Origin of the sequence: Ureibacillus sp. GCM10028918 (genome assembly GCF_042666115.1) — a bacterium.
Classification (GTDB): Bacteria; Bacillota; Bacilli; order Bacillales_A; family Planococcaceae; genus Ureibacillus.
In genome coordinates this window covers 115,343-230,685 of record NZ_JBHTFK010000017.1, presented here as the reverse complement: position 1 = coordinate 230,685, position 115,343 = coordinate 115,343, and the positions used below count along the sequence as shown (strand labels likewise).

98 protein-coding genes, 2 pseudogenes and 1 riboswitch (2 of these 101 running past the window's edge) are annotated in these 115,343 nt (G+C 35.4%); of the genes and pseudogenes, 21 read left to right on the top strand and 79 right to left on the bottom strand.

Going from position 1 to position 115,343, the window contains the following annotated elements; translation table 11 throughout:
• Nucleotides 1-1,030: the 5' portion of a DNA topoisomerase IV subunit A gene (gene parC / locus ACFQU5_RS14010; RefSeq protein WP_390288778.1), read on the bottom strand. Its footprint begins 1,409 nt before the window's first position; only the first 1,030 of its 2,439 coding nucleotides appear in the window; the start codon lies at nt 1,028-1,030; the stop codon falls past the left edge of the window.
• On the bottom strand, nt 1,027-3,003 hold the full coding sequence (gene parE / locus ACFQU5_RS14005) for a DNA topoisomerase IV subunit B (protein WP_390288776.1): 1,977 nt from the start codon (nt 3,001-3,003) through the stop codon (nt 1,027-1,029). The genes parC and parE overlap by 4 nt, the downstream gene beginning before the upstream one ends.
• A gap of 485 nt (nt 3,004-3,488) precedes the next feature.
• Here parE and plsY point away from each other — a divergent pair, with 485 nt between their 5' ends.
• The 3 genes from plsY (at nt 3,489) to ACFQU5_RS13990 (ending at nt 4,865) form a co-directional block, all read left to right on the top strand.
• A complete protein-coding gene (plsY, locus tag ACFQU5_RS14000) occupies nt 3,489-4,091 on the top strand; it encodes a glycerol-3-phosphate 1-O-acyltransferase PlsY (RefSeq protein ID WP_390288773.1) in 603 nt (200 codons plus the stop codon).
• A 27-nt stretch (nt 4,092-4,118) separates the two neighbouring features.
• On the top strand, nt 4,119-4,412 hold the full coding sequence (locus ACFQU5_RS13995; RefSeq protein WP_390288770.1) for a HesB/YadR/YfhF family protein: 294 nt from the start codon (nt 4,119-4,121) through the stop codon (nt 4,410-4,412).
• A gap of 120 nt (nt 4,413-4,532) precedes the next feature.
• Nucleotides 4,533-4,865 (top strand): NUDIX hydrolase, encoded by a 333-nt coding sequence (locus ACFQU5_RS13990; RefSeq protein WP_390288768.1) that lies wholly within the window; start codon nt 4,533-4,535, stop codon nt 4,863-4,865.
• Nucleotides 4,866-5,089: 224 nt separating this feature from the next.
• Here the strand turns inward: ACFQU5_RS13990 and ACFQU5_RS13985 are convergent, their stop codons facing one another.
• The gene (locus ACFQU5_RS13985; RefSeq protein ID WP_390288765.1) at nt 5,090-5,647 is read right to left on the bottom strand and encodes a flavodoxin family protein; all 558 of its coding nucleotides are present in this window, start codon (nt 5,645-5,647) and stop codon (nt 5,090-5,092) included.
• Between the two features lie 879 nt (nt 5,648-6,526).
• Between ACFQU5_RS13985 and ACFQU5_RS13980 the strand changes: the two genes are divergently transcribed.
• Complete coding sequence (locus ACFQU5_RS13980; RefSeq protein WP_390288763.1) at nt 6,527-7,447, top strand: oxidoreductase; 921 nt, start codon at nt 6,527-6,529, stop codon at nt 7,445-7,447.
• Between the two features lie 42 nt (nt 7,448-7,489).
• Here the strand turns inward: ACFQU5_RS13980 and ACFQU5_RS13975 are convergent, their stop codons facing one another.
• The 21 genes and pseudogenes from ACFQU5_RS13975 to ACFQU5_RS13875 form a co-directional block, all read right to left on the bottom strand.
• Nucleotides 7,490-9,070, bottom strand: a complete 1,581-nt coding sequence (locus ACFQU5_RS13975) for an amidohydrolase (RefSeq protein ID WP_390288760.1) — start codon at nt 9,068-9,070, stop codon at nt 7,490-7,492.
• Between the two features lie 148 nt (nt 9,071-9,218).
• Entirely contained in the window at nt 9,219-10,151 is a 933-nt protein-coding gene (locus tag ACFQU5_RS13970; RefSeq protein ID WP_390288757.1) for a VanW family protein, read from the bottom strand.
• Nucleotides 10,152-10,226: 75 nt separating this feature from the next.
• A complete protein-coding gene (locus tag ACFQU5_RS13965) occupies nt 10,227-11,345 on the bottom strand; it encodes a Ger(x)C family spore germination protein (RefSeq protein ID WP_390288754.1) in 1,119 nt (372 codons plus the stop codon).
• On the bottom strand, nt 11,342-12,451 hold the full coding sequence (locus ACFQU5_RS13960) for a GerAB/ArcD/ProY family transporter (protein ID WP_390288751.1): 1,110 nt from the start codon (nt 12,449-12,451) through the stop codon (nt 11,342-11,344). Before ACFQU5_RS13960 ends, ACFQU5_RS13965 begins: the two co-directional genes overlap by 4 nt.
• On the bottom strand, nt 12,448-13,977 hold the full coding sequence (locus ACFQU5_RS13955; protein ID WP_390288748.1) for a spore germination protein: 1,530 nt from the start codon (nt 13,975-13,977) through the stop codon (nt 12,448-12,450). Before ACFQU5_RS13955 ends, ACFQU5_RS13960 begins: the two co-directional genes overlap by 4 nt.
• 123 nt (nt 13,978-14,100) lie before the next feature.
• A complete protein-coding gene (locus ACFQU5_RS13950) occupies nt 14,101-16,218 on the bottom strand; it encodes a methyl-accepting chemotaxis protein (protein WP_390288746.1) in 2,118 nt (705 codons plus the stop codon).
• Between the two features lie 273 nt (nt 16,219-16,491).
• A complete protein-coding gene (locus ACFQU5_RS13945; protein WP_390288744.1) occupies nt 16,492-17,478 on the bottom strand; it encodes a VanW family protein in 987 nt (328 codons plus the stop codon).
• Between the two features lie 139 nt (nt 17,479-17,617).
• Nucleotides 17,618-18,469 (bottom strand): CheR family methyltransferase, encoded by an 852-nt coding sequence (locus tag ACFQU5_RS13940; protein ID WP_390288741.1) that lies wholly within the window; start codon nt 18,467-18,469, stop codon nt 17,618-17,620.
• Nucleotides 18,470-18,490: 21 nt separating this feature from the next.
• Nucleotides 18,491-21,724: a response regulator gene (locus tag ACFQU5_RS13935; RefSeq protein WP_390288739.1), complete on the bottom strand. Its 3,234-nt coding sequence runs from the start codon at nt 21,722-21,724 to the stop codon at nt 18,491-18,493.
• 39 nt (nt 21,725-21,763) lie between these two features.
• Nucleotides 21,764-23,833: an EAL domain-containing protein gene (locus ACFQU5_RS13930; RefSeq protein WP_390288737.1), complete on the bottom strand. Its 2,070-nt coding sequence runs from the start codon at nt 23,831-23,833 to the stop codon at nt 21,764-21,766.
• A 231-nt stretch (nt 23,834-24,064) separates the two neighbouring features.
• Nucleotides 24,065-27,022: an EAL domain-containing protein gene (locus tag ACFQU5_RS13925; protein ID WP_390288735.1), complete on the bottom strand. Its 2,958-nt coding sequence runs from the start codon at nt 27,020-27,022 to the stop codon at nt 24,065-24,067.
• 294 nt (nt 27,023-27,316) lie between these two features.
• Nucleotides 27,317-27,772 carry a DUF2269 family protein gene (locus ACFQU5_RS13920; RefSeq protein WP_390288733.1) on the bottom strand — a complete coding sequence of 152 codons (456 nt, stop codon included), beginning with the start codon at nt 27,770-27,772 and terminating at the stop codon, nt 27,317-27,319.
• Between the two features lie 146 nt (nt 27,773-27,918).
• Nucleotides 27,919-28,818, bottom strand: a complete 900-nt coding sequence (locus ACFQU5_RS13915) for an alpha/beta hydrolase (protein WP_390288731.1) — start codon at nt 28,816-28,818, stop codon at nt 27,919-27,921.
• A 53-nt stretch (nt 28,819-28,871) separates the two neighbouring features.
• Nucleotides 28,872-29,081 carry a hypothetical protein gene (locus ACFQU5_RS13910; protein ID WP_390288729.1) on the bottom strand — a complete coding sequence of 70 codons (210 nt, stop codon included), beginning with the start codon at nt 29,079-29,081 and terminating at the stop codon, nt 28,872-28,874.
• A 118-nt stretch (nt 29,082-29,199) separates the two neighbouring features.
• On the bottom strand, nt 29,200-30,405 hold the full coding sequence (locus tag ACFQU5_RS13905; RefSeq protein WP_390288727.1) for a CapA family protein: 1,206 nt from the start codon (nt 30,403-30,405) through the stop codon (nt 29,200-29,202).
• 820 nt (nt 30,406-31,225) lie between these two features.
• Nucleotides 31,226-31,354: an NAD-dependent epimerase/dehydratase family protein gene (locus ACFQU5_RS13900; protein ID WP_390288725.1), complete on the bottom strand. Its 129-nt coding sequence runs from the start codon at nt 31,352-31,354 to the stop codon at nt 31,226-31,228.
• An 80-nt stretch (nt 31,355-31,434) separates the two neighbouring features.
• Nucleotides 31,435-31,643, bottom strand: a pseudogene (locus ACFQU5_RS13895) (phosphotransferase); the annotation flags it as partial.
• 6 nt (nt 31,644-31,649) lie between these two features.
• Nucleotides 31,650-31,972: pseudogene (locus ACFQU5_RS13890) on the bottom strand (GNAT family N-acetyltransferase); the annotation flags it as partial.
• Nucleotides 31,973-32,235: 263 nt separating this feature from the next.
• On the bottom strand, nt 32,236-32,619 hold the full coding sequence (locus ACFQU5_RS13885; protein WP_390288723.1) for a VOC family protein: 384 nt from the start codon (nt 32,617-32,619) through the stop codon (nt 32,236-32,238).
• Nucleotides 32,620-32,678: 59 nt separating this feature from the next.
• Complete coding sequence (locus tag ACFQU5_RS13880; RefSeq protein WP_390289356.1) at nt 32,679-32,954, bottom strand: ArsR/SmtB family transcription factor; 276 nt, start codon at nt 32,952-32,954, stop codon at nt 32,679-32,681.
• A gap of 349 nt (nt 32,955-33,303) precedes the next feature.
• Complete coding sequence (locus ACFQU5_RS13875) at nt 33,304-33,702, bottom strand: effector binding domain-containing protein (RefSeq protein ID WP_390288721.1); 399 nt, start codon at nt 33,700-33,702, stop codon at nt 33,304-33,306.
• A 420-nt stretch (nt 33,703-34,122) separates the two neighbouring features.
• Between ACFQU5_RS13875 and ACFQU5_RS13870 the strand changes: the two genes are divergently transcribed.
• Genes ACFQU5_RS13870 through ACFQU5_RS13855 form a run of 4 tightly spaced genes read left to right on the top strand, consistent with a single transcriptional unit; the run spans nt 34,123 to nt 37,266 of the window.
• Nucleotides 34,123-34,632 (top strand): hypothetical protein, encoded by a 510-nt coding sequence (locus ACFQU5_RS13870; protein WP_390288719.1) that lies wholly within the window; start codon nt 34,123-34,125, stop codon nt 34,630-34,632.
• On the top strand, nt 34,614-35,024 hold the full coding sequence (locus tag ACFQU5_RS13865) for a DoxX-like family protein (RefSeq protein ID WP_390289353.1): 411 nt from the start codon (nt 34,614-34,616) through the stop codon (nt 35,022-35,024). Before ACFQU5_RS13870 ends, ACFQU5_RS13865 begins: the two co-directional genes overlap by 19 nt.
• 6 nt (nt 35,025-35,030) lie before the next feature.
• Entirely contained in the window at nt 35,031-35,642 is a 612-nt protein-coding gene (locus ACFQU5_RS13860) for a DUF4166 domain-containing protein (RefSeq protein WP_390288717.1), read from the top strand.
• On the top strand, nt 35,632-37,266 hold the full coding sequence (locus ACFQU5_RS13855; protein WP_390288715.1) for a YndJ family protein: 1,635 nt from the start codon (nt 35,632-35,634) through the stop codon (nt 37,264-37,266). Before ACFQU5_RS13860 ends, ACFQU5_RS13855 begins: the two co-directional genes overlap by 11 nt.
• Before the next feature lie 82 nt (nt 37,267-37,348).
• Here the strand turns inward: ACFQU5_RS13855 and ACFQU5_RS13850 are convergent, their stop codons facing one another.
• From ACFQU5_RS13850 to ACFQU5_RS13820, 7 genes are all read right to left on the bottom strand, one after another.
• Nucleotides 37,349-37,813: a hypothetical protein gene (locus ACFQU5_RS13850; protein ID WP_390288713.1), complete on the bottom strand. Its 465-nt coding sequence runs from the start codon at nt 37,811-37,813 to the stop codon at nt 37,349-37,351.
• A 36-nt stretch (nt 37,814-37,849) separates the two neighbouring features.
• Complete coding sequence (locus ACFQU5_RS13845; RefSeq protein ID WP_390288711.1) at nt 37,850-38,596, bottom strand: DUF3231 family protein; 747 nt, start codon at nt 38,594-38,596, stop codon at nt 37,850-37,852.
• On the bottom strand, nt 38,589-38,870 hold the full coding sequence (locus ACFQU5_RS13840; protein ID WP_390288709.1) for a DUF3231 family protein: 282 nt from the start codon (nt 38,868-38,870) through the stop codon (nt 38,589-38,591). The genes ACFQU5_RS13845 and ACFQU5_RS13840 overlap by 8 nt, the downstream gene beginning before the upstream one ends.
• 385 nt (nt 38,871-39,255) lie before the next feature.
• The gene (locus ACFQU5_RS13835; protein ID WP_390288707.1) at nt 39,256-39,669 is read right to left on the bottom strand and encodes a DUF350 domain-containing protein; all 414 of its coding nucleotides are present in this window, start codon (nt 39,667-39,669) and stop codon (nt 39,256-39,258) included.
• Between the two features lie 24 nt (nt 39,670-39,693).
• On the bottom strand, nt 39,694-40,947 hold the full coding sequence (locus ACFQU5_RS13830) for a glutathionylspermidine synthase family protein (RefSeq protein ID WP_390288705.1): 1,254 nt from the start codon (nt 40,945-40,947) through the stop codon (nt 39,694-39,696).
• A gap of 2 nt (nt 40,948-40,949) precedes the next feature.
• The gene (locus ACFQU5_RS13825; RefSeq protein ID WP_390288703.1) at nt 40,950-41,315 is read right to left on the bottom strand and encodes a hypothetical protein; all 366 of its coding nucleotides are present in this window, start codon (nt 41,313-41,315) and stop codon (nt 40,950-40,952) included.
• Between the two features lie 13 nt (nt 41,316-41,328).
• On the bottom strand, nt 41,329-41,790 hold the full coding sequence (locus ACFQU5_RS13820) for a hypothetical protein (protein WP_390288701.1): 462 nt from the start codon (nt 41,788-41,790) through the stop codon (nt 41,329-41,331).
• 326 nt (nt 41,791-42,116) lie between these two features.
• On the opposite strand from ACFQU5_RS13820, the gene ACFQU5_RS13815 reads away from it, so the two are divergent.
• A complete protein-coding gene (locus ACFQU5_RS13815) occupies nt 42,117-42,464 on the top strand; it encodes a BRCT domain-containing protein (RefSeq protein ID WP_390288699.1) in 348 nt (115 codons plus the stop codon).
• A gap of 29 nt (nt 42,465-42,493) precedes the next feature.
• Here ACFQU5_RS13815 and ACFQU5_RS13810 read toward each other — a convergent pair whose 3' ends face one another.
• The 4 genes from ACFQU5_RS13810 to ACFQU5_RS13795 all read right to left on the bottom strand — a co-directional run bounded on the left by ACFQU5_RS13810 (nt 42,494) and on the right by ACFQU5_RS13795 (nt 47,283).
• The gene (locus ACFQU5_RS13810; RefSeq protein WP_390288697.1) at nt 42,494-43,168 is read right to left on the bottom strand and encodes an HAD family hydrolase; all 675 of its coding nucleotides are present in this window, start codon (nt 43,166-43,168) and stop codon (nt 42,494-42,496) included.
• A gap of 422 nt (nt 43,169-43,590) precedes the next feature.
• Nucleotides 43,591-44,643, bottom strand: coding sequence for a zinc-binding dehydrogenase (locus ACFQU5_RS13805; RefSeq protein WP_390288695.1), 1,053 nt, complete (start codon nt 44,641-44,643; stop codon nt 43,591-43,593).
• 13 nt (nt 44,644-44,656) lie between these two features.
• Nucleotides 44,657-46,153, bottom strand: a complete 1,497-nt coding sequence (locus ACFQU5_RS13800) for an aldehyde dehydrogenase family protein (protein WP_390288693.1) — start codon at nt 46,151-46,153, stop codon at nt 44,657-44,659.
• Nucleotides 46,154-46,341: 188 nt separating this feature from the next.
• Nucleotides 46,342-47,283, bottom strand: a complete 942-nt coding sequence (locus tag ACFQU5_RS13795) for an alpha/beta hydrolase (RefSeq protein ID WP_390288691.1) — start codon at nt 47,281-47,283, stop codon at nt 46,342-46,344.
• A gap of 203 nt (nt 47,284-47,486) precedes the next feature.
• On the opposite strand from ACFQU5_RS13795, the gene ACFQU5_RS13790 reads away from it, so the two are divergent.
• A complete protein-coding gene (locus tag ACFQU5_RS13790; protein ID WP_390288689.1) occupies nt 47,487-48,182 on the top strand; it encodes a response regulator transcription factor in 696 nt (231 codons plus the stop codon).
• A 1,105-nt stretch (nt 48,183-49,287) separates the two neighbouring features.
• On the opposite strand, the gene ACFQU5_RS13785 is transcribed toward ACFQU5_RS13790, so the two are convergent.
• From ACFQU5_RS13785 to ACFQU5_RS13765, 5 genes are all read right to left on the bottom strand, one after another.
• Nucleotides 49,288-52,065: a sensor domain-containing protein gene (locus ACFQU5_RS13785; protein ID WP_390288687.1), complete on the bottom strand. Its 2,778-nt coding sequence runs from the start codon at nt 52,063-52,065 to the stop codon at nt 49,288-49,290.
• Between the two features lie 558 nt (nt 52,066-52,623).
• A complete protein-coding gene (locus ACFQU5_RS13780) occupies nt 52,624-53,640 on the bottom strand; it encodes a WxL protein peptidoglycan domain-containing protein (RefSeq protein ID WP_390288685.1) in 1,017 nt (338 codons plus the stop codon).
• Nucleotides 53,640-54,398 carry a WxL domain-containing protein gene (locus ACFQU5_RS13775; RefSeq protein ID WP_390288683.1) on the bottom strand — a complete coding sequence of 253 codons (759 nt, stop codon included), beginning with the start codon at nt 54,396-54,398 and terminating at the stop codon, nt 53,640-53,642. Before ACFQU5_RS13775 ends, ACFQU5_RS13780 begins: the two co-directional genes overlap by 1 nt.
• A 444-nt stretch (nt 54,399-54,842) precedes the next feature.
• Nucleotides 54,843-55,397 (bottom strand): GrpB family protein, encoded by a 555-nt coding sequence (locus ACFQU5_RS13770; RefSeq protein WP_390288681.1) that lies wholly within the window; start codon nt 55,395-55,397, stop codon nt 54,843-54,845.
• A gap of 486 nt (nt 55,398-55,883) precedes the next feature.
• On the bottom strand, nt 55,884-56,447 hold the full coding sequence (locus ACFQU5_RS13765; RefSeq protein WP_390288679.1) for a diguanylate cyclase domain-containing protein: 564 nt from the start codon (nt 56,445-56,447) through the stop codon (nt 55,884-55,886).
• A gap of 247 nt (nt 56,448-56,694) precedes the next feature.
• On the opposite strand from ACFQU5_RS13765, the gene ACFQU5_RS13760 reads away from it, so the two are divergent.
• Complete coding sequence (locus tag ACFQU5_RS13760) at nt 56,695-57,123, top strand: HEAT repeat domain-containing protein (RefSeq protein WP_390288677.1); 429 nt, start codon at nt 56,695-56,697, stop codon at nt 57,121-57,123.
• Nucleotides 57,124-57,306: 183 nt separating this feature from the next.
• Here the strand turns inward: ACFQU5_RS13760 and ACFQU5_RS13755 are convergent, their stop codons facing one another.
• From ACFQU5_RS13755 to ACFQU5_RS13685, 15 genes are all read right to left on the bottom strand, one after another.
• Complete coding sequence (locus ACFQU5_RS13755; RefSeq protein WP_390288675.1) at nt 57,307-57,627, bottom strand: STAS domain-containing protein; 321 nt, start codon at nt 57,625-57,627, stop codon at nt 57,307-57,309.
• A gap of 1 nt (nt 57,628) precedes the next feature.
• A complete protein-coding gene (locus ACFQU5_RS13750; protein WP_390288673.1) occupies nt 57,629-59,683 on the bottom strand; it encodes a flagellar assembly protein A in 2,055 nt (684 codons plus the stop codon).
• A gap of 21 nt (nt 59,684-59,704) precedes the next feature.
• Entirely contained in the window at nt 59,705-60,538 is an 834-nt protein-coding gene (locus ACFQU5_RS13745; protein WP_390288671.1) for a PP2C family protein-serine/threonine phosphatase, read from the bottom strand.
• Entirely contained in the window at nt 60,538-60,852 is a 315-nt protein-coding gene (locus ACFQU5_RS13740) for an STAS domain-containing protein (RefSeq protein ID WP_390288669.1), read from the bottom strand. The genes ACFQU5_RS13745 and ACFQU5_RS13740 overlap by 1 nt, the downstream gene beginning before the upstream one ends.
• A gap of 11 nt (nt 60,853-60,863) precedes the next feature.
• The gene (locus tag ACFQU5_RS13735; RefSeq protein ID WP_390288667.1) at nt 60,864-62,465 is read right to left on the bottom strand and encodes a methyl-accepting chemotaxis protein; all 1,602 of its coding nucleotides are present in this window, start codon (nt 62,463-62,465) and stop codon (nt 60,864-60,866) included.
• A complete protein-coding gene (locus tag ACFQU5_RS13730; RefSeq protein WP_390288665.1) occupies nt 62,437-63,912 on the bottom strand; it encodes a class I adenylate-forming enzyme family protein in 1,476 nt (491 codons plus the stop codon). The genes ACFQU5_RS13735 and ACFQU5_RS13730 overlap by 29 nt, the downstream gene beginning before the upstream one ends.
• Nucleotides 63,909-64,148, bottom strand: coding sequence for an acyl carrier protein (locus tag ACFQU5_RS13725; protein WP_390288663.1), 240 nt, complete (start codon nt 64,146-64,148; stop codon nt 63,909-63,911). The genes ACFQU5_RS13730 and ACFQU5_RS13725 overlap by 4 nt, the downstream gene beginning before the upstream one ends.
• Nucleotides 64,138-65,226 (bottom strand): serine aminopeptidase domain-containing protein, encoded by a 1,089-nt coding sequence (locus ACFQU5_RS13720; RefSeq protein WP_390288661.1) that lies wholly within the window; start codon nt 65,224-65,226, stop codon nt 64,138-64,140. Before ACFQU5_RS13720 ends, ACFQU5_RS13725 begins: the two co-directional genes overlap by 11 nt.
• Entirely contained in the window at nt 65,210-66,157 is a 948-nt protein-coding gene (locus ACFQU5_RS13715; protein ID WP_390288659.1) for an ATP-binding protein, read from the bottom strand. Before ACFQU5_RS13715 ends, ACFQU5_RS13720 begins: the two co-directional genes overlap by 17 nt.
• 18 nt (nt 66,158-66,175) lie before the next feature.
• A complete protein-coding gene (locus tag ACFQU5_RS13710; protein WP_390288657.1) occupies nt 66,176-66,907 on the bottom strand; it encodes an SDR family oxidoreductase in 732 nt (243 codons plus the stop codon).
• Nucleotides 66,897-67,721 (bottom strand): 6-carboxytetrahydropterin synthase, encoded by an 825-nt coding sequence (locus tag ACFQU5_RS13705; RefSeq protein ID WP_390288655.1) that lies wholly within the window; start codon nt 67,719-67,721, stop codon nt 66,897-66,899. Before ACFQU5_RS13705 ends, ACFQU5_RS13710 begins: the two co-directional genes overlap by 11 nt.
• An 18-nt stretch (nt 67,722-67,739) precedes the next feature.
• Entirely contained in the window at nt 67,740-68,342 is a 603-nt protein-coding gene (gene folE, locus ACFQU5_RS13700) for a GTP cyclohydrolase I FolE (protein WP_390288653.1), read from the bottom strand.
• A gap of 529 nt (nt 68,343-68,871) precedes the next feature.
• A complete protein-coding gene (locus ACFQU5_RS13695) occupies nt 68,872-70,539 on the bottom strand; it encodes a PAS domain S-box protein (RefSeq protein WP_390288651.1) in 1,668 nt (555 codons plus the stop codon).
• A 37-nt stretch (nt 70,540-70,576) separates the two neighbouring features.
• Complete coding sequence (locus ACFQU5_RS13690) at nt 70,577-70,801, bottom strand: hypothetical protein (protein ID WP_390288649.1); 225 nt, start codon at nt 70,799-70,801, stop codon at nt 70,577-70,579.
• Nucleotides 70,802-71,427: 626 nt separating this feature from the next.
• A complete protein-coding gene (locus tag ACFQU5_RS13685; RefSeq protein ID WP_390288647.1) occupies nt 71,428-73,629 on the bottom strand; it encodes a bifunctional diguanylate cyclase/phosphodiesterase in 2,202 nt (733 codons plus the stop codon).
• 744 nt (nt 73,630-74,373) lie between these two features.
• Between ACFQU5_RS13685 and ACFQU5_RS13680 the strand changes: the two genes are divergently transcribed.
• Nucleotides 74,374-75,768, top strand: a complete 1,395-nt coding sequence (locus ACFQU5_RS13680) for a hypothetical protein (RefSeq protein WP_390288645.1) — start codon at nt 74,374-74,376, stop codon at nt 75,766-75,768.
• Between the two features lie 315 nt (nt 75,769-76,083).
• Here the strand turns inward: ACFQU5_RS13680 and ACFQU5_RS13675 are convergent, their stop codons facing one another.
• From ACFQU5_RS13675 to ACFQU5_RS13650, 6 genes are all read right to left on the bottom strand, one after another.
• Nucleotides 76,084-76,944, bottom strand: a complete 861-nt coding sequence (locus tag ACFQU5_RS13675) for an MBL fold metallo-hydrolase (RefSeq protein WP_390288643.1) — start codon at nt 76,942-76,944, stop codon at nt 76,084-76,086.
• A 307-nt stretch (nt 76,945-77,251) separates the two neighbouring features.
• Nucleotides 77,252-78,190 (bottom strand): homoserine O-acetyltransferase MetA, encoded by a 939-nt coding sequence (gene metA / locus ACFQU5_RS13670; RefSeq protein ID WP_390288641.1) that lies wholly within the window; start codon nt 78,188-78,190, stop codon nt 77,252-77,254.
• Nucleotides 78,191-78,291: 101 nt separating this feature from the next.
• Nucleotides 78,292-78,401: riboswitch (SAM riboswitch) on the bottom strand.
• 107 nt (nt 78,402-78,508) lie between these two features.
• Nucleotides 78,509-79,285 carry a hypothetical protein gene (locus tag ACFQU5_RS13665; protein WP_390288639.1) on the bottom strand — a complete coding sequence of 259 codons (777 nt, stop codon included), beginning with the start codon at nt 79,283-79,285 and terminating at the stop codon, nt 78,509-78,511.
• A gap of 12 nt (nt 79,286-79,297) precedes the next feature.
• Complete coding sequence (locus tag ACFQU5_RS13660; protein WP_390288637.1) at nt 79,298-83,083, bottom strand: AAA domain-containing protein; 3,786 nt, start codon at nt 83,081-83,083, stop codon at nt 79,298-79,300.
• 372 nt (nt 83,084-83,455) lie between these two features.
• Nucleotides 83,456-83,881, bottom strand: coding sequence for an acyl-CoA thioesterase (locus ACFQU5_RS13655; RefSeq protein ID WP_390288635.1), 426 nt, complete (start codon nt 83,879-83,881; stop codon nt 83,456-83,458).
• A 172-nt stretch (nt 83,882-84,053) separates the two neighbouring features.
• Nucleotides 84,054-84,161: a YjcZ family sporulation protein gene (locus tag ACFQU5_RS13650; protein WP_390288633.1), complete on the bottom strand. Its 108-nt coding sequence runs from the start codon at nt 84,159-84,161 to the stop codon at nt 84,054-84,056.
• A gap of 371 nt (nt 84,162-84,532) precedes the next feature.
• On the opposite strand from ACFQU5_RS13650, the gene ACFQU5_RS13645 reads away from it, so the two are divergent.
• Nucleotides 84,533-84,907, top strand: a complete 375-nt coding sequence (locus ACFQU5_RS13645; protein WP_390288631.1) for a nucleotide excision repair endonuclease — start codon at nt 84,533-84,535, stop codon at nt 84,905-84,907.
• Between the two features lie 42 nt (nt 84,908-84,949).
• Here the strand turns inward: ACFQU5_RS13645 and ACFQU5_RS13640 are convergent, their stop codons facing one another.
• The 3 genes from ACFQU5_RS13640 to ACFQU5_RS13630 form a co-directional block, all read right to left on the bottom strand.
• On the bottom strand, nt 84,950-85,531 hold the full coding sequence (locus ACFQU5_RS13640; RefSeq protein WP_390288629.1) for a hypothetical protein: 582 nt from the start codon (nt 85,529-85,531) through the stop codon (nt 84,950-84,952).
• Between the two features lie 115 nt (nt 85,532-85,646).
• Nucleotides 85,647-87,092, bottom strand: a complete 1,446-nt coding sequence (gene panF / locus ACFQU5_RS13635; RefSeq protein WP_390289350.1) for a sodium/pantothenate symporter — start codon at nt 87,090-87,092, stop codon at nt 85,647-85,649.
• Nucleotides 87,092-87,355, bottom strand: a complete 264-nt coding sequence (locus ACFQU5_RS13630; RefSeq protein WP_390289347.1) for a YhdT family protein — start codon at nt 87,353-87,355, stop codon at nt 87,092-87,094. Before ACFQU5_RS13630 ends, panF begins: the two co-directional genes overlap by 1 nt.
• 270 nt (nt 87,356-87,625) lie before the next feature.
• On the opposite strand from ACFQU5_RS13630, the gene ACFQU5_RS13625 reads away from it, so the two are divergent.
• Together ACFQU5_RS13625 and ACFQU5_RS13620 are read left to right on the top strand one after the other, a co-directional pair.
• Entirely contained in the window at nt 87,626-88,087 is a 462-nt protein-coding gene (locus ACFQU5_RS13625) for a hypothetical protein (protein ID WP_390289344.1), read from the top strand.
• Nucleotides 88,084-88,266: a DUF2653 family protein gene (locus tag ACFQU5_RS13620; protein ID WP_390289341.1), complete on the top strand. Its 183-nt coding sequence runs from the start codon at nt 88,084-88,086 to the stop codon at nt 88,264-88,266. The genes ACFQU5_RS13625 and ACFQU5_RS13620 overlap by 4 nt, the downstream gene beginning before the upstream one ends.
• 274 nt (nt 88,267-88,540) lie before the next feature.
• Here the strand turns inward: ACFQU5_RS13620 and ACFQU5_RS13615 are convergent, their stop codons facing one another.
• The 5 genes from ACFQU5_RS13615 to ACFQU5_RS13595 form a co-directional block, all read right to left on the bottom strand.
• The gene (locus ACFQU5_RS13615) at nt 88,541-88,813 is read right to left on the bottom strand and encodes a hypothetical protein (RefSeq protein ID WP_390288627.1); all 273 of its coding nucleotides are present in this window, start codon (nt 88,811-88,813) and stop codon (nt 88,541-88,543) included.
• A gap of 197 nt (nt 88,814-89,010) precedes the next feature.
• Nucleotides 89,011-91,212 carry a 5'-nucleotidase C-terminal domain-containing protein gene (locus ACFQU5_RS13610; protein WP_390288625.1) on the bottom strand — a complete coding sequence of 734 codons (2,202 nt, stop codon included), beginning with the start codon at nt 91,210-91,212 and terminating at the stop codon, nt 89,011-89,013.
• A gap of 232 nt (nt 91,213-91,444) precedes the next feature.
• Nucleotides 91,445-94,150, bottom strand: a complete 2,706-nt coding sequence (gene acnA / locus ACFQU5_RS13605; protein WP_390289338.1) for an aconitate hydratase AcnA — start codon at nt 94,148-94,150, stop codon at nt 91,445-91,447.
• 231 nt (nt 94,151-94,381) lie between these two features.
• Complete coding sequence (locus ACFQU5_RS13600; RefSeq protein WP_390288623.1) at nt 94,382-94,921, bottom strand: hypothetical protein; 540 nt, start codon at nt 94,919-94,921, stop codon at nt 94,382-94,384.
• Nucleotides 94,922-94,969: 48 nt separating this feature from the next.
• Complete coding sequence (locus tag ACFQU5_RS13595; RefSeq protein WP_390288621.1) at nt 94,970-95,800, bottom strand: DUF2785 domain-containing protein; 831 nt, start codon at nt 95,798-95,800, stop codon at nt 94,970-94,972.
• Nucleotides 95,801-95,971: 171 nt separating this feature from the next.
• On the opposite strand from ACFQU5_RS13595, the gene ACFQU5_RS13590 reads away from it, so the two are divergent.
• Nucleotides 95,972-97,894: a right-handed parallel beta-helix repeat-containing protein gene (locus tag ACFQU5_RS13590; protein ID WP_390288619.1), complete on the top strand. Its 1,923-nt coding sequence runs from the start codon at nt 95,972-95,974 to the stop codon at nt 97,892-97,894.
• 125 nt (nt 97,895-98,019) lie between these two features.
• Complete coding sequence (gene yfkAB, locus ACFQU5_RS13585) at nt 98,020-99,129, top strand: radical SAM/CxCxxxxC motif protein YfkAB (RefSeq protein ID WP_390288617.1); 1,110 nt, start codon at nt 98,020-98,022, stop codon at nt 99,127-99,129.
• Between the two features lie 26 nt (nt 99,130-99,155).
• Here the strand turns inward: yfkAB and ACFQU5_RS20305 are convergent, their stop codons facing one another.
• On the bottom strand, nt 99,156-100,418 hold the full coding sequence (locus tag ACFQU5_RS20305) for a helix-turn-helix domain-containing protein (protein WP_486395212.1): 1,263 nt from the start codon (nt 100,416-100,418) through the stop codon (nt 99,156-99,158).
• Between the two features lie 197 nt (nt 100,419-100,615).
• Here ACFQU5_RS20305 and ACFQU5_RS13570 point away from each other — a divergent pair, with 197 nt between their 5' ends.
• Nucleotides 100,616-102,001, top strand: a complete 1,386-nt coding sequence (locus tag ACFQU5_RS13570) for an MFS transporter (protein ID WP_390288615.1) — start codon at nt 100,616-100,618, stop codon at nt 101,999-102,001.
• 107 nt (nt 102,002-102,108) lie between these two features.
• Here the strand turns inward: ACFQU5_RS13570 and leuD are convergent, their stop codons facing one another.
• From leuD to ilvD, 8 genes are all read right to left on the bottom strand, one after another.
• Complete coding sequence (leuD, locus tag ACFQU5_RS13565) at nt 102,109-102,699, bottom strand: 3-isopropylmalate dehydratase small subunit (protein WP_390288613.1); 591 nt, start codon at nt 102,697-102,699, stop codon at nt 102,109-102,111.
• Nucleotides 102,700-102,717: 18 nt separating this feature from the next.
• On the bottom strand, nt 102,718-104,127 hold the full coding sequence (leuC, locus tag ACFQU5_RS13560; RefSeq protein WP_390288611.1) for a 3-isopropylmalate dehydratase large subunit: 1,410 nt from the start codon (nt 104,125-104,127) through the stop codon (nt 102,718-102,720).
• Between the two features lie 15 nt (nt 104,128-104,142).
• Complete coding sequence (gene leuB / locus ACFQU5_RS13555; protein WP_390288609.1) at nt 104,143-105,240, bottom strand: 3-isopropylmalate dehydrogenase; 1,098 nt, start codon at nt 105,238-105,240, stop codon at nt 104,143-104,145.
• 173 nt (nt 105,241-105,413) lie between these two features.
• Nucleotides 105,414-106,958, bottom strand: a complete 1,545-nt coding sequence (locus ACFQU5_RS13550) for a 2-isopropylmalate synthase (RefSeq protein WP_390288607.1) — start codon at nt 106,956-106,958, stop codon at nt 105,414-105,416.
• Nucleotides 106,958-107,971: a ketol-acid reductoisomerase gene (gene ilvC / locus ACFQU5_RS13545; RefSeq protein WP_390288605.1), complete on the bottom strand. Its 1,014-nt coding sequence runs from the start codon at nt 107,969-107,971 to the stop codon at nt 106,958-106,960. The genes ACFQU5_RS13550 and ilvC overlap by 1 nt, the downstream gene beginning before the upstream one ends.
• A gap of 100 nt (nt 107,972-108,071) precedes the next feature.
• A complete protein-coding gene (gene ilvN / locus ACFQU5_RS13540) occupies nt 108,072-108,587 on the bottom strand; it encodes an acetolactate synthase small subunit (RefSeq protein ID WP_390288603.1) in 516 nt (171 codons plus the stop codon).
• Entirely contained in the window at nt 108,584-110,356 is a 1,773-nt protein-coding gene (gene ilvB / locus ACFQU5_RS13535; RefSeq protein ID WP_390288601.1) for a biosynthetic-type acetolactate synthase large subunit, read from the bottom strand. Before ilvB ends, ilvN begins: the two co-directional genes overlap by 4 nt.
• Before the next feature lie 447 nt (nt 110,357-110,803).
• A complete protein-coding gene (gene ilvD, locus ACFQU5_RS13530) occupies nt 110,804-112,474 on the bottom strand; it encodes a dihydroxy-acid dehydratase (RefSeq protein WP_390288599.1) in 1,671 nt (556 codons plus the stop codon).
• 849 nt (nt 112,475-113,323) lie between these two features.
• Here ilvD and ACFQU5_RS13525 point away from each other — a divergent pair.
• On the top strand, nt 113,324-113,581 hold the full coding sequence (locus ACFQU5_RS13525; RefSeq protein WP_408063438.1) for a GlsB/YeaQ/YmgE family stress response membrane protein: 258 nt from the start codon (nt 113,324-113,326) through the stop codon (nt 113,579-113,581).
• A gap of 53 nt (nt 113,582-113,634) precedes the next feature.
• Here ACFQU5_RS13525 and ACFQU5_RS13520 read toward each other — a convergent pair whose 3' ends face one another.
• A complete protein-coding gene (locus ACFQU5_RS13520) occupies nt 113,635-114,321 on the bottom strand; it encodes a lytic transglycosylase domain-containing protein (RefSeq protein WP_390288597.1) in 687 nt (228 codons plus the stop codon).
• Between the two features lie 141 nt (nt 114,322-114,462).
• On the opposite strand from ACFQU5_RS13520, the gene mscL reads away from it, so the two are divergent.
• Entirely contained in the window at nt 114,463-114,855 is a 393-nt protein-coding gene (gene mscL / locus ACFQU5_RS13515; RefSeq protein ID WP_390288595.1) for a large conductance mechanosensitive channel protein MscL, read from the top strand.
• A gap of 195 nt (nt 114,856-115,050) precedes the next feature.
• Nucleotides 115,051-115,343 carry the start of a methionine biosynthesis PLP-dependent protein gene (locus ACFQU5_RS13510; RefSeq protein ID WP_390288593.1) on the top strand. 814 nt of this gene lie beyond the right edge of the window, so only the first 293 of its 1,107 coding nucleotides appear in the window; it begins with the start codon at nt 115,051-115,053; its stop codon lies beyond the right edge, outside the window.

Here is a 115,343-nt window from a genome sequence, read left to right as displayed (position 1 = left end):
TCATCATGGTAGGACGACGATTATGTATGGCAATCATATTAAAATTATAGTTGACTTGTAGTTCTGTCGATTTATAAAGATAGTTTAATATACCAACAGCTTGTACATCCTTCTTTAACTCAATGACAATTCGAAGACCTGTACGATCCGATTCATCTCGAATCTCGGCTATTCCTTCCAGACGTTTATCTACCCTTTGTTCATCAATTTTCTTTACTAAGTTCGCTTTATTAACTTCGTAGGGTAGTTCAGTTATAATAATCTGTTCTTTCCCACCTTTTAATGACTCGATTGTCGCTTTTGAACGAACGATTATTTTCCCTCTACCAGTTTCATAGGCCTTTTTGATACCATCCACACCTTGAATAATGCCTCCAGTAGGAAAATCAGGTCCTTTTAAAACCGTCATTAATTCATCTACAGTACAATTCGGATTATCTAAACGCATTAGAACCGCATCTAGCGATTCAGTTAAGTTATGTGGTGGGATATCAGTTGCATATCCTGCAGAAATTCCTGTAGAACCGTTTACCAACAAGTTTGGAAATCTTGCTGGTAACACAGTTGGTTCTAAATCCTGATCATCAAAGTTTGGAACAAAATCGACAGTTCCTTTATTGATATCACGAAGCATCTCTGCAGCAATGGAAGATATACGCGCTTCTGTATAACGCATCGCTGCAGGTGGGTCACCATCGACCGAACCATTGTTCCCATGCATTTCAATCAGCATATGACGCATTTTCCAATCTTGACTTAAACGAACCATTGCATCATATACAGAAGTATCACCATGTGGATGATAATTACCGATTACGTTACCGACAGTTTTTGCGGATTTTCGGAAAGGCTTATCATTCGTGTTTCCTTCATTGAACATGGCATAAAGGATTCTTCGTTGTACAGGTTTTAGACCATCCCTAGCATCGGGTAGAGCACGGTCTTGTATAATGTACTTACTATAACGGCCGAACCGATCGCCCATCACTTCTTCTAATGGTAATTCTTGAAAACGTTCGGGTGTCGTCATACTTCTAAATCCTCCTCATGTTGGATGAAATCACTATCTAAGATATTTAAGTCATCCTCCATACCAAAATCTACATTTGATTCAATCCACTTACGTCTTGGTTCAACTTTATCACCCATAAGTGTTGTAACACGACGTTCAGCACGTGCACCATCTTCAATGGTTACACGGATTAACGTTCTTGTTTCCGGGTTCATGGTTGTATCCCATAATTGATCGGCGTTCATCTCGCCTAATCCTTTATAGCGTTGGAGCATATAGCCTTTACCAACTTTATTGATAGCAGATTGTAATTCTTTTTCAGTCCAAGCATACTCGATTACTTCTTTTTTGCCTGTTCCCCTAGAAACTTTATAAAGTGGAGGTAACGCAATATATACATTACCTGCGTCAATTAAAGGTCTCATATATTTATAGAAGAAAGTTAACAGTAATACTTGGATATGAGCACCATCTGTATCCGCATCTGTCATAATGATGACTTTGTTGTAAGCTGAATCTTCTATATTAAAATCTGCTCCGACACCCGCACCAATCGTATGAATTATCGTTGAGATTTCTTCATTTTTCATGATGTCGGATAATTTAGCTTTCTCGGTATTAATTACTTTCCCGCGCAAAGGTAATATTGCTTGGAAGGTACGGTCACGGCCTTGTTTGGCAGATCCCCCGGCAGAATCACCCTCTACTAGGTATAGTTCATTCCGCGCAGCATTTTTTGACTGAGCTGGCGTTAACTTACCTGACAGAAGGGTACTAGATTTCTTCTTTTTCCCACTTCGGGCATCTTCTCTTGCTTTACGGGCTGCCTCACGTGCTTGTTGAGCACGAATTGCCTTACGAACAAGAGATGCCGATAATTCTGCATTTTCTTCCAATACATAAAGCATTTGCTCCTGTACAACGCTTTCAACAGCAGAACGAGCTTCAGTAGTTCCGAGTTTACTTTTTGTTTGACCTTCGAACTGCAGGAGGTGCTCTGGGATACGTACAGAAACAATTGCAGAGAGTCCTTCACGTATATCCGTTCCTTCTAGGTTTTTATCTTTTTCTTTTAGAAGACCTACTTTACGTGCGTACTCGTTAAACACCTTAGTCATGGCTGATTTTGCACCAGTTTCATGAGTTCCACCATCTCGTGTACGAACATTGTTTACAAATGACAGAATTGTTTCTGAATAGCCATCATTAAATTGAAAGGCAAATTCTACTTCAATCCCTTCCTGAGATCCTTCCACATATTTGACAGGGTGAAGGACATCTTTTTCCTCATTCAAGTAAGTAACAAATGCTTCAATTCCGCTCTCATAGTGAAAAACATCAACCTGTCCTTCGCCGCGTTCATCAATTAGTTCAATTTTTAACCCTTTTAATAGAAAAGCTGATTCACGGAGACGTTCAGCTAAGATATCATAATTAAATTTTGTAACAGAGAAAATGTCTTTGTCTGGCAAGAAATGAACATTTGTTCCTGTTTCTTTTGTTTTTCCAATCACTTCAAGTGTCGTAACCGGTTTCCCGCCTTGCTCAAAGCGTTGACGGAAAATTTGTCCATCCCGATAAATCGTTACTTCCAAAAATTTAGAGAGTGCATTTACAACAGATGAACCTACACCATGTAGACCACCACTTGTTTTATAGCCGCCCTGTCCAAATTTACCTCCAGCATGAAGGATTGTAAAAATGACCTCAGGTGTTGGTTTCCCCATCTTATGCATCCCTGTCGGCATTCCTCGACCATAATCTCGAACACTTATTGATCCATCCTCATGAATCTTCACGATGATATGTGATCCAAATCCACCAAGAGCTTCATCCACTGCATTATCTACTATTTCATAAACCAAGTGATGAAGACCTCGACTGTCTGTGGAGCCAATATACATTCCTGGTCGCTTTCGAACCGCTTCTAATCCTTCTAATACTTGAATGGCATCGTCATCATATGCGATCCCTGGCTGATTTATTGCCAAATCAAATCCCCCTCCAAAAATACAAACATCCGTTCTATCTCTATATTCATCGTACTGACTATAGTAATTTCTGTCAATATTCCTTTTACCTTTTACCAGAAATAAGCTTTTTTATTGTATCAAACTCAAGTCACTAAGCACAAATAGAAGTTTATACAATCAATAGCGCCATATCGCCAATTGTACCTATTATTTATTATAACTGTAAATTAAAAAACATATTGTACATTTATTCACGATAATTTTTACTTTTTCCTTCATCTTCATTCATTTTCTTTTAAAAAACTTTGATAAGATAGATTATGTAGGACGTTGGATTTGAATTATGTTATACAACCTATATTTCAGTTAAACACCTGGTAAACTGCTGCAATTTGTTGGTTAGAATATGAAAAACTATTTACTTCTTCCTCAAATGGATAAAAAGGTGGTATATTGTTATTACAATTATTAGTACCAACTATTAATACTGAAAGGAACATTATATGGTTAATGCAATTTTACTTATTTGTGCTTATTTAATCGGCTCGATACCTTCTGGCCTTTGGATTGGCAAGATTTTTTATAAAACGGACATCAGAGAACATGGCAGTGGAAATTTAGGGGCGACAAACTCGTTTCGAGTATTAGGGAAGAAACCAGGACTTGTCGTAACAATCATGGATATATTAAAAGGTACAGCAGCAACATTACTTCCACTGATTCCTTATTTTGCTGATACAACGATTCATCCTCTAATCTTGGGCGGTATAGCGGTTGTTGGACATATGTTCCCAATCTTTGCAGGATTCCGTGGAGGAAAGGCGGTAGCAACCTCTGGTGGTGTCTTACTAGGCTATGCATGGCCATTATTCATCTTATTAGTTGTAAGCTTCCTTATTGCCTTAAAAATTACGAAAATGGTTAGCTTATCTTCAATGATTGTATCAATTGTTGCTGTAATTTATAGTATTATCTATGTAGCTGTGACAGGAGACTTCTCCTTATTGATTTTAATCATACTGTTAACAGCATTTATTTTCTACCGACACCGTGCAAATATTAAACGGATTAAAGAAGGAACAGAACCGAAAGTAAAGTGGATTTAAAAGATAGGCCTAAGGGGAGTTTATGGAATGAACATAAAAGTTACCGAAGAAGCGTTACGATGGTTTAAAGAAGAAATGGAAATCTCAGCTGGCGATACAATTCGTTTCTATGCACGTTATGGAGGATCATCCCCCTTTCATGAAGGTTTTTCCCTTGGAATGAATCGTGAAGAGCCACATGATGTGGGAATCGTGCAAATAATTGATGAGGTTCATTTCTATATAGAAAAAGATGACCTTTGGTTTTTTAATGACCATGATTTACTTGTAGATGTAAATATAGAAACAGAAGAGATTAAATATGACTATATAAAACAATAGTCGAAGTGAGAAGTGATGTTAGTATTACTTCTCACTTTTTTGTTGTCAAAATAAAGGTATTTCTAAATGTAAATTGTAATAGTTAGTAATAAAGAAGTGCTATTGTGAGGTAATATTAAAATGGAATATTATAAATTAATCAGAGAATATGTTGGAACGAAACCATTAATCTTACCTGGTTCCGCTGTGATTATTGTAAATGAGAATAAAGAGGTTCTACTTCAGCAACGCCCTAATGGAAGCTGGGGGTTACCAGGTGGTTTGATGGATTTAGGTGAAAGTTTCGAAGAAGTTGCTTGCCGAGAAGTGCTGGAAGAAACAGGGTTAACGATATACGATCTGAAAATGCTGGGTGTTTTTTCTGGAAAAGACTATTACTGCAGAGTTGAAAATGGAGATGAATTTTATTCGGTTACTGCGGTTTTTCAACTAAACCAGCAAGTGGTGTTTTAACAAAGAATGATGAATCAAAAGCATTAGCCTACTATCCCCCCCCTACAAATTCCCAAGAACACAACACCTGAGTATAAAGGATTTATTGAACCATATCTGGATGAAATTTTAAGCTAACAAAAAACGACCAATAAAACGAGTTGACATCCTACATCAACTCGTTTTAATACTGATATATATTATTAGAGTTAGTTCTATAAGTTTCAAGAATCTACCTTATCCCTCTACTCCATTTCTAAATGCTTTAAAAATGCTATTCTAAGCTGGCTTGCAGCGGCAATTGCCTTCGTATCCCTTTGAATTTCTCCGGGCTTGCTTGCTTTCCCTATAACATAACCATCTAGCGTCATTCCGAAAAAGTCGCAAATGTATTGGAACTGTTGAATCATCGGAAGTGCTTTAATAGTCGGTTTATCTCCACCTACTGCAATGACATAAGCACTCTTCTTCGCTAATTCTTCTCTAAAGTTTGGATAATTGCTATCTCTTAACGTTTGAGACCACCGATCTATAAACAGCTTCATTGTCCCACTCATACTATACCAATAAACAGGTGTAGCAAAAATAAGTACGTCATGCTTTATAATCTTTCCTATAAGTTGACTGTAATCATCTGCAACTTCTTGAAATCCTGCTTCTGTATGTCGTTCATCTTTAATTGGTAAAATGTTATACTCTCGAAGATAAAACTTTTCAACTGGTACCCCGCGAATCGATTCCTCAGTTAACCATTCCGTATTCCCTTTTTCTCGAGTACTTCCGTAAATAACTCCTATAGACATGCCTTAATTCGCTCCTTTCCTACTATCCTATTCATTTTATATATGTGGAAGAACTTACAGCAATAAACTAAAACCAAAAAGAAACTTCTTATTCCTCTTTAAAAAAATGGAGCATGTCTATTATGAAAAGTGAAAATAAAACTTCATGTTCAAAACTAGATAAGGGGTTTTAGTATGGATTATAAAAAGATTGTGGTTGCAGGCAGTGGGTTTTAGGAAGTCAAATTGCGTTCCATACCGCCTTTGAAGGATATGACGTTGCTGTACATGATATTAGTGATGAAGCAATCGATCAAGGGAAAAATCGAATGATGAATTTAAAGGGCCTCTATTAACAAAATCTGGAGGCCGCTGATGTTGAAACAATTGATAAAACATGGATGATTGCTACAGGCGCGCCTAAAGGACCATTTGCAATATTAGATAGATTAAACAGGAATTAACAAAGCGTATTATATTGCCAATGCAAGGGGCTAAGCAGGCAATGAAGAATTTGAAAAAATTAGTGTACATATTAAAATCTGAGTATATCGATAAAGGCAAATTAAGTACATGGACAGAAAGGGTTTTACAGTTATCCAAACCCAAGTTATTTGGAACCATGGTTTTTTAGATAGTTAAATTTTTACGGCACACAAAAATGTGTGTGGCTTTTTTAAATCGAGATTGATAGTAGCTAATTCAACGAATATAAAATTATTGTTCCGTGAATTTTCTCTGTTCGATGCATGTCAAACTCCAAGCACATTTCTTAAAACACCATCACCGGGTTTTCTTCTGATTTTAAGTTTAGAACATATAATAGAACATAATTTACTAGACTTTATATAGAAAGTTAACTCCATCAATCGATATCAGTAATTAAGGAGTGTGTGATAGATGACTAGAGGTTGGACGAAACGAGATATTGGGGATTTAACAGGAAAAGTAGCAATAGTTACTGGAGGAAACAGCGGGATCGGCTACGAAACAAGTTTAGCATTGGCAGAAAATTATGCTACCGTTGTTCTGGCTGTACGTAATATGAATAAAGGACATGAAGCTGTAGATAAAATTAGATCAGAATTTCCAAATGCAGATGTACACGTATTAAAACTAGATTTAAATGATTTAGAAAGTGTAAAAGAGTTTTCGGAGGAATTCAGAAAAAAGTTTCGTTCTTTATCTATACTTATTAATAATGCAGGTGTAATGAAGCCTCCCCGAAGAGAAACAAAAGATGGATTTGAGTCACAGTTCGGCATCAACTATCTTGGGCATTTTGCCTTAACGGGATTACTGTTGGATTTAATCACTAAAACACCGGATTCAAGAGTTATTTCTCTTGGAAGTCTAACAGCTCACAATTTGAAACCAGAATTCAGTCAATTTAGTGGGAGTAAAAGTAAAACTAGCCTGCTGAAAAGCTATGCTCAAAGTAAACTAGCTTGTATGTATTTTGCAAAGGAACTCCAATATCGTTTTAGGTCACGTAATATTGATGCTAAAAGTATCGCCTGTCATCCCGGGATTGCTCAGACGTATTTATTTGGAAAGGGTTCTCGCACTCTTAAAACCCGCTTGACGCGTGCTTCATTAAAAATTATTGGTCAAAGTGCCGAAACTGCTGCCTATCCAATTTTGTACGCAGCTACTGAATACTCCATACGTGGTGGAGAATATATCGGACCAGATGGACGAAAAGGAATAAAAGGCTATCCTACTGAACTTGAACTTTTAGACCAACAATTCGTCGAAAATGTTTCTAGTAATCTGTGGATACTATCGGAAAAACTAACGGGCATCACTTATAAATTTTAAAATGAATAATCCCCTCTGTCATTGGCAGAGGGGATTGTATTATTATTTCCGTTCAAAAACGACTCTTCCAGCAACGACAGTCTTAACAGCTTTCGCTTCTAACATATGTTCGGAAGTACCTTCAAATAAATCGCGGTCAAAAATAGAAAAGTCAGCGTCATAGCTTGGTAGAATTAACCCGCGCATATCCTCTTTTCCAATAGCTTGTGCACTCCCATATGTGTAAGCGCGAATAGCCTCGAAACGTGTAAGTTTCTCTTGTGGAAGATAGCCGTCATGCTTGGCAAAAGGTTTTTTACGTTCCACCGCTGCGTAAATCGAGGCAATTGGGTTAATGTCTTCAATGGGTGCATCTGTTCCAGCAGAACACATTATCCCATTATCCAACATTTTCTTCCAGGCATATGCATATTCTAGCCTCTCTTCACCGAGCCGTTCGATCACCCATGGGAAATCAGAAGGGACAAAAGCTGGCTGTATATCTGCTACAGCTGATAATTTCGTCATCCTTTTCAATAAATCCTCATTTAATACACAGCAATGGATTAACCGGTCACGTTTACCGTTTGGTACTGGATATTTTTCGATAGCATTGATTACTTGTTCTGCAGCCGCATCCCCGATTAAATGTACAGCAATTGCTTCATTGTACTTACGGGCTAATTTTACCTGTTCCTCAAATTGTTCATCTGAGTGAATCAACAACCCCTTATTAGAGGGATCATCTGTATAAGGGTCAATTAATGCCGCTGTAGCCCCACCAAGTGAACCGTCTGCGAAAATCTTCATTGCACCAGGTTCAATAAATGGTTCATCAAACGATAGATTCGCTTCCATCATTTCCTCAAAGACAGTATGATGTCTCAAGAGATTAACTCGGAAGTGATGTTTCTCTCCTATTACTCTCTCATATGCAGAAAGTGGATTTGTAAACTTTCCAAAATAGCTCATGTCTTCCGTGTGGCCACCTGTTAGGCCTTTTGATAACATATCATCAATAGAGCGATCTAACGCATCCACTAAATCTTCTATGTACGCTTCTCCTTCACGAGGAATCGCATTGGTTACCAAATTACAAGCTTGTTCATATAAAAGGCCATTTAGCTTCATTTGAGAATCACGCCCAATTTTGCCTCCATCAGGGGATGCACTATCTTCATGAATATTACCTGCTTGTAATGCAGCTGTATTTCCTAATACAACATGATGGCATACACGAGTCAACAGGATTGGCTCTGCTCGAATAGCGTCAAGTTCTTGAATGGATGGAATTCGTTTGTCAGCAAAATTATTTTCATTCCAGCCTTCTCCAAATAACCATTTATCCGAAGGGGTGCTTTGCGCGGCTTCACGCACTAATGCCAGCATTTCGTCTGCAGAAGCAGCTTTTGACAAATCTAGCCGAATTAACTTTTCACCGTGGAAAAGGATATGAAGATGACTATCAACAAATCCTGGGTACATTGCAGCACCTTTCAAATCGATCAACTTATCTGATTTAGATTTTAGATTCTCGATTGTTCCTATTTCTAGAATTTTACCGTTCTCTACTAAAACGGCTTCTACTATTTCGTTTTCTTGGACCATCGTATAAATGGGCCCACCATACCATAATTCTTTCATATTGAACAATCCTTTCGAAATTAATTCAAGATAAACAATGTTAATGGAAATAGTTACATTTTCTGCTAATCTCATTATCCTATTTTACTCACTATTCCTCAAGTAAGGATTTACACTTGCATAAAGAAAAAGACACGAGAAGGTGTCTTTAGTGTAGTTGACTTAATTCGTTTTTTAATATTTGTTCGTATTCTTTAGAAGTTCTAATTTGTATGGTTATAGTGCCTGGCTGATAATATGCTTTTACTAGAAAAGGAATCCCTAATGTGTTTTGAAAGCTAAAATCTAACCCGCCGAAGGAAACCGTAGCATCCCTTCCTTTAGGTACATATCCTACATCCTTTGAATGATTATGTCTCTCAATGATTTTAACATGTAACTTGTCAACGGCATTAAATAAAGTGGAAGAGGTTTGGCAAATTCCACCACCAATTCCCATGACCATCTTTCCTTTAATGATTTCGGGTGCCATTTGATAGCCTGATGCCACATCCCTTGGTCCCACGACTGAGTTAAATGAAAAAGTATCATTATTGCCGACGATTATATTGTTGATGGCGATTGCAGATAGTTCTATGTTTTTGCTTCTTCCAGTTTTATATGCTTTAAAGTGTGTGGAGTAAGATGCTAGTACAACTTCATTTAAATAAGGAATATCCTTTTTGCTATAATCACTTTGGATATAATTTAAAGGTAATTTAAATTCTCCCCCTGTAAAAGAATGCTGAATTATTTGTTCGACAAGCAGCTCTTCATTAACCTTGATGAGGGGTCTACCTTTGATGATTTCCCGGTTCTCATCTATCTTGTCAAGAATCATCGGCTTGATATAACCACTACTATATTGATGAACCCATTTTTCCAACTCTTTTTTATATTGAGTTATGTCTATTGCTAATTCATAGCCAGTAGGAGTAATTTCTTTTATTACCTCATCGGTAAATGGATCAATAATTTTAATACTTGTGTTAGGGGTCGTGTCATCCTGGTCTGACTCATTTGCTTTAATATAGGATATATTTACCGAAAGGAAAAGTACGGAAAATACAAAAAATATTTTAACGCTTTTCATATCAAACATTTTAACCCAACCTAACTATTGACGTAGTTGGGTTTATCATTCCCCAATCAAATTGAATTATGAAATGAAACAAAATTATTCAAAAACACCATTACGAATAATTTCTACCTCAACATTTATGTTTACTTTCATTTCCTTAAACATTTCACTCCATTTTTTGTCAGTAAGCGATGCATCTCGAACTTGCGCTCTGTATTGTTCGCCAAAGCCGTAGATATCCGAATTAACTTCCTGACTATAAGCAAGAATTCTGGTAATTTCATTCTCGATTTTTTGATTCATTGCTTTCTCGATTTTTTCTAACAATTTAGAATCAGTAGTCGATATTAAAGAATTAATTTCTAATAACCGACAATTGATTTTAATATTTAAATCAAATTCGTTTTGTTTAGGATTAACTACCTTAATCTTTCTTTTGGTATAAATTGAATCCACGGCAATTTGTAATTGTTTTTCTTCGAATTTGGATGAATCTATTCTTTCTCCATCTAAAACGAGCTCAAGAGTACTGTTCTCAAAGTTGTCCTGCACCATCATTATATAGAATATATCACCTGCCGGTAGTTCCCCGACCATTTTTCCGTGCCGAAAAAGTGCAATCCCATCAAGTTGGATAAACTCACCCTTTTTACGAAGTACAGGTAAAGCAAAATTTCGCACTTCCGAGTAATTATCTCGAACAATTTCATGTAATGATGAGGATATCGTATATTGTTGATTGACATTATGATCAATTAAGTTAAAGATGTGTTGCCCGATATCAGTAACATCCTTATATGGATACTCTAGGAGTGACTTTGTTGTACCTTTCACAACTGCCAGATAAATACTTGTACTAATTTCATTATTCATCATTGTTGTGTGTATAGCCTCTTCAATGCCTTTTTTTGCTAAATCTTCTCCGAATAAAATTACCCTCATCTGACCAGCTGCCAATGCTTTTGCTGTTTTCATGTCCACTTTGACACGTGTCCCTTTACTTGTACTTTCAGTTTCTGATTGAACTTCCACTTTACTCTCAAGGTCTGGGTTGATTTGTCTTATAACAGAGGTAGCAGTCACTTTACTTTCCTCTTCCGTGTCATAACCAACTAACGTCACTAAACCTACCCTTTCGAGAATTTTTGGTTCGGCACATCCCATTATCAAAATACAACAACATACCACCAAAATAACAAAATTGATTTTTTTCAATGTTTTCTCACCCCTTTTTTCAATATCTTTTTGGTCAGTGCCAAAATATAGAGGAGGAATGGGTAGATAAAAACGATACAAAAAGCTATTTGAGCAAATATGTTGTTAATTTTATCTATTTGAGTACGCGATTGAAGCGGGATACTAGCTAGAAATATTATTAGACAAAAAATCCAAATAAAAGTTGTCCCTTTAATATTTTTGATTCGTTGAATACCTCTATACGCAGACCAAGAAAATAAACAGAGATTAGGCAATATGATAATCATCCAAAAACAAATGATGAAAATTTCAATTCTTTCAACAAACGGGAGTTTTATAACACTAAATAGAGTAAGGGTTGCCCAGACTGTTCTTTCTATTTGGGCTTCACTAAAGTAAACAAGTGAAACGAGTATGACAGACAAATAAACAATTAAAGTACAAAGAAGCCCAAGATGAACATATTTTTTTACTTTGTTCCTTTCCTTTGCAAAAGGATAGAGCGTATTAATTATTTCAAATCCAACTATCGTAAAGGTCATTGAATATGCACCTTTAAAGATGCTTGTTAAATCATTGCTAAATACAGGTAAAAGATGATTATAATGTGCATACTGCAATGGGATAAACACAATAAATAATATCCATATACCAGATATAAAACTGAAGAAACAGACCCCAATGATAATTCGCAAACCACCAGTAAATGCATAAATCACAAGTATCAGCAAAGTAATTGATATAAATGATTGTGCTAAACCGGGGAATACCCACGTGTTGATTACCTCAATGTAATTCCTGATTACCGAATAGAATGCGAAAGTACAATATAAAACATAGATTAGATTAAGAAAATTACCGATGTATTTACCGAATATATCTTGGTGGATTCCATAGATGTCATTTGATGGATATAATTCATATGTTTTTACCATGACAAAGACAATGATATGTGAAAAGAGAGAAGCTAATATGACGGAAATCCACGCGTCATGGCCCGCATCTTTTACTAGGACTCTTTGAAAGCCATGGATTCCTACACCTATTTGAGCTGCTGAAACAACAAAAAAGAAGAGAGAAGCATTTATTTTTTGGTCATTGCTAATTTGAAGAGTAGATTTCATCTGATCACCTTCTCTTCTTTCGCAAGGTTATCGTTTGTACCCTTTCCTGTATCATTCGCTCTTGCGTTCACTGATTGACGCTTTATTAATGGCAATGGAAGTCTTATAAAACTGTCTGACCAATCTCGCCACCTTGGTGGATAAATTGGTGCCATATAGGGTGCCCCTAAACTTGATTGTCTTAATAAATGAAGCATCAAAAAGCAAAACCCTAGCATAACACCGTAAAAGCCCCAAAATCCCGCTAAGATAATGATTGGGAAACGCAAGATTCTGATTACATTCCCCATCAGATAATTGGGTGTTGTAAATGAAGAAAGTGCACATAAAGCAATAATAATGATTAAGATGTTACTTGTTATTCCTGCCTGTACGGCTGCTGTACCTAATACGATACCACCAACAATACCAATTGTTTGACCGACCTTCGTTGGCAATCTTGCCCCTGCCTCTCGGAGTAATTCAATGATTAGTTCTAAAACCAAGGCTTCTATAATGGGTGGAAACGGAACGATTGCCCTTGATTCACTTAATGGGACTAATAAAGGTTGCGGTATAATCTCATAATGAAAGGTTAAGGCGGCAACATAAATTGGTGTAAAAAAAATAGAAATCAATATCGCCATGAAACGCAATAAGCGAATAAATGTTGCTATTGGCCAACGAAGGTTTTGGTCTTCCCTACTTTGAAAAAATTCAATAAAGCTATAGGGACAAAGAATTGCCATAGAACTTCCGTTTACAACAATTCCTACTTTTCCGCTTAATAGACCGTCACAGAATCGATCGGGTCTTTCTGTTAATAACAACTGAGGAAACATAGATAATGAGTTATCATCAATCAATTCCGATAAGACTGCACTATCAAGAAGGTCGGATACGTTAAGATCACTAATCCTTTGACGAACTGTATTCACATGCTCCTCGGAAGCAATACCGTTGATATATAAAACGGATAATGACGTCTTTGTTTCGGCTCCTACAGTAAACTTTTCATTGCATAATTTAGTATTAGTAATATAGCGGCGAATTACTGAAATGTTTGTCGCCAAGTTTTCATTGAAGCCTACCTGTGAACCAATTACTTGAGATTCGTTCTCTGGAGCGGATAAACCTCTCGATTGGTAGGAAGATATTTTAGCAATGACAAGTTCAGAATGGCCTTCTACATGTATCAATACTGCGCCAATCAACATTTCATATACACAGTGATTAAGCTCGGTAGCTAAGTCTACTTCAGCTATCAAGAGGTTTTCTTTTATAACTTTAGGTGACGCATTATTTACTTTCTCTAAAGTAGGTAATATTTGTTCGTTTAACGTTTTCCCATCGATTAAGAATTCTAGAAATGCTATTGTAATTGAGTCACTAATATTTTTGACAACCAAATCTGCAGGTGAATGTATGGTCTCCTTAAGTTGGTCAAGAAACTCTATTTTCGACGTTGGAATTGAGATGTTTTTAGGTTCCGCTTTGTTCGGTTGCTCATTTGATTTGGCTAAATTCTTTTTATATCCTCTAAACATAAAACTTCTCTCCATTTCCTATCTTTACATAGGATGTCGTTAAAGGATTGAACTATACTTTTAAGTTTTGAATGAAAAAAGGCAATTTTTTCGCTTAGTAAACGAAAAAATTGCCTTATGTTTTTACATTTTAAAAGCTTGCGCGGCAGATCTTAGATTTTCAGCCATGGTAGCTAAATTATCAGCCGAAACTGCTATTTCTTCCATTGAACTATTTTGTTGCTCCGAGGCGGAAGCAATTTCCTGCGTATTACGCGATGCTTCGATTGATATTTTTGATATATGTTCAATTTCATCAACCATTTTTTCCGAGGAGTTTTTAATGTATCGGCTCTCATCCAATATCTCTTTCATATGAATCGAAACCGTGTCGACAGCTTGTGCAATATTTTCAAATTCGCTGCCCGCCCTCATGACTAATTCTTTTCCATCGTTGACGGCAGAATTCCCTTCACTCATTGCTTGAATAGATAAGGTAATCTCATTTTGTATATCTTTAATCAGTTCACTTATTTGGCCAGATGCTTTACTTGATTGCTCTGCAAGTTTACGAACCTCGTCTGCAACCACTGCAAACCCTCTGCCGTAATCGCCTGCCCTGGCTGCTTCAATAGCAGCGTTTAGTGCAAGTAAATTTGTTTGGTTTGCAATTTCTGTGATAACCGAAATAATGTCATTAATTTCAGATGACTTCTTCCCAAGCCCATTGATTGTGACCGATGCAGCATTTGTTTTTTCTTCAACAGTTTTCATATAGTTAATTGTGCTTCCGATCACTTCTGACCCTGAACCAGAAGCATCGACTGCTTGGCTTGAAAGTTCATTGGTCCTCTGGATATTAGCTGCTATTGTCGAAATTCCATTCGAAATATTGGCAACAACTGTCTTAGCGTTATCAGTAAAGCTAACTTGGGTTTCAGTGTTGGAAGCAATTGTTTGAATCGACGCAGCAATCTGCTCAGTTGCTTGGACTGTTTCATCAGAGCTAGCCGATAATTCTTCGGAAGAAGAAAGTACATTATCTGACGCTTTCTTGATTTCAGAGACTAGGTGCTTAATATTATCTATCATAAGGTTAAAGTTGTTTGATAGTTGACCAATTTCATCACGTCGTTTTGTCTTGATAATCGTTGTTGTAAGATCCCCTGTTGCAATTCTTTCCATTTTCGATGAAAGAACCAAAATAGGTTTTGTAATGCTTCGCACAATGATGAAGGTTACTAGAATAATGACGACAGCAGCAATTATTATCATCAGTATTGTTGTATCGCGAAGTGCTATAGAATCAGAAAGCACATCATTAGAAGGTGTATAAATGCTTAACCCATAACCTACAGAGTTGATAGGTGTATAGGTAATAATGTATTCCTCATTCTGATAATTAAATGTAGAGATACCTGATTTCTTGATACTTTTTTCAAGAAATGTGCTTAAAGCGCCAATATTGGCTCCTTCAAATTTACTTCCAACTAAATCTTTAGAAGGATGTTCCTGAATAATACCTTGCCCATCAATTAAAGTGATTAAGTTAGAAGACTCTCCATCTTCCGTTAAATATGTACCAATCAATTCTTCAAGATTTGCAGCACCGGCTAGTATACCTACAATCAAACCTTTGTCATTAATAATGGGTGTAGCCGCAATGACAACTCGATTACCTGTTTCATCCGAAGTTAATACTTCTGAGAAGACAGATTTTCCACCAAATACACTAGGAACATAACTTTGCTCACTATAATCGGCTCCAATACCTCCCTTTAGTGTATGGGCTAGTACTGTGCCTTCTTTATCGATCACAAACATCGTTTCAAACTCGTCAGAACGATTTTCCAACATATTAATATAAGGCAAAATTCGTTCTGCATCCATTGTTTTCATCACATCACTGGCAGCGGCAACCTGCATTTCCGATAATTGCGAATTAAACCATTGTTCGATGGATTGGGCCTTGCTTACTGCAAGTTCCTGCATTGCATTTTGTTCTTTTTCTATCAAAATACCACTATTATTATTTTGAATAAAAGACGCCACAGCTATTAACGGAATAATGGAAATTAATAAAATGACACTTATGATTCTAGTTCGGATACTAATTATCCGACCATGCTTGCTTGAGTCTTTCGGAGTCTTTTGCTTTTTTAGCTTCGTTGGACCCTTACCCTTTTGTACCTTCTGCTTTTTCTGCTTAATTTGGTCAACTTCAGCCTTTTGTTTTTTTGGCTTATTATACTTTCGTAACAATAATGTAGCCCCCCCTGTTGCGGTTCCATCATTCAATTATATAAATAATGAAGTTTGAATTGTAAAACCCTCCCTTTTTGAGTACTATTTTCAGAATTAATTATATACTAAAAATAATTCTAATAAAATATAAATTTAGAACATTATTACTAAATGAAAAATTAAAAGTAGTTATAAAGTATACCTTTTATAATAAAATGATAACTTTTTTAGAATTTATTTCCACTTGCATTAAAAAATAGACACGTTTTAAGTGTCTACTTGAGAGTCCTGCTAATCGATTTGTTTGGCATATTCCTGTGAAGTTCGAATCTCGACTGTTATTGAATTTTCAGAAGTTGTGGAAACAATCATAAAAGGGAACCCGCTTGTATTCTGGAATCTAAAATCAAGTGTACCATAGGAGACCGTGGCATCCCTTCCCTTTGGTACATATCCAATATCACGGGAATGATGATGTCTTTCAACATATGAAACACCTATTTGATCTACTGCGTTAAAAAGAGTTGAAGAAGTCTGACAAATTCCCCCACCAATTCCTGGTACAAATTCGCCATTGATGATTTCCAGTGCTTCTTGATAGCCTGTTTCCTTTGTTCTTGGACCAACAGTTGTATTGAATGAAAAATAGTCACCTACCCCAACAACTACATTTGATATGGCATCGGATGATTGGTTGATGTTATGTGTTCGACCAATAACAGAACTATCAAAGTAGGTAGTATAAGATGCTAGAATCACCTCATCAAGAGTGTCAAACTTAGTACGGTCATAGCCAGTTTCAGTTAAATAAAGTGGTAATTCAACATTTCCTCCTTCTGGGGAAACAGCAAGAATCCTTTCAATTAGCTCACTTTCTTTTAGTACACGCATAGGAGTACCTTCCATAAGGTCACCATGTTCATTCACTTGATCTAGGTGCATCCGTTGGTCATAGCCCTCACTTGATTCCGTACCGCGAGCCAAGTCTTTAGCGAGTAGTTCTATTTTCTGTTGATATGAAGAATAATCTGTATAAAACCCTAGATCTACCGGTGATATTGAAGCAATAATTTCTTCAGTATTCGGGTCAATGAGACTAATTAAATATGTCGGCTTTTCTTCCACTGCAATCTGTTCTTCAATTTGAGTATCCACTTCGACTAGTTCCTCAAGACTGTCTATTCCAGGAGTACTTCCCTGGATTTGTTGTTCATTAAGTGTTCTGTCGCTGCACCCAACCATTAAAATGAACATAACGAAAATAGAAACTATCTTCACTTACACGCCTCCTAATTCGACAATCTTCACCACTTATTAGTGTATTCATCAGGAGATGAAAATGACTCAAATTTTGGGGCTGGCTACTTAAAAAAACTCGAAAATGCACTTAAGTGCATTTTCGAGCTAAGTTAAATTATTATTTGGTTTTTTTATAAATCTTTTGTGAGGAGCTAATCTCTTCATATAACTTATAGTAGCTTGTGTAGTTGAGGGATTCTTTGTTGCCTAGGCACAGTACGCCAAATTTCCCTAAACTATTATAGAAAAGATTATGCACCTTATTTTGTAAGTCTTTGTTAAAGTAAATTAATACATTGCGGCAAAGTATTACATGAAATTCATTAAATGAACGATCCGTAACAAGATTATGTTGGGCAAATACAACGTTTTCCGTTAAATACGAATGAAACTTCACACCTGCATCAGTGACTTTATAATAATCTGAAAATGCTTGTTCGCCACCGGCTTGCAAATAATTATTTGTGTACTTTTTCATATGCTCCAATGAGAAACATCCATTTTTTGCTGTTTTTAAGACATTTGTATTAATATCTGTTGCATATATTTTCGTTTTATCATAAAGTCCAACTTCATGAAGAAGGATGGCCATTGAGTATACCTCTTCCCCAGTTGAACAACCGGCGTGCCATATACGAATAGAAGGATATGTTTTTAATAAAGGGACTACATTTTCTTTAAACGCTTTGAAAAATAAAGAATCTCGGAACATTTCCGTAACATTAATGGAAAAGTCAGCTATTAACCTTTCAAAACAGGTCGAATCATGCAGCACCTTATCTAATAAGCTAGAGATTGTTGTCAATTTTTCTCCATGGACTCGATGCCACACTCGCCTACGTATGGAAGGATAAGCATAGTCCCGATAATCATATCCATATTTTAAATAAATGCCTTCCAGGAGAAGGTAGATCTCCAATTTTTCAAGATCATCTCTCTTATCATGGTTTGGTAAAGTCAATTGGTCCATAGATTTTCTTACCCCTTTAGCTTAATATAACCATACTTTTATAAGAGAAATTAATTGGTCGGGCTCTACAGGTTTTGCAATATAATCTGATGCACCTATTTCAAGACATTTTTCGCGGTCTTCCTTCATCGCTTTTGCAGTGAGTGCAATTACAGGCAGTTCTTTGTGAAGCGGCGTTTCGCGAATTTTTGTAATTGCTTCGTATCCATCCATTTCAGGCATCATAATATCCATTAGTACAAGATCCACATCCGGATGTGCGTCTAACATAGACAGGCTTTCTAATCCGTTCTCTGCAAATACAACAGTCATGCCGGCCATTTCAAGCACACTCGACAAGGCAAAGACATTTCGGATATCATCATCGACAAGTAAAATTTTCTTTCCTATCAGAACTTGATTGGACTGAACTTGTTGATTCCCCATATCTGGAATCTCAGGCTGCTCAAATGAACCATTTAAATAATCTTCAAGCTCGGCAACTAATCTTTCAGGAGAATGCTCGTTTTTTATGATAATTGTATGAGCATATTTATTTAACTCCATTTCTTCTTTACTTGTGAGTTCACGTCCTGTGTAAATAAAGACATTAATATGCTGATTTGCTTCATTATTTTTTATTAGCGCTAATAAATCGAAGCCGTTCGTATCTAGTAAGCCCAAATCCAGTATGATACAATCGATTGCTTCCACTTTTAGTGTTTCGATTGCTTCTTTACCTGATGAAACGGCTTTGATTATGAAGTCCATGTTGCCAATTAGCTCCATTAAGCTGTTTCGTTGGTGAAGGTCATCGTCTACGATTAATAACCGTTTGATATGACTTGTAATCATATTTTCGTGGGGTAATGGGCTACTAATCGTTGGCACCTTATATTGTAAAAGTTCAGTGCCATGATCTAGAGCTGTAGCTGCCACTTCTTGAGAACTAGTGACTGACTTTTCTGCTTGTTGTGCCTCGAAATCACCGACATAGAACGTAAATCTACTTCCCTTTCCTTCTTCACTTTCTACATCAATTTCTCCACCTAAAAGGGTCGCAATTTCTCTACTAATTGATAAACCTAATCCTGTACCTCCGTATTTTCGACTAGTTGTTCCGTCTGCTTGCTGGAAAGCTTCAAAAATTAAATCCAGTTTATCCTTTGAAATCCCTATTCCAGTATCAACAACTGAAAACGCAAAAATTGGTTTACTGTATTTACGGCTTTTATATAAATCTACTGAAATATGTAGGCATACATCTCCACTAGGTGTAAATTTGAATGCGTTGGACAAGAGATTTTTCAATACTTGTTGAATACGTATTTGATCGCTGTATATAGTCGGTTGGATATCCTCTTGGACTTTCACCTGAAAGTTGATTTTTTGATTCTCTGCAATGGCTGCAAAATTATTTTCGACGAATTCAACTAAGTCCTGGATTGACATTTCATTCGGTATGATTTCCGTTTTTCCGGACTCAATTTTCGCTAAATCTAAAATATTATTAATCAAAATCAATAGGTCATTTCCAGACGAATAAATCGTTTTTGCATACTCCACTTGTTTTTCAGATAAGGTTTGACTTGGATTATCCGCTAATAATTTTGATAAAATAATCAAACTATTTAAAGGGGTGCGCAATTCATGAGACATATTGGCCAAAAACTCTGATTTGTATTTTGAACTTAAGGTTAGCTGCTCTGCTTTGACTTCCAGCTCTTTTCTAGCTTGCTCAACAATTTGATTGGCTTCTTCATACTTCACATTTTGTTTCTCAAGACTTTTTGCTTTTTCCTGTAATTCTGCATTTGTTTGCTCTAATTCCTCTTGCTGCATTTGTAATTTAATCTCAGATTGGCGTAAACTTTGCGTTTGTTCTTCCAATTCTTCATTGGTTGCTCTTAATTCTTCTTGTTGATTCTGTAATTCTTCGGATTGAGCTTGAACTTCTTCCATAAGTGTTTGAGATTCTTCAAGTAATCTAGCTAACTGTATTCGCCTCATTACACTCTCTAAAACAATCCCTAAATTCGATACCAATTCATCCAAGAAGTCACGATGCCTGTTGCCTATAGACTTTAGAGAAGCTATTTCGAGCACCGCATTTACTTCTCCTTCAAACAGTATTGGTAAGATGACTACTTCCACAGGGGATGTTTCACCAAGAGCCGAGGATATACGAAGATAATCAGATGGCACATCGGTAAGAACTATGGGTCTTTTCTCAACAATCGCTTGTCCAAGTAACCCTTCACCAAATAGAATAGTTTTCTTCACTGATTGTAAGTCTTTTAATGCAAAAGTCGAAACTAAATTAAATTGGCCATTGTTTTGTGTGTCTTTAACATATAATACTGCAAAGTTGGATTCTACTAACGGCACTACTTTAGAAAGCAATTTTTTCCCTAAATCATTTAGGTCACGCGTGCCAGTAATGCTCGAAGAAATTTCTGCTATATTTGACTTCTTCCATGTCAATTCTTTCTCCAACGCAATTTGTTTATCTAAAGTATCTGTCATTTGGTTAAAGGAGTTAGCTACTTGATCAAACTCATCATTTGATATTACCTCAATTTTCGTCGTTAAACTCATTTTCCCAGCCGCTATATTTTTCATGACTTTAGACATAGTGGTAATTCGTTTTGTATATGAAAATACCTGATTTAAAATAATTGCCATAATGATGATGATCCCAGCAGCTAATACGATGGAAATCATAGTTGTTTCTCTCTGAGTATTCTCTACCATTGTCATCAAAGAATTCTCTAATTCCTCATCATATGCTGATGAAATTTCTCTTAAGACAAGAGTAAAGTTTTCATGGAGCTGCTCAGAGCTTTCATCGATTAGTATTTTTGCTTCTTGTTCTTTATTAGCATTAATTAGCGCAATCATTTGATTTTTATAAATCTCAAAATCATTGTTAACATTTATTAATTTGCTGACTATTTGCTTCTGCGTATCATTTGAAGCATATTGTTCCAAGGTTTGTATATTTCGCTGAACATTCTCTGACTCAACTTCTATTTTAGCAATCTCTTCATTAATAGCATTTTCATCTGTATAGATGATTAGATTTCGTAAATACATCCCTTGGTCTTTTATATCTGCTCGAATTGTACTTGCTAGTACTGATGAATCAAAACTCTTTTGGATCCCATCACTCGTTTTATTTAAATGAGATATTTGGAACCATCCACTAACAAGGACAACTAAAAGTAAAATAGGAAGTGTTGATAATGCCAATAACATTTTTGTCTTTATTTTCATGCTTTGCGCTCCATTCAAAACTCTATAAAACAAATTAACCTACCTAACTTTCTTTTCGTTAATACATGTTTCGTAGACTAAAGCGATTGCTTGAACGCGATCAGAAACATTTAACTTTGAAAGGATGTTTGTAATATGATTTTTAACTGTGTGTTCACTAATAAACAATTTCTCTGAGATTTCCTTGTTGCTTAAACCCTCAACAATTAGTGAAAAGACATCCACTTCCCGAGTAGAAAGCAAATTTTTCTTTTTAATTTTTTGAATTGCCAGCTCAATAAGTGTTTTGTTGATGCCCATCTCTTCATTTTTATCTAAGATGATAACGTTATCTATATTTTTATTATTTTGTGGGGCACTGAGTCTGCTTTCAAGGCTCTGTTTTTCAATAAATTCAATAAATTCATCTGGTGATAATGGCTGACTATAAATGTAGCCTTGGATCTCATCACATTGCATAGTTTTTAACAGTCTGAGTTGTTCGTCTGTTTCCACACCTTCAGCTACAACGCGGAAACCTAAATTTTTTACTAAAGAAATAATAGATTCAACGATAATCCGGCTATTTTTTTGAGGATTCGTTATTTCTTGAATATAGGATTTATCGATTTTAATCGTATCGAAAGGAAATGCTCTTAAATAATTAATAGATGAATAGCCAGTCCCATAATCATCCAGTGCAATTTGAATGTTAAGCTCTTTTATTTGCTGTAATGTCTGTTTGACAATATCCTCGTTTTGTAAAAGTGCGGTTTCGGTAATTTCTATTTCTAACTGGGATGCCTCAACGTTGGAATCATCTAGAATTACTTTCATATGCTCCAATAAATTTCGTTGCAAGAAATGCTGCGCACTAAAATTGACTGATATTTTTATAGGAAGAAGTAGACTATCCTTCCAACTATTAATTTGCTTGCAAACCGTTTTTAAAACCCACTGATCCATTTCATAAATAATATTGGATTCCTCGGCAATCGCGATAAAAACATCTGGCCTAACAACTCCCCAAGTCGGATGATGCCATCTAATAAGGGCTTCCGCATTTACAATCTTGCCAGTCTTTAATTCTATTCTAGGCTGATAGACAAGTGAAAATTGATCCAGTTCAATTGCCTTTCTTAACTCGTTTTGCATCAAGAATTTTCGATAAGATTCAATATTCATGCCGGAGTGGTAAACCTTATATTTATTTTTCCCTTGTTCTTTTGCACGATAGAGAGCTGCATCTGCATTTTTCATTAAGGTATTTGAATCCTCTCCATCATAAGGAAAAATAGCAAGACCAATACAAGTTGTCATATAAAACTCGAAACTATCAATATAAAAAGGGTTTTTAAAGCTATTTAATAACGCTTCAGCAACTTCTAGGCATTCTTCACGATTACTATCTGAAAGAAGAATGACAAATTCATCACCGCCAATTCGAGCTACAAAGTCAGTGTCCCTTATCGAACCAAGAAGTCTCTTAGAAACCAATTGCAGGAGCTTATCCCCTATCACATGACCAAGAGAATCGTTAACTGACTTAAAACGGTCTAAATCCAAATACATTAATCCAATGGTTTCGTTATTCTGCTTGGCTTTGATGAGTGTTTGAAGCATGACATCATGGAACATTCTGCGATTCGGTAAATTGGTTAAACCATCATGATAGGCTATATATTCTATCATTTTATTCTTTTCTTCCAAACTTTTGGATTGTAAGGTGATTTTTTTATTTAATAAGTAGAGTTCTATAAATCTTTCAACTTTTGATTTTAGAATAAGGGGATCAAAAGGTTTCAAAATATAATCAATGGCACCCACAGAATAGCCCATAAAGATATGCTCTGAATCTAAATTATTTGCTGTAATGAAAAGGATTGGTATATGCTTTGTTTTTTCCCTTGCTTTAATAATTTTTGCAGTACTAAATCCATCCATCCCGGGCATCTGAACATCAAGAAGGATTACTGCAAAATCATACTTCAATAAATACTTAAGTGCTTCTTCTCCTGAATACGCTTTAACTAAATTATATTCATCTCTCTCAATGATAGCTTCCAAAGCTAATAGATTTTCTGGTCTATCATCTACTAATAAGATATTTATTCTTTCTTCTTGATTCATATATTCTCCCCATTCTTTCATATAGAATCCTAATACTTTCGTAGTATAAGAATACCATAATATTAATAGGCATGGGGAGATTAAAAATCCCGGTTAACAACAAGAATTAGCCTGATGAGCAGGACTAAAGCAACACACTTAGGTGCTGGGATTTTCAGAAGGCAAAATAACTTTAGTACATGAATCTAAACAATTCTATATAATGTAATCAGATATCTTAAATACAAAATTTCAGCTGATACTATTAACTATTTTTTTCAAGTAGTAATATTTATCTCCATGTACGAAATCACACTCTGAAACTACTTGATTATTTTTAAATTCAGCCCGGAATATGTCTAATATTTTTAGTAATTGGTCTCTCTCTTTTTCATTTATTGAGAATTTAACTCCGTATTCAAAGAAACCATCCTTCACTTCATTCTTCCAAACAATGTTTCCATTAACACCAACACCCTGGTTTAACAATGTTGTCTCAAATTGGTACACCACATCTGGTCGAACGGGTAATTTCATATTGGAAGTGATTTTTAGACCGCCTGGACCTATATTATCGATCACCACTTCCGTTTTTCCTAATTTTACACTTCTGCCTTGGAAAGATGTCAAAGTCATTTTGCTTCTTAACGGCAACAACAAATCGATTCTATAAAACAATCTTCGTTCGACTTGTTCCTGATCATTATCATGATTTTTTGGTTTTAAGAACGCCACTTCTAAAAATAGTTGAAATTTATCCTTTGGTACGGCTTCACTAAATAGATAGCCTTGGACTTCATTACATTCTTGCAGCCTTAAAAATTCGAGCTGTTCTACTGTTTCAACTCCTTCGGCTACAATATTCATATTCAATCCTTTAGCCATAAAAATAAGGGATTTAATAATAATTTCTACTTTTTTGTCTTTCTTGATATGTTGAATAAATGTTCGATCTATTTTAATGGTATCGATAGAGAATTCGGTAATATGTGCCATCGAAGAAAAGCCTGTGCAGAAATCGTCCAACGCGATTTTAATGCCAAGTTCTTTCAAAAATTGAATGGCAAACTCTACTTCCTTCTCATGCTGTATCAATGTTGTTTCTGTAATTTCAAACTCAATTAAGGAAGCTTCAATATCATATTCATTTAAAATGGATAGAATTAAAGTTACCCAATCACTTTTTAGTAACCTTTGGGAAGGGATATTAATGGAAATCGGTACTACCTGTAATTTTTCTTTTTTCCAATTGTGGATTGAACGACAAACTTCTTTAAAAACCCAATCACTAATTTCGTTTATGAAGCCACTTTCCTCGGCAATCGGAATAAATTCACCTGGCGATACTAAGCCCCAAACTGGATGCTGCCAGCGAATTAATGCCTCCGCACTTAATAGTTTTCCTGTTTTAACATCTACTCTTGGTTGGAAATGAAGAACTAATTCATTATTCACGATGGATTTTCTTAAATCCCTCTCCAACTCAAATGTTTTGAAGGAAGAAATATTCAAAGTTGGTGAATAGATATGATAGTTATTTTTGCCATTTTGTTTTGCTCGTAACACTGCCGAGCTCGTATTTTTCAATATTTCGATTGTTGACTCTCCGTTTGTTGGACATTCACTGATCCCAATACTCGCCGATAAGTAAAGTTCAAATTCTTTTGCCAAAAAAGGGGTGCTTAAATGGTCGATTATTTTTTTGGCAACTGATTCAGGATATTTGCGCTCATTATAGTCCCACAATATTAATCCAAATTCGTCGCCTCCTAGTCTGGAAAACAAGTAGGAGCCATTTAGTAAATTATTTACTCTTTCACAAAATTGTTTTAATATAATGTCTCCTATTTCATGGCCGAGTGTATTGTTAATATTTCTAAATCGGTCTAAATCTAGAAACATGACGGTAAAACGGGCAGCTTTTTTTATTAGGCGATCTATTTCCTGGTTAAACAAGATACTATTTGGTAAATTAGTTAGGTTGTCATAGAAAGCTAATTGATTGACTTTCTCTTCATAGTTTTTTTGTTCAGTAATATCGGTGATAATTCCATCAATTCGAATTACTTGTCCATTTTCATTTAAAACCGGGAGCGTTTTGTCATGGACCCATATAATTTCACCATTTTTATGAATGACTCGATACTGTATTTCAATGCCTATGCCTTTTAATACCTTGTTATATGATTGAATATAGAAGGTTTGATCTTCTGGATGAATCAATTTTTCAAACTTGCTTTTTTCGTAAAATATTTCTGCTGGATAGCCTAGGATTAATTCAATGCCTGGTGTTACAAGCGTTATTTTATCGTGCACCGTATCATAAGATCGAATACCGAGAGATAAATTATCATAGATATGCTCAAATCTTTGTTCGGTTTCTAAAAGTTCTTTTTCAGCCAATTTTCTATCTGTAATATCTTGTGTATTGCAAATTAAGCGAATCGGTTTATTTGCATAATCTTTTACTACTGAAATTCTTTCATAGACATAACGTATTGTAAGATCCTTACGAAGAACACGATATTCGAGTGTATCTCCTTTGCCACTTTCTATCACTCCATTAAAATAAGTTAAATATTTTGCACGATCACTAGGATGAACATATGTGAGTCCTTCAGCGATTTTAGGCGTGAAATTTTCCTCTATTTCCCTGCCACAAATAATATAAAGCTGATTCGACCAATAAATCTCGTCCTTTTCGATATCATAGTCCCATGATCCAATATTCCCACAGCTTTGAGCTAACTCTAATTTGTTAACAATATTTTGAATTTTTTGTTCATGTTCGACATATTGAGTAATATCTTTTGCCATTCCATAAATTGAGGTTACTTCTTTTTCGTTATTCATGTAAGGTACAAGCGTAAGCCCCACATTCACTTCATATCCATTCTTATGTTGAACAATCTCAAAAAAACTTTGTGCCTCGCCACTTAGAGCCAGTTTAAATTTTTTCTTAATATCTTTGTGAAAGAACAGTTTGCTAAAGTCGGAATTTATAGTATTTTCTGAGTAGCCGAAAATAGAAAGTAATGATTGATTATAAAGGCTGATTTTACCGTCAAGTGTTAATGTAAATACTGCATCTGGATGTTTACTAAAGATAGTATTGAAGTTCAAGTTGTTTGAGAAATTATTGCTTTCATTCGTTGGGGTGGATTGGTTATTTTTATTTCTTTTCATATTTGGTAAGATTGAAAATCCCATAAGTTTCCTCCTAATCTAAAAATTAGCTTGTTAAGAATTTTATAGTCGTCCTATAGTTGTAAAAAATTTCAATTACTAGAATAATTTCATGATAGACCTTGTTAGAAATTTTACATATCACCGGTAATTCTTATTTTTAATAGGAACCTATTCCTATTTTTAAACTAATCCTTCTATTAACAGTTCTATTCATAAAATATCCATAGGAGGGTTAATTTTTTTAGGTGAATTTTTAATCTTATTCCCAAATATTGCAAATAAAAAATGCCCCAAAGTATAGCTTTGGGACACATCTTAAAAAGGTTTAAAGACCATTAAGAATACGAGTAGGACTAATAAGAAATAAGTTGTTAACGTCAATGGTTTCGTTTTATTAGCGATTTGAATATACTCACTCGGCAAATCTTCACCATTTGCTTGTTCTAGTATTTCAAGCATAGCTCTTTCATATCTCGGTAATAAATAAGCTACGATTGGTTGTGTCATAATGTATAAAACGATTGAAGTTATGTACCAGCCAGTTGTAAATAGATACGGATGAATAAACGCCATTACCAGACCTGAAACTAATAATATAATACTCCCGATTTTTGCTAGTTTTTCGATTTTCTCGTTTACCATATGTGCAGTAAATGCACTTTTCACATTACGGGCACTCTTCATGATTATAGGAGAAGCAAATGTTGCTCCTAGTCCACAAATAGCTCCTAGAATATGAAGTAACAGTAATGTTTTGAAGAGGATATCCAATTCTAATCACACACCTTCCTAACAGATACAGTATGTATACGTTTGGGAAGGCTAAAAAATTTCTCGAACACATTGATTTAAACAAAAATTCAATTATTTTTAGAAAAAGCAGCACGAATCCTATTTGGAAATCGTACTGCTTCGAACTAATCACTTATTAAAAATTCACTTGTAATGTCATATCCCCGCATATAATCAGGCGACCCTGGAAAGTTTTGCATAAATCCATGAATACCACCATCAAATCGTACAAGTTTTACATCCACACCCGCTTCTTTTAATTTCTCTGCGTAAAGTTCCCCTTCATCGCAAAGTGGGTCATATTCCGCTGTAAAGATTAATGTTTTCGGCATTTGTGAAAGGGTTTTTCTATCCGTAGACAGAGGTGAAACATAATGCTTATTTGCCTGTTCGTTGTGAAGTAAATCAGCAGAGCTTTTAGTAATATCAACGCCATATTTTGCGTTATACAGTTCTCTCGATTGAAAATCGCTTCCTTTTATCGTTACATCAATATCCATAATCGGATAATGAAGGATTTGTTTAGCCAAATGGAAATCCTTTGTATCAATTGATTTTAATGCGACGACTGTTGCTAAGTTTCCACCCGCACTCGGACCTCCTACAACAACTTGATCTTGACGACCGCCAAGTTCACTGGCATGATCGACCACCCATTTTGTAACAGTGTAGCAATCACTTAATGCTGCTGGAGCTGGATGTTCTGGGCTCAACCGATAATCGACGGAGATCACTTTAAAACCTGAAAGCTGGCAAAGCAATCGACAGGAGACGTCATGGGATTCTAAACTACCTTGTATAAATCCCCCACCGTGAAAAAAGACAAAAAGAGGATAAAAATCCACTTCATCATCAGGCGTGTATATTCTAACAGGAATCTGATGTGACTCTCCCTCAATTGTCCGGTCCTCTACGTTCAATACTTTTGGCCTTTTGTCTATTGGAGGATTTTCGAAAGGAATACCTTTACTTCTAGCTTCTAAATTTTGTTGGAAAAATTGTTCAATATAATGGTGTAATGGCATAGGCTAACTCCCTTCATTTATGATGTATAAATCGTTTAAAATGGTTAAAAATATTATTTCTTACGGTGATAAGCCGAGATTTGAGTCACTCGAACATTCTTTGTGTTTAATTCGTGATAAATTCCTCGACTATCAGTAAATTCAATGTATTGATCTCTTTCCTTTTGTACGATTTCTTCTGCTTTTTCTTGTGATTCGACATGAATAAATCTTCTTACATAGTGTTGCTCGTCAAAAAAATAAGTCACTTTATATTCTTGCATGGATGGATTCGCTCCTAAAGTTTCTTACTAATTAACATAACCAAGTGAAGTGGCTCTATGAATAGAAAAACCAAGCTAAAAAGGATAATTCCTTCTAACTTGGTTCGATAAATTAGCATTATGATTCAATAAATTCTAGGTTTGGAACGTATTGTGACATATGCTGTTTAATTTCATCATAAATTGCTGCAGCATTCGGCAAGCTTTCGTTTGTTAATTGATACATTGGAATAATCTCGAAGTCCTTCCAATTCGCAAATTTCACATAAGTTGGTAATAACTTTGGATTTTTCACCTCAATTAATGTTTGGGCATTGCCATGTTCATCGTAGGAAACTGTTTTTTCTACTTCTAATTCAATTACGGCACCAATTTGTCGATATAATTTATCCTGTGAGGATAGAAAATTCCCTAAGGAGTGAATGACAAATGTTTGATTTCCTTTTACACCTGTATACCATTTAGCAGGCTGTAACACATGTGGATGATGGGCAAAAATAATATGAACACCGTTATCTGCTGCTAATTGGGCAATTTTTTCTTGGTACTCATTTTGTGATCGACTGTACTCATCGCCAATATGTAAATTTAAAACTACAAGATCAGAGATTTCTCTTGCCCTTTGAATATCTTGAATCATACTATCTTCATCTATATAGCGAAGTAGATAGTCTTTTCCTTCCGGCACTTCTAAACCATTCGTCCCATAAGTATAGGCTAAAAAAGAAAAAGTTATATTATTTACTGTTAAAGTTTTGATTTCCTGCGATTCTTCATAGCTCGTAGCGGCACCAATATACTCTATCCCTAACTCCTTCCAGTAGTTCGTTGCATTTATGATTGCTTGTTCTCCACGATCTAACGTATGATTATTTGCCATATTTACTACATCTACCCCAATGTTTTTTAATGCGTCGGCTAATTCAAATGGACTATTGAATTGCGGATAGCTTGAGATTCCTAGCCCCTGCCCGCCGATAATACTTTCACTATTTGCAACAGTAATATCGGCCCTTTCTATGTATGGTCTCACTTGTGTAAACATATCCGAAAAATCATATTGATCATTTCCGATATAGGCTTCCTTATAAACAGGGCTATGGGCTAATATATCCCCAATTGCCGAGATTGTTGCTGAAAAATGTTCTGACACTTTGGGTTTAGGCTTTTCGATTTCTTCAACAGTTATGGAGCTATTCTCCTCTTCAACAGTATTTTCTTCCACAATTTCAGGATTTTGATTTGGGGTTGTTAAGATATGACCAACACAAAAAACCAAAATTAATAAACCAATCAATAGAAAGTACTTCTTAAGTATTGTCATTCACCTCCTTTGCAAAAAATGTCCCTTCTAATTAATATACATATATTATCAGATTTTAAACTTTTTACAATTCTTGCTAGGAAAGATAACAATAATTTAGAAGGCTTTTAGATGATGCCTTTGAACAGTTTGCCGGGGATTTGACGTGAATGTTTGCTGTAGAAATATTTAGATAAAATTAAAAAAGGAGCTACACAATCTGCGGATTAAAGTATATTATGTGATACTATATATGCTCCAAACTAAATTTTTAGAAGTTGGAAAAGAAAAAATAGTTTTTCGAGGTTATTACTAGTGTGAAAGACATTTTTTAATGAAATCTTTGACAAGTTGTCCTTCATCGTATGTATGAAGACATTTTAGGTTGGAATCTTTAGCAAATTGGTCTTCATGGACCTTATGAAAGACATTTTTCAATGAAATCTTTATCTATTGGTCCTTCATCAACTCTATGAAAGACATTTTAGGTTGGAATCTTTAGCGAATTGGTCTTCATGGACCTTATGAAAGACATTTTTCAATGAAATCTTTATCAAGTGGTCCTTCATCAACCTTATGAAAGACATTTTAAATGTAATTCATTACCAAAGTGGCCTTCATCGCGTGCATGAAAGACATTTTAGGTTGGAATCTTTAGCGAATTGGTCTTCATGCACCTTATGAAAGACATTTTTCGATGAAATCTTTATCAAGTGGTCCTTCATCAACCTTATGAAAGACATTTTAAATGTAATTCATTACCAAAGTGACCTTCATCGCGTGCATGAAAGACATTTTAGGTTGGAATCTTTGGCAAATAGTATTTCATCACTTGCAAAAACTACGAAATAGTTTTCAACGCTTGTTTATCCTGCCTGGTTAGAATAACAACCTCATGCCCGTCGCTAATTAGAAGATGAGTTAATTTATTTCCGATAAAGCCTGAACCTCCAGCAATCGCAACTTCCATCTGTTCACCTCAATTACTAGTATAAAGATAAAACACTTATAAATTTACAAAACCCTTTACAAACGGCAGGGCTTAATCATCTAGAAAAATTCATATAGCCCGTTTGTATTCTTCAAAAAAACAGCTAAATATTCTGGCTTATTTATAAATTTTCGGATTGCTAATGCTTCATCATAACGAGGGTCACCAACAGTCATAGCTCCCACATCAATAAAAAGCTGTACGTTACCATTTAAACAAACACATTATCTGTTGTACAATGACCATGAATCATGGTTTGTTGTACAGGTTTTCAGAAGTCCAATGCTTGTAAACTCAGCGTATCTACCTTTATGAAATCGCATTCTTTTACAAAGCAATTTTCTCGATCTCGGTTATTAATTTAGTTCCATACCCTGAGTTCCTTAAATCTTCATCCATAATAAATGTATGAATCTCCAGCCAATTCCAACATACCTCACTCAGGATTCCGCCACGAACATTGCCGTGATCATCTTTTAGAAATAGACATATTTCTTCATATCTACCTCTCAAATCTTGAGGAAAATGCTTTAAATTAAATCCAAAAAGTTCTTCTTCAATATATAGTTTGTTGGATTTATTTAATTCTTTACTGATTAAAGTGTCATTTTTCTTGCCTTCCAATAACTCAATCTAATTAATTACTCTGGTAATAGGAGATGAATTCCTCTTTTTAAAGAGAATTCTGTAGAACAATAAAAAAGCTGATGACCAATAAATGATCGTCAACTTTTGCTTAGTAAACTTCAAACGTTACTAGATGTTAAATTTATATTTAAAGATATAACCCTGTCCTAAAAAAAAGTTAGACTGGAATTACCATAAGTCAATCTAAATTTAAAAGGATTAATCCCCTAGGGTTACTGTTGGATAATCTGAATAAGGTTTCCACATGTATCGTCGAATACAGCTATACTAATATTACCCATTTTAGTAGGCTTCATAGTAAACTTAACGCCTTTTTCAACTAAACGGTTGTACTCGGCGTCAATATCACTCACCCCAAACATTGTTACAGGGATACCCTCAGCAAATAATCTCTCTTGATACTCTTTTGCGGCTGGATGGTTATTCGGTTCTAGTAAAAGCTCGGTACCAGTTGAATTCTCAGGAGAAACTAGGGTTATCCATCTGAACTCTCCAGAGGGAACATCATGCTTTTTTACAAATCCTAGCGTTTCTGAATAAAATTTTAGTGCCTTGTCTTGGTCTCCTACGAATATACTCGTAACAATGATTTCCATTTCTTTTCCTCCTTTGATAGCCACGGTAGTCAGAAGTTCACTACCGAATTTATTCTTAATTATATCCATCCCTTCAACAAATTTTTAAGTGGTTCGTTGTTGAATATAATGACTCGATATTTCCCTTTTCGACTTGAGATCACGAGTCCTGCATCTTCTAATACGGAAAGATGTTTCGCTATCGCTTGTCGAGAAGTAGAGAGATTGTGATTCATGATCAGGCGGACCGTAAGTTCATACAAGGTCATCTCGCTGCATTTGGATAATTCATCTAACATAAGCCTCCGAGTCGAGTCGCCAAGTGCTTTAAATATAACGTCTTTGTCCCAATTCATACATCGAGTATAAGCAACTATGTAGTTGCGTGTCAAACATAATGATATCGATAAGTGCCAAAGTACAGCTTTGATGAAAATATAAGGAATAAACTTATTTTTCGTGATAATTGTCTGTAGATTCTAAATTCAATTAACAGTCACCTAAAGAGTTGCGAGTATATATTACTTTATGTTCCAATAGATATCCTATTATTTTAAAGAATCAAAATAGTGGGGTTTAACTTAATACTAGAAATTATATCTTTTAAATTTCTGCGCCTTTGCCATGATGTTTGCCCTATTTGTTATAAAGCTCCTTTTCTTTCAGAAGTTTTATTGGGGTTCAATACATAGGCAACGTAATTCATTACTTTACTGCTATATATATTTCAATATCTCCATTAGGGTAGTATTTTTCAAAATCATATGAGTATGCCCGTTTTAATGAACCTGTTTCCTCTTGACCCCATATTTTACTCCAAGTATTGAATACACCTTGTTGATCGTCTTTATCAACACTGAATATTTCATATTTCCCGGAATCTGATATCACTATAGCTGGCTCCTCACCGTTATTTTCAATCGCAATACTTAACGAATAATCCCCTTTATAATTACTTTCATAATTATGATAGATACCGTATATATTGTTTTCGTGTTTAACAAGAGTATCTGAAGCATCCTTCCACAAATCTGAAATTTTTTGCAGCATATGCTCATCGTTAAAATTATTCGTTCTACTACTTTTTATGATTGTTAATTTCATCCTTATCCTTCCCTTCTTATATCTGTAGTTAAAGATTCAACATAAATTTCCAATTCCCTTTTATAATGCAATGCCATAGCACCTAAATGAATATGTGATTGAGATAAAATTGGATTTTCACACCCTCCTTTTAGTTTTTTTGTATAATAAAGGAAGAATATTACGATTTTATTAAACTAGCAATGGTAGGTGCAAAGAATTGAAAGATAAAAAGAGATTGCGTAATTATATAGCTTATTACGCTTTTTCAGTATTAGCGTTATTCTTGCTATTCCTTAATAATTTTTGATTGGATTCGTAGTTGTCGACGCGCTATTTACTTTTAAGTATTCTCGGTGGCTATAATGAAATAATACAACTCTATAACTCAAATAAATTTACTCTAAGATTGTAAATGATATTGACTGGAGGATTGATAGAGTGAAACGCAAGCCCGTTTATGTCGAAATTGAAATTTATACCGCAATGGATGAGCTATGGAGAGCAACTCAAACGCCGCATCTCCATGAACAGTGGGATCTACGTTTTTCTTCTATAACGTATTTGCCTAAAGAAGAAAATGAACCTCAACATTTTTCATATAAACGAAATCTTGGATTCGGTCAAACAATAGAGGGCTGGGGGATTTCCTCTGGTGGCCATGAAGGAAAATCTGGTGCCAGAACATCATCATTACATTTTGGGACAGATAATGCTCTATCCCCTATAAAAGAAGGAAAAGGATATTGGAAGTATGTACCAAATGAAAACGGTATTACTTTTTTAACTCAGTATGACTATGACGTACCTTTTGGCAGATTCGGTCAAATGTTGGATCGATTGCTGTTTCGTCCTCTGATTGGTTGGGGAACGGCCCTTAGTTTCGATGTTTTGAAGAGGTGGATGGAAAAAGGTGAAAGCCCAATCTCTCAATATTTGCGTTTTTTGTAAGCTGGTTCTTCACCGTCCTTTTTTGCTTTATATGGATTTATCATGGACTTATCCCGAAACTCATCTATACGCATCCTGAAGAGATTTCTATGGTAAAAAATTTAATTCCATTTTCTTATGATCAGGCTTATTGGATAGTAAAAGTCATTGGAGTAATCGAAGTCATTTTAGGCTTATTCTGGCTGTTACATAAAAAGAAAAGAAATCTATTTGGTTTGCAAATCATCGTATTTCCCGTTCTTGCCATAACGGCCATATTAGCCAATCCAAGTTCATTGTCACACCCCTTTAATCCTTTAACATTTAATATTAGTCTATTGTTTATTTCACTAATAGGCTTTTTCATGAGTAAAGATGTACCTTCAGCAACTACTTGTAAGAGAAAGAGATGAGGATTAATGTCGGTTTATAAAAAGGTATTGGATAAAAAGTTTAATAGGTTGCATCCTATGTTGCAAAAGAGATATGAATTTTCAAATCATGAGCCCTTTCAAGCAGAGGGTGTGATGAAAAGTATTAAAGGGGGGCCAAAACTTCTTTATCCATTATTGTGGCTGGGTATAAAAAGAAAATTACTTTTTCCTGAATACGGAACTAGTATCCCCTTTAAAATTTTGAATACGCCTATGGTTGGAGCAAACGGCGAACAACAAATCCATTGGGAGAGAGTATTTTATTTTGAGAAGAAGAAAAGATATTTTAATGCCCTTATGAGCTTCGATCCTGAACGAAACTTGATTAAAGATTACCTAGGTGAGCCTAGTATACTCTACTCGGATTTAGTCTTTACCGTTTCTTCTGAGGGGAATTTGAAAATTGAATCTAGCAAACAACGACTGGTCATTGGAAAGATTGAATTACCTTTACCCAAAATATTTCAGGGCTTAGCAACCGTTACCGAAAAATATAGTGAAGAAAAGGGAGTTTTTCAGATATCAGTGGATGTCAGGAATCCGTTAATCGGTCATATTTTCTCGTATGAAGGAGAGTTCAACCCCAATGAGAAGTAAACGGATGCACTTTTCAGTTGTATTGTTCTTATTTGCAGTGTTTTTAGGACAAGACTCTACGTACCTATTAATGCTGACAGTTGCACAAGTCGCCTATGTTCCCCTCACTTTGCAATTGATTGTTAAAAAAAACGACTGGTTCGGACGTTTCTATTCTTATTTTTCCATACCAGCTTATATTTCTGTGATTCTTTTATATATCACTAACTATTCAGGTTGGGATTATTTGCTTGCAGGAATTTACTTGTTATTTACTTGTATTGTTGCAGCCTATGGTTTAAGCCGCTTTTTAACACGGGGTTTTGTTCATTTCGAAGAATTTTGCATCGATATTGCTCTTTTCAACTTATCCATTGGCGGGATGTGGTTCTTTGCACATATTGCAAACATCGATACGGGATTTTCACCCATTATTACTTGGCTGACTGCCATTCATTTTCATTACGCAGCTTTTTTATTGCCCATTTTTGTAGGTTTGCTTGGCAGAATCAATAAACCACCTTTCTATCCTCTTGCTGCAGGAATCATATTAATTTCACCTATGATCCTAGCAATTGGGATTAGCTTTTCTGTGTGGATTGAATGGATTTCAGTTGTGTTTTATATTATAGGAATCTATACTTTTATCTTCTTTACTTTGCGGGTACCGTTTTCACATCGATTGCAAAAATGGCTGGTTCATACATCATTCGGATCTTTAGGCGTGACTATTCTTTTTTCTTTTTTGTATGCGCTTGGTCGTTTATCGAACGACTTTTCTATCAGTATTGATTTTATGCTCCGATTTCATGGATTTTTTAATTGCATCTTATTTGCTTTATTAGGCGTAATCGGATGGGCTATCCGTGTTCCTCCGACAAAAACAAAAAATTGGACATTTCCAGTTAGTAAAATTCGTGGGACCATGGTAATTGGTGAAAAGACTTTAAATGTAATCGGAAATCGGCAAGAATCAGGTTCTTATAATGGATTGGTGGACGAACTGGATATATATGAGCCAGCTATCAATCTAAATACGCTCGCACCGACTGTTCGTGATTTTTATGAGAATACACTGGATTATCAACTTTATGCTGAAATCAAAAGGAAAAATTGGTTTAAGCCTTTTGCCGTTATCTATCGTTTGATTAGCGCAGTTATACAACAAATCAATCTGCCTTTATCAAGCAAACGCATTGAAATGACTGGCGACATCCTAAAGATTAACGAGGATTTGGACGGAAGAAGCCTCCCAAGAGCGTGGGTAAGAAAAATTAATGATAAAGTCACCTTTATTGCTTTATATTCATGGCACCGAACGAAAGAACGTACCTATATGAACATAGCTCTACCACTTCCATGGTCATCGATGATTGGAATCTTGGAATTAAACCAAATTGGCAATGAACTCCAATTATCCAGCAAGAAACAGCATGCAAATTTTGATACGGGCATCTATTTGGCCTGGAACAAGTACCTTCTAGCATTACCAATAGAAGAAACGTTTCATGTCAAAGAAACAGATGATGGAAGACTTTATGCGCAACATAATATGTGGTTTTTTTCTATTCCAATTTTAAAAATCACCTATCTCATTACTCGTCGTGACAGGTATTATAACCAAAAAGACGATTCCTTGAGTTGAAGGAATCGTCTTTTTTGTACTTATCAATGGAATAATATTTAGGATAAAGACATTTTCAAGAAAGAAGCCGAAATTCTATCTATTATCTTAATTTCATATGCCTTAAAGTTATTTTAATAAGTACACCGATGCCTATTCCCAGAATCAAAAATAGTATAGGCAAGAAAACAGGTCCGAATTGCACCCCAAATACCATTAGACTGGAGGAATAAATTACTCCGATAGTTCCGAAATAAGCACTAAACACAAATGGAATAAAGGAATAAGGTGACGTCTCTCCTTCAGCTTCCCGATAAGCATCCCAAATAGAAAACATATAGAGACATGGATAAAACATCAGCCATTGATAATTTGTTTGATCAATCGCTAATTGAATTTCACCTTGAAAGCTATATATGATCGAATTGTTAAGATTCGATTGAACGTTGATTAGGATTTCTAAAACTATCAAAAGTAATCCCTTAAGAAACCTGCCATTTAGGAGCTGCCCAAATCCTGGTAACGCAATACTCCAAAGGATTTTTTCTACTCGATTTTCTTTGGACATTTAGTCACTTCCTATTGTTATACCCCACCAATTAGATTATCTATTTTGGTTCTTATCTTTTGCCAATTGCTCCTTATCCATCGTTCCAGGTGGCTGTTCTAGCCACTCATTTTCAATCATAATATCAGCACCATCTTTTGCATATTGGCCAATTTCCAATGATAAACGTTCATAATTCATGACCAAATCACTGCGCTGACTTGCAGCTGCAGCTGTTGCATAGTTCCCTGTACCAATTGCAGTTAACAGAGACATATGGAACATTGCCAACTTATCCGAAAAGGGAGGTGTAGTAGAATTCGTAAATGATACTTCTGAGGAACCAGGTGTTGCTGTATCATTATCTATAAGCAATTGTGTAAAAATTTGAATATGCTTTTTCGAAATCTCACTACCTCTTAACATCCATTTCTGAATCTTTTCTTCCGAAGTTGTTTGAGCAAAGCTTAGAGCTAGTTCACTACCTAATGTGTTAGTTGTTAAATTCATAAATAAATAAGCTATTTCTATGGCGTTTAATGGTCGTTTATTTGTAAATGGATTTAATCCACTTAAGTATTTCTTGCTGCCTACAAAGTCTGTTTTTGTAGGATAGTTAATAAAAGGGGGTCGAACAAAAATCCCTTTTGAAAGAGATATTTCGACACCAGAGTCAAATAAGTTAGATGTTTCGGAAAGTGCCTCCATGAAATAGGCTCTTATATCCGTTCTGGTACTCATGGCGATAAATCCACTATACGCAAGTAAACCTGCGCTTGATGTGTGATCGATATAATTAAGCATGAATCCAATCCATATATAGACGGGGGGCATTCATATCGACATCTTCACTTGTAAACCCTGTTGGTAATGGAATTTGTTCTTCTTGAAAAATGCTTGTTAGTTTCTCAATATGGGTAGAGGCAAGGTCGTAAGCTTGTTTAATAATCGAACGGATTTCTGCGTCCTCTACATCTTTTAAGAAATAGCCTAAAACACATTTGGACATAGTATCATTCATGTAAGCAGTCCAAATGGAAGCAATTTCAGCAGAAGTTAGTTTTTGCTGTTCAGTCATAATTTGATTCCTCCTAAGATTAATCACACGTTTAGTTAGTCTTTACAACAATTAAAATATTATGACTGTATTCAAGGTCAATAACACCCTGCCTTTGCTTTCATTATGCCGAGCTAATAAAGTAAGTCTTTATAGAAATAAGATTCTATATGGGATGATTTCTACAGTTTTTGAAGCATTATTCGAGACAAACGTTTAATCGTATCTGCACTATAATTTAATGTACACAATCTTACTCTTTACAATTCCCCATAAATTATTATTACCAATTTGTCAGATCTAAAAAAAGACAAAAAAAGGACACTCCTTATTGTACAAAACAAATATGGAATGTCCTTTGTTCTTCCTGTTATAAAGCAATATGCACTCAAATTGTCCCTAATGATTAGTAAGTTAAACTTCCTGCTACAATCAATCCAACAGTAATCCCTAATGCAAATAAACTAAATCCTACAGCTGTATTTCCTTCCTCTACTTTTTTCGCTAGATCTGTTTTTGGTGTAAGTACATATTCAATAAATAAATACACTACTACTTGTACGACAATGCCGATTAATCCCCAAATAAAGGCATCCAGTAAATTAACGCTTGAAGACCAAACTGTATATATGGTGATACCTAAACCTATCACTTTGCCCCATAGCTTGAATGCAACAGCCAGATTCCCTTCCTGGATTAACTTCCATTCAGAGAATTTTGTTGTGAAGGCAAAGGCTATTGTTCCGATTAAAATCAGAACTAGGCCAACCCCTATGTATTGAAGAAAATTTAAAAAACTTGCCCATGATATAAATTCCATTTATTATCCTTATCCTCTCTTTCGTTAGATACCTATTGGTAAAAAATATGAAGTGTTATCCGTAATTTGTCCTCCGGCACGCACACCAATTGCACTAGCCTCTCCATTGATATAGAAAGAACCATACATATAATGTGCTCGTTTAGGTCCTTGTACAGTTTGAATATCAATTTGTGGAAGCTCTATAAATTCCTGATAAACCGATAGTTCCTCTTGGTAGGTTTTATGTGTATCTTCCGCTACTTTAGTGCCTGTACTTGAATAAATCTCAACCGTATCCCCTTCACGACCGAAGGCTGGTTTCTTCACATACGTTTGTCCTTTGTGCAAAAATTCATCCGGATCTAAGTAAGTCGCTAAAAAATATCTCTCAATAATCTCATGTTCTTCTTGTGTATAGAAGCTATGCCGTTCTTCATGCAGCCCCCATATTAGTGCCATAATCGCCTTTGATTGAAGTAAAAAAGCAGATGGTGGATTTAAAATAGCTAACTCCTTTTGTTCTACTAGCTTCATTAGCATCTGTCCTACTTTTTCCTTTGTTAAAGGGTCTTCATCATGTATCAAATGTTCTATTGGATACGTTTGTCTATATAACAAGTCAATTTTATTGCCGTTTGCATCGTAGAGTCCAGGAGATAAAATGATTTGCCTACTCTCAATAATCGGTTCATTGACAATTCGAAGCTGATTAAAATCCATATATCGACTATCTATTTCCAATAATTCTTTTAAATACAGTGTTGTATGTTTATCTTCTTCATTATCGGGATGTGATGCGAAAATAATGTTAGAACCTTTTATTGGAGCACAATATGTTACAGCTGTTAATAATGCTTTTCTTAATTGTTCTTCATATCCGGCGTTTGGGTTTTCCATTTGAAAATAGTCACACACTTTCCCGTTTACATAGAATGTTTCTTTTATAAACGTTGGTGTGTCTGCATTGAGCTCAAGCAACTTTATTTTATCGCCCATTACAACCAAATCCAGACGAGCAATGACACTTTCTATTGGAGTTGTCTTCAAGCGAAGAAATGCGTGCGTTTCCCTGGGAAATCCCAAACGTGCAAATGTCTCATTATCTAGTCGGCGCAATAAAGGCGCGGTTTTATAAAAAATATGGCCAATCTGTTCGGTAGCCAACCGTAGACGTTCTATGTTTTTAACAGATTCTTTTTTAATATCTAATAAAGCATACTCTTCCCCAGAGATGTCATGCCAGAAATTGTCTATTTGGCTATAGAACATTTGGCGTTTTTCAATAAATCCATCCATTTTTATCCACCAAAACCGGCCTTAGTTCCACTACCGATTCCTGATTTATAAGTAGAAGAACCCGAAGTCGAATTAGTTGATGTATTCGTTTTAGATGTTGAATTGATTGCTGAGTTACTCTTATAAAGAGAACTACTCGTTAATTTTTTCTTGGAGTCGTAATAATGACCTCCATAAAAATAGTGTCCTGCACGAACAGAATCGTCATCATCGCAATAATAAGACTCTGTCGTACGATCCCACTCCCAATCATCACAATCTGTTCCAGTTGGCGCCCCATAAGCTTCTTCTTCACCACCACACGCTGTTAGGGAAACTAAAGCTGCAGCCCCTATCACACCAACCATCATTTTCTTGGTCTTACTCATCTATATTTCCTCCCTATGTTACTAGCAAATATCCTGTAGGCTTTACATATAAAACATATACTCCCCTGTCCTCATCAATCTCGGCAGAATCACGTTCCCACTCATTTTTTTCGAGGTATGTAAAAACGCTACCGATGATACTCAAAATGTCCAAATGATTTGAGACATACTCCGTTGATAAAAGAGGATAATTTTGACGTCCATTTAACTCTCGAATTTCAAGTTTAATGCCACGTTCTGTATGTTCTACAGGTTCTATGGGCGCTTCCTCAAAAAGCTCTACATAAATAACAAATAAATTACCCTCAATAGAAGAGGAAAGTTGTTTGTATGTCTTTCCTTCCTTAATAAAAAACTCACACTCTCGTCTTGCTAATATTTGAGATAATTCAATTGTCGTGTAATAATAAATGGGTTCATATAAATTGGTTCCCTTGTGCAAACGATACTCTAACATGGCATTTTCAAATTTCATAACGTAAACTACCCTCCTAACACTAGTACACGATACTTTATTAAATCCTTAGGCTTCCTCCTTGTTTTTCATACGGATTTACTTTTTAACAGGTTTCAAAAATTTGTCATATCTAGCTTATCATTACTATCACACGAGTTATGGATTCATTAAAAAAGCTGTAGTTTAAGCAAATAATGTGCAATTAGAAATCCAGACAACTATATTATAAACCAAGGATTAGACAATGATATAATTGTAATGATATAAATCATGAAGACAACACTTATGAAAGTATTACTAATAAAAATGATGATTTTATTTCTATTCAATTTAGGAGAAGCGATATGAACCATAGTAAAGACAACACAGAAGTCATCCTTCTTTCAAACCCATCCAAACACTTTGTACATCCCTTCTATAACAAACGAATCGTTTTTACAGGAGCACTTTCCACTATGACACGTTCAGAAGCTGCCAAAAAAGTGCGCGCTTTTGGAGGGACTCTGCAAGGAGCCGTTACGAAGGAAACTGATTTTGTTATCCTTGGTAGCAATCGTCGTGGGATAAGTTCGAAACAATCAAAGGCGGAGCAGTTAATTAGCCTGGGCGTAGACATACAAATTATGTTTGAGGAGGATTTTATTTGGGTTTTATCTATTCCCAATAATCATCTACCATCACCCCAAATTTGAAGATTATTAAATAAATGAGAGGAGTTAAATTAAGTAAGATAACTTAGTAATCCATCAAAAGAATAAATCTCGGCATATGGTTTTATTTCGGTATCATTCTTATTTATGTTGGGATTGAACCAAATGCCCTTTATATTGGCGTTCTGACACCCCCCCATATCCTTTTCTATGTCATCTCCAACGAATAATGCTTCTTCAGGTTGCACATCAAGCTTATTCAACGCTAATTCAAATATGCGTTTGTCCGGCTTACTATATCCCACTTCTTCAGAAATTAATACTATATCAAAACAACTGTTTAAATTAGTATTAGTGATTTTAGCTTTTTGTCTCTGAGTTGAGCCGTTTGTTATAATCCCAACCTTAGCACGCTTCTTTATAGCCTTTACAGTATTTATAGAATTTTGGTCTATAGAAAAACAGTTAGGGAAATTATTATTCCAAAAATCCTGAATAAAATCACGCCGCAAGCTATATTTTGGTGGAAATTCACCAAAAAAAGATTCAAAAACTTTTGTTTTATCACCATTGCCGTAGTCTCTTTTATCATATTCTCTGAATTTCAGCAACATATCATTTTTTAATGATTCTTTAACACCTTCATAAAACTTACCTAAAATAATTAAAAACATTTTATCTACTGCCTGATTTCTATTAAGCAATGTATCATCTAAATCAAATAGTATTGCTTTATAACCACCCAAAAATAACTTCACTACCTTCCTTACATTTTTGCTAAAACAAACTACCTTTATTTAGTACATTTAAGGTTACGCATTTCAATAATCTTACTCTTGAATGAAAACAAACGCATTTCTTAGTGATACATCTAATCAACACCTTGCAATTAAGTTTGTTGGGGATGTACTATCACTGTCATTGAAACGCTCTTTTGTGTTACCTATAGTTTATAGCACATCTTTAAGAAATAGTAGAAGACAACAGGCAATTCTTTCAATATGAACTTGAAAAGAGTTGGGGGTTGATTTTTATTTTAGACTATTTAATCCAACCACCTAATTTAAGAAAAGAAGTAATACCACTTCTGCTAGACAATGCTAATAAAATTTGTCTTTCAAAAAAACTGTAGACAAACCGGTCTTCCGGTTTATCTACAGTCAATAATTTATACTCCAACAGTACTATTACTGAATTCAGTTACAATATACGTACCTGACGTATTAAAGTTACTCATTTCTTCAAATATTTTCGTTACATCAGATAATGCAATTTGAGCTGTGACCATTTTACCCGGTGTAATTTTCTCCTGTAATACTAAAGGCAGTAATGAATCGAAACGGTGATTTGGCATTCCTAGCGTACCAATAAATTGGATTTCCTGCATAACCATTAGGTCAATTGGTAATGCAACTTTGCCGCCTTCAACTTTTGTTGTTACACCAACTTGCAGATGACGTCCGCGTTTTGCTAAGCTATTGATTCCATTTAAGCAAGTATCCGCAATACCTAGAGCATCTATTGAAACATTTGCTCCTCCTCCAGTAATATCCCTTACTGCTTCAACAGGATCTACTTCTTTACTATTGATGACAACATGGGCACCCATTTGTTTGGCAAGTTCTAGATTTTTAGGATTAATATCTACACCAATGACAGTTGCGCCGATTGAGGATGCAATATTAATCGCGTTAAGACCAACACCTCCACAGCCGTATACGACTACCCACTCACCAGGTGCTACATTCGCTCGATCTACAACACCATGGAAAGCTGTCATTAAACGACATCCCAATGCAGCACCATCTAAAAAGCTAATTTCATCTGGTAAATGAATAATATTTCGGTCACCAAGGGGAACACCCACATATTCAGCGTAGCCTCCATCATATGTCGTACCTGGAATAAAGGATGAGTGACAAAGGTTGGAATGGCCTTGTTGACAATATAGGCAAGTTCCATCACTGCCTGAGAATGGAACAATGACACGATCGCCCTTTTTAAAATTTACAACATTTTTACCTACTTCTTCGACTACGCCAGTAAATTCATGTCCCAATATTTTTTGCGTAATTGGAATATCCCCAGCCCAATAGTGCCAGTCACTTCTGCAAACACCATTTGCTTTTACCTTAACGATGACGCCATTTTCATCGATTGTTGGGTCCGCTACCTCTTGAACAAATGCATTTTTTACGCCTTCAATAACTAATGCTTTCATGTAACACCTCTCCTTATCCTAATTTGATTGCGACACTTTTAACTTTTGTATATGCTTCAATTCCTGATAACCCTAACTCGGAGCCGACCCCACTTTGTTTAAATCCTGTCAAAGGAATATTATCATCATTCAAGTAGTATTCATTGACCCAAACAGACCCTGCATTTAATGATTCAATCATTTTATGAGCTGTATTTAAGTTTGTTGTCCAAACACCCGAAGCAAGTCCATATTCTGTTGCGTTAGCACGTTCAATTACTTCTTCAATAGAATCAAAAGGCAAAATGCAGAGTACAGGGCCAAAAATCTCCTCGTACACAGCCTGGCACGATTCATCGAGTCCTTCTATAATTGTTGGTAGATAGAAGTTCCCTTTTGCGAGTTCAACTTGTTCAGGGCGTTTTCCACCAGTAAGAATATTTGCGCCATCTCTTTTTGCTAATTCAATATATCTTTCAACTGTCTCGACTTGCGCTTCCGAAACAAGTGGTCCCATTTGCGAATCCGGATTTAATGGATCACCTAGAACAAAACTTTCAGCGATTTCTACAAGTCTTTCTTTCACTTCCTCATAAACAGCACGCTCAACATATAAACGAGAGCCTGCCGCACACACCTGTCCAGTATTCATCAGTATCGCTGTAATTGCACCAGTTACTGCCTTATCTAAATCTGCGTCTGCAAAAATAATATTCGGCGACTTGCCACCCAATTCAAGTGTGATTTTTTTCAATGAATTAGAGGCTTTTTCCATGATGCGTTTTCCAACAACCGTCGAACCAGTGAATCCAATTTTATCGATATCTGGGTGTGACGTTATCGCTTCACCAAGTTTCCCGCCTGATCCTGTTACAATATTTACAACCCCAGGTGGGAAACCAGCTTGTTCTACTAACTTACCAATATATAAAGTGGATAAAGATGTTTGTTGAGAAGGTTTTAATACAACTGTATTACCTGCTGCAAGAGGTGCTGCCAATTTCCAGCATGCACCTAATGCCGGGAAATTCCATGAAGTAATTTGACCGCATACACCAATTGGTTCTCGTTTTGTATATGCATGAATATCTCCGCCGCCAGTTAGTTCAACCGTATCTCCGTAAAGCTTTGTTGCCCACCCCGCATAATAACGTACATGATGGACTGCATTTTGTGCGAACCCACCTGCCACAGCGAGTGTGCCACCATAATCAAGTGCATCAAGTTGTGTGATTACTTCTAGATTTTCTTCCATTAAATCCGCTAATTTATTTAACAATCTAGCCCTCTCTCTAGGAGCGGTCTTTTTCCAGCCACCTTCAAAAGCACTTCTTGCTGCCTTTACAGCACAATCAACGTCTTCTTCATCACCTTCGTAAATTTTTGCCAATACTTCATTTGTTGTTGGATTGATAGAATCATATACTTTTCCTTTTGCAGCTGGAACCCAATTCCCATCGATAAACATGTCTTTTAGTCCTACTAAAAACTCTTGGACCTTTTCATTGATTGATGTAGTTTGTATCGTCATTTTCATTCCTCCAAATTACGATTTTAACTTCAAATTTCAATATAAACCTTTTATCCATTTTCATCGCTTCACTTCAGTGCAAATATGACCATAATTGTCTAATCCACCTAAAAAACCACGGGAGTTCCCTGCGTCATAGGGTCCTGTCCTGTATATCATGATTCCATTTTTGTAAATATTGTACTGTTTTACACTTCTTGTTTTACTTTGTTTAAGAAACTCACAATATATTGTACTGATTGTTTTGTTTCATCCCCAAAGAAATCCATGTTACTGTAAAAACCATGAATTACACCTGGTATCGTTTCATATTGAACATTAACGCCGTCTTGTGTTAACTTTTCTGCATACGCGACCCCTTCATCTAATAGCACATCATTTTCAGCAGCAATAATAATCGCTGGGGGTAAACCTTGAATAGTATCGTATTTTAATGGAGAAACATCCGGCTCATCGTAAAGTTTTTCATCGCCAACATAATGGATGCCAAACCATTTCATTAAATCGCGATCCAATCCGAATCCTTCAGCAAATTGATTATACGAATCTGTGTCAAATTCCAGGTTTGTTACTGGATAAATAAGAATTTGTGATTGTATGGTGGGACCATTATTGTCTAATGCTTTTTTCGCAATAACAGTAGATAAGTTTCCACCCGCACTATCCCCTCCAACTGAAATTTCATTTGGAATTACATTGATTTCTGCAGAGTTTGCAGCTACCCATTCCAGTGCTGCGTAACAGTCTTCAATGGGAGTTGGATATGGATACTCCGGTGCCAAACGGTAATCAACGGATATCACAACTACCTTCCCTTCAGTTGCAACTAATCGATTCGCCGCTTCAAACATTTCAACAGAACCAATTACCCATCCACCACCGTGATAATATACTAGAGCAGGGAATGGCCCTTCTCCTTCAGGAGTATAAATGCGCAGACGGATTTCTTCTCCATCTTTTACTTTTATAAAGCGTTCCTCTATTTGATGAATACTTGGTAGATTATCTTGAGGTAAAACCGGGGCTTGAGCTTGGATTGCTTTTAATTCGATTGGATCAAATGATTCAATCTTTGGTCCGTTATAAAAATTCTCCAAATATACCTTTGCTCTATCAGTTAAATTTGCCAATATATCTCCCTCCTTTTAATTAGAAAAATTTGAAAACTCTTACATTTTTATTTTATAATTAAAATTATTTAATAGATATTCCTTCTTTTCGAGAAAAAACATATACTTTAGTGCGGAAAATCGTATTTTTTATATATTTTTCGGTAATGTACTGCATATATAGAACAATTAAGGAGCTTTCATAGATAAGGGGGAAATGTTTGGTGCTTGTGGTAAAAAGTTTGGAACACAATCTAGAAAAAATTAAAACAATCGAAGATCAAGAAAAAAAAATCAAATTATTGATAGAATGCTTTATTACAAATTTTTCTTTAGAAGAAGCAATGCTTTTTCGCTATTCACCCATTGATCATTTGGCAGAAGGAATTTTTTCGGCAACTCTATCTGAATTTAAAAGTATTACATCAATCCGTGATGATGTAACTACAATCCCAGCAATTTTTGAGGCAATCCAAACAAAAAGCCCCCGATACTTTGAGGGCAATGATTTTCATTTAAATATCTCAAGAAAATATATTATTTCTGAAAACCAGAATGCACTATTCGTCGTTCCTATCATTTTTAATCATGTCGTTATTGGATACTTTTTAAGTCCTAAAATTAATGCGTCTTTCAACCATCAACTAGAAATCGAAGCAAATTTATTCGGGAGAAAAGTGGGTGAAATTCTATTCAATTATTCAAATTATGTAGAAACAAATGAAATTAAATTATCCAATCGAGAATATGAAGTAATGAAATGTATTGCATTTGGCTATAGTACGAAACAAATTGCGCAGCTATTAGAAATTAGTGAAACGACGATTAAACAATATATTAAAAGTGTCATGGCCAAAACAAAGACATCAAACCGAACACATGCTGTAGCGTTTTTATTTCAAAATAAAGTTTTAAGTTAAGTTTTGCCGACTAAATTAACAAGGGGACCTTCAACTAATGAAAGTCCCCTTGTTTTATCCCTTGAAGATTATGTTATTATATATGAAGTTTTTCCTCTACTAGTAAAATGCGCATCACAACACTTTCTTCTTTATAAACTTGGTTACGCAACCTGCCCGGCATTATCCCTTTCACAGTGGGAGACTCGACTCTTTGTTTACTTTCTCTTGTTCCAATTCTGTAACATACACACTCTTTAGTTTTATTGAAAAAACCCACTGAACTATTTGCTTCAGACTTTAACTCAGATAATATGTTTGCAATTTTGTGCTTGTTTAGTAGTCTCTGTTAAAACTTACATAACGTACTCGTCATACGTTTTGTACTATTCGATAAATCCACTGACTCTCCTGGACCCTCAACTCTACTTTGGGTAGAAAAGTCACCTCATTCTAGTGTCTAGATTTGATTCATACTTACTCGGATGTACTTATATATATCTGAAAAAGAATATGAATAATGAAATTACTACAAATGCAAAGAACAGAAAAAAGATTGGGGTAACCAAGCATGTGGAAATAATAAAAACCCTGATACAAATGCTTCAAACTGTGACAAACGCGACGCTTATGTTCTATTTGGGTCGTCACCCTTCTGCCTGTCTTTTCTGACAAGTGTTTTCTAGACTGGCCGCGTCCCTATTTAATTTTAAAAAGTAATTAAAAAAACGTGTAGACAAAGTCGATTTTGACTTTGTCTACACTCTGAAGCCCTAGTTATACTGGGGCTTTATCATTAACGCAATTCAAATGATTGTACAGATTCACTTTTGTTGTATTCTTCTTTAGATGTTGTGGCCTTAACTTGATATTTCCCTTTTAGAGTAGTCAATTTAGAAGTACTATAAGCCACCTTAAATTGACCATACGCATTTGTTGTGCCATTGTATACATTTCCAATCCCAAGTGAATTATAGGCAACTTTTTCAACTGATTTAACATGGGTTTTTTTTTTATTGCCGCAATTGATGCAGCAGAAAAGACACCCATTATCCGTGGGTGCCTCAAATTAGTGATATATTTAGGTAGAGGTCGAGGAAAATTCCGCTGTATCCTCTTCTCAATTTTATAGTAATAGTGCAGCCATTAGTTCACCAGTCAAGGGAGGAGAAAAATAGTACCCTTGATATTGGTCACAACCAAGTTTTGTTAAGTAGTGAAGTTGCTCTTCTGTTTCTACACCTTCAGCTACAATCTTCAAGTTCAAATGTTTCCCCATTGAGATAATGAGTGAAGTTATAGCCATGTCCTCTTCATCGCTTGGTATATCTTTAATAAAACTTCGGTCTATCTTTAAAATATCAATCGGAAAACGTTTTAAATGGGCTAAGGAGGAATACCCTGTTCCGAAATCATCAATGGCAATACAAATACCAATATTTTTCAGTTCATTTAGCACATACAATGTTGTATCAAGATCTTTCATCATAGCACTTTCCGTTATCTCAAACTCTAAGTTACAGGGTTCGATTTGGTATTCTTGTATGATGTCTTTCACAGTATAAACTAAATTCCTCGATAAAATCTGCTTTAAAGAAAGGTTGATTGCCACGGGTACCATTTGTAAACCCTTGGATTGCCATTCTTTTATTTTTCTGCATACCTCGCTTACAATCCATTCACCCATAGGTACAATAAAGCCGCTTTCCTCAGCTATGTGGATGAACTCCATGGGGGAAATTGAACCTAGTTCCGGATGTTTCCACCTAATGAGAGCCTCGCAGCCAACAATCTGATTTGTTTTCAGTTCCACCTTTGGTTGATACATTACAAACAGTTCTTTATTTAGAATTGCTTTTCGCAAGTGGGTTTCTAAGTATAGTTTATTATGTTTATGGTCGGGGTCTGTGGTCTGAAAAAATTCATATATATTTTTTCCCTTTTCTTTCGAGTAGTACATAGCGATATCAGCTTGCTTCATTAGTTCCTGGCTATCTTTACTATTTGTGGGGTAAAGGCTAATTCCAATGCTCGATGAAATATGAATTTTATTTTCATTTACATTAAATGATGCTTCAAAGGAAGTTAAAATTTTCTTTGCTAAATCTTCTATCAGTCTCAAGTCTGCTAAATTCTTCACCAACAGGGCAAATTCATCCCCACCCATTCTGGCTAGTAAATCATCTGGCCTTATTTGTTTTTGTAACCTCTTTGTTACTTCTATTAAAAGCTGATCTCCTATATGATGTCCCAAAGTATCATTAACAACCTTAAAACGGTCCAAATCGAAATAAAAAACTGCGAAGTGTTCGTTTGATCGTTCTGCTTGATGAATATATTCTTCTAATTCCTCGTCAAACAACCTTCTATTTGGTAATCCTGTTAACATATCATGATAAGCCAAGTAATGGAGTTGTCCCTCGAATGCTTTGCGTTCTGTAATATCTCTTGATACGACCACTATAGAGGTCACATCATTTTCCTGCAAAACTGGAGATAATATACTCTCGGTCCATTTCCAATTATTATCTAGCGTTTTTAATCGTACGACTGTCGAGATACTACTAGCGTTAGTTAATACATTGTTTATAGCTTCCATAGCAGTGGTCAAATCATCTGGATAAATCAAACTTAAGATATTTTTCCCAAGCATATATTCAGGGTTAAAACCGAGTACTTTTTGATGTGAAGGCGAAGCATACGTTATATGAAATGAAGGGTCCAAAATTTGAATCATATCACTTGAATTTTCACTAATAATTCTATATCGTTCTTCACTTTCCTTAAGTTCCTTTTCTACTTGTATTCTTTTTGTTATATCTACTACCGAGCCAATTACCTCTACCACTTTACCCTCTTTATAGATTGGACGAAGTGCCCCAAAATACACTATGGAACTATTTTTAAGCGTTCCCTCATAATTGACGATTTCTCCTGACCAAGCTTTTTCATAGTAATTGGTTAGCCTTGCCGCTTCTTCTGGATCAAGTATTTGTTTCAATGTTTTCCCTACGACAGCGTCAGGAGTAAGTCCTATATTATACGCCAATTCGCCATCGTAAAGTGTATGGACAAACTCATTTCCATGTTTCGTATATTTAAAAATGATGCCTTGTTGTTGCCTGATTGTATTTTTTAATGTTTTTTCCATCTCGCTTACGGCATGAATCGCCTTTTTTTTATCAGTTATATCAATTGCTATACCATAAATGCCAATAATTTTATTCAAGAAAGAAATAGGAATGGTTTTATACTCAATCTCTCTGATTTCTCCATCTTTCCGGATTACTTTAACTTCACTGGTTTGGGGGATTCCCTTCTTTACTTGGTTGAAGTTGTTAATCGTTTTCTGCAAGTTCTCTGGTACAACAATTTGTTGAAAATTTGTTTCACGAAATTCTTCAATAGAATAACCCAACATTTTTTCAAATTGTTTGTTGACTTCTTTAAAATAACCACTAACATCTAATAAAAAAATAGCAGCTGAACTTTCTTCAAAAAGGGTTTTATAAAATTTTTCCGCTTTTAACCTTTCGGTAATTTCCCTTCCAATTACCACAATGGATTCAGGCTTTCCCTTTTCATCATAAAGAGGTACTTTTACGACATTAAAAATGCATTGTTCACCATTTACAGGTACAACTTCTTCAAATACGACCTGCTTTCCTTTTTCCCACGTTTGGCTGTCGGACTCCTGGAAATAAGGAACAAGCGGCTTATAGTGTGGGTAAAACTCCCCTAATTCCTCTTCAGTTTTATATTTATAATTTTCGTCTAAATCAAAAATTTCCAGAACCCTCTTGTTTGTTTCTAACCATCGTCCCTTGTCATCTTTCAATACAATAATATCTGGACTAGCTTGCAAGATGGTTTGTAAATGGATGTAGTGTTGTTTCTCTTTCATCTTCATAACCTACTTTTCCTGTGCTGATGAAATTAGCCGAATCACTCGTACGTTGAATATAGTTCTAACAGGTCATTTGATCAAATTTTGTTCCAAGTTAAATCCTCAATAAAAATGCTTCTAACTTTACCGCTACTTTTCACTTAACTTAAATATTCCCTTAAAAATCAAACTTGAATCATTATTCTGATTGCTTTCTCTACAATATTCAATTTACAATTGTCTATATCCTTAATGATCAGTACTTATGGTGTAATCTTATCATTTCCCAGAGGTTTAACCATATGCAGAGCTGTAAGATCACTACATAAAACCGAAGAACTTATTTAGATAATTCCTTTGCTCCAATTAAACATAATTGTGCTTGGCAAATAAATGATAGTAGAACAAAAAAGTCAGCACTAGATTTTGCTGACTTCATATGTCTTATTAAAATTACAATTAATTTGCTGCAGCCCAACTAGACAGTTAAGAGTTTGATTTGTATAATTTCTAAACTTTAGATCATGCAAAAAATGTTCAATTCTATCACTGGTAGAAATAGGTCCTTAACAATTCTTACTTCTTCAACTTCCTTAATAGGCCCATTATAAAAATTAAAACCACAGCACCCACTCCACCGATAAGTGCCCATGTCCAACTCGGCATTCCTTCTTCTTGTATTTCAGCGGTTGCTCCCGGTGCCCGTTCTGCAAATTCTTTCACTGCTTCTTTCTCTAAAGTAATATTTTGTTCGTTTTTTATTACTTTTCCATTAACATCCATCGTTACTGCTAACCGGTACGTTCCTTCTGTTAATGGCTCCGTTCCCAAATTAAAAGGATAACGAATCTCAGTTGTTGGTGCCATTTTAAAGGGACCGAACCCACCCTCACTTACTCTATCTCCTTGTTCGTTTTCTAGAAAGTACGTCCCCTCCACCCCCTCTTGAATACGCTGTGCCTCATTTATCATTGTTAAATAAACTTTTCCGATAATCTGATTGAAGCCGGCTTTACCCAAGGAGAATTTTGGGGGTGGACTCTCACCTACATCCAACTGGATGGCCATGGCATGAGCTATTTCCGTTTTCAATATGAAATTTGCTTCACCTTTTTTAGCAGTTTGTTTCTCGTCCTTGTTGCCCTCAACAATGAATTTCACTGCACCTAAAAATGTCCCGCTCCCTTTGTCTGGAACGGCTATTTCAATTGGTAGTTCCAATGTCTGCTGCGGCTCAAGGATGATGGAGTCTTTCACTTTAAAGAAGTTTTTTGCTTCCAAAGCCCCCTCCAAAAGAGAGGCGTCTTCTGTATTTAATTCTTTTTCGTATAACATACCGCCTTCAGGGTTTGTATAACCGTTGGATGGCTCTATTCTGACGTTCACAGATTCGACAGTTTTATTCACCAACTTCACTTTTACCGTTTGCTGTTCACCAGGGTTAACTGATAAATGAAAGTAACCTTTTACTTCCTCTTTTTGGTTCTCTGGATAGACAGGATGGACTTCAAGTGGTGTATCCTGTGCTAAAATAGTGGATTGTACTCCTACCAGTGAATAAAGAAGGAGGAAAAGGATAATGAAGATTCTCATCAAGGTCCCGAATTAATCGTAACTGAAATTGTAGAAGTATAAGTCCCAGCTTTTACATCTTTTGGTAGAAGTTTCAAATCAAGTGCGTTGGTTGGGAATGTAGTAGTGTACTCTCCCATTCCTCCACCGGCTGGTGCTGAAAGAATCTTTAAGCCTGTTCCTGTATCAATCAAGCCTCCTGCTTTGGCAACCCCGGCAGCATCACTTGCCCCCTCGTCATTTGCTGTAAGGGAAGGAGTTGCCACCGCTAAGGAACCTGTTGGCAAGGTAAGAGGCGTGGCGCCACCTGTTGTAAATTGTGAAGCTTTCATCACCACGTTCCATCCATTCCCTGTACCTGTGGGATCTGTAACCGTAAAGGCATCAATATTAGCAAACGTATTTTGCGTTCTACCATTCAAAACCACAGCTGTAAAACTTCCAACAACTAAACTGCTTACCGATAAATTGGATCCTGTAATCGAAGCATCTGCAGCATGTGCCCTGTTATGATCTGCCCCTAATGCTAGAGGAGCAGCGAGAACCGTAGTCACTAGCAGCGACCCTGCCATAATCTTTATTAAATTGACCTTTGTCTTTGGTAAATTCTTCCTAATGTAATTGATTGCCTGTTGGCTAATACTTTCGTCTTTGTCTTTAACTGAATATCCAAATTCCTGTGAAAATTCGACCAGTGCAAATCTTGGCTTCATGTGTAAGATAACTGTTGTTAATCCACTTCTCTCTTCACGAATTTCGTGTCTTAAGAAAAGTTCCATATTAATCACCTCCTCATTTATTTTGTTGTTTTTCTATAAATACATACATTATTCCATTATATTTACTCTTATAACTCCGTCTAATTCTCGACACACATTCTCTTTAGAAAGCAATCGGTTGGAAAAAAATGTTTCCATCCTATCATGGAATGTTTGGATTGAGTATGCTATCTTCCTAATTTTTTCAGCAGTAGGATACTGAACAATTAAGCGTATGATATAACTCAATAATGTTCAAATTCAATATAAAAAGAACAGATTTGGACATAAAAACGCCCCTAAATATCCAGATTATTTTCCATCTGTCTACTAAAGGGGCGCAATCCACTATTTTCATGCTGAACCTGAACCATTGCAGAAAAAATTCTTAACTATTGAACGTACAAGTATTTTCTTGGTTTAGGAGACTATTTTATATTGTACTTGATTCAAATGAAGCGCCATTTAAATCAAGTACTTTGGCGATTCAGCAAGGATGTTAGTTGAAATGTCTTTCTTTGCTTGTTCGATAATTGTTCTTATAAATGGTTCTTTATTCTTTGTATAATTCGGTCTATCAAACTGAAATTTGGAGGCAAGCGCCTCTTTTAAAGAAGCATATTTCTCGGCCGCTTGAGGGTATAACCTAAGATAATCACGAAATAATATCTTTTCTATCCATTCACTACTATTCCATTCACAGATATGAAGATGCGAAGTACCTTGTCCACATGCGCCCTTTCGAAAAAATCTTCTATCCTTGAACTCTGGTTTTGGAACATATTCATATTCTATATTTCGCAAAGGATTAACTAAGTACGATACTTCACCTAAATCTTGAACACCACACATGATGTCAATTATCGGCTTTGCTTTTAGCCCCTTTATAGAAGTACTCCCAATATGCTCAATTTCAACAACCTTAGCACCTAAAGCTTCAAGAATTTTTCTTTTTTCATCTTCAAATTGTATTTTCCATTCTGGATTATAATCCGATAGTTTAACGATAGATTCCTTCATATTTCCTCCCCTAAAAAGTTAAGATTCTGTTCCTTGCATGAAACAGACTATTATTATTCACGTTATATATATTGGTTGTTTCTGCACGGATCAATATATCTGTTTCATTCATCCCTTCATATCAACTGATCATATATACGATATACATATATTATAATGGCGTTATATGGAAATTAAAAACCACTTTTCATAAAAATGGGAAGAGTGGTTTTTGATTTATTTTAAATCGTTGGATTGGTTATTCAACTGCCCTTTTCGCTACTTCTCTTTCTAGATTTACTTCACCCGCTCCAATCATCTCTTTGCTTTATTGCACTTTTATCCGTTCAAACTACTAGCGAGTAATTCTGCCGCTTTTCCATTATAGAAAAGTCACCCGGCAACTAAATGGGCTCCTATTCAACCGTATCAGCTTCCTGCATTTCAGTATGAATGTCTTTTACCTAATGAATATTTTCGAAATACTTAAATCTCGTTTCTTTGTTTCTAATCATCTTCATAAAGAATACATCGATTATTGATAGATGACTTCGCTTTATACATTGCACGATCTGCATATTCAAGTAACACATTGGCATTCTGGCTATGTTCGGGAAACAAGCTAATCCCTAAACTTGCTCCAATGTGCAGCTGTTTATTTTCAATACAAAAGGGTTTATCGAAAATTCCGTTTATCAGCATTAACTTTCCATCCAACTGATCCGCCTGCTCGATTAACAGAACAAATTCATCCCCGCTAATATGGAATGCATGTATACCATATACCACTAGTGTAGATAACCGGGAAGCGACATCTATCAATAAGGCATCGCCGGTTAAATGACCAAAAGTATCATTGATTTTCTTGAATTTATCTAGATCTATAATTACCACAGCAAGACCAGTATTCTTCTCTCTTGCCATCCTTAAATAACTTTCCATGGACATATGCAGCATACGTCTATTAGGAAGCTTTGTCAGTTCGTGATGGAGAGCTAGATATTTCCATATATCCATTTTTTCTATTTCATTATCTATCAATTCTAAAGGATTAAAATGACCCTTTTCCATTTTGGCCTCCTCCTTCATTTCAAATTAAAACTAAATTTTACAACTTGCTTCTTACAAAACTCTTAAAATAGAATATCAAAGAGTCTTGCGAAGGAGGATTGGCACTGCAGCATTAGGCTTTCTGGGTGCAATAAAAGAACTTTTTTTAAAATCGTATTGCTTCGCATTTTCCACTAAGACAACGTATAATGAAAGGAGCAGAAGAAGAATTTATTTTTCCTCTAGTTTAAAAAAGAGGTGCTATTATTTGAAACAGTTTGAAACAGCATTACCTGAACAGTACGAAGCTTTAAAAAAACAAGCCAATTATACATCTAGCTGGCGCGAGCGTTTAGCCGCAGTCGAAAAGCTTTCGGCTTATCAACATGAGAAAATTATAGATTTATTAAAAAATCGTATGCAACACGATACGGTCTACAAGGTGCAAATAGCTGCCTATGAAGCACTTACGGCGTTTGGCGAGAACATAGAGAAGCCATCACCTGCACGCTTTGATATTATCAAAGGCACAGATAAAATATTTTTGCGTGTGAAAAAGAGCTTACCAAAGGACCACACAGTGGCTGACTTTGCTGATAAGCTAAAACGCATGCGTCTAGATGTCTATGATGCGTATGAAGGCGACAAAGGTGCACAATTTATGAACTGGCTAGAGGAACGTTGGACAAAACTGTAATCCATAATTAGACCATTCTTGGAGTAAAGTCATTCTTTTCCGTATGCGGAGGGAATGGCTTTTTCTTTTCATCCATCCCAATGTTACTTCTCCTTATATTTATATAAATTTCATTTCTAAAAGTAATCCATTATATTTAAAAGATAAATTAAAAAAGCATAGCAAAAGCCATGCTTCAAATTGTTATTTTAGTAAAACAACCTCTTTACCTAAGATTTCATCTAATTGCAATAATGTAAATACTGTTTTTACATCTTCACTTATATTCGTAATAGTAGGATTTCTATCATTTTCTTTTAAATTTGTGATCATCGAAATGAGTAAACCAATTCCAGATGAATCTACAAAGTCTATATTTTGAAAGTTAAGCTCCACTTCCCCAGAACTATTTTGTATTTCAACAATTAATTCTTCTTCAATTATTTCTGTTGCTTCAATATCTAAATCACCCTCTAAATTGACAATCAACCTACCAGGTTCATTTTGTAAAGTAAAATTGAACATTCTATTCCTCCTTCGATACAACTAAAGTACCTTGCTCATCTAATTTAGCATAAATATTTTTAGCCTTATTAAATAAAATATGAGATTGTCCTCCAACTTGAATTGTTGTATTTTCTGATGCATTTTTTATCTTGATATAACCTTTTTTCGAAACAGCAATTTTTACATAGGATCCTGTTCTGTAACCAACTTCATTTATCGTTACACTATCTTCTCCGTAGATTTCTCCACCACGAACAAACCCTTTAATGACAATATTCTTTCGAGCAAATAGATTTGAACTATATACCCCTGGACCTGATATTAATATATCACCGTTTGAATAGATTTCACTATTCTGTACAAAATCAGCCTTAATAAAAGGAGAATCATCCTTGTTTTTACTTTCAACCGATAAATAGAGATCTTTTGCTTCATTTGCGATATTTGCAATATCCTCTTCGCTCTTCAATGTTGAAATATGAAAATTTGCAAACTCTCTATAAAGTTTTTCTGCAAATTCTTTCCACTCGATTTCTAGTTCTGCATGTTCTTTAACTTTTTTCACATACTCATTTACAAGAAGAGGTATATCTTTAAATTTACTATCACAAAGTATTTTTACAAGAGGTGCAAGGCCGGTCACTTTAAGTGAATTTACTTTAAAGGCAGATACTTGAGTTAATTGGATAATTGCTGCATTCATATTATTTAGTGCATCAGATAGTCGCATTAAAATATTTGAAAGCTCTAGTTTTATTAAACTTCCATTACCTGCTGTTAGTTGACTTGCAATAACATTTTTGTTTGCAATAATCGATTTACCAGACAACACTTTCGCTCGATATACATTTCCATCTATTTGGATGTTTCCTTTTGCTTCTACTTTCATACCATCCTGAACCGATGCCTTTATATCTACTGCCCCTAAATAATTCACATTGCCTGTTTCAATAGTTACATCTTGATAGAGTACTAATTTAGGAATGACAGTAACGGTTGCTAATAGACCACTAATCTTGACTTCTGGACACCCGGACTCTGTTGATACTACCTTTAAATCATCTACAAGAAGGACACCCTTTCCAGCCTTAATTTTGAGAGGATATACTTTCATAGGTTCAATAATTTCACCCATTACAGTCATACCAGCCTTTCCTTCTTCGGGTGGAATGACCTCACCGATTATTTGGCCAAAATTAACTGATGGAAACTCTCTAAAATCTCTGAAATCTATCGAACCATCTTCTCGTTCTTTCAACTGTTTTTTTACTTCAACATTATTATAAAGCTGAAAATAACCATCCTTTCCTTTTGTTGGAGAAGTACCTTCAGCTATCAGGAAAGTTCCATCCACACCAGACGAACAGGAGGAATTAATGACCGCATAGTCTATTCCATGTACAATGCCTTGGTCTTGTAGTTTGAGGATTACATCATTGGGTTCAATATAGATAGGTTTACATACTTCAGTCGTTTTAATGTGAATAAGCGGCTCAGGTTCTTGATCTTTTAATGTACGAGCTATTGATAGACCTGATTTTAGTTCTAAAAATACCTGTAATTTGTCAGCACTTATTTTAATTTCCCATATAGGTAATACTTCTTCATTTACAAGTTCAATTTCAATTTCATCCTCTTCACAAATTACTTCCGTTGAGGTAATTAAGTTTCCATTTTTATAAATTTGAACCCCTTCTGATGGTTTAATTAAAGGATACTTATCTTCCGCATCTTTACAAAAAATTTTTCCATCCAGCACCCAGGCTTTACCACTTAAATCGTCTTGTTTAAGACTATCTTGTGATTTTTTTAAAGGATTAGATTGTTGATAATCATCAATATCAATTGTTGAAATGCAATCTTCGATTGCTTGTGGTTCATCTTCATTATTAGCATTTGAATCTTTCACCTTGACCTTTACTACAGCTGGCTTAGATTTAATACCTAAAAAACCTTTTTCCCCGTTTTCGATGATTTCTACTTCTACTTCAGTTAACTGTTTACCTAACAGGGATAACGCTAAGTCCAATGCTTCTTTTGAATTTTTCCCTTTAGAAGTTATCGATTGCCCCATACATTCCATTCCTCCCCTCTTCTAGACTAGTGGACTATTGTAACTAGATATATCTGTACTCTCCTTACCAATTTTCAATAAAACCATTGTTATATCGTCTTTTTGGGGTAACCCTTCAGTATATTGGTTTAGATCCTTGATAACACATTGTTCTATTTCTTCTACATTCTTTGCTACTACAGACTTTAATAATGCATTTAGCCGTTCTACTTTATACATTTCGTTATCTGTATTTACGGCTTCTATGATTCCATCTGTATAAATGAAAACCAAATCCCCTTCGGTCAAAGTAACACTTTCTTCTTTATATATCTGGTTGGGTAACCCGCCTAGCATTATCCCTTTTACAGTAGGGATTACAACATTTTGTTTATCTTCTCTGATTACCTCTGGTAGAGAATGACCAGCACTAGAATAAGAAAGCGTTCCTAAAATTGGATCCCAGTCAGCACAAAATACTGTTACAAACGAGTTAAGCTTTCTCAGATCTGAATAAAGTGCATTATTCATAGCCGTTAAAGTGTCTCCTGGTCCTCTAGTAGATTCAGCTGCTGTACGGAATGCCCCCCTTGTTAGAATCATTAGCATTGCTGCGGGTATTCCTTTCCCCATCACATCACCAATTACTATTCGGAGCTTGCCATTAGGCAATGGATAAAAATCAAAATAGTCTCCACCTATTAATCTTGCGGGAATCGATATCCCTGATACCTCATCGTTTTCCAATTTTGGTTTTTCGCCATTTAATAATACAGTTTGAATATTTTTCGCTAAGTTAATCTCTCGTTCTAGTGTTTTATTTCTAGTTGCAACTAGATCATGTGATTGGCTCATTTCACGTTTATACACGCTCATCACCCCTCACCTAATAATGACTTTTTAATTTCAAATACCCCGATTGTATCAAATAATTGTTTTGTATCGTCAGACATCCCGACAAAATTTACTTTTGCATTTAAATTGCTTGCTGAATGCAATATGGACAATATTGCTCCAATACCTGTAGAGTCGATAAAGTCTAACTCTGAAAAGTCTACTTCCAATTCTGTGACAGACTCTTTCGTTTTATTAAAAAAATCAAATGTGTCTACTGTGGAGTAATCAAGAACGCCATTCAATTTAAATACTTGCTTTGTATCAACTACAAAACTATCTACGTTTAAAAGCATGAGACCCACTCCTATTTAAGTTTAAACTGATACATATTTCCAAATAATTTACTAGAAATTTCAGATAACTCTACCGATTGATCTTGCAGCGACTTCATAAGATCAGAAAGAGTGATAGTGATCTCTGTTGCAGAAGCTGCACGATTACTAGAGATTGTTCTAACCTCTCCAATTCTAGTCAAAATTGTATCGATTTCATCTGTTCTTGGTAATTTACTTAATTTTTCTTCCAACATTTCTAAGAAGTCATTGATTTCAAAGGCATCTTCCCTTGCTTTTGAGGTTAAATCCAGCGAAATGGCATATACTTTTTCTACTGATTCATCGGCTTCAGCTTTTAAATCAAGAGAAAGAGTTTGAACCTTTTCTGCTTGTTTAGTAGTATCTTTCAGAACATTACTTAAAGTAGTAGTCATTTTATTTGCACTAGCTGATAGATTTGCTAATTCACCCTTTTCTTTAACTTCACTTTGAGTAGTGAAATCACCAGATTCAAGCTTCTTAATTTGAGAAATAATAACTTGAATATTCTTATAAATATTACTAAAGAACCTAGTAGATAGGATAAATAGTGCGACTAATGAAATTAAACTAAATGCAAGTAAGAATAAAGACATATTTTTTAACGGTGCACTTAAGTGATCATAATCTAGCCCTACATAGATCACTCTTCCATCTTCAGTTGGGATAAACATTTTATAGTATGTATGTTCACCTTGTTTATCAATGTAAGATGTCCTTTTTGGTTTTTCAGCTAAATTAACTAATAATTGATTATCCTTTTCCATTTCGGACTCAAATTCACCATATTCAATTTTCTTGTAAGGTGATGTTGGATCGTTCATTAAAGCTGGATTGGCATAAACCTGTGGACTTAATACCGCCATCTCTACTACATTTTTATTTGACTCTAACACAGTTTCAATCCATGTATTGGGCCCAACTTCTTGAGTAAAATGATATACCTCATTTGCTTCAATAAAAGGATTTAATATATAGTCTTTATCATCTGCTATATAATAGCCATACTTAAAAAATGTAGGAGTTACACTGTTCGAACCTGATGGAGCAATAGGTAGAACAACTGTATTCTCATCTATATAGGTTTCATATGTTTGAACCATCTCTTTTCGATGAAGTAAATTATATAATGATTGATAACCGGGTGATTGTTCTCCAAGAAGTTGCTTGAAACTAAAACCAATATCCGTAGGAGAAGTAGATTTAACCCCTAATATATCATCATTCTTTTCTTTAAATAGTGTGATACCTGCAATTCCAAACTCTTTACTGATTGCGGATAATTCTTCATTAGTAATTTCTTCTACTTGTCTCTCACCTAATCTTTCACTAATACGTTCTGCAATCAACTTCAATTTTAAATCTAATTGATGTTCAATTGCTTTAGATGCTGCATTCGTAGCTTGTAAACCTTGTTCAATACTTGTACTTACCTTAAATGACTCCATTTCTACATTTGATTGAACCTGTTTACTCAAATAAATATATTGGATTACACCTGAAAAACTTAACACAATGATAAGTACTATAAGCATCCTTGTAACAAATTGTTTTTGTAGCGTACTATTCTTTTCTTTCAGTATCTTTTCCATTAAGGTCTCCTATTAATTGCGCTTTTAATTTTAACTTATCTACTTTCACTTGATTTAATGGTAATTCATCTAAAAATATTATTTTGTCGGGTATTTTATATGAAGAAATTTTCTTTGTACAATAAGTACGAATATCAGCGGACGTTAACTCATCCGCAACTACGAAAGCTACTATTTGTTCACCAAAGACGCTGTGTGGTGCCCCAACTACTGCGACCCCTTGTACGCCTTCAATTCTAGAGATAATTTGTTCTACCTCACTGGAAACCACCTGTTGTCCACCCTTTTTGATAATATCCTTTTTTCTACCTACGATTTTAAAGACGTTATCATTTAAAAATTCAACCAAATCCCCTGTTTTATACCATCCATTTTCATAAACTTCTTTTGTTAATATTGAATTATTTAAATATTCAGTAAACATAGCGCCCGTTTTTACATATAACTCATCATCAACTGATTTCGCTTCTACCTTGTCAATTAATGTATATTCTAACTCTATAGAATCATTCTCAAGAAAAACATTACCGATAGCACCCGTTTCTGAACTACCAAAATGGGAAATAAATTTGCAATCTTCCATTAAGGGAAAAGATTTAACGAAATAATCTGGGATCTTTTCACCTACAAAGCAGACTAGCTCTATCTTTTTTAACATTTCCGGATTTAGTTTACTTGCGAAATTGTATATTGCCTTAAAAATAGAAGGTGTAGTTAGTACCTTATTACACTCTGATTCTTTCATAAGGTTTATTATTTTGACTAAATCAAACTCATTAGATACTATTAGATTTGCTTTCCCCTTTAAAACGGTACTCATAGAAACTATTCCTAATACTGTACTAGTAGATGCATATATGAAAGTATTGTCATTACTTTTCAAATTCATGGCTTTAGTCAATTGATTATATGAATAATCCATGACCGTATTCTTAAAAACCATTCCTTTAGGTGTTCCTGTACTACCTGAAGTGAAACAGATAAATCCCCCAATATTTTCCTCTAATTGCTTTGAGTGCCCATTAAATTTTTCTGCCTTCCAATCTACACAATTGTCGGAAGTAAAGACTAGTGCTTCACTGTTGATCTCCTTTGCCCAAGACATTATTATATCCGAAAAAGAAAACCCATTATGTTCTGTTATAGTAAAAACAATATGTGGATCAAGAAAATTAATTACATTTTTCAAATCTTCAGTTCTAAATTGCCAACTCAATGGCGCAACAGTTCCATCTAGTTTATTAATCGCTAGGAAAAGCGGCAAAAACTCCTGAATTGGAGGAACTAACAAGGCTATTCTTTTACCCTTTATGTTGAGTGGAGTTAGCATACCTTCATACTTAGAAACAGCATCCTGCAAATTACCTGCAGTTAAACTATTATCTAAAGTAGTTAAACTGACGATATCTCTATCTAAAATCTCCAGAATATTCTCATATATATTCATCTAGATGCCCCCTCATTAACAATCTCATATAAACCACCTACAGTTTCTAACTTACCGGCATTTACAATAAATAAATTAAACGGTGTTTGATAATGATCAGCTAAACTTGATGTTAAATTCACCATTTGAAGTGAATCTACATCGAGATCATCTCTAAGACTTGTCGTCTCTGATACCTTTACAGCTTCTCTTTCTAAAAGGCTAAACATAGTTTCACAAAATTTATTAAATGTCATGTATATTTCCTCCTTTAAACCATTCAGATACTCGTCGGCGAATCTCTGGGAGTTTGAAATTACAACAATGCCCTTCTTCATCATACGTAAGGAAACGTTTCTCTTGTGCAAATCTATTAAATAGTTCTAGCAATTCATCTTTATTTACTAATAAATCCTTCCCCCCATGAAACATCAAAATATTATCTATTTCTTCTACAGTTTCAAATAGAGGTAGGCAGTCCTCTTTAATATCAACTAACATATTACTCATACGAACTATAAAATAATCTGGGAGTTTGATAGTAGATTTACTTTTAGGCGGCGGACTTACTACTGCTGTTTTGGACACTAGCGAGTTTTTACTTGCTTCGATTGCCCATGCCCCACCAGAACTTGTACCAAATAGATTGATTGAAAGATCTGGAAAATTTTGATAAGCAAATTCTATTATCCCTTGAGTGAACTGTTCAAATGACTTTATATCTGCCTTATGCCCATGAATAAGTAATGTTTCCCCTTGACCTGTCCCATCAAAACTTATGACGACGAACCCTTTCTTTGCAAAGTCTTGTTCATATAAGAAGAATTCCTCTTTTGTCGAATCAATTGGAATAACAAGTATGACTAATCCTAAAAGTGTTCCTTTTGGTATTCGTACACGACCAACATACTTCTTACCACAAATTGATAGAGTATGATGATTAATTGTATCCTCAGAAACTTGATCAGCAAGATGAGTCTGTTTGACACATCGCTTATACCAATCTATTCTTTCTCTACTAGGCTCTGGGAATACCCATTGAGCAAGGTTATAATAGATAGCCGCCTTACGATAATTATGTTCCGCTTGGAAAAAATCATTTCTTTCTTCAAATCTTCCTGCAACCTTTGTATACTCTAAGGCTTTACCAGCTAATGTTTCTGTCCAACCTTTTAAAGAAATCATCTTAGACTTATTTTCTTTGATAAACTCTTCATCGATGCCATGGACAATCCAACGATGCCAAAATCCGTTGTCCATCACACTTGCAAAAATTGTTTTCTCAATGACCACATCGGTAGACATTTTACTATACTGATTATTTGTATTTACCATTATCTTCACCTTCATTATCTTCGAAAATTAGAACAACTGCGGTACCACTTGAAGATGTTTTTACAAGGACACGAGTTGTTAGTTTTATCATCAATGTAAATCCTTGGCCTAATGACTTCTTTGTTGAATACCCTGCCATTAAAGCGGTATAGGGTAGTATCTTTAGTGGAATTCCTGTTCCATTATCTTCTATTAAAATGTTTAGAGTCGTATCCCTTTTTGAAATTAAGATTCTTCCATCTTTAGCATGTTTCAACACATTAGTAATAGCCTCTGAAATTAACAACGTACAACTAGCAATCTTACTGGAAGGGATATCCTCTTCAATTAATTTTTTTTTAGCGTTATTCCTTACAATTGGTATATCCGCCTTCACCGTGAATGTTTCATTAAAAATGATTCCATTATTCTTATAAGGGATTAAGTCCTCTTCCTTTACCAGCAGAAATTTCCTATTACTGGCTGCATGGAGTACATCTCTATAGATTTCCCACTCTTTGTCATCAACGATTATTTCTCTTTTGTCTAAGGCCTTTTTATTAAAATAAATATGTTCATCAGACTTTACTTGCTCATAAACATCTAATAGATGTTTATGGTAGTTAGCTCCCAAAATCATCGCTCTTATATTTAAGTAAACATCTTCACCGTTTTCTATCCAAGAAACGAGGCAATCTGCGAGATATAATAGATAATCCTCCGGTTTTTCTAAATCTAATTTTTTTAGATCCTTATCTAAAGCAATTGTAATTAGTTTACCGCTATTACAGCTCTCTACATCCACGAGCTGACCTAACCTATTAGCAATCCAACCAACTACAGATATTCTTTGATGTTGATCTAAGGAGTTTATAGTTAGAGGAATTGGGGATACACTATTATTTTCTTGTTTATCTTTACCCCCTAATAATCTACTAAATAGTGGATTCATTCACCTTCCACTCCTTAATTAAAGTACCCCCAAAGGCGGTGTAATAGTTATTTCGTCAACTACAGCTCCATCAGGTTGGCTTAAGATTGAAACAATGTTCATGGCAATAGTTTCTGATGGTATCATCTTTGATCTATCTGGGTAATTATCAATGTGATCCCAAAATGCTGTGTTTGTAGCACCAGGAAGAATGGATGTTACATAAACACCTTGCTTCCTTAACTCTAACTGCATCACCTTCGTTAATCCGAGAAGACCAAATTTGGATGCAGAATAGCCTGCATTTCCTGCAAGAACTGTATTTCCTGCAATCGAATTAATATTAATAATTTGTCCGCTTTTATTTTCAACCATATGTTGCGCGAAATACCTTGAAGTTAAAAATGATCCTCTTAAATTAACCGAAATCATTCGATCAAATTCTTCTGTTGTGGTCTCTAAAAATGAGTTAAATGAACCATATCCAGCACAGTTTATCAGTGCCTCGATTTTTCCTAGTTTTGTTATACCCAGATTTAGAAACTCAATAATAGAATTTTCTTCTTCTACATTTAGATGTTGATATATAACTTTGACAGAATTATCAGATAATATAGATGTTAGCTCTCGTAATTCATTTTCATTTCTGGCACCTATTAAGAGATTTGCACCTAGTGAAGATAGAAGTGTAGCGGTCGCTCTACCAATTCCCTTAGTAGCTCCAGTAATAGCAATATTTTTCCCTGTCAAACTGTTCGAATTATTTGACATATTCGTCTTCACCTAAGTATTCAAAATAATTTTTTTCCGTTTCCCATATACCGACTTTATGTAAATTTGGAATATGCCGTTTTAATAAGTTATAAAACACCATGGCTACAACTTCTGATGTAGGGTTTAATTCTTTAAATTCTTCGGTATCTAAATTCAGATTCATATGGTCGAACTTTTCCATAATTTCACGCTCTACAATTTCATCAAGTTCTACTAAATTAATAATCATTCCAGTATCTTTTGATGGGTCACCTTTCACTTGAACATCTACGTAATAATTGTGGCCGTGTCCATTTGGATTATTGCATTTTCCAAATAGTTTAAGATTCTCTTCATCAGTTAAATGAATACTATGAAGTCTATGAGCAGCACACAAATGGTACTGTCTTGTTAAGTAAGTCATATTGCTATTCTTCCTTTCAGCACTTAAATAATGATTTTCATGCAGTCGTAATCGGTAAAGCTCACAACCCTCAAATTTATTTTCAAGGGATGCCCAGATATAATTCACTAAATTCTCTGTTGTTGGAATATTTTTAATAAAGTTGGGATGTTCTCTGTCTAAGAACTTTCCATCAAGTTCTTCTTCTAAAAAGTCGTTCACAATCCGTTTAATGTCCGTTGTGTTTACAACGATTCCCGATTTAATATCTAATTTTCCTCTTACCATAACTTCAAGCTTGTAGTCATGACCATGGCCATTTGGGTTATTGCATTTTCTAAAAACAGCTTTGTTGCGTTCTTTACTCCATGCTGGATTGTTATAAGTATGAGTGGCTGAAAAGTCTACTCTTCTTGATAAATAAAGCATTCGAACTCCCTCTTTCATCTAGTCTCTAGAAATTGATCTTTCAAACTCTTCACACAAGGATACATCTTTGGCAAATAACCCCTTTTTAATTGTTGTAACAGTTTTCGTTCCAGGTTTTTTTATGCCTCTTGCACACATACAGAGATGCTCAGCTTCTAGTGTGACAATTACTCCTTTAGGCTGCAGCACAGTTTCAATAGCATTGGCAATTTGTGTAGTCATTCGTTCTTGTACTTGTGGACGTTGGGCTGTTAACTCTACTAATCTGGCAAATTTTGATAAACCTACTACACGTCCATTAGGAATATAGCCAATATGTGCTCTTCCGAAGAAAGGAATTATATGATGTTCACAGAACGTGTAAAATGTAATTTCTTTAACTGTCACAATTCCATCATAGTCTTCAGCAAATGTTGTTGTTAGTGCAGTTTCAGGATCAATCCCAATTCCTTGAAATACTTCTCGATACATTTTCGCCACGCGTTTTGGTGTATCCAGAATTCCTTCGCGTGTTACATCTTCTCCTAATTCCAAAAGAATTGTACGCATGGCCTCTTCTATATTTTGATTTTTTACTTGATTGTTATCTACTTCTCTTTGAATTACTACTGTATTTTTCATGGCAGTTATTTCCCCCAATCATCATTAATTCTCAATTATTCAATTTACACCCTAATACTTTTGACTCTAAATTCCATAAAAACAAATAAGGTAAAAGTAATAGATAGAGAGGAAAAAAAATAGGCTTCCTCCCCTCTTATAGACCGAAAAAATATATCTAACATACTTCTTGTGATTATTTTATTTCATAATTGATATTGATTATTTTTTAAACTATCATAATTAATTCTTTTAAAACCTTAAAGAAGATAAAATTCACTTTACCTGGAGGGTTAAGTTAAGTTAAGTTAAATTTTCCCTTCAATTACAATTAATAACTCTAATATTTCTTTATAAAGGGCTAATTCTTCAGAACTTATGTCATTAATATTCTGAATTATATAATTTATCAAGTTATTCTTCAGAAAAATTATTTTATCTAATCGGTCTATACCATTTACATCTTCCATATAGTAAAAACTGTTTCGTATTTTTTTAGACACCTCACCATCTCCCTTATGAAATACTGTCCTGGGATATTTAAATTGATTTAAGCGTTATCGTATAAAATAAATGTATTCCGACCACAAGCTTTTGCTTTATATAAAGCAATATCAGCTTCTTTCATTAATGATGATTTAGTGAAGCTATCTGAAATTGACGCCAATGCAACTCCCATACTTGTTGTAACACTTAATACTACTCCATTAATCTCCCATGGATGCTGCATTTCTTTTTTTACTTTTTCAGCTAGTCTAATTGCATTTTCAGCATTCTGAATGCTAGGTAATAGAATTATAAATTCATCTCCACCTAATCTTGCTACAGTGTCAGAATCACGAACTGATTGTTTAATTCGACGTCCAAACTCTTTAATTACCATATCTCCTATATCATGACCATATATATCATTAATCATTTTAAAATGGTCAATATCCAAAGTAATGATAGCTAAACCATCATTATTTTCTAAGTAATACTCTTTGGCTATATGAAATTTTTCATTAAAAAGAAGGCGATTGGGGAGATTTGTTAAAGAATCGTGATAAGCAAAATATTTAAGATTGGATTCATATTCCTTCCTTAACGTTATATCTCTCGTAAGAACTACTAAGTACTGAAACTTATTTTTATGATTAAATACAGGTTTACCAATTGATTCAAACCATAATATTTCTTCTTTCGAATTTTTTTGTCTAAATTCAATTTTGAATGGTTCACCTGACTGAATTGTTTTTCCGAAGATTTCCAACACTTTTCCTGAATCATCGGGATGAATATTGTGTATAAAGTGCTTGCCAACATATTCTTTATGATCATAGCCCAATATAATTTTATATGAAGGAGAAACATAAGTAATTTCACCTTTCTTATTAACAAGCGTAATTAGATCGTGGGCATTTTCTGCAATAATTCGGAAACGCTTTTCACTCTGTTCTAACTGCTCCATATTCTTTTTCATCTCAGTAATGTCTTTAAAAATACCAAATAATCCTATAACCTCACCTTCTAGTATTAATGGAACTATTTTTAAATTAATTGTTAAGATGTCCCCATCTTTATTTTTTAGTAGATATTCTCCACTAGTTGTAATACCTGCCGATGTTTTAATAATTGACGTTTTAAGTAGGGTTTTATGACCGTATATGAGATCTTTAAAAGATTTACCGATTAATTCCATTAATTGAAAGCCAATAATACTCTCAACAACTAAATTTCCATTCGTAATAAATCCTTTTTTATCAAAGGTAAGAATACCATCTGGATTATGAGTAAATAATGATTGGTAGCGTTCATTGCTCTCAGCAATCTTGTCCACCATTTCTTTCACAAAAGATAGAGCTGCCTTTTCTTCAGTAATATCTCTGACAACAGATACAATTCGTATGCATGAGCCACTTTCATCAAAAATAGGTGTAAGCTTTACTTGAGCATAATGCTTTTTTTCTTCAAGATTTTCTATTTTTTCGTAAGAATCCTCGTAAGTAATAATTTCTCCTTTTAATACTACTTCTTGGTACTTTTTTGTAAGAAATCGTGCCATATCTTTTGGGAATAAATCGCTGAAAGTTAAACCGGTTACATTTTTATTAATACCTAAATTTTGCAAAGCGCTTCTATTTATAAATTCATATCTAAAATTTTGGTTTTCTACTTTTACAATAAAAACCATATCATCGATTCCATCCATTAATATCTCTCTAAAAGAAAATTCCATATAGTATACCTCCTTACACACGTGCTATTATTTATTATTAAAGTACTTTTGCACCTTCATAAATAATTTCTGTATCTGGTATTTTCTTATTATTTTTGCTATATGAACCTAATCTATTTATTACAGAAGCTAAACGATCCTCTAAAACCCGATTTAATTTTTCAAAACCGAATCCGCTCATCGTTTCATACTCAATCCATTTAATGGACCCTTCAAATTCAAAAGTTTCATTAAGAATTTGACATTTAACTCTAAATTTCATTTGTGTATTTACTGGGAGCTTTAAAGGAGATAATACTCTAACTCCCCTTAAATTGATATTTTGTTATCCGCTATTTCATTTAGAACAATCTCAACATTTTGTATTACTTAATTAGTCCTATGCCAATATCCTAAGTTAGATACTTACTATCTAATTAGGATATGCTCCCCAATTGGACCAAAGTAATTGGTGGATATATTATAGATTTATTATCTTCAATATTTGAACTAATAAACATCACCATCCTTTCCTATTTTTTTGTCTAAGTTTCTTTTAGGTTATGTATTTTAGTAGGAAACACTTCCTATTTTAGCTATTGCCTCTCCTATTAGAGAAAATAAAAAAACTGAACTATATTTGTTCAGTTTGAAAATTAACAAAAATTGTCTGAAAATTTTCGAACTAAAATACTCCTTTGATAGAAGACTCTATTTCAAAATAATCTTAAAAGACAATACAACTATCCAACAATAAGAGGATAATCCCGTATGGGTTTACTAATGCCTATCACTCAAAAAACTATTGTAGTAATTAGTAAAGTGTCATTACATTTTACTAAAGGCGATAATATTTTTGTTCATCAATTAACATTTCAGCGTAAGCTTAGAAACAGAAAAGTTATTGACTTATTGCATTGACGTATTTGAATCGAATTGTTCAAAATATCTTTCAAATTCTAGTGGTGGCAACGGTTTGGAGAAAAAATATCCTTGCACCTCATCACAATTTAATTTTCTTAAAATTTCAATTTGTTCTTGCGTTTCTACTCCCTCTGCAACAACTTTAAATCCAATAGTTTTTGCCATTAAAATGATAATTTTCACTAGCGTTTCACTTTGAGTATTATGTGTAATATCGTTCACAAATGATCGATCAATCTTTACATTATTAAATGGGAAATGTTTTAGATAATTAAAGGAACAATAACCTGTTCCAAAATCATCTATTGATAGCTTTACTCCAAGAGTTTTTAATTCATCTAAAATTTTCTTTGCTATTTCCACATCAATCGTCATAGACTCTGTGACTTCTAGTTCTAACAAGGAAGGATTGATTCCCGTTTCATCAATAATTTTTTTTACCTGTGAAATAAAATTTGGTTTATATAACTGACGTATCGATAAATTGACAGCGATAGTGCATTCATTTAACCCTTCTTCTTTCCAATAGATTAATTGTTCACAGGCTTTTCTAATTACCCAATCCCCAATAGGAATAATTAATCCAGTCTCTTCTGCAATAGATATAAATTTATCTGGTTGAACCATGCCTAATTCCGAGTTATTCCAGCGAATTAAGGCTTCTGCACCCACGATTTTATTTGTTGAAAGATTGATTTTGGGTTGATAATGCAACGAAAATTCATTGTTTTCAAGGGCTTTCCGTAAATGATATTCAAGAGTAAATCTTTCATTATTTGTATGCTCTACTGAGGAATTGTAAAAACTATACTGGTTTCCCCCCTCTTTTTTAGATTGATACATCGCCCCATCAGCATATTTTAAAAGTTCCGATACATTTTTTCCATGAGTAGGATATACAGTTATCCCAATGCTTGGCGTAATGTAACATTGAATTTTTTCTAAGATGAACTTTTCTTCAAAAACATCAACTATTCGATCTGCCACTCTTCTCGCTATTTCAACAGTTGAATTCTCAATTAATATTGTAAACTCATCTCCACCAAGCCTTGTAATAACATCCGTTTCCTTTACACATTTTCTTAATCGTTTTGAAACCTCGATTAATAATTCATCTCCTATGTTGTGTCCGTATGTGTCATTTATATTTTTAAAACGATCCAAATCAATAAATAAAATACTAAAGTTGTGTTCAGTTTGTTTCGAATTCTCTAAAGCGTTTGATACTTTTTCCTCGAAAATTCTTCTATTTGGTAATCCCGTCAAATGGTCGTGAAATGCCAGATACTTTATTCTCTCCTTTGTTTGATAATGTTGTACGGCTATTCCTGCTAAGTAACTAGCTTCATTAAGGATTCTTATGTCATTTTCATTAGGAAAATGACATTTATCATAATATATTGCAAAGGTCCCTAAAACATTGTCTTTATCATCAAGAAGAGGAATTGACCAACAAGACATTAAATTAAATTGTAATGCGATCTCTTTATACTTTTCCCATAATGGATTCGATTGTGTATCTTCTACAATGATTGTTTGCTTTGTAAATGCTGCCGCTCCACAAGAACCAGTATTTCCTAAAATTTGACTTTTTTCTAATAAATCTACGTACTCCTTGGGTAAGCTTGGTGCAGAAACAGGGCTTAATTTTGTACGACTTTCATCCATGAGCATTATCGAACACTTTCCACCAGTATATGAAATTCCCTCAAAGAGACTTGCAATATTATCCAAGACTGTTTGAAACGGCTTATTTTTCGTAATCATTTCTAAAATTCTATTTTGACCGTGCTTTAATGTTTCTAAAATCATTTTTTCGGTAATATCTTTAGTAACTCCAATAATACCTTCAATCATGTTATTAACAATGATTGGCACTATTACAATAGAGACTGCTATTCTTTCTCCACTTTTATTAATAAGAACAGATTGGAAATTTTCGTTGTTTCCTTTTACTGCCTCATTAAAATGAAAACGAGTTTTTTCTAAAAAATCATGTGCAATCATCCTTTCAAATGAGAGCCCAATTGTTTCTTCTCTTGTGTAGCCTGTTAAGTTACTTGCTGCTTCGTTAAATAAGGCAAAATTTCCATCAGGTAAAATTGCATACATAGCATCTGGGTTATATTCAAACAGCGACTTATATATTTCAAAGGTTAAATCATCATTGTTATTTATACTATTCATTTTCGTATCTCCTATTGGAAAAGAAATTATAAGAATTTTTTATTCATTTTATATATCATTAAATTCCTTATAGCTCTGCTAGGCTATATTAACCGAAAAGAAAATAAAAAAATATCACCTATCCTTCTCATTTTAAGCATTTTATTAGGAATGTACTCCTAAAATTGCTAAAGGAGTCTTATCTCTTTTTAAAAAATTAAAAGTTATTACATGCTTAGAAGTAATAATCGAACATCTTTTTATAAAAAGTGAAGAGTTAACCATGTTCTTTTTCAAAATGCCTACAATAAAAACATTAAGTAATGATAGGCTTTATGGATTCTTTAGAGTGACTTTTTAGTTACTCTTTTTCTTTCCACCTTTTAAAAAAGGTTAAATGTTTTGCTCCTATTTCTAGTATTTTTTACTCTTAAGGTTTGTAATCATATCAACATTATTAGCTGGAAATAATACTTCCCAACAATATGAATCTTGTATAGTAGAAATTTTCTTATCTCCTGCTGTTCTTCTTTCGACATAAACTCTGTTGTAGCTCTAAGCGCTTACCAATCACCAATAGCTACACCATATAATCGACATTGAATCCTATATCGCATCTGCAACACTCCACTTTAAGTTAATTAGGAGTCTATCTATTAATTAAAAACTACCCACTGCATTTCAAAAAAAACATACAATGGGGTTACACACCATCTAGTCATACGCCTCATATTCTATGGTTAAACGAATAGAGGGGATAGACATATGGGTGTTGATTTGTCGGCGTTGCATTGGATTTATGTTGTGTTCATTGTTTTGATAATCGGGTTTATGGTCAGACGTCGGGATACGTCTTTAATATGTATTATCGGGATTTTCGTCATTGCCATTGTGGCAACCGGGGACTTTACCGCTTCGATCAGTGGCGTATTTGACAGCTTTATCTACGCCATTAATGAACTATTATCGACCATTCTTATTATCTCCATTATTGTTGCGATGAGTCGGGTTTTGATGAAAACGGGAATCAATGAAGTCATGATTTCCCCATTCACAAAGATCATTAAAAACCCTTCCCTTGCCTATTGGACAATTGGGATATTAATGATGATCATTTCATGGTTCTTCTGGCCATCTCCGGCAGTTGCCCTCCTTGGTGCAGTGCTTCTTCCTGTTGCCATTCGTGCAGGTCTCCCTGCTTTAGGAGTAGCCATGGCAATGAACTTGTTTGGTCACGGAATTGCTCTTTCTAGTGACTTTATCATACAAGGTGCACCAAAGTTAACAGCTGATGCCGCAGGGCTCCCTGTTTCAGAGGTGATTACGGCTAGTATTCCACTAGTGATTGTAATGGGGGCTGTGACAACCATTGTTGCCTTCTTCATGCTTAGAAGGGATATGAAACGTGGCAGTATGGAAATGGTAGGTACATTCGATCGTGAGAAAAAAGAAGAAACTGTGAATACGAGTTTACTAACTGCAGGACAGCGTAAATTTTTTGCCGTTCTTATTCCAGTTGCTTTTGTGCTCGATGTTGTCGGAATGTCCGTCTTTAATCTTTCAGGTGGCGATGCGACAGCCCTCGTGGGTGGAACAACTGTATTCATTCTCATCTTGCTGGCTATCTTTGCCCATAAAAATGACGGCTTGGAAAAAACGACAAGCTATTTAATCGAAGGTTTCCAATTTGGGTTTAAAGTATTTGGTCCGGTTATTCCAATTGCTGCCTTCTTCTATCTAGGAGATTCAGGATTTATTGCAGTGCTCGGTGAGTATTTACCGTATGGATCGCAAGGGATTGTCAATGACCTCGGTGTCGCTCTTGCCGCTATTGTGCCATTAACAGGTGAAATTGCTGCAATCACTTTAACAACAGTTGGGGCGATTACAGGATTAGATGGTTCCGGATTCTCGGGAATTACATTAGCCGGGTCCATTGCTAATCTGTTCGGTACTGCGATTGGTGAAGGAACGGCTACTCTTACTGCTCTTGGTCAAATTGCCGCGATCTGGGTCGGTGGAGGTACACTTGTTCCTTGGGCACTGATTCCTGCTGCAGCGATTTGTAATGTAAGCCCTTTTGAATTAGCACGTAGAAATTTAATTCCTGTAGTAATTGGATTAGTCGTAACAACGATTGTTGCGATGTTCCTATTGTAAACAAAAATGTGGGTTTTCCCTAACAAGAAAACCCATTTTAAACGCAGCTTGATTAGAATTGTTTCAGCATTCTAATCTTCCTTTTATGATAAATTAACGCCACAAACAAAAATTTCGGGCATTTTTTATAGATAAATATCAAATAAATTTCACCTATATCCATCACTAAAGCAATCAATACAGGTGAAAAAATAGTGACTTTATTTCTTTGAGAGTAGGTTTATCAATTATCATTTACTCTTGTTTGTTATTCCTTTAGTGGCTATGAAGGGACACTAAAAAGGATGCAAAACACACCCTTTTTTGTGAAGTAATTTAGTTTTCTATATCATCTACATAGCGGCCGTATTTCGGTATTGCGATTTGTTCAAAATCATTTACTAGCATTTCTAGACTGTCAGTCAATTCTTTACCTTGCATTGGTAAACCATGACCAGTAATTGCAATAGTCGGTTTTAGATCTTTTAGTTTTTTTACAGAGTGCCAAGCTTGCTTCCAATCGGTTGTCAAATAACGCGGAGGACCACTAATTTCTTGCTCTTGTACGAGCACTTTAAAAAGCGATTCCTGTTTGACAGTCACAAATGCATCACCAACCACTAAAGCTCCGTCTGACTCCCTAAAAAAAGAAACGTGTCCGGGAGAATGCCCAGGTGTATGCACCCAATTCCAATCCTTTAATATCGGTACAGTACCATCACTTGGTAATGGCTTTACATGCGACCCTAAATTGATGGGTTCATTTGGAAAAAAAGGAGACATTCTTGCAAGTAGTCCACCTTCCACAGTTGGATCTGGATCGGGATAACTTTTTACCCCTGTTAAATATGGAATTTCTGATTCGTGGGCATAAACCGGTACATCCCAATGCTCCACTAACTCAATGACTGCCCCTACATGGTCGAAATGCCCGTGGGTTAGCACTATGCCATTTGGACGAGCGTTTGGTCCAAAACGCTTTTCTGCTTCTTTAATGATGGTATTAACAGATTTAGGCATCCCTGCATCCACTAATGTCCAGCCTGTTGAATTGTTTGCTTCGCCAATCATACACACATTGACTACCTGAATTGTAAAAGAGTATATATCAGGTCTTACTTCTTGACCTTTTCCACTTGAAACCGAGGTCATGGGTATATACTTATAATCCTCACCATAATTCATTTGTTCAGACATAATTTTGCCCCCTTCCAATAGTATTTTTTCTCTAAACCCGATGAATATTCATTCTATAATGATTTATTTCCACAAAATTGTAGGGTTTAATCAGATTTGGAAGTAATTGATGGGCAAAAATGATGTACTGCTTGAGAATTTGTTATTCATTATCATGATGAATACAAAAAGTCATCTATTACTGGCAAAAAGTGGTGGTAATTAATAGTATGAAACACAATAATCCTTCCACAAATAAAATCATCTCAATACCGGAAATAAATTTCCAAATAGAAAAGCCATGTGTTTTAAACACATGGCTCACTTACTAAATATGGAATTCTATCGTATCCTCAACATAGTGCCAATCAAATGGTGTTTCTTGGTAAACATAGTAGTTTAACCAGTTGTAGAAAAGAAGATATGATTGAGCCCGCCAAGTATTTTTGGGTGTCTTGTTCGGGTCATTATCCGGGAAGTAGTTCACGGGAATGTCTACCGAGTCCCCTTTTTCTATATCCCGTGCATATTCATCTGCCAACGTTGTCGCATCATATTCTAAATGGCCAGTGATCATAATATGCTTCGTGTCTTTTGATTGTACAATAAATGGACCCGCTTCTTCTGAGTAGCTAAGTAAATGCAATTCCGGATGATTACGCACTTCCTCTAACGAAACAGAAGTGTGGCGAGAGTGCGGTGCAACATATTCATCACTAAATCCGCGCACTAAATCGACAGTTAAATCAGTAATCACATGGGAATATATGCCCGAGCATTTTTTAGGAAGCTCAAATTTTCCGATATTGAAATGTTTATAAAGGGCCGCCTGTGCGCCCCAACAAATATACATACAGGAAGTAACATTCACTTTAGCCCAATCCATAATGTCACTAATTTCTTCCCAATAGATTACATCCTCAAATTCCATACGTTCAACTGGAGCACCTGTAATAATCATGCCATCGAATCTGCGATGCTTAATTTCGTTAAAGGTCTTATAAAAAGTATCTAAATGTGATTTCGAAACATTTCTAGAAGCATATGTAGCAGTGTTTAAAAATGTAACATTTGTTTGTAATGGTGTATTCCCTAGTAAACGTAATAGCTGTAACTCCGTTTTCTCTTTTTCAGGCATTAAATTACAAACTAAAATATTTAATGGTCGAATTTGTTGTGTGCTTGCGCGATCTTCTTCCATAACGAAAATTTTCTCTTTGCGCAATATTTCCCCAGCAGGTAAATTCTTTGGTATATTAATCGGCATTCTTGTTCCCCCATTTCTTAACATGCCAAATTCATTCTATCTATACAATAAAAAACCTCCCATTCCAGCGTGAGAATGAGAGGGTATTAGATATACGCGCACTCTTATCTCCCAAGACACTTATGTCTTGCTGGAATTAGCACCTTTCTAACGATGTTAGAGGTTGCTGAAGCTTCATCGGGCCATATCCCTCTGCTTCTCTTGATAAGATAGATGAAATTAAACTAATCGTAACACGGTTCATATATATTTGCAATATTCTAGATTTCAATTAATTCAATTAATCGAATTTTTACATAGAGTCTTTACTTGAGACCATCAGTCTAATGGTAATTTTTGTCTCCATGATGATTTTTCATTTTCCTGGATGAGGTTTTCTAAATGATCATCCCACTTTTTCATCAACGTATTCCAAACACGAGAGAAGAATAAATCCTTTTCTTCATCATAAAGCAGAAATTCTACACATGGCACGTCATTTACTTGGACATCTTCGACAGAATCAATGGAAGTGATAAAAAGTTTTTCCCGCTCATCCTCAATTTCTTCATCATTGTCATCTTTTTTCGAACGAATTGCTTCTACCATAAAGCGATCATCGATAGGAAGTTCATCTTTTTGAATTTGATAACGGAAAATTTGCTCTGGAAAATCTTCAAATTCCAGCACTTCTTCTATATCCCCGACTAAAAAGTTCTTATGCGTAGAACTATATAAAATCTCGGTGGAGGTTGCCTCCTGCTCCTCTTCAAATACCCCATTGGCAAACTGCTTTTGCCCTTTTTCTGTTAATTGAAAGTATGAATCCACTTTCTCAATTAACCCTGTCTTTTGCATTTTCGATAACAAATCTTCCACAAAAAGCTGCTCTACGAGGAGTATTTCGCTGATTTGTTCGGAACTTTGAAATTTTGTATCTTTCAATGATAGAAAGAGCATTTTCATTAAAATATCCATTTTCGTTCGTCTGACTGGCTTATATGTGACTTCTAATGTACGAACAGGAACACACCAAGTATCAGATTCTAGTATCACAGCTTTTGATTTATTTGTTAATTCTAACTCAAGCTTCTGCTGTAAGGATTGTAGTTCCATCGTGTTCTCCTTTTATGAAATAAAACTCTCAATTGTATTTCGATACCCATTTTGTGACTTCACTGTATTTAGAAGTGTTTTATACATTTTACGGGTCTCTTCTTTTTTGGGACGGTTGACAAACATTTCTGTACTTCCGATTAACACAAGTAATTCCCTGGCACGTGATAAGGCAACATTTAAACGACGATAATCTTTGGCAAAACCAATATCCCCGTGTTTATTATCGTTATTGCGAACCATACTTACTAAAATCACATCCATCTCCATTCCCTGGAACTTATCGACAGAACCAGTTCGAATGTGTAGATGAGGAAGGTTCAACTCTTGTTCAATAAGTCTGTTAATTCGTTTTACTTGTGCTGCATAAAAACTAATTACTCCAATAGATTTTAATTCATCTTCTGGCATTAATCCTTTGTCTTTAGCTTTCGCCGTTGCTTCGTTCAGATCAATCAACATATTTCGGATTACTTGGAGCTCGGACTCATTCAGCAAACTTGAGCCTTCCTTCATGCGCTCTTCAAAGAATTCCTGTTTGTTCGGAATATCTACCCATAATAGATGCTCACTTCGGTTAATAATTGGACTTTCTAATTTATGGTCGCGTAAAGCATCTGAATCAGGAAGACCACATTGTAAAGAATCCTTTCCATATTCATAGAATGGTGAAATAGTCTTCATAATGTTTTCATGCATACGATATTGAATCGCAAGCATTTTCTTATTGGAAGCTGGTAGGTTCTTATATAAACGTTCGAATAAAGATTCTTCAAGCAGCTTTTCTAATTCGCGTTTTTCCTCAAAGGTATTACTTTCTTTAATGACCGTTTCCAAAGTTTCTTCAAACGTATCATCTCCAATTAACGGAGGAAGCTGATGATGATCCCCTACTAGCACAACCTTCTTACCTTTAAGCATTGGCAGCAATAGCTCTGGAGGAGTTGCTTTAGAGACCTCGTCAATAATCACCACATCGAAAATTGGATAGTTTTCCATAAACTCTTTATTGGCTGAAGCAACACAGGTTGTCCCAATAACATTTGCATGCTTTACATAAAGCTTACGGATCTCTTCTAAGTCATGCTCAGTTGCTTGTTCAAGCAGTGCTTTCCACTGTAGCTGCATACTTTGGGCAACAGGAAGCATTTCGATTTTCTTCTGTAGTTTTTCCATTTCCAGTTCGATTAGTTTTATCTTTTCTTTTGTTTTTTCCAGCTCAAGCTCAGGATTTTGTTTCGTAATCTGTTCAAGTTCTTCACTATCTTTTTCAAGCTGAATTCCTTTTGAGTTGAGTTCTTTTAATTGAACCATGTGATCCTTCAGTACGGACTCACCGTTATTAATCTGATTTTGTACACTTTCAAACTCTTGCTGTTTTTTCGAAAGTTGGTTTTTTAGCCCGTCGATTTTCTCTTTATTTTGCTCTAATTCTACAATTTCTTTTTCTAAAACCTCGCAAACTGTGTGAATTTCAGCAACAGAAGGAAGTGACTCCATTTCCTGCGGTGTAAGATTAAAAGATTGTAGCTGTGTTTTATAATGAGATTGTCTTAATACTAGGTTCTCTTCTTTTGTTTTAATCGATAATATTGAAGATTGATCGATTCCGTCTTGCTGCATCATTTGATCAATAATTTCTTCTTTTATTTTATTGAAGACTAAAAGAGATTCATCAATTAAAGCTTGATAGCGATGAGTTATTTGATTGATTACAAGCTTTCTTAAATAAAGACCTTGGATAGAACGTACCCCATTGTCTTTATTAATCTTCTTTTGGGCAAAAGCGAGGCTTAGCTTCGATAAAAATTCATCAATTTCTTGCAATGAATAATGATGATTTGAAGGTAACTCCGGTGCTGGAACCTGTATGCCTAAAGTTGAGTTGCTGTATTCAATCGCTTTATCTAATCGAATTGTAATTTCTTTTAGTGTTTTGAAGCCAATCAATTGTTCATGAATTTTCTCCAAGTCAGAAAAAAGGCGATTCAACACATAGCCTCTTCGGATTTGGTACTTTTCGATGAACGACTCAACGTCATACACTTTTTTGAAGGCCTGAACTTCTTTAATTGTAGAATCCATCATGCTTGTACGATCTTCAAAGTTTTTGCTTTGTTTTCGCACTTCTTCAAGTTGTAATTCAATTGTTTCAAGGTCGGAATTCACTTGAGAATATTCAAGCATTCTCTTACTTTTATCAATATTCTTCCGCGCATTTTGGATTTCTTCATCAATTGAGTCAGCTGAACCAATCAATTCGAGTGTTTCGGTAATTTCATTCAAGCGTGCCGCTATCTTATTACGCGACTCTAGTAGCTTTTCTAGAGATTGTTCTGTTTTTTCTCGTTCTTTTTTTAGTGGGATAATTTGTTTTTTTAGCTGAGTAATTTCTTCAGTAATCTTTTCTAGTTTTTCTTTGGCAGCTTCCTTTTTTTCAATTTCCCCAAGCAGGTTAATTTCTTTTTCTTTTAGGATTGCTATTTCAGATTGATAGTTTGAAATCTCTTCTTTTAACCGCTGTTCCTTTGTCTGATGCCCTTCTATTTCTTTTATGATGGCTTCATAAGTTTGTTTCTTCCAATATTCGGAGACATTCTCTTCTATGAACTTTTTACCTTCTTCTTCAATACTTTCGGTACGACCATATCGAAGTATTCGAATATCCTTATTGGATAATAGGCGGCTTAATGCATTATCTACTGCCAAGTTGGACTGGGAAGCGATTAAAGTCTTTAACCCTGCTTTTGCGTTTTGGTAGCAAATTTCTGATATAACTGTTGTTTTCCCAGTACCCGGGGGACCTTGAATCACATATAAATCCTCGGCAGACACCGCCCCGGCAACTGCAGCCCTTTGGTATTCGTTTAAATTATTATGAAACTCAAGCTCCAAATCATTATTTCGTTCACCGATTTTCGGAGTATCTTCAAATAAAATATTTTCAAGATTTGGGTTTGCAGCCAAGCCTTCTTTTAGGCGTTCGAATCCTTTTAACAGTCGATTTAGCTGGGATTTGGTTGAAGCGTTACTAAAGGTGATGAATTCAGATGAGAAATCGAATTCGTTCGTCCGCGCAAGCTTTGCGACTCTGGAATTTAGTTCTATTTGAATGGTTCTTTCCTGCTTATTTGCTTTTACAACTTCCCCAATTTCTCGAGGATAACCTTTCACATAGGCACTTAAACCTTTTAACTGCTTCCACTGTTTATCATCGATTCCGTTACAACGAAGAGAGACCTTTGAGTAGTCAGAGCTATATTGCAAGGAATGGAAAGTTGCATCAATATCATCTATCGATGCATTTTTATATTGAACTTTTAAATACCCTTCCCAGCTCGAAATCCGTTTATTAACAAAGTCAAAACGTTCTTGGGCAATCGGAAGTTGGGCTATTGTTGAAATAAATTCTTTCGGATATGTATGACCATTGATGCGGGATGGAACAAATCGAATACGCATTCTTTGTCGACGATTTGTTGCAACCGGGGTATTTTTCCCTCGAGTACGGAAGCTTTTAGCAACCAAACCGTTTTTCAAGTCGAAGGCACAATCCATAATAACGACGCGCTCTTCAAATTTCTTTTTCAATTTTTCATTTCGCTGGTTATCAAAGAAGATTGTTAAGGAAAGTGAGGTTTCTTCGACAGATTGCTTCTCGATATAAACCTCGAAAGGATTTTGTAGCTTAAAGAAGGAGTGCTCATCCTGAAAGTGTTGTTTAATGGCTTCTCGAGCAGTATTGGTTAAGACGATAAAGCATTTCATCGCCTCAATTGTTTCCATTTTTTGCACCATGATTACACCCCTCCATTCGATTTAAATTTTTCTCGTAAAATTTATTATATCAAGATTTATTTCTTCTTGGTAGCTTGACAACAATAGTTTGAAATTTGTTAATATGAAATGTATTTAGAAATGTACAACCTGTCCAATAACAGAACTGATAGACGAGTCCCTTCTTTGGAGAAAGTCCTTTGATTTTTTTTAAATCCGTTAAAAAAAGACCAGCAAAATTGCTAGTCTCAAACTCTTGACAAAGATTTCTCCTCCGTTGATTGGCTCGCTCCCTCATGGACGGTTTGTCCTCTTCGGGTCAATGCTTCGTCGGCACACGATGTCTAGGAAACATTTTCAAGACTGTCTGGGATTATTACCCTAAAACGATAATTAAATTACAGTATGTGCTATTTCTAGATATTTTGCATCCCATTCAGGGTCAACTTTTCCTAGTGGATAAGGTCGAAAGCTATCTTTTTTAACTAACGTATGTAATGAAGTCGCAGTCGCCGCGATAGAACCATCCTCATGTAAAATTTCATAGCCATAAACCGTCTTTAATTTGGAATGGGATTGTACCCAAGTTCTCACCGTTGCATTTTGGCCATAACGCATTGCTTTTTTATATTGAATCGATAAATCTAGCACTGGCGAGATATATCCTTGTTCTTCAAGTCCTGCGTAATTAAATCCTGCATCCCTGACTAATTGAGTGCGTCCTATCTCCATCCACACTAGATAATTTGCGTGGTACACGACACCCATCTGATCTGTTTCTGCATAACGTATTTCAATTTGTTTTTCACTAACAAACATTCTCTTCACCTCTAACTAATAGTATAACGCAATAATAATTTATAAACGGTATTTTTGAATCTTCATTGAAAATTTAACACAAGTTAATACCAAATTAAAACAATAATTACTCATAATCTGTTAATATTAAAAGGACCAGGAAGATTGAGCCTGGTCCTCACAGCAGAAAAAATTAATAACTCATAAACGATGCACCAACAATGATTAATAAAATGAATAGTACAACGATTAATACAAATGTACTACCGTAGTTATTTCCGCCTTCATAATTATATGACATAAATTTTCACCTCACATAACCAAGATACTTTATTCTATGAATTAAATTATCTCCTTGGATGTGCTAACGTGGAGATTTATAAAAATATTACAAAGAATTGGCAAATCCTAAAAAGCGGTTAGGAAAAGTGAGATGATGATATTTAATTTTATTATACTTGCTTTTGTGATTCCTTTTATTGCTATATGAATCCAACTGCTAAATTCTAGCATAAACAAATTTCACGGTATCTATAAATAACGATTCCCTCTTTTGTCGATAATATATATTGAATATTAATGAAAAGACCTTTGATTGTCGTTTCCTTTATAGCAATTCATTGGTATTTATGGTAGCATAAAACTCTATTCATATGAAGGACGTGAACTATTTTGATTAAAATTGAATTACCAAAACCAAATCTTGTGATTTATCAACGAGAACAAGTATTAAAAGAGGGCGAAGTACCGATTACACCTTTCCATGGCTTTATTGATTTTCACAAAATCACTCGTGAAAATGGTGGATTTTTCCTATTCTATAACAAAGCAAACGAAGTTTTATTTGTAGGGAAAGCTCGTAAAATTCGCCAACGTATTAAAAAGCATTTTGAGGATAATGTTTCTCCAATGAAAAATCACCGTGACGAAATCTATAAAATTGAAGTGTATGAAGTGGAAGATGCAATGGAACGAGAAATTTACGAAACATATGCAATTAATAAACTTCGTGCGAAATATAACATCGACAAAGTATTTTTTGAATAATAAAAAGCTGATTGAGAGTTCCATCTCCAATCAGCTTTTTGTTTAGTTAAACTCTAATAATTCAGCGATTTGCTCAAAATCATTTAAGATATACTCTTTATTTTTCATCACATCATTAAACCATGGATCAATCGGTTTCTTGAACTGTTCCTCTGGCTCCTCGTTATGGTGCAAGGTAAAAACAAGATAATCAACCATCTTTGTACGTTGTTCATAGAACTTAACTCGCTGATGGAAGTCTTTATTAACCTCAACATTAAACATTTTGCCAAGACGCACAATACCTGAGTTTACGTGTTGTTCTGCATATAAAGAAGAACCTACAATGGCTAGCTTTTGTTTAAAAGTTAAAGGCATTTGTTTAAAATAGCTCTGCATCAACTCTTCCGTTTGCTGCGCTATCAATTGAAGTTGAATTCTTTGAGCAGATGTAAGGCTTCTTGTTTCTTCAAAAACCGGCATAATAGTATAAGCTTCATCTAAAAGCGCTTTAGCTTTGTCATAACGCTCTTGATCGTATGGTTCTCCAATACGCCGATAAATCGTTTCAGCTACGAACAATCTTTGTAAATATCCTGTTAATAAAATCATTCCATTATATTGAGCATTTATATCTTTTGTCATTATGAAACGACCCCTTTCCAACAATGTTTCCTCGGTCATTTCGTTTAAGAAAGTCCCATTTGCATACTTAAGACATTATCACAACTTAAAGGAAAACTAAATAATAAACTTTCATTTATAAGTTTGTCGTATCTAGGGATGATTTATTTTGCGTTACCAGACTCCCGATTACGAATGTAATCAAGGATGCAAAAATCGGGATTGTTACTGAATGCATCCCAAAAACATTCGGTGATAATTGGTAAATTGCTATATACAATACAAGGCCAACAATCATAGAAGAAATAGCACCATATTTATTTGCTTTTTTCCAATAAAGTCCAAAAACAACGGCCCATAAGAACGCAGATTCTAATCCACCAAATGCAAAGAGATTAAGCATTATTAATAATTCGGGCGGATTTAAGGAAAAAAGGACAACTGCTAGTCCAATAATTGTCGTCACCCAAAAACTTCTCGTTTTAATTTGTGAATCTGTAGCTTTCGGATTAATGAAATTAAGATATATGTCTTTTACAACAGTCGAACTAACCAGCATCAGTAGCGCATTTACTGTCGACATAATTGCAGCCATAGGAGCTGCAAGAACAATTCCCGCGAGAACGGGTGGCAATACTTCCAGCGTTAATGTTGGCATTACTTTATCTGCAATTTCAATCCCAGGAGTTACTGGACGAGCCAAAACTCCGATTAAATGCATACCAAACATAATGGTACCGATTCCAATCGTTCCTATAAGAATTGCCCGGTGTAGGCTTTTAGAATCCTTGTAACTCATAGCTCGTACAGCAATTTGGGGTAACCCAATAACCCCAAGCCCTATTAATATCCAAAAAGTGGATACATATAAAGGTGTAAGAGAACCGTCGGAACCAAATGGTGATAACATTTGCGGATTCTCATTTAGGAGCGAGCTCATAATTGGATCTATGCCCCCGCCTGCTAAAACTGTACCAATTAATAATATGACAGTTCCAATAATCATGACCGTACCTTGCAATGCATCCGTTAATGCTACCGCCCGGAAACCACCAATAATTACATAAACAAGTACCGTTACAGCAAAAATTAGTAGAGCCACCGTGTAATTTAAACCTGTTAACGACTCAATTAGTCGTGCTCCCCCCACCCATTGAGCTGTCATAGAGGCAAACAGGAAAACAATAATACTTATTGCCGAAATAAAAATCACAATATTACTGTTATAACGTTTTTTCAGAAAGTCGATTAAGGTAATTGCTTCATAGCGGCGAGAGAGTATGGCAAATTTCTTACCCAGAATCATTAGGACAAAATAACCTGCAGGTAATTGCGCCATAGCGAGCAATACCCATCCGAGCCCTAAATTATAGGATACTCCTGGTCCCCCTATAAAACTTGATGCACTTCCATATGTAGCCATCATTGTCATTGCAAGAAGGAAACCACCCATTTCTCGGCCTCCCAAAAAATATTCTTGCAAGAATGAATTTGACGTGCGTACTTGTTTATTTGCCCAAAAACCTATTCCAAAAATGATGATTAAAAAGATGATAAGTGGAAGAATTACTTGCCAATGAATCATACTTCATCCTCCTCATCATGAAATGGGACATCCTTGAAGAAAACTTTAATAGCTATCCAAATAAGGATGATCATAAAGATTGTCCCTGCAATACAACTATAGAAAAACCAGGCTGGAAATCCCATAATAAAGTTATATTCAGTTGGATCCCCAGAACCCATCCCGTAGGCAAATCCGAACCAAATAGCAAAATTTATGATTACAAGTCCAACTCCAATTAAGGCTTCTCGATTTGCAATTTTAAAACGCGCATCTTTCAACTTCATTTCATTCCTTTCATAATTGCAAAAAAGCTAATTTATTTTCCTTTTCTATCATACTTTCTCATTTGTAAAAATGGAAGATTTACTATTAATTACCCTATAAACGAATATTTCTCTTTGCATAGAAACAGCATAGATTATCCAAAATATAATTGCATGATAGTATACGATAGCAAATATTTCTTAATTAATTTATATTTTGGTATAATTATAGTATATAAGCACAATTCGAGTTTGTGTTTAAAAAGGATGGAGGTTAAATATATGATGAAAAAGCTTTTTGCAATTTTATTTGCCTTCACTTTAGCGTTCTCAAGTGTTGGCACAGTTATGCCCTTTTTCGACCATGTACAAACTGTCGAAGCAAAATCGTACAAATCTGGTAAGAAAAGCTATAATACAAGTCCTGGAACAACGAATAATAATATTCGAAATAATGATTCAGGAACAAATTCTACGGTCAACAAATCAACGACAACAAATAAATCCAATACCACAGCTACTAAAGGTGGATTCACTAGCGGTGGTCTCATGAAGGGTTTATTTATCGGTGGACTAGCTGGTTTACTATTTGGTAGTCTGTTCTCGGATATGGGTTTGATTGGTAATATTTTAGGGTTTGCGATTAATGCAGCTGCCATTATTTTCATTGTCTTTATTTGTATGAAAATTTACCAAATGATTAAACGCAAGAAAAACAATGAGGTAACTGACAATTGGAAAAGATGACATTATCAGAGCAAGAAGTCATAAATGCAATATGTTATTTCCATGCAAAATTTAAAAATGTCCAGCCAACTGATGTGGAAGTCGAGTTGATGTATGATGATGCAACTGGTTACACTGCGGAAGCCTATGTGAATGGCCAAATGGATTTTTATAATACAGTGAATTTTATCACCGATTAGACTATATCTTGATGAGAGATTAAATCGAGATTCCATTTCTGCCAGAATCATGCTAGACCTACATGATGATGAGGGTATACTTGCGAAAATTGAATGGTAAAAACGGGGGTATCACATTTGTGGTACCCCCTTTCAGACCGTTATCAAACGCTCGCTAGTCATGCCTATGGACCTTGGCAGACAAACGTTTTCATGGACAGTCTGAGAGCCTATTTTAATCAGAATTAACTATTAAAACGTGTAATTACATTACAAACTAAACTATTATATTAATTTAATTGTTGTCGAATTTTGTTTGATCGAGTTTTATTGTTTTCATTACATTTAATCTTCTATCTTTCAAGTGGTAGTATCTAATATTGCCGTTGATTAATTCAACAAAAAACTCAATCTCTGCGTGATTATATATCGGCCACTCTGCAAGTGCCAACAAACCTTTTGGTGGAGGAACTTGTTCTAAACAATCTAAGATTTTAGGATTATTGAAGTTTAAGTAAAAATAATGCCCCTCTCGAAACTTCGCTAAAATACTATATCTATTATTCATAATTCCTCCTGTAGATTTAGAATAAAACATTATGTATTTACTATTTTATTAACTGATAGTATTAATTTCAACTAAAATTTTAATAGTTTGTAAATTTCATTAAATAAAGATGGAAATGTTCCTGCAAAAATCATTCAAATAAAATGAAAAAGACCTGATTTACAACTCTTTGTAAATCAAGTCCTTTCTGAAAAGTTTTATTTTGCTACGTCTACAATACGCCCTTCAGTTACAGGTGTAATTGTACCGATTGATTCCAAGTGCTCTTTAAAGTTTCCCCAATCTAATAGACCTAAATCTGTTACACGACCCTCGGCATAAGCTTTCGCAAATACATCAAATCCGTCTCCACCTTTAGCAGTGAAAGCATTTGTAGCGATAGTGTAAGTTGTATTATCATCAAGTACTACTTCGTTACCTTCTGCATCAGTGTATGAAATGCTTACAATACGTTCACCAGCAGGCTTAGAAGAGTCAAATTGGACTTTTACTCCTTTGGATACATGTAAGAATCCACCGTTCTCTTTAGGGTAAACACCAACACTAGTTTCAAATGTCGCTTTTAACTCAGCACCTGTCACATCCATTACTGCAAGTGTGTTTGAGAATGGAAGAACAGTAATTACTTCAGAAACTGTTATCGGTCCTGCATCAATGGCAGAACGAATACCTCCACCGTTTTGAACGGCCATGATTACGTCTTTTTGCGTAAAGCTTCTCGCTTTTTCAACCATTCCATCAGTAATTAAATTCCCAAGGGCTGTTTCATTTTTACGAACACTTAACTGTTCCGTATTCCCTTCATCCGAAACTCGTGGACTTACTAGAGCTTCAGTTGTTGTCGCTTTAATTTCTGCATTTCCAACTTCATCAACACGCTTTTTATATGGCTGTAATAAATTTAGTGCCCCTTGATCATCTGCAAATTCGCCAAGATCAAGTAATTCCCCTTGGTATGCTACAACTGCTCCTTCTTCGTCAAATGTAACATCTAGAGTTCCTAAATAGTTACTCGCATTGGCAGCTTGTACAATTAACGTTGTGTCTTTTGCTTTTCCTGTTGTTTTTGAATCTACTACATATGGTTCGTTTAATGTAGTATGTGAGTGCCCACCAACAATAACATCAATACCATCAACAGTTTCAGCTAAAACAATATCGTTATCCACAGTAGGGTTATCATCAAAACCTAGGTGGGATAGCGCAATAATTTTATCTACACCTAAGTCTTCGAAGGCTTTAACCGCTTTTTCGGCTTCTTCGATATAATTTTCGAATGCAATGCTTCCTGGAGATGAAATATCAGCAGTTTCAGCAGTAGTTAAACCAAAAATACCAATTTTCTCACCGTTCACTTCTTTAATAATGCCGTTATAAATTTTACCGTTTTCAGGTTCGCTAGAGATTAAATCTGAAAATAAACCAGTAAATTTCGAATCCGCTGAGAAGTCAACGTTTGCACTCACTAATGGGAAATCTGCTGATTTGATGAAATCCACTAAAGCTTGATGACCTTCTGAAGTGGAGCCTGCATCAAACTCATGATTCCCAAATGTCATTGCATCATATTTCATATAATTCATGAGTGCAAGATCTGCTTGCCCTTTAAATTCATTGTAGTAGAGTGTACCTGTGTTAGCATCCCCAGCATCTAATAGTAATGCATCTGGATTTTTTGAACGCAGCTCGTTTACAGCAGCAGCTCGTTTTGGTGCCATTTCAACAGCACTATGCGTATCGTTACTGTGCATAATTGATAATGAGAATGTAGCCTCATATACATCTAGAGCACGATAAAGGAAAGAAGCCACTTCCCCGCGAGTTACATTTTTATTTGGAGCGAATGTCGTTTTTGAAGTACCAAGAGTAATACCGAAATCATAAAGAGCTTTAATTTCGTCATTAAATAATTTCACATCCGTAAATGGTAATGCTTCATTATTCTTAGGATAGATTTTTAAAGCAGTTGAGATCATTTTTGCTAAATGTGCACGAGTAACTTTTTCATTTGTTTTGAAGGTTTTATCTTCATAACCATCGATAATTTTTGCTTCTTTTAAAGCAGCAATTGCACCATAGTAGCCGTTAGATTTTTTTACATCAGTAAATCCAGGATCTTTTGGATTCTCTGTATCTAGTTTAAGAATTTTCGCTAAAAGTTGTGCTACCTGACCACGTGTAACATCCGCTTTTGGTTTATATGTACCATCTGTAAAACCGTTAATAATACCTAAATCTGATAACTTTAAAATAGATTCATAATGAGTATTTGATGTGGAAACGTCCTTGAATGGACTTGCAGCCTGAGTTTGTTGAGGAGTAACAACTAATACAGAAGATGCTAGTGCTGCAGTTGTTGCGGATGCTATAAAGATCTTGCTACTTTTAGAAATTTTCATTCAAATAAAACCTCCAAGGAAAATAAATTTAAAATTATGAAATAATCTAATTTTATTATATTTTAAACGATATATTTCTAAAAATCTATAAACTTTCTATATATTGGTGTTAATTTTTAAAATATTACAAAAATGGAGGCTAATTTTGGAAATCCAATTGCTATAATTGTTTGTTTATATGCAAAAAAACCGATAAGTTCGAATGAACTTATCGGTTTTTCTCTATAAACGATTATTCAGCTGCTTTTGCACGAAGAACCATTTGCAGGATCCCACCGTGACGGTAGTAGTCTACTTCTACTTCTGAGTCGAAACGAGCAAGAGCTTTGAACTCTTTAACAGTTCCGTCTTCAGCTTTAGCAGTTACAGTCAAGATATCACGAGGTTTCACATCATCAGTAAGGTTTACCGAGATTTCTTCTTTACCAGTTAATCCTAATGTATCAGCGCTTTCACCTGGTAAGTATTGAAGTGGTAATACACCCATCATTACAAGGTTTGAACGGTGAATACGCTCATAGCTTTGTGCGATAACTGTTTTAATTCCTAATAAGAATGTACCTTTAGCAGCCCAGTCACGAGAAGATCCCATACCATAGTCGTTACCAGCTAATACTACTAATCCAGTACCTTGTTCTTGATATTTCATAGCTGCATCGTAAATGTACTCAACTTCACCTGTTGGCCAGTAAGTAGTGAATCCACCTTCTGTACCAGGAGCAACTTGGTTACGGATACGGATGTTAGCGAATGTACCGCGCATCATAACTTCGTGGTTACCACGACGAGAACCATAAGAGTTGAAATCACGGATTGCTACACCATTTTCTTGTAGGTATTTACCTGCAGGTGTATCTTTACCAATTGCACCAGCTGGTGAAATATGGTCAGTTGTAATAGAGTCGCCAAATTTAGCGATTACGCGTAATCCAGCAAGAGTTTGGATTGCGCCTGGCTCTTTAGAAAGACCAGTGAAGAATGGTGGGTTTTGGATGTAAGTTGATTTGTCATCAAATGTGTATAAAGACTCAGTTGATGTTTCAATTGCATTCCATTTTTCGTTAGCTGTGAATACTGTTTCATATTCTTTTTGGAATAATTCACGAGTTACAACTTTGTTTAATACAGCGTTTACTTCTTCAGTTGAAGGCCAGATATCAGCGAAGAATACAGCGTTACCATCTTTGTCAGTACCGATTGCATCTTTTTGCAAGTCGATATCAACTGTACCAGCTAATGCGTAAGCAACAACAAGTGGTGGTGATGCTAAGTAGTTAGCTTTTACAAGTGGATGTACACGACCTTCAAAGTTACGGTTACCAGAAAGAACTGAAGTTACGAATAAGTCGTTGTCTTTAATAGCATCTTCGATTTCTGGAAGTAATGGACCAGAGTTACCGATACATGTTGTACAACCATAACCTACAGTGTTGAAACCGATTTGGTCAAGGTAAGATTGTAAACCTGACTCTTCTAGGTAACCAGTTACTACTTTAGAACCTGGAGCTAAAGAAGTTTTAACCCATGCAGGTGGTTGGATACCTTTTTCTACAGCTTTTTTAGCAACTAAACCAGCAGCTAAAAGAACGTATGGGTTAGATGTGTTTGTACAAGAAGTGATTGCAGCGATTGCTACAGCACCTGTTGGCATTTCCACATCGCCATCTGCAAATTTAATTGTAGCTTTTTTAGCGAATTCATCTTCTGTTAAACCAAATCCTTGTACGCCCATTGGAGCAGTTACTGCTTCATGGTAGCGAGCTTTCATATCTGAAAGAGGAATTAAATCTTGTGGACGTTTTGGACCAGAAAGGTTTGGTTCGATGTCCTCTAATTTAATTTCTAATACATCAGTGTAAACAGGCTCTAATGATGGATCGAAGAACAGGTTGTTTGCTTTTAAGTAAGCTTCTACAACTGCGATATGCTCCTCGTCACGACCAGTTAAACGCATATAGTTTAATGATTCTTCGTCAATAGCGAAGTAACCACATGTTGCACCATATTCAGGAGCCATGTTTGAAATTGTAGCACGGTCAGCTAATGGTAATTTAGATACACCAGGACCGAAGAACTCTACGAATTTACCTACTACGCCGCGTTGACGCAATACTTGAGTTACTTTTAATGATAAGTCCATTGCAGTTGCACCATTTGGAAGATCACCAGTTAATTTAACACCGATTACTTCTGGAATCGGGAAGTATGACGCTTGACCAAGCATACCTGCTTCAGCTTCGATACCACCAACGCCCCATCCAAGTACACCGATACCGTTGATCATTGTTGTATGTGAGTCAGTACCTACTACTGAGTCTGGGAATGTTTCAAATGTGCCATCTTCGTTCTCTTTAACGTGAACTACTGGCGCTAAATATTCTAGGTTAACTTGGTGTACGATACCAGTTGCTGGAGGAACAGCACGGAAGTTATCGTATGCAGTTTGAGCCCATTTCAGGAAGTTGTAACGTTCTGCGTTACGTTCGAACTCAAGGTCCATATTAGTTTGTAATGCAGATGAATTACCATACTTGTCAACTTGTACTGAGTGGTCAATTACAAGATCAACTGGGATAGCTGGGTTGATTTTATCTGGATTTCCACCTAATTCTTTCATAGCAGAACGTAAAGAAGCTAAGTCAACTACTACTGGTACACCTGTGAAGTCTTGTAATACTACACGTGATGGTTTGAAAGGTACTTCACCTTCTGGGTCAGCACCTGCACCAAATTTCGCTAAGTTATTAATGTGCTCTTCTTTAATTACATAATCATCAAATTGACGTAATACAGATTCTAATAAAACTTTAATTGAGTAAGGTAGGCGTGATACGTTTGCTACGCCAGCTTCTTCGATTGCAGCTAAACGGTAGAAGTTATATGTTTTACCATTAACATCAAATGAAGAACGGCTGTTGTGTAAGTTGCTTGCCATTATTGTACTCCCCCTATTAATTATTGAAATGCTTGCAAAGCTTTTCTCCATAAATCATCATAAACGATTTATATACATAAGTAAATTACATTAATATTATCTTTTGTGATAAGTTATATTTATGACCTAGCCATTTACTATGCATACAATATTATAACTTACTATAGTAAAATAGAAAAGATAGTATTTTGGAATAACTACTTTCATATCCCTTTCAATTATGAACGATAACTATCAGATTGATAACTCATTAATTAAAGAATCATTTTCATCTAATACTTGAATTAAATAGTTTTTCGGATCTTGTAATCTCGATAACTCTATGTACCAGATTTCGTATCCTTCAACATTGTATTTTTCTAAAACTTCATTCGAGAAAGAAGTTAGCGGAATTCTTTTAGTAGAATAATTGTTAACGGTAACTTTTACTTCCCCATCTGGCTTAATCATTCCAAAAAGTATTTTACTATCAGAATAAGCGACATTAATAACATTGTCTTCCAATGCTTTAGGCAATGGAGAGGTTGTACCAACTCCTGAACTCCAGCCCTTGAAATTTTTCGTTACAACTTCTGTTCCAAAATAATTACCATCCGATAAGAAGAAATATCTTTGTTCCTTCTCACTATTTGGTCCCTCAACCCACTCATAGTTCCCATCTTGCTGCAGTGCCTCTTCGGGAGTGGCTTTCCCCTCTCCAGAAAAGTGAACTAAAAAGAAATTATATCCCACTCCTAAACCAACTATAATGATTATAAAAACAAGAATACGCAAAAATCGCCTTCTGATAATCCCACCTCACTTCCTATTTCATTTTAATAATTATTGTTTCATCCATTTAGCAATAAATTGTGAGACAATTGCCAGGAATTCCGGTGATTTTTGAGAAAACTTTAATGTAAAGTACAAAGTTTTCATAAAATGTAGAGTATTTGTTCGAGCTGCAAAATACTGTGGAGTATAGCCTACTTCCATTAAATAAAATTGCAGTTTATCAAATACCTGTTCTAGCCATTCAACTAATATTTCTTCCGGGTAATTTATCAATATTAATTTTTCAACAATTGAGACAAGACGTTCTTCTTCATCGTCAACAAAGACTGTTCCTTTCCAAAAACTTTCCTTTATACCTTGCAAAATGACTGGAGCAAATCGAACATTGAATAACGGATGCGAGATGATGGCACTTGATAAATCTGCACCATGTGCAATACTGTGAGCCCACCCCTTCTCGCCAACAAAACCGCGCACGTCTTTTTCTTTTGCTAAATACTGAGAACTAACATCTAATAGAGCAGCTGCGTCTTCCTCATTCAAGAATCGCAGTTGACGATCAACATTCAATAGATTGCTCAGCCACAGTGCCGAAAATGAACGTGTGAATACAGTATCGGTGTCACGCTCGCCGATGGATCGATAAAGATAGTTTTCCCCTTTTAGGGTTAAAGCAATTTGTGCCATTTGCTTGTGCGAAAAAATTTGAGCAGAAAGTAACTCGATAAATAAACGGTAATTTAACTTATCACGCAATTCATCTTCCGGATCACCAATATGTAAAATCATATTTTCGATAAGTTGTTCACCGTGTTCCTGCATATATGCTTGTCTATCGATTAGGTTCGTGTTCAAAAGTTCGATTAATGTAGCTTTCAAAGATAAATCCTCCTAGATTAAATAAGATTAATTGTAACCCTCCCTTTTGCTTTTCGCAAAAAAAGAAAAATAATATCCATTTTTTAGAAAGAATTGTAAAAATGCGATTAAGATTTTGCATTTTAACTGAGAATAGAAGTAGTGTTTTTTAATTGGAGGAGGTACCCCCTATTGTCTATTTACCGTATATTCTCAAGATTTTTTATAAATGTTAAAACGATTCAAAAGGTTATACAGCATTCAAAAGCAGGAAACTTTATTCAACTGAAGCCGAAGCTATATAAAGAATCCATTCATTTCGATAAAAATATGGTCTTGGCTGGCGATATACACGATGAAACAATTCTGGAAGGTTTAATTATCATTCCAAAAAATGTATCTGTCACATTGCAGAACTTAACCATCACCCCTACTGCACAAATGTATATTGAAGGAGAAGTTGTGCTTCAAAATTGTCTTTTTAAAGGTGGGAAAAGTGATATTCATGCGACGGTTGATGGGGGGAAAATAAATGCCTATCACTGTACTTTTGAATACGCAAAAGATATGGCACTGTCCATCATCAATAATAGTAAGGCAATCTTTGAAAATTGTACATTTGAGCATAATGGAAAAGTGCAAATATTAGCTGAATCATCCCAATTGTGTATTGAAAAATGTGAATTTTCTTATGCCAAGCATGCTTTATGTATTAAAAATGGTTCCTTCGTCCAGTCAAGGAATGACCACTTCCATCATCATACTAGTGCACAAATTGTTGTGGAAGATTCACGATTCATTGATCATGAAAGCGTCATTGAACATGGAGATGGTATGGGAATTCATGTTTATCATGAAGGAGATGCCTCGATACAATCGACAGTTCTTCAACACAATACACAAACACAGATTTGCGTACAAAGAGGCTTACTAACTGCTCGCTATTGTTCCATTCAACAAGGAAAGGATGCTGGGCTTTCTATCACCCAAAGAGCCGAAGCGCAAGTCTTCCATTGTGAAATTGCACAAAATAAGAAGTCCAATATTGTTGTAACAAAGGATTCTAAGATGAATATTGAATTTTGCCAAATCCATGATGGAGAAAATGTCGGAATTCAAATAAGCGATAATTCTATTGTCAATATCTTTGAAACAACGATTAAAGCACACCGTTCCTCTCAAGTTTCCATTGCCAACAAATCCATTTGTTCAATGAAGAAATGCGGAATTACAGCTGGCTATCACGTTGGGGTGTGTATTGAGGATAACGGGAATTGTTCAATTGTCGAGTGTGAAATAACGCATAATGCAAATTCAGCAATAACGTTATTTAAATCTGATTTATCAATTTTCAAGTCTATTTTAACCCAGAATGTCGGAAACGGGATATTAGCAATGTCTCATTCAAAAGTAGAAGTGGATATGTGTAAATTTTTTGATAATGAAATGCCTCATATTGCTTGTAAATCGAATGTGGAAATTTATATTATTCAAAGTGAACTATACAATGGGAAGAGTCTATTTATCGTAAATGAGTGTGAACTGACGGCCATTGAATGCCAATTTTATGAAAGTTCCAATGTCCAGATTGAAATATGCGATTTGTCAAATGCGCGCTTCGAAAATTGTCAAATCTATAATGGGAAATCTTATGGCGTAAAAGTTTTGCGAAACTCGAGTTTGTATTTGTATGATAGTCAAATTTTCAATCATGAGCTTTCACAGATGGTTGTAAATGATAGCTCAGTAATTTTAAAAAACAGCGAATTATTTGATGGCAATCGAAATGCCTTATTCATTCAAAATCATAGTGAAGCGTTTGTTACTGATTGTTTTATTTCCAAACACGCTCAACATCAGTTATGGATTGATTTCGAATCTACCGTTGAATTAAAAAGCGTTCAAATAACAGATGGTGCCCTTTCTGATATTTTTGCACAAAATCAATCCTCTGTTTACGTTTCGGATAGTGTCATTCGAAATAATAAATCTCGTTTTAATGTGCAAGCTGTTAATTTCTCTAAAATTGAGATAAGTAAAACAGTGGTTGAAAATATTTACGGAGATGTTTATTATAGTGAAAATCATAGCTTCATTAAGCAATTAGATACTTAATTTGTCGCTAGTAAAATGAGTGTATTATCCCGTTAATAGTTAAATCTTCTAAATGAAGCAAAATTAGTTTTCTAATGGGCGATGTTGTGAGAAAATGTAGTTTTGGAAAGGAAGATCGAAAAACTATGAAAACATTAGAAAAGATTAACCCTCAGTTCGATCCTTGGGAAGCTTATTTAGATGTAGAACAATTCGGGAAATTGACACTTTCAAATATTGAATTTACAACAACAACTTTATGTAATATGAGATGTGCACATTGTGCGGTTGGCTATACTTTACAAACAAAGGATCCGACTGCATTGCCATTAGAATTGATCTTAAAACGATTAGATGAGATTCCAAATTTAAGAACCTTAAGTATTACAGGTGGCGAACCGATGCTAAGTAAAAAATCGGTCACAAATTATGTAAAACCAATTTTGCAATATGCTCATGAGCGCGGCGTTAGAACGCAAATGAACTCTAACTTAACGATTGATGGCGAAAGATATTTAGAGATCGCTCCATACCTTGATGTTCTTCATATTTCTCATAACTGGGGAACGATTGAAGAATTTGTCGAAACAGGCTTTGCAATGATGGAAAGAAAACCTACCTTTGACCAAAGAGCCGCTCTATTTGATAGAATGATCGAAAACTCACGCATGCTGTCAGAACAAGGTGTCATGGTTTCAGCTGAGACGATGTTAAATAAAAAGACGATTCCTTATATAGAGCATATTCACCATCAAATTGTCCATGAAATGAAGTGCGCAAGACACGAGGTGCATCCGATGTACCCATCCGATTTTGCGTCAAGTCTTACTTCCCTTTCACTCGAAGAAACACGTGAAGCAATCAATCGCTTACTCGATATTCGCGACGAAGACACTTGGATGCTGTTTGGTACTCTTCCCTTCTATCCCTGTAGCCTAAATGATGAGGATCAGACATTATTAAGACGTCTACGGGAAGCAAAAAATGTCACTTTGCGGAATGATCCAGATGGCCGTTCTAGACTCAACGTGAATATTTTCAATGGTGACGTAATCGTGACTGACTTCGGTGATACACCTGCCCTGGGCAATATCCAACGAGATTCTCTGCCCGATGTTTTTGACAAATGGTTAGCTACTGATTTAGCAAAATCATTAAATTGCCATTGCCCTGCAGTGAAATGCATAGGACCAAACGTATTAGTAAAAAATATGTATTACAAAGATGCTGAATTTGTGAGTGGCTCAGTAAAATAAAAAAGGGTTAAGTAGATGTGCAGATTCTACTTAACCCTTTTTCCATATTGTATTTTTTCATATGCATCTTGAATAAACGTCTTGTAAATTGAGCTTGGGAATTCTGCCACACCATGGTAAGCATATAATACCTCACTTTTTGCTGCTTCCCTTTCCCCTAATTCATGATAACAAAGTGCCCGAACTGCAAAACTTCTATACATAATCGATAAATCTAAAGGATGATGAGCATAGTCAGGGATTGTAAAAGATTCGCTTAGTTTCAATGAATTCTTGTAGTTTCCTTCTTTCCAGTAAGCATATGCTTCTTCCATTTCATATAAAAGGGAAACATCTACTAAATTCTCGCTAACCTTACTATCGAGAATTAAGTATTTTCGGAAACTTGATACTTTCTTATAATCTTTTTCAATAAGATTGGTATAATGTGCATTTGCAAAAGCAAGTGAACTTATAGCTATTTTATCTTCAGTAAAATCTGCATGTTGCGTTAATTTAGTTAAGTAGTACTTGCTTTTTTCTTTATCCCCTTGGCCAATCGCTTGAATTAACGTGAACCGGTAAAAATCGTCCAAACGATAATATATTTTATTTTTATGCGCAATTTCCAATGCCATATCAAGATGTTCTTGAGTTTTTGATGCGTTGTCAATCGCTGCATAGAGAACAGTTAATATATAATGGTTGTCCAATAAAGCAATATGATCGATCAGATGACTGTAAGGTTTAATTCTTTGTTCTGCATCTTGCATAAACTGCAAGGCAATTTTATAGTCATTTCGATAAAAGGCATACCCTGCTAAGAAACTATAACAATCGATAATTCGGCTATAGGCATGTATTTTTTCGTAATAGACAATAACATCAAACATTGTTACTTCATCTTGATCATAGTTTAATAGAGTATTCAGTCGAATATAATAATCTAGCAACCTTATCTCTTCGTATTTTTTCCCTTGTAGATTATTTACTTTGACGGAGATTTTTTCATATAGAGGAATTAATCTTTCTCTTTCTTTCACTTCGTACGGATAAAATATTTTTTTGTATTCCGTTTCAATTTCTAAAAGTAGATTTCGTAGTTCTTCAACATTTCCATCATCAAGTAATGTAGATACTTCGACGCCCACCCTCTCGGCGATGTATCTTAAGCTCTCCATGGAAGGCTGGGCTTTCCCGTTCTCTATTAAGCTTAACATTCCTTTAGTCAAACGATTCCCAGCAAGTTCAGCTAATGTCATCTTCTTTTGTTTTCTAAGTTGTTTAATTCGTTCTCCAAGTGAATTCATGCAACCTCCCCCTTTTGGTATTCGATACCAAAATCAGAATATTCAATTATATTTTAGTTTAATTAAACAAATAGTAACCCATATTTCTACTTTTTTCAAATAAGTTAAATTAAATTAAACTTTTAGGTTGTTTTTTTTCAAAGAGTGGAATATCATGAGTTTAATTAAATTAAACATTTATCAAAGGGGATGGTTATATGTCAGAAGTGATGAAGCAGAGGCAGGCTACCTATCATTTATATACATTTTTAGTAAGTAAAATGATTTCTTCACTGGGCGCCAATGTCTACTCATTTGGAATGAGCATGTTTATCTTATCTATTACTGGTTCTGCTCTAAGTTTTGCAGCAAATTTAATATTTTCAATTCTTCCAAGAATCTTTCTTTCTCCTATTGCCGGGATATTAACGGATCGACTACCTAGAAAAGCGGTTGTTCTAGTTGGTCAAGGAGGCGTTATTTTATCGATTACAGGACTACTCGCTTATAGTGTTTTCTTTGACTTGTCGATTACCGCTATTTACGCAACTACGGTGTTCTACACAATTAGCAGCACATTTTCGTCTATCGCCTTTTCTGCATCAATTTCTAATTTAGTCGATCAAGAAAGAATCCAAAAAGCAATGTCTTTTAATCAGATATCTCTCTCTGTTTCAGGAATTGGCGGCCCAATTGTCGGGGGGATGTTGTTTGGATTTGTTTCAATGGAAATGTTTTTACTTATCAATATAATCTCTTATTTAATCGCATTTTTATTAGAATCCACAATGAATTTCAGATTATATACAAAAGACCGGATAGAAAACAAAAATGAAGAATCCATGATCCAAAGCTTTAAGGAAGGACTTGGATATCTAAAAACTAAACCTGTCATTTCTCGCCTGCTATTAGTAGTTCTTTGGCTTAATTTATTCTTTACTTCCGTCAGTGTGGGAACGAATTTTATATTGGTAGGAGTATTGAAAATGGAGTATTCTTTAATTGGCTTCGTTGAGGCATCAGGAGCAATTGGAATGTTGCTTATTTCAGTCTATTTCGCTGCTAGATCAAACGTGAAGTACCCATTACTATTTTCAAAACGGGCAGTTTTAGGATTATCCATTCTTGTTGGAACCATCGCTATTCCACTTATCTTCAAATTCTCTGGTTCGTTGTTATTTGTCTATTTTCTAGTGATGATGTTCTTATTCGGCAGTTTAAGCGTTTTAACAAATACACCTATTGGAATCATGATGCAAAAGGATGTAGATGAAAACTATCGTGGAAGAGTGTTTGGCATTCTGGAAATGATGGCAATGGGATTAATGCCAATTGGTTCTTTGGTATTTGGAATGCTATATGATATTGTGCCAGCAGAAATTATTTTAATTGTTTGCAGTGTATTATTAGTAACAATCACGTTAGTTTTACTTCCTCCTTCATTAATCAAATCTGTTTACCCTGAGCTAGAAGTCGATAATTATGTAAAATCCGCATCTGTAAAAAATGCAGAAATGTTGGTAAAGAAAGAATTAGCAAATGAATATCGTGACGATATAGAAAAACAAAAACAACTATCGAACCCTACTACTATTCGGTTCTAAATTAAAGTCACTTCACTCTATAGATAGAATGAAGTGATTTTTGATTGTTGCCAAACGCTCGCATTCTGCGTTGGTTACTTTTTTATAGAATTTCTTAAAAAAAGTTCTTAATATACAACTCTTTTTTCTTCATATGCTTTAATTTGATCCTCATATTGGAATGTAAGCGAAATTTCATCCCAGCCATTTAGAAGCATTTGTTTGTAATATGGATCGATGTTAAAATTGTAGACTTTCCCATCTACCCCCGTTACTGTTTGTGCTTCAAGGTTTACTTCTACGTTATACGGAGCTAGTAAGCCTTTTGCCAGAATTTCATCACACTCGGCTTCAGTTAATCTAATTGGTAATATCCCATTTTTAAAACAGTTATTGTGGAAGATATCTGCAAAACTTGGTGCAATCACTACTCGGAAACCATAGTCAAGAATAGCCCACGGAGCATGCTCACGTGAAGAACCGCAACCAAAGTTATCTTGTGCAACGATTATTTGCGAGCCTTGATATTCAGGCTTATTTAAAACGAAGTCTGAAATTTCATTTCCCTGCTCATCAAAACGCCAATGATAGAATAAAAAACGTCCAAAGCCAGTTCGTTCGATACGTTTTAAAAATTCCTTTGAAATAATTTGGTCTGTATCAACATTTTTTCGATCTAAAGGTGTAATAATACTATTAACAATATTAATAGGTTCCATTTTTCTCACTCCTACCTCTTATACTTCTTGAGTTACATATTTCCGGACGTCAACAAAGTGACCTTCAATCGCTGCAGCTGCAGCCATTGCAGGACTTACTAAGTGTGTACGAGCCCCTGCACCTTGTCGGCCTTCAAAGTTACGATTTGATGTAGAAGCACAACGTTCACCTGAAGGAATAGTGTCTTCATTCATCCCAAGGCATGCGGAGCACCCAGATTCGCGCCATTCAAAGCCTGCTTCTAAGAAGATTTTATCTAATCCCTCTTTTTCAGCAGCAGCCTTTGTAGAATAAGAACCAGGCACTACAAAAGCTTTTACGCCTGGAGCTACCTTTTTCCCTTCTATAATACTAGCCGCTGTACGCAAATCTGATAGTCGAGAATTTGTACATGAACCTATGAATACATGTTGTATTTCAATAGAAGAAATAGGTTGCCCTTCTTCTAATCCCATATAGGCAAGTGCTTTTTGAAGAGCCGCTTTATCGGATTCCGAATTAAAATCTGAAGATGTTGGCACAGTTTTCGACACGCCAGTACCCATCGAAGGGTTTGTTCCCCAAGTAACAATTGGTTCAATTTCTTCTGCATCGATTTCTAAAACCACATCATATGAACAGCCCGCATCCGAAGCCAAGCTTAGCCAGTAATTAGCCGCTTCTTCAAAGTTTTCATCCTTTGGAGCGAATCGGCGTCCACGAAGGAAATCTACTGTAGTCTGGTCTGGAGAAATAAGACCTGCCTTCGCTCCAGCTTCAATCGACATATTACAGATGGTCATACGTTCTTCCATCGTAAGGTTACGGATTGCTTCGCCTGTATATTCGACAATATGACCGGTACCTACACCAATTCCCCACTTTGCAATAATTGCTAAAATGACGTCCTTGGCTGCAACACCGACACCTAATTTACCATTGACACGAATTTCCATTGTTGGCGGCTTTGTTTGCCATAATGTTTGAGTAGATAAAACATGTTCAACCTCTGATGTTCCAATACCAAAAGCTAAAGCTCCAAATGCACCATGAGTTGAAGTATGTGAGTCGCCACAAACTATTGTTTTACCGGGTTGTGTTAAGCCCAGTTCAGGGCCAATCACGTGTACGATCCCCTGATCTGGATGACCCATGTCAGCAAGCTGAACTCCAAACTCTTTTGCATTTTCTGCAAGCGTCATAATTTGTTTTTTGGCAATCGGGTCGTTTATTGTCGGCAGGTTTTTTGTTGGGACATTATGGTCCATTGTTGCAAAACAAAGATCTGGACGACGTACTTTACGACCTGCTAAACGAAGCCCTTCAAAAGCTTGGGGAGATGTAACTTCATGAATTAGATGAAGATCGATATAAAGCAAATCCGGTTTCCCAGCTTCTTGATAAACGACGTGTGAATCCCAAATTTTTTCTATAATATTTTTTGACATACTCTTCACCAATCCTTAAATATAAGTTTCCATAATACTATCTGCAACAAAATTTGTATCAATCTCTGCGATTACTTTATCCGTCCATTCATCTGTTGTTAGTGCCCGGCTACTATCCTTCACTAAGTCAGCTGTAAAGTAGCCATCATCAAATACACTACTTACTGCACGTTCAATTTCTGCCGCTTCCTCTTGAAGATCAAATGAATAGCGAAGCATCATTGCAACTGAAAGAATTGTTGCTGCTGGATTTGCAATTCCTTGCCCTGCAATTTCTGGAGCAGAACCATGAACCGGCTCATAAAGTCCAAAATTATCACTTCGAATAGAGGCTGAAGGCAACACACCTAGAGAACCCGTAATGACAGAAGCTTCATCACTTAGAATATCTCCAAACATATTATCAGTTACTACGACATCATAGTAAGCAGGGTTTGTAATTAGTTTCATTGCAACTGAGTCTACTAAATTATGTTCAACTGCTACTTCAGGATATTGCGCTTTTTTCTCTTCCACAATTTGACGCCATAATCTAGAAGTTTCTAGAACATTTGCTTTATCAACAGAGCAAAGTTTACCTTTGCGTACTTTTGCTAGTACAAATGCATTATCAATAATGCGTTCAATTTCTTCTCGAGAATATATATTTAAATCACTTGCCTCTGATTCAGTGCGACTTTTTTCGCCGAAGTAGATTCCGCCTGTTAATTCTCGAACAATCATTAAATCAACATTTTCTGCTACTTCACGCTTCAATGGAGAGGCATCAAGTAAACTTGGGAATGCTTTTACTGGTCTAAGATTTGCAAATAAGTCAAAAGTTTTACGGATACGCAGTAAACCTATTTCAGGACGCAACGCTGCAGGATTGTTATCCCATTTCGGACCCCCTACCGCACCTAGCAGAATTGCATCACTTTCCTTGCACATTTCAATTGTATCTTCTGGAAGCGGGTCTTGGAATTGATCAATTGCCGCTCCACCGATTGCAGCATACCCTAGTTGGAAATCATGTCCGTATCTTTTTGCGATGACTTGTAAAACTCTTACCGCGGCTGCAACAACTTCAGGTCCAATGCCATCGCCAGGAAGTACTGTAATTTTCTTTTCCATCTGCAAAAACACCTTTCTTTACTGTTTTTTGATAAATACAAGTTTAAAGAAATGCCATCAAAGCAAGTCTTTGATGGCGTCTCTTTTAATTGATTTTAAAAATCTTTTCAATAGCAAATTAGTTTAAGCCATCTAAACACTTTTAAAATCGCGTCAATTCTTCACAGATAGAATTAAACCTCAGCAGTTTGTTTCCCTCGAATGCTTTCCTGAATGATATGGCGATTTATTGCATTTAAATAAGCTTTCGCAGTTGCTTCAAGTACATCTTGAGAAGCATCACGGCCAGTTGATGTATAGCCGTTGTATCGTAAATTTACGATGGCCTCTCCTAAAGCATCTCTACCTTTACTTACCGATTTCACTCGGAAGTCCAAGATATTCACTGTTCCATTGACTAATTGCTCAAGTGTGTTAAAAATCGCTTCAACAGATCCTGAACCTGTAGCAGCTAAGGTTTTAAGCTCCCCTTCTGGTGTTAGGACAGATGCTGTAGCAGTTGGAATATTTTCTGTTCCATAAGAAACCTGAACCGATTTCAATTCGAATAATTGAACATCTTCTATTGAAACTTGTTGTTCAGTCAGAAGGGTCATTAAATCTTCTTCTGTAATTTCCTTTTTACGGTCAGCAAGCTTTTTGAACTCCTGGAATGCTTTATTTAATTTTTCGTCTGATAATTCAAAGCCCATCTTTTCAGCACGATCTCTGAATGCCGCGCGACCGGAGTGTTTACCTAATACTAAAGGAACTTCTCCTTCACCAACTAATTCAGGTGAGATAATCTCATAAGTTTCTTTATGCTTTAACACACCATCTTGGTGAATACCTGATTCGTGAGCAAATGCATTTTTCCCTACTATCGCTTTATTTGGCTGAATGACAACTCCCGTTAAACGGCTTACCAGTTGGGAAGTTCGTTTAATTTCTTTCAGGTTCAATCCAGTTTCAACTTGGTAAATATCTTTACGAATATGCATGGCAACACCAATTTCTTCCAATGATGCATTACCAGCACGTTCACCTATTCCATTTATTGTACATTCGACTTGGTCAGCACCATTTTGAATGGCTGCAATTGAGTTAGCTACAGCCATACCCAGATCATCATGGCAATGTGCTGAGAACTTCACATTTTCAGCTCCACGGACATTTTCACGCAAGTAACTGAATAGTTCGCCATATTCTAATGGTGAAGCATAACCTACTGTATCAGGAACATTAACTGTTGTTGCACCAGCCTCAATTACTTTTTCAATGATCCGAACTAAGTATTCACGATCCGAACGGAAACCATCTTCAGCAGACCATTGAACAAGCGGGAAGAATTTTTTCGCATATTTCACGGCTTCAACCGCTTGTTCGACAACTTGATCTGGAGACTTTTTTAATTTATATTCCATATGAATCGGACTTGTTGCTAAGAACACATGAATATGTGGTTGTTCAGCATCTTTAATTGCTTCCCAAGTTGCATCAATATCACTTTTCACACAACGTGCAAGACCCGTTACAATCGAATTCTTTACCGTTCTTGCTATCTTATTTACTGCCTCAAAATCGCCAGGGCTTGAAGCAGGAAAACCTGCTTCAATAATACTGACACCTAGACGTTCTAATTGCTTGGCAATTTCAATTTTTTCTGCAGTATTTAAGTTAATGCCTGCTGACTGTTCTCCATCACGTAGCGTTGTATCAAAAATATCAATCTTGCGCACTACTTAATCACCACTTTTTTCTTGCCTTCGTTAATGAATGGCATCATTTCGCGTAATTTTGATCCCACTTGTTCGATTTGGTGTTCTGCACCTGCATTCTTGTATGCAGTGTAACGTGGACGACCTGTTTCGTTTTCTTTAATCCAATCTTTCGCAAATGTACCGTCTTGGATGTCAGTCAATACTTCTTTCATGCGAGCCTTAACTGATGAATCAATGATACGCGGACCTGATACATAGTCGCCCCATTCTGCAGTATCAGAAACTGAGTAGCGCATTGTTTCCATACCACCCTCATAGATCAGGTCAACGATTAACTTTAATTCGTGTAATGTTTCGAAGTATGCTAATTCCGGCTGGTAACCAGCTTCTACTAAAGTTTCAAATCCAGCTTTGATTAATTCAGTTGTACCACCGCAAAGTACCGCTTGTTCTCCGAAAAGATCCGTTTCTGTTTCTTCTTTAAACGTTGTTTCCAACATTCCCGCACGTGCAGAACCGATCCCCTTACCATAAGCTAATGCTAGATCGCGAGCTTCACCAGTAGCATTTTGATAGATTGCAAATAACGCAGGCACTCCAGCACCTTGAACATAAGTACGACGCACTAAGTGTCCAGGTCCTTTTGGCGCTACTAAAAATACATCAACATCCGCTGGTGGTACAATTTGATCGAAGTTAATGTTAAAACCATGAGCGAACATTAAAGCTTTACCTGGTTCAAGATTTGGAGCAATTTCAGCCTCGTAAACTTGTTTTTGTCTTTCGTCTGGAAGCAGGATCTGAATGATATCTGCTTCTGCAGCAGCTTCAGCAACAGTTTTTACTTCTAATCCATCTTCTTTTGCTTGATCAAATGACTTACCAGGACGCACTCCAACTACTACGTTGAATCCAGAGTCCTTTAAGTTTTGTGCATGTGCATGACCTTGTGAACCGTAACCGATAATTGCGATTTTCTTTTCTTTTAATGGTGCCTCATTGATTTCATTTTGATAGTACATTTTTGTCATTTTCATTTCCTCCTAAAATTGGGTTCTATTTTTTTAATACTAGATAACACGCTAAATTACGCATTATCGATTTATATACTAACTATCAAGTAAGGAAAACTTACTTAAGAATAGAAAGTTGCGGTGTTTCAACTGGTTGAGTTTCACGAACAGATGCCGTAACACCTGTTCGGGTTAATTCTTTAATACCATAAGGGCGAATTAATTCAATAAATGCATCAATTTTGTCAGGATGACCGACTACTTGATAGGTTGCAAAGTTTTTAGACGTGTCAATAATTTGTGGCCTAAAAGGCTCAACAATCGAATTCATTTCATTTCTGAGATTAGCTGGAGAAACTACTTTTATTAGTGCTAATTCTCTTAGAACAATTGATTTTTCAGTAATATCATTTACTTTTAAGACATCAATTTGTTTGGATAATTGTTTAATTAGCTGCTCAAGCTTTGTTTCATCTGCTACATGTACGACAAATGTCATTTTTGAAATATTCACTTGTTCCGTATGGCCTACTGTTATTGATTCAATGTTGAATTGACGCTTCATCAGAAGACCGGTTACACGATTTAGTACACCACTTTGGTTTAACACAGTAACTGTTATTACTCGTTTCAAAATTTCTTCACCCCTACAATATCATCCAGAGATTTTCCTGCCGGCACCATTGGATAAACGTTCTCTAATTGTTTTACTCTTGCATCAATTACTACTGGTTCATCGGAAGTTAAGGCTTCTTCCAGAATCGATTGTGCCTCATCCATCGTGTTAATACGGTAACCTTTTACGCCATAAGCTTCTGCTAGTTTTACGAAATCAGGTTGAACCGGCATTAGACTTTGTGAATAACGGCCATCATAGAATAATTCTTGCCATTGACGCACCATACCAAGTGCACCATTGTTCACGATGACTACTTTTACAGGTAAATTATATTCATTAAGTAAAGCAAGCTCTTGTAATGTCATTTGGAAGCCGGCATCCCCGCAAAATGTAACTACTTTTTTATCCGGTTTAGCAAACTGCGCACCAATTGCTGCCGGGAATCCAAAGCCCATCGTCCCAAGACCGCCAGATGTAACCCATTGATGATCGTGATTCAATTTATAGTACTGAGCTGCCCACATTTGATGCTGCCCTACGTCGGTAGTTACCACTGCATCTCCATTTGTGATGGAGTGAACCATCTCAATTATTTGTTGTGGTAAAATCTCATTCTCATCTTCTACATACCAGTATGGTGTGTCCTGTTGTTTCTCGTTTAAGAATGTCAACCAATCTGAAGTATCCGGTCCTTGAAAATCTTTCTTTAGCAAGGCTTTTAAAGCTTCTTTTGCATCCGCAACAATTGGTATATCAGTTGGAATATTTTTGCCAATTTCTGCAGGATCGATATCGATATGAATAATTGTTGCATTTGGAGCAAATAGCTTTGTATCCCCTGTTAGACGATCATCAAATCTAGCACCAATGTTTATAAGCAAATCTGCTTTTTGGATTGCATCGTTGGCTACAGCTGCACCATGCATTCCAGCCATTCCAAAGTTTAGTTCATGCTGCCCATGAATACTTCCTAAACCTAGCAAGGTATTGATGACAGGCAATTTATACTTTTGGGCAAATTCAGTCAATTCCTGACGTGCATCTGCAAATAAGACACCTGCACCTGCTAAGATTAAAGGTTGTTTTGATTCGCTGATTGCTTGAATTGCTTTTTGAATTTGCAGGAAATTAGGTTTCGTATTTGGTTGATATCCCGGTAAATAAATTTCTTCTTCTCTACTAGCCTCTGCTAATGCTTCATCAAAAACGGAAGCAGATATATTTTTAGGGAAGTCAATTAACACTGGACCTTTACGACCACTATTTGCTATATGGAACGCTTCTTTTACAATTCGCGGTATATCGTTAACATCTTGAATTTGATAATTATGCTTTGTAATCGGTGTTGTAATTCCCATGATATCAGCTTCTTGGAATGCATCTGACCCGATTACATTTGTTGCCACTTGACCTGTAAAAACTACTAGTGGAATTGAATCAATCATTGCATCTGCAATACCGGTTACTAAGTTAGTAGCACCAGGACCACTCGTTGCGATTACAACGCCCGGTTTATTTAATACACGTGCATAACCCTCTGCTGCATGGATTGCACCTTGTTCATGCCTTGCTAAAATGTGGCGAATCGGATTTCTGTATAATGCATCGTAAACATTTAATACAGCACCACCAGGATAGCCAAAAACAATTTCAACATTTTGATCATGCAATGCTTGAATTAGAATATCTGCACCGTTTCTTGGTTTATTTTCTACTTCAGTTTGTAATTGAGTTGTTGCGATTGTATCTTTTCTTTCATTCGTTGTGGATACGTTAGCAGCCATTTGTTAACTCCTCCCTTAATTTTAAAAAAATAAAAAAGCCCTTTTCTCCAACGCAAAGAAAACCTTTACGTAGGGATGAAAAAGACTTTCATGGTACCACCCTTGTTTATAGCTAAAAAAGCTACCTCGCGAATAGCGGGAATTGCCCATCTACATCGAACTTTCACAATAATAAGAAAATTCGATGTGCAACTAGATAAGGCACACTATTCATTAATAACGAGCATTTCGAATTATGCCCGGAGCTATCTAATTGCACCTGCGCGTTTAATAGCTCACTCCGAGGGGATGTCGGATATAGTTGTATCGTCGGCTTCCAGCAATACCGACTCTCTGGTAGATACAAGGCTCTATATCCTTTTACCTCATCATAGATTTATCTATTTACTTATAACATTATTAGTTTTACTTTACTTGATTATACCATTAAAACTTTACTTCGATGAATTATATTTTCATAATTCCGCCTTTAGAAGCATTTGTTACAAGTTTTGAATATCTCGCTAACCAACCAGTTTTGATTTTTGGTTCAAATGGTTTTAAGTTTTGACGACGTTCTGATAATACTTCTTCTGATACATCTAGATTAATGGTTCTATTTGGTAAGTCAATGATTATTTTATCGCCATCCTCAATCAGTGCAATCGGACCACCTTCTGCAGCCTCAGGAGAGATATGACCAATTGAAATACCACGAGATGCTCCACTGAACCGACCATCTGTTATTAAAGCAACTTTTGTTCCTAATCCACGCCCCATGATTGCGGATGTCGGCGCTAGCATTTCAGGCATACCCGGACCACCTTTAGGCCCTTCATAGCGAATAACTACAACATGCCCTTCTTTTACAATTCCATTATCGATTGCTGCTTGTGCTTCATCTTGTGACTCAAACACGATCGCATCCCCAACAAATGTTTGTATTGAAGGGTCGACAGCACCTACCTTAATAACAGAACCTTCAGGAGCAAGGTTGCCAAATAGCACGGACAGACCACCCACCGGACTGTATGGATTATCATGTGTGCGGATTACTTGGTCATTAATAATCTTATAGTCTTTTACAAGTTCACGCATTGTTTGACCAGCAACCGTAATCCGATCTGGATGGATTGCACCAGGAATCTTTGTCAACTCGTTGATGATAGAGCTCACGCCACCGGCTTTATTAATATCGTCCATCGAGATATCAGATGCCGGCATAATTTTCGCTAAGTAAGGTACACGAGCAGCTACTTTGTTGATGTCCTCCAGGTTATATTCAATTTCGGCTTCGGCAGCAATCGCTAAAGTATGTAGAACCGTATTTGTAGATCCACCCATTGCCATATCTAAAGCAAAGGCATCATCAATAGCTTCTTTCGTGATAATATCCCGTGGTTTGATATCTTCTTTAATCATATGGACTAATTGTTTAGCTGCTTCTCGAATTAGTTCATATCGTTGTTCACTTGTTGCAACAATTGTACCGTTACCAGGGAGTGCTACACCAAGCATCTCCATTAAACAGTTCATAGAGTTTGCTGTAAACATTCCTGAGCATGAACCACACGTAGGACAAGCATTGTTTTCAATATCTAATAGCTCTTCAGCAGACATTTTACCAGATTTGTGTGCACCAACACCTTCAAATACAGATGTTAAAGATAGTTGTTTTCCTGAAGCAGATGTCCCTGCTTCCATTGGTCCACCTGATACGAAAATCGATGGTACATTTGTACGCACAGCTGCCATTAACATACCCGGCGTAATTTTGTCGCAGTTAGGAATGTAAAAAACACCATCAAACCAGTGTGCATTAATAACAGTTTCTGCTGAATCTGCAATTAACTCACGGCTTGGCAGGGAATATCTCATACCAATATGCCCCATTGCAATTCCGTCATCAACACCAATCGTATTAAATTCGAACGGAATTCCGCCAGCTTCTATAATTGCTTCTTTTACAACATCCGCAAATCCACGTAAGTGAACGTGCCCCGGAATAATATCGATATAAGAGTTACATACACCGATAAATGGCTTCCCTAAATCTTTTGCTTTCACTTTTCCTGTTGCATATAAAAGACTACGGTGAGGAGCACGATCAACCCCTACTTTAATCATGTTACTTCTCATTTTGAAACGCCCCTCATGAATATCTATTACTTCACTAGAAGATAGATAAAATTATAATATTTACAATCAGTCCCATTAAGTTACATGATTGTGTTCGTTTTACAATTACGAACTTTTTAAATTGTTGCTATCATAGTACAAAAAAGACATGCTAGTCAACATGATTTTTGTAATTGTTTAAAAAATTCTAAAAATTCAATTTTCGTGAAATCGTTTACATTCTCACTATTGCTTGTAATTTACTACTTTAAATAGTTTTTTTTGAAAATTTGACAATTTTTCATTTTCTATTATTAGCCATTATAAAGTACAAGGAATAATGTCCAAAATGAACTTCACCCCATTCAAATAAATGTGTCATAAAAATGTAATTATAAAGCACTCTTTTAAAAACCTTTATATGAAAATAATAAAAGTCTAGCTATCATAGCTAGACTTTTGTTTTTTATTTTAATTTACGTACAACAAATCAAATGAGAGGTTTAACAATATGACAGCGTGAAGAAAAGCGATTGTAAATCCTTGGCGATTAAGTTTTTTCATTAATTTCATATTCATATAAAACACCCCATTATACAACATTTTTTGTACTGCTTGTAGAAATTATACTCCTATCTTTTCTAAAAATCAAAATATTTTGAATAAATTGTGAACTATTTTTCAATACTTATTTAAATGTTCTTTTATATTTAAATTTCTTGATGCATTCATTTATTTAAAAATGCGCATATTACTTATTGAAAAGGTGTATTAACAAGTACGTCTAAATGAAAATAAGTTTAGAATATCAATTTTTAGGTTATAAGTTACTACACGCTTTTAATAAATTAAAAAGGAGTTGACAATCACATGATGAGTTTCATTTGGTTTTTAATTATTGGCGGAGTACTTGGTTGGTTAGCAGGAGTAATTATCGGTAGAGATGTTCCTGGAGGTATCATAGGTAATATTGTTGCAGGTATTGTAGGTTCCTGGATTGGTAGTGCAGTCTTAGGAAACTGGGGTTGGCAAGTATCTGATTTTTATGTCTTCCCTGCTCTAATCGGTGCAATCGTTCTTATCTTTATTGTAAGCTTAATTATGCGATCAATGCGTAAAGCAACATAATAAAAAAAGAGAAATCAACTGCATCTGTAGCAGTTGATTTCTTTTTTTAGCTGTTAGAAAACAGATTGAAGTAGATCCTCACTTACTTCTTCATACTGGTAATAGTAATATAGGATATCATCAACGTATTCTTCACTATGGTTGTAATTGAAAATCGCTTTCTCAAGCTCCCCATTAGAGGCACCTGATTGAGATAAGTAATTAGCAGCACTATATATTGCATCCTCAATATCAAATGGATCTGCAACACCATCTCCATTTGCATCTATACCATAGCCACCGTATTTTTTTATAATTTTTGGATTTGTTTTTTCAGCTTCAGGAATGTCGCCTTCTCCTAATCCCGAACATGTTGGATGACTCCACCCTACAAAAGTGCAGGGCATAAATTGCATGTGTCCTTCCGCACCAACCGGAGAGACAAGAGATTTCATTGTTGAAAATCTAGTTTCCACACGATGATGTGCAGCGAGAAGTGTCCAGGGAATATGGTAGGTTTCGGCTGCGGACAAATAAATTGGAATATAATCTTCCGGTATTTGAAGAATAGATTCTTGCTGATTTTTTACTGATTCACTTTGAGCTAAATTTTGAATAATGGAGAAGTTCTTTATGTTATCCCAAGTAAAAAAGACGAGTGAATAGACCGTAATCGAAATGGGGATCAATAGAATAATTAGGAATAATTTCACACCTGGACTTATAATTGGTTTTTTCTTCTTCTTTTTTTTGTTATTCATCTTATTACACATCCATTGTTAATTTCATTCAATAATTTTTGACTCAAGATATATTTAAACAATTAATATGAAGAAATAAATGATTCTTTGAAAGTACCATCTTATAATAATTAAATATTAAAGTGCAAGGAGATACAATTTATGTGGAAAGAATTTAAAGAATTTGCTATGAAAGGAAATGTCCTGGATTTAGCAATCGGGGTTGTAATTGGGGCTGCGTTTGGAAAAATTGTTACCTCATTAGTAGAAAATATAATCATGCCAATTGTCGGTATGCTAACTGGCGGTGTTGATTTAACGGAAAGTTTTATGTTTGGGCAAGGAGATGCCCAAATTAAACTAGGTGTATTTATACAATCCATTATTGACTTTTTAATTATTGCCTTTTCAATTTTTATGGCTCTTCGTGTTATTAATAAAATAAATCACAAAAAGAAAGAGGAAGTTGTCGAACAACCAACAGCTCCAGAATTAGATTCGAAAGAAGAGCTTTTAAAAGAAATTAGAGATTTGCTTAAAAAACAGCAAGCATAAAGTTTAAGGTGTTTAACCGAAAACGGTTATCCACCTTTTTTTATTCATAGCTTTAGATATTAACTGTATAAATAATTAAATCTACTGTGAGAGTATTGTTTTCATTAATTTAACATGATAAATTGTATTAATAATCAATAACATTTGATTTATCATAATATTTTGCGAATGTATTCAAAAGAAAGAGTGAGAAAAGTGACAAAACGTTCAATTGAAACGAAACTAGTTCAATTAGGTAACTTAAGTGATCCTAAAACAGGAGCCGTCAATCCTCCAATTTACATGTCTACAGCATATAAACATGCTGGAATTGGGCAATCCACAGGATACGACTATACGCGTACAAAAAATCCAACACGAGAAATTTTAGAAAATGGGATTGCAGATCTAGAAAACGGAGATGCAGGTTTTGCATGTAGTTCAGGAATGGCTGCTGTACAACTTATCTTATCTCTTTTCAAACCAGGTGATGAAATTATTGTTCCAGA

Excerpts from the sequence above, each read along its gene's own strand:
- ACFQU5_RS13520 (WP_390288597.1), bottom strand. The coding sequence starts at position 114,321 with ATGAATAACAAAAAAAAGAAGAAGAAAAAACCAATTATAAGTCCAGGT.
- ACFQU5_RS13650 (WP_390288633.1), bottom strand. The coding sequence starts at position 84,161 with ATGTCATATAATTATGAAGGCGGAAATAACTACGGTAGTACATTTGTA.
- ACFQU5_RS13525 (WP_408063438.1), top strand. The coding sequence starts at position 113,324 with ATGATGAGTTTCATTTGGTTTTTAATTATTGGCGGAGTACTTGGTTGG.
- ACFQU5_RS13955 (WP_390288748.1), bottom strand. The coding sequence starts at position 13,977 with ATGTTTAGAGGATATAAAAAGAATTTAGCCAAATCAAATGAGCAACCG.
- ACFQU5_RS13990 (WP_390288768.1), top strand. The coding sequence starts at position 4,533 with ATGGAATATTATAAATTAATCAGAGAATATGTTGGAACGAAACCATTA.
- ACFQU5_RS13970 (WP_390288757.1), bottom strand. The coding sequence starts at position 10,151 with ATGTTTGATATGAAAAGCGTTAAAATATTTTTTGTATTTTCCGTACTT.
- ACFQU5_RS13770 (WP_390288681.1), bottom strand. The coding sequence starts at position 55,397 with ATGAAGGAATCTATCGTTAAACTATCGGATTATAATCCAGAATGGAAA.
- ACFQU5_RS13830 (WP_390288705.1), bottom strand. The coding sequence starts at position 40,947 with ATGGATGGATTTATTGAAAAACGCCAAATGTTCTATAGCCAAATAGAC.
- ACFQU5_RS13980 (WP_390288763.1), top strand. The coding sequence starts at position 6,527 with ATGACTAGAGGTTGGACGAAACGAGATATTGGGGATTTAACAGGAAAA.
- ACFQU5_RS13570 (WP_390288615.1), top strand. The coding sequence starts at position 100,616 with ATGTCAGAAGTGATGAAGCAGAGGCAGGCTACCTATCATTTATATACA.
- ACFQU5_RS13725 (WP_390288663.1), bottom strand. The coding sequence starts at position 64,148 with ATGACATTTAATAAATTTTGTGAAACTATGTTTAGCCTTTTAGAAAGA.
- ACFQU5_RS13640 (WP_390288629.1), bottom strand. The coding sequence starts at position 85,531 with ATGACAAAAGATATAAATGCTCAATATAATGGAATGATTTTATTAACA.
- ACFQU5_RS13855 (WP_390288715.1), top strand. The coding sequence starts at position 35,632 with ATGAGAAGTAAACGGATGCACTTTTCAGTTGTATTGTTCTTATTTGCA.
- ACFQU5_RS13985 (WP_390288765.1), bottom strand. The coding sequence starts at position 5,647 with ATGTCTATAGGAGTTATTTACGGAAGTACTCGAGAAAAAGGGAATACG.
- ACFQU5_RS13825 (WP_390288703.1), bottom strand. The coding sequence starts at position 41,315 with ATGAGTAAGACCAAGAAAATGATGGTTGGTGTGATAGGGGCTGCAGCT.
- ACFQU5_RS13735 (WP_390288667.1), bottom strand. The coding sequence starts at position 62,465 with ATGGAAAAGATACTGAAAGAAAAGAATAGTACGCTACAAAAACAATTT.
- ilvB (WP_390288601.1), bottom strand. The coding sequence starts at position 110,356 with ATGGCTGCTAACGTATCCACAACGAATGAAAGAAAAGATACAATCGCA.
- ACFQU5_RS13850 (WP_390288713.1), bottom strand. The coding sequence starts at position 37,813 with ATGTCCAAAGAAAATCGAGTAGAAAAAATCCTTTGGAGTATTGCGTTA.
- ACFQU5_RS13885 (WP_390288723.1), bottom strand. The coding sequence starts at position 32,619 with ATGGAAATCATTGTTACGAGTATATTCGTAGGAGACCAAGACAAGGCA.
- leuC (WP_390288611.1), bottom strand. The coding sequence starts at position 104,127 with ATGTCAAAAAATATTATAGAAAAAATTTGGGATTCACACGTCGTTTAT.
- ACFQU5_RS13720 (WP_390288661.1), bottom strand. The coding sequence starts at position 65,226 with ATGGTAAATACAAATAATCAGTATAGTAAAATGTCTACCGATGTGGTC.
- ACFQU5_RS13860 (WP_390288717.1), top strand. The coding sequence starts at position 35,031 with ATGTCGGTTTATAAAAAGGTATTGGATAAAAAGTTTAATAGGTTGCAT.
- ACFQU5_RS13715 (WP_390288659.1), bottom strand. The coding sequence starts at position 66,157 with ATGAATCCACTATTTAGTAGATTATTAGGGGGTAAAGATAAACAAGAA.
- ACFQU5_RS13765 (WP_390288679.1), bottom strand. The coding sequence starts at position 56,447 with ATGGAAAAGGGTCATTTTAATCCTTTAGAATTGATAGATAATGAAATA.
- ACFQU5_RS13785 (WP_390288687.1), bottom strand. The coding sequence starts at position 52,065 with ATGAAAGAGAAACAACACTACATCCATTTACAAACCATCTTGCAAGCT.
- ACFQU5_RS13840 (WP_390288709.1), bottom strand. The coding sequence starts at position 38,870 with ATGACTGAACAGCAAAAACTAACTTCTGCTGAAATTGCTTCCATTTGG.
- ACFQU5_RS13875 (WP_390288721.1), bottom strand. The coding sequence starts at position 33,702 with ATGAAATTAACAATCATAAAAAGTAGTAGAACGAATAATTTTAACGAT.
- ACFQU5_RS13805 (WP_390288695.1), bottom strand. The coding sequence starts at position 44,643 with ATGAAAGCATTAGTTATTGAAGGCGTAAAAAATGCATTTGTTCAAGAG.
- ACFQU5_RS13660 (WP_390288637.1), bottom strand. The coding sequence starts at position 83,083 with ATGGTGCAAAAAATGGAAACAATTGAGGCGATGAAATGCTTTATCGTC.
- ACFQU5_RS13775 (WP_390288683.1), bottom strand. The coding sequence starts at position 54,398 with ATGGAACTTTTCTTAAGACACGAAATTCGTGAAGAGAGAAGTGGATTA.
- metA (WP_390288641.1), bottom strand. The coding sequence starts at position 78,190 with ATGCCGATTAATATACCAAAGAATTTACCTGCTGGGGAAATATTGCGC.
- ACFQU5_RS13995 (WP_390288770.1), top strand. The coding sequence starts at position 4,119 with ATGAACATAAAAGTTACCGAAGAAGCGTTACGATGGTTTAAAGAAGAA.
- ACFQU5_RS13930 (WP_390288737.1), bottom strand. The coding sequence starts at position 23,833 with ATGAATCAAGAAGAAAGAATAAATATCTTATTAGTAGATGATAGACCA.
- ACFQU5_RS13925 (WP_390288735.1), bottom strand. The coding sequence starts at position 27,022 with ATGGGATTTTCAATCTTACCAAATATGAAAAGAAATAAAAATAACCAA.
- ACFQU5_RS13915 (WP_390288731.1), bottom strand. The coding sequence starts at position 28,818 with ATGCCATTACACCATTATATTGAACAATTTTTCCAACAAAATTTAGAA.
- ACFQU5_RS20305 (WP_486395212.1), bottom strand. The coding sequence starts at position 100,418 with ATGAATTCACTTGGAGAACGAATTAAACAACTTAGAAAACAAAAGAAG.
- leuD (WP_390288613.1), bottom strand. The coding sequence starts at position 102,699 with ATGGAACCTATTAATATTGTTAATAGTATTATTACACCTTTAGATCGA.
- ACFQU5_RS13910 (WP_390288729.1), bottom strand. The coding sequence starts at position 29,081 with ATGCAAGAATATAAAGTGACTTATTTTTTTGACGAGCAACACTATGTA.
- ACFQU5_RS13880 (WP_390289356.1), bottom strand. The coding sequence starts at position 32,954 with ATGAATTGGGACAAAGACGTTATATTTAAAGCACTTGGCGACTCGACT.
- ACFQU5_RS13935 (WP_390288739.1), bottom strand. The coding sequence starts at position 21,724 with ATGAAAATAAAGACAAAAATGTTATTGGCATTATCAACACTTCCTATT.
- ACFQU5_RS13975 (WP_390288760.1), bottom strand. The coding sequence starts at position 9,070 with ATGAAAGAATTATGGTATGGTGGGCCCATTTATACGATGGTCCAAGAA.
- ACFQU5_RS13940 (WP_390288741.1), bottom strand. The coding sequence starts at position 18,469 with ATGGACCAATTGACTTTACCAAACCATGATAAGAGAGATGATCTTGAA.
- ilvD (WP_390288599.1), bottom strand. The coding sequence starts at position 112,474 with ATGAGAAGTAACATGATTAAAGTAGGGGTTGATCGTGCTCCTCACCGT.
- ACFQU5_RS13680 (WP_390288645.1), top strand. The coding sequence starts at position 74,374 with ATGGGTGTTGATTTGTCGGCGTTGCATTGGATTTATGTTGTGTTCATT.
- ACFQU5_RS13695 (WP_390288651.1), bottom strand. The coding sequence starts at position 70,539 with ATGGAATTTTCTTTTAGAGAGATATTAATGGATGGAATCGATGATATG.
- ACFQU5_RS13655 (WP_390288635.1), bottom strand. The coding sequence starts at position 83,881 with ATGTTTGTTAGTGAAAAACAAATTGAAATACGTTATGCAGAAACAGAT.
- ACFQU5_RS13620 (WP_390289341.1), top strand. The coding sequence starts at position 88,084 with ATGACATTATCAGAGCAAGAAGTCATAAATGCAATATGTTATTTCCAT.
- ACFQU5_RS13960 (WP_390288751.1), bottom strand. The coding sequence starts at position 12,451 with ATGAAATCTACTCTTCAAATTAGCAATGACCAAAAAATAAATGCTTCT.
- ACFQU5_RS13610 (WP_390288625.1), bottom strand. The coding sequence starts at position 91,212 with ATGAAAATTTCTAAAAGTAGCAAGATCTTTATAGCATCCGCAACAACT.
- ACFQU5_RS13740 (WP_390288669.1), bottom strand. The coding sequence starts at position 60,852 with ATGCTTTTAAACGTAGATAGTTTTGTAGTTGATACAAAGCAAGTATTT.
- ACFQU5_RS13615 (WP_390288627.1), bottom strand. The coding sequence starts at position 88,813 with ATGAATAATAGATATAGTATTTTAGCGAAGTTTCGAGAGGGGCATTAT.
- ACFQU5_RS13820 (WP_390288701.1), bottom strand. The coding sequence starts at position 41,790 with ATGAAATTTGAAAATGCCATGTTAGAGTATCGTTTGCACAAGGGAACC.
- ACFQU5_RS13845 (WP_390288711.1), bottom strand. The coding sequence starts at position 38,596 with ATGCTTAATTATATCGATCACACATCAAGCGCAGGTTTACTTGCGTAT.
- ilvC (WP_390288605.1), bottom strand. The coding sequence starts at position 107,971 with ATGACAAAAATGTACTATCAAAATGAAATCAATGAGGCACCATTAAAA.
- ACFQU5_RS13745 (WP_390288671.1), bottom strand. The coding sequence starts at position 60,538 with ATGAGCGTGTATAAACGTGAAATGAGCCAATCACATGATCTAGTTGCA.
- ACFQU5_RS13900 (WP_390288725.1), bottom strand. The coding sequence starts at position 31,354 with ATGGAAGTTGCGATTGCTGGAGGTTCAGGCTTTATCGGAAATAAATTA.
- ACFQU5_RS13685 (WP_390288647.1), bottom strand. The coding sequence starts at position 73,629 with ATGAATAGTATAAATAACAATGATGATTTAACCTTTGAAATATATAAG.
- folE (WP_390288653.1), bottom strand. The coding sequence starts at position 68,342 with ATGAAAAATACAGTAGTAATTCAAAGAGAAGTAGATAACAATCAAGTA.
- ACFQU5_RS13705 (WP_390288655.1), bottom strand. The coding sequence starts at position 67,721 with ATGCTTTATTTATCAAGAAGAGTAGACTTTTCAGCCACTCATACTTAT.
- ACFQU5_RS13755 (WP_390288675.1), bottom strand. The coding sequence starts at position 57,627 with ATGTTCAATTTTACTTTACAAAATGAACCTGGTAGGTTGATTGTCAAT.
- ACFQU5_RS13815 (WP_390288699.1), top strand. The coding sequence starts at position 42,117 with ATGAACCATAGTAAAGACAACACAGAAGTCATCCTTCTTTCAAACCCA.
- mscL (WP_390288595.1), top strand. The coding sequence starts at position 114,463 with ATGTGGAAAGAATTTAAAGAATTTGCTATGAAAGGAAATGTCCTGGAT.
- ACFQU5_RS13665 (WP_390288639.1), bottom strand. The coding sequence starts at position 79,285 with ATGGAACTACAATCCTTACAGCAGAAGCTTGAGTTAGAATTAACAAAT.
- ACFQU5_RS13710 (WP_390288657.1), bottom strand. The coding sequence starts at position 66,907 with ATGTCAAATAATTCGAACAGTTTGACAGGGAAAAATATTGCTATTACT.
- ACFQU5_RS13835 (WP_390288707.1), bottom strand. The coding sequence starts at position 39,669 with ATGGAATTTATATCATGGGCAAGTTTTTTAAATTTTCTTCAATACATA.
- plsY (WP_390288773.1), top strand. The coding sequence starts at position 3,489 with ATGGTTAATGCAATTTTACTTATTTGTGCTTATTTAATCGGCTCGATA.
- ACFQU5_RS13905 (WP_390288727.1), bottom strand. The coding sequence starts at position 30,405 with ATGACAATACTTAAGAAGTACTTTCTATTGATTGGTTTATTAATTTTG.
- ACFQU5_RS13750 (WP_390288673.1), bottom strand. The coding sequence starts at position 59,683 with ATGGGGCAATCGATAACTTCTAAAGGGAAAAATTCAAAAGAAGCATTG.
- ACFQU5_RS13780 (WP_390288685.1), bottom strand. The coding sequence starts at position 53,640 with ATGAGAATCTTCATTATCCTTTTCCTCCTTCTTTATTCACTGGTAGGA.
- ACFQU5_RS13800 (WP_390288693.1), bottom strand. The coding sequence starts at position 46,153 with ATGACGATACAAACTACATCAATCAATGAAAAGGTCCAAGAGTTTTTA.
- ACFQU5_RS13625 (WP_390289344.1), top strand. The coding sequence starts at position 87,626 with ATGAAAAAGCTTTTTGCAATTTTATTTGCCTTCACTTTAGCGTTCTCA.
- yfkAB (WP_390288617.1), top strand. The coding sequence starts at position 98,020 with ATGAAAACATTAGAAAAGATTAACCCTCAGTTCGATCCTTGGGAAGCT.
- ACFQU5_RS13690 (WP_390288649.1), bottom strand. The coding sequence starts at position 70,801 with ATGAAATTTAGAGTTAAATGTCAAATTCTTAATGAAACTTTTGAATTT.
- ACFQU5_RS13675 (WP_390288643.1), bottom strand. The coding sequence starts at position 76,944 with ATGTCTGAACAAATGAATTATGGTGAGGATTATAAGTATATACCCATG.
- ACFQU5_RS13730 (WP_390288665.1), bottom strand. The coding sequence starts at position 63,912 with ATGAATATATATGAGAATATTCTGGAGATTTTAGATAGAGATATCGTC.
- leuB (WP_390288609.1), bottom strand. The coding sequence starts at position 105,240 with ATGGAAAAGAAAATTACAGTACTTCCTGGCGATGGCATTGGACCTGAA.